A 111,142-nucleotide genomic window follows, 5' to 3' on the forward strand; every position below is an offset into this window, starting at 1 on the left:
CCGCAGCAGATCGAGATCGATGCCGGCGTCGTCGACGACGTAGCCGGAGGAGTCGGATGCCGTGACGGCCTTCGCGCCCAGCTGGGTGGCCTTCTGGATCGCGTAGATCGCGACGTTCCCGGAACCGGAGATGCCGACGCGCTTGCCCTCGAACGAGTCGCCCTTGACGGCGAGCATCTCCTCCGCGAAGAAGACGGCGCCGTAGCCCGTGGCCTCGGTGCGCACCTCGGCGCCGCCCCAGGCGGTTCCCTTTCCGGTGAACATTCCCGACTCGTGTCGGTTCGTGATCTTGCGGTAGGTGCCGAACAGGTAGCCGATCTCGCGGCCGCCGACGCCGATGTCACCCGCGGGGACGTCGGTGTGCTCGCCGAGGTGACGCCACAGCTCGCTCATGAAGGACTGGCAGTACCGCATGATCTCGGCATCCGATCGGCCGTGCGGGTCGAAATCGCTGCCGCCCTTGGCGCCGCCGATGCCCTGGCCGGTGAGCGCGTTCTTGAAGATCTGCTCGAACCCGAGGAACTTGATGATCGACAGGTTCACCGACGGGTGGAACCGCAGACCGCCCTTGTACGGGCCCAGCACCGAGGAGAACTGGATGCGGTAGCCGCGGTTGACCTGCAGCTTGCCGGCGTCGTCGACCCACGGGACGCGGAACATGATCTGCCGCTCGGGCTCGACGATGCGCTCCGCGATGCCCGCGTCCGCGTACTGCGGGTTCCGCTCCAACACGGGACCGATCGAGTGCAGCACCTCGTGCACGGCCTGCTGGAACTCGGGCTCGTGAGGGCTGCGGGCCTGCACCGTCTCGAAGACGGGCTGGACGGAATCGGCAAGGGGATGAAAGGCAGGAGCGGGCACGCGAAACGGCTTTCTCAATCAGGGGAGTGGGTGGGGCGATCGTGTCGCGCGAGTGGGTGCCGGTCGGGCACGCGAGTTCTCACTCTATCGCGACGCGCATTGTGAGATCTCGCCCGTCTCACCCGGTGTTCTGCAGTCCGGCCGCCACACCCGAGACCGACAGCAGCAGGAGACGCTGCTGCTCGGCATCCGCTCCGGATCCGGTCGCCGATTCGTCGCCGGAGCGCAGTTCGCGCAGTGCGCGCAGCTGAAGCAGCGAGAGAGCATCCACGTACGGGCTGCGCAGCTGCACGGCGCGCTGGAGGACGGGCTTGTTCACCAGCAGTCCGGATCCGCCGGTCAGGCGGATGACCCATTCGCGGGTGAGCGTCAGCTCGTCCAGGACCAGCTGGGCGAGGTCGTCGCGGTCGCCGAGCGCGAGGTATCGACGCGCGATGCGCTCATCGGTCTTGGCGAGGCTCATCGCGACGTTGTCGATCATGGTGTGCAGCAGCGGCCACTCGCGGTACGCCTCCGTGAGGAGGGCCTCGTCGCCGACGGCTTCGAGCGCCGTTCCGAGACCGAACCAGCCCGCGAGGTTGATGCGCGCCTGAGTCCAGGCGAACACCCACGGGATGGCGCGGAGATCCTCGAGGGACTCGACCGACAGGCCGCGGCGCGCGGGGCGCGATCCCAGGGCGAGCAGGCCGATCTCCTCGAGCGGGGTCACGGTCGCGAACCAGGGGGCGAAGCCCTCGGCGCGCACGAGTTCGAAGAAGCGGGCACGGGATGCCGTGTCCATCGTCGCGGCGATCGGAGCGAAGCGCTCTGCGGCGCCGCTCGTGCGCTGCTCGACACCGGGGGAGGAGGCGAGCAGGGTCGCTGCGGCGACCTGATCGATGTGGCGCATCGCGATGGCAGGTTCGCCGTAGCGGGCGAAGATGACCTCGCCCTGCTCGGTGAGCTTGAAGCGCCCGTCGACGGAGTGCGGCGGCTGGGCGAGGATCGCCGAGTTCGCCGGTCCGCCGCCGCGGCCGAGCGCGCCGCCGCGGCCGTGGAACAGCGTCAGTTCGATGCGGGAGTCCTGCGCCCACTGCGCGATCTTCTGCTGCGCCTCGTAGAGCGCGAGGTTCGCCGCGACAGGGCCGACGTCCTTCGAGGAGTCGGAGTAGCCCAGCATCACCTCGAGGCGGCCTGCCGTCTCGGCCATGCGCGTGCGGAACTCCGGGAACTCGACGGTCTCGGCGAGGATGCCGGGGGCCGCCTGCAGATCGGCGAACGTCTCGAACAGCGGCACGACGTCGAGTACGGGCACGTCGTCGCCGAGTGCGTAGCGGGCGAGACGGTGCACGTTCGCGAGGTCCTCGGCCGACTGCGTGAACGACACGACATAGCGACCGGCCGCGCGCGGGCCGTACTCGCGCTGGATCTCCGCGATCGCGTGGAAGACGTCGAGCACTTCGAGCGTCTTCTCGCTGCGCTCCTCACCGGCATCCAGCTCGGCCAGAGCCTGACGGTGCACCTGCGAGTGCTGGCGGACCTCGAGCTCCGTGAGGTGGAAGCCGTAGGTCTCGACCTGCCAGATCAGGTGCTGCACGCCGCCGAAGGCGTGCCGGCGGGCGCCGGACGCGATGAGCGATTCCTGCACGACGCGCAGATCGGCGAGCAGCTCATCCGGGTGCGCGTAGCCCCCGGCGACGCCGCTGCGCTTCGCGGCGACGCGGCGTGCGAGCAGGAGCAGCAGACGACGGTGCGGTTCGTCGGGGGAACGGGTCGAGATGTCGGCCGCGGACTCGGGCTCCGCCGCGGCGAAGGCGTCCCACAGCGCGGCAGCGGCGGGGGAGACCGGGGTGCTCTCGCCATCCAGCGTGAGGGTGCGGCCGATGCGGGTGAGCGCCCGCTCGAGACCCTGCAGCACGTGGTCGGAGGCGATCTGGGCGGCCTCGCGCGTGACGGATGCCGTGACGAACGGGTTGCCGTCTCGATCGCCGCCGACCCACGATCCGACCCGGACGAACGCGGGGACGATGGGGGCGCTCGCGCCGGACTCCTCGCCGCGCAGGGCGTCGTCGATGCGGCGGTACACGTGCGGGACGGTCGTGAAGAGCGTCTCGTCGAACACGCTCATGACGGTGCGCACCTCGTCGACCGGCGTCGGCTTCTGCGCACGGAGCGGTGCCGTGCGCCAGAGCGTGTCGATCTCCTCCAGCATGCGTCGACGGGCGCGGCGCTGCTCGGCGCCGTCCTCGCTCGCGGAGTCGTGCTGGGTCAGGAGGTCGGACAGTCGGCGGATGCTCGTCGAGACCGCGCGGCGGCGTGCCTCGGTCGGATGCGCCGTGAAGACCGGGTGGAAGCGGAGTCCGGCGAGGCGGCGCTCGGCTTCCGCATCGCCGACCTCGCGGCGCAGCTGCGCGTACGCGGCCGCGACGGTGTCCGCCGCGCCCTCGCGCCCCGGCTGACCTGCGCGTTCGCGCAGTACGCGGACGCGCTGGTGCTCCTCGGCGAGGTTGACGAGGTGGAAGTAGGCGGTGAAGGCGCGGGCCACTTCGTCGGCGCGGGCGATCGAGAACGAGTCCGCGATGGATGCCGCGCGCTCGAACGCCTCGGCGCTCTCGTCGTCGTAGGCCTGGATGGTCGCGAGGCGCAGTCGCTCGACGTCTTCGAACAGGCCGGGGGTGCCGGATTCGCGCAGGACCTGGCCGAGCAGAGCGCCGAGCATGCGGACGTCTGCACGCATGGATTCGGGGATGCCCTGGCCCGCTTCGAAGCGGCCGATGACGCGAATGGCTTCCGTGGGTGTGGGCTCGGGAGTCATGATTCGAGCGTATCCCGGAGCGGAGGCCGACTCGGACCGCGTGACACAGCGTTAACGTGCTCGGTACGGTGGACCTGATGAGCTCGTCACGAAATCCGCTGCGCTCGGCGCAGTTCCCCGCGATCCTGCTGCTGGCTGCGGCAGCGCTCGGTCTCCTGCTGGCCAACACCGGTGCGCACGACGCGATCGCCGCGGTTCTCGGGATGCACATCCCGGTGCCTGGCACGTCGCTGGATCTGTCCGTCGAGCACTGGATCTCGGACGGACTGCTCGCGATCTTCTTCTTCGTCGTCGCGATGGAGCTGCAGTACGAGCTCACCGGCGGCGAGCTGAACTCGCTGCGCAAGGCGCTGCAGCCCGCGATCGCCGCGGCCGGCGGTGTGCTCGTGCCGATCGTGATCTACCTCACGATCGCCGGGGCGCCGGAGACGGCATCCGGCTGGCCGATCCCGACCGCGACCGACATCGCGTTCGCGCTCGGCGTGCTGGCGGTGTTCGGACGCGGCCTGCCGTCGGGGGTGCGCGTCTTCCTGCTGGCGCTGGCGATCCTCGACGACATCATCGGGATCATCTTCATCGCCGTCCTCTTCGCGCACGATCTGAACTGGCTCCTGCTGCTGCTCTCGTTCGTCGGAGTCGTGATCTTCGGCATCCTGAGCCGTCAGCTCGGCGAGCGCAATCAGGTTCTGATCGGCGTGCTGATGGTCGTCATCGGCGTGGTCGTGTGGGGACTCGTCGCCGCATCCGGCGTGCATGCGACCATCGCCGGCGTCATGCTCGGGCTCGCGATCGCGCAGGCGCCGTCGATGCGGATCCGGTACGCGCTGGAGCCGACCGTGAACGGCGCGATCCTGCCGATCTTCGCGTTCACGGCCGCGTTCGTGGTGATCCCCTCTGTTTCGCCGGCGGAGTTCTCCCCGGCCTTCTTCGGCATCGCGCTCGCGCTGCCGATCGGCAAGATCATCGGCATCGGCACGTTCGGCTGGCTGGCGATGCGGATCGGATCGCGCGGCGGTCCTCCGGCGCTCAAGCTCCCCGACCTCCTGGCGGCCGGCACGCTGGGCGGCATCGGCTTCACGGTGTCGCTGCTGCTCGCCAACCTCGCCTTCGCGGACGATCGCGGTCTGCGCGATCAGGCGATCCTCGGCGTGCTCGTCGGGTCGCTCATCGCGCTCGTGCTGTCCGGGATCGTCGTCTCGTCGCGCGCGGCCTGGTACCGACGGCATGCGGATGCGTGATCGGATGCCGAGCAGGGTCCTGCGATGAGCGATGCGCTGCGGGATGCCGCTGAGACGATGCGGGCGGTGCGCGAGCGCTGCGTGTGGTCGCAGCGGATCACGCACCGGGATCTCGTTCCGTACCTCATCGAGGAATCGCACGAGGTGATCGATGCCGTCGAGGTCGGCGATCGTGCGGAGCTGCGCGAAGAGCTCGGCGACCTGCTCTGGCAGGTGCTGTTCCACGCCGCGATCGCGGCTCAGGACCCGGACGATCCGTTCGACATCGATGACGTCGCACGCACCCTGACCGAGAAGATGGTGCGCCGGCATCCGCACGTGTTCGCCGACGCGGTCGCCACGACGCCGGAGGAGGTGCTCGTGCACTGGAATGCGGCCAAGGCGGCCGAGAAGCGCGAGCGCACCAGCGTGCTGGACGGCGTGCCGAGCGGGATGCCGTCGCTGGCCAGGGCTCAGAAGGTGCTCGGGCGTGCCTCGTCGGTCCTTCCCGACGCGGCGTCGTCGGCGAGTGCGGACGCGCCCCCAGCATCCGAGGCGGACCTCGGCGAGGCGCTGCTCGCGCTCGTCGCCGAGGCCCGTACCCGCGGATGGGATGCCGAGCGCGCCCTGCGCGAGCGCATCCGGCTGCTGGAGGACGAGGTCCGCGCGGCCGAGTCCGCCTGAGGAGACTTGCACCCGACCGGCGCCGCCGAGGTCAGCGCGCCCGGGGTGTCGTCAGGAACGCCGCGACGGCGACGACCGTCGATACCACCATGACGACTGCGAGGGGCGCGGCGTCGTTCTCGCCGCCGATGCTCACCAGCGGCGACACCGCGGCGGCGAGGCCGAACTGCAGGGCGCCGAGCACAGCTGAGGCGCTTCCGGCAGCGCCGGGGACGGCACCGAGAGCGAGCGCGGTCGCGTTGCCGAACACGAAGCCGAGAGACGCGACGATCACGAACACCGCGATGGCGAGCGTCCAGACGGGCGAGCCGGTGAGCACGAGCGCGAGGAACGCGGCGGCCCCCAGCCCGAGAACAGCCAGGCCGATGGCGATCAGGCGACGCGGCGCGACGCGTTCGACGAGCTTCGCTGACACGGCGCTCGTGACCATGAGCGCCAGCGCGTTGGCACCGAACAGCAGGCCGTACTGCAGCTCCGTCAGACCCATCATGCTCTGGTAGAGGAACGGCGACGCGGAGATATAGCCCATCATCACCGTGAAGGCGAAGGCGAAGGTCAGCGTGTATCCGATGTACTCGCGGGACAGGAGCGCACGCAGGGGCGACCCGGTGGCGCTCTTCAGCACGGCGAGTTCCGCGCGGCGCTCTCGGGGGAGCGTCTCGCGGATGCCGGCGGCCACGGCGATGAGCATCACGACGGCGATCCCGAGCACCACGGCGAGCACGCCGCGCCAGCCGAGGGGCTCGGCGATGGCTCCGCCGACCAGCGGGGCGACGACGGGCGCGACACCGCCGACGATCATCATCAGGCTCATGGCGCGCGCGGCGGCAGGGCCGGCGGCGAGATCCGAGATCACGGCGCGGCCGAGCACCATGCCTGCGGCGCCCGAGAGGCCCTGGACGACGCGGGCCGCGATCAGCACCTCGAGCGTGGGCGCGAACACGGTTGCGGCGCTGGCGGCGACGAACGCGATCGCGCCGATGAGCAGCAGCGGACGACGTCCGAACCGGTCGGAGAGCGGGCCGAACACCAGTTGGCCGACCGCAATGCCGACGAGGAACGCGGTGAGCGTCAGCTGCACACCGGTGGCATCCGTGCCGAGGTCGGCCGCGATCGCAGGGAATGCCGGCAGGTAGAGGTCGGTCGCGAAGGGTGCCACGGCCGAGAGCAGAGCGAGGATGCGCAGCAGTCCGGTCGTCAGGGCGGTGCGGGTGGTTGGGAGGGAGTCGGTCGAGGGATCGCGGAGTATCGTCACGAGTAGTTATAGTAATATAACTAAAAGTATTTATCGACTCCGGACCTACGATGGTGGCATGGCGGTGAGACGGTCGACCCTGGCGGATCTGGCCGACGGCGTGCTCGCGCTCGGTCGCGAGATCGAGTCCCGGCATCGCTACGACGACGTGATCCCGCTCACGCTCAACGAGCGGCTGGCGCTGCGCGTGATCGATCGGGCCGGCGGAATCGCCCCCAGCGAGCTGGCCGAACGACTCGGCCTGCAGCGTTCGAACCTGTCGACGGCGCTGCGCGGACTCGAGACCAAAGGACTCGTCACGCGGGCGCACGACGGCGGCGACGGCCGGGCGGTCGTCGTCCGGTCGACGCCGTTGGCGGCGGAGAATCTCCAGCGTCTGCGGGACGGATGGGCGGCAGCGCTCGCGGCCGTCGCTCCAGAGGATGCGGATCTGGATGCCGTCGCGGGCCTGCTCAATGACATGACCTCCGCTCTGATCGAACAGCGCAGAATCGACGACTGACGCGCGCCGTCGCGGAGACCTGGAAGAATCGTCGGGTGGCTACCGTGAACCCGCCGCGCGGCATGCGCGACATCCTCCCCGCCGACAAGGCCCGCCGTGAGCGCGTCCTCTCCGTCATCCGCGACCGCTACCGCGCGCACGGCTTCGACGAGATCGAGACCCCGGTCGTCGAGGAGTACGACCGGCTGCACGCCGGGATCGGCGGCGACAACGAGAAGCTCTCCTACAACATCCTGCGCCGCGGGCTGGATGCCGACGGCATCCGCTCTGCCGCGGACGACCCGGCTGCACTGTCCGATCTGGGCCTGCGCTACGACCTGACCGTCCCGCTGGCCCGGTTCTACGCGTCCAACCGCGCCCAGCTGCCCACAGTGTTCCGTTCGATCCAGATCGGTTCGGTGTGGCGGGCCGAGCGTCCGCAGAAGGGGCGCTACCGGCAGTTCGTGCAGTGCGACATCGACATCATGGGCGACGATTCGTCGCGTGCCGAGGCCGAGCTGCTCGTCGCTTCGCTGGATGCCGTGGCGGCGCTCGGTCTGTCGGAGGCGAGCATCCGCATCAATGATCGACGAGCGCTGGACTGGATGCTGGATGCGTTCGGCTTCGCCGCCGAGGAGCGCCCCGGCGTGCTGATCACGATCGACAAGCTCGACAAGATCGGGCCGGACGGGATCGTCGCCGAGTTGCGAGAGCGTGCGGCCACGGCATCTGCGGTCGACGCCTTCGAGGCGTTCCTGCGGCGCCCGCAGACGCGCGAATACGCCCCGTACGGCGAGCGGCAGATCCGCAAGGCGCTTCCCGAGGGGGCGCCGGACGAGATCGTCGCGCACCTCGTCGGCATCGGCGAGGCCGTCGCCGCCGGCGACGCTTCGGATGCCGAGAGTTCCGAGATCCCGCTCGTGTTCGACCCGTTCCTCGTGCGCGGCATGGGCTACTACACCGGGACGATCTTCGAGCTCGCGCACCCCTCGGTGCCGTACTCGCTGGGCGGCGGCGGGCGCTACGACGGCATGATCGGGCGCTTCCTCGGCCAGCAGGTTCCTGCCGTCGGCTTCTCGCTCGGCTTCGAGCGTCTGGTGGACCTCGTCGAGATCGCAGACGATGCGGATGCCGCGGCCGTCGTCCTCGTGCACGACGCCGATGTTCCCGTGTCCGAGCTGGTCGCGCACAAGGCGGCGCTCCTCGCCGCCGGGTCGCGGGTGCGTCTCGAGCGCCGCACGAAGAACCTCAAGGCTCTGCTGGAGCGCTCGTCGGCTGATGGCTACACGGCGTTCGCCACGGTGTCGGCCGGCGCGGCGATCGGCTCGCTGGAGGTTAAGCCGCTCGGCTGAGCGGGATTCACCCGCGGTTCATCTGCGGGGATGACACTTCGTCTGTGGCACGAGTGAGAGCACTGGGCGCTGTGCTCGCGGCGTGCGCTCTGGTGGGCCTCGGCATCCGGATCCTCCTGTCCCGGCAGGCGGCGATCGCCCGGCGCCGGATCGGCAAGCCGCTGGGGGAGGAATCGATCGATGCCGACCGGGTCTGGAGGCGGTCGCTCACCGGCGATGCGGTCGAGCTCGTGCTGTTCGGGGATTCGCTCGCCGCGGGGCTCGGCGCGGAGCATCGCAAGCAGACGCTGGGCGGACGGATCGCGAAGGCGCTGGCGCGCGAGCTGCAGCGACCGGTGCGGCTGCACACCGCAGCGGTGGTCGGCTCGGAGTCGTCAGCGCTCGAGTCCCAGCTCGACAGTCTGCCCGCGGGGTACCGTGCCGATGTTGCGGTGATCGTTGTCGGCGGCAACGACGTGACGCATCTGGTGCCGCCGTCGACGGCATCCGCTCAGCTGGAGCGTGCCGTCCTGCGACTTCAGGATGCCGGAACGCCGGTGGTCGTCGGCACCTGCCCTGACCTCGGAACGCTGCGCCCTGTGCCGCAGCCGTTGCGCGCGCTGCTGTCGAGGATGTCGCGGCGCCTCGCTCTGGAGCAGACGCGCGTCGCGTGGCGGACCGGGGCAGTTCCCGTGGATCTGCGCCATCTCGTCGGGCCGACGTTCCATGCCGAACCCGATGAGATGTTCAGCCTCGATCGATTCCATCCTTCGGCTGCCGGGTACCGGCGGACCGCCGAGGCTCTCTTGCCCGCTGTCGTCATGGCGCTGGGGTCTCGGGGCGTGACGCGTGAGGCCGAGTCGCTGACGCGGTGACGGTTCGGGTCGCTCGTTGAGTGGCCTGTTCTCCGCCCGTCGAGCGGGCCGGGGTGAGGTGAGTCGCGGTCAGCGCTGATCTGTGATCTCCGCGTTCGACTGCTCACCGACGCTCGCGCTCAACGAGCCAACACGAGGCGACCGGCACGCTCACCGCGCGGAAAGCCGCAACCGCAGCATCCGGTACCCGAGTCCGACGAGCACGACGACCGTGCCCAGGAGCGACGCGATGACAGGCAGCGTGCTCACGAGGACGAGGCAGCCGAACGCCCCGAGCACTTGCAGCCATCGCGGGTAGCGCCGCACGTCCGCGTCCTGTCGGAAAGCGGCGGCATTCGTGATCAGGTAGTACAGCAGCACTCCGAAGGACGAGAATCCGATCGCACCGCGCAGGTCCGTGATCAGCACGATTGCGATCACGATGACCGCGACGACGATCTCCGCGCGCTGCGGCACCTGCCAGCGCGCGCTCACAGCTGCCAGCCTGCGCGGGAGGTCGTCTTCGCGGGCCATGGCGAGGGTGGTGCGTCCGATCCCCGTCTGCAGGGCCAGCAGGGCGCCGAGGGATGCCGCGGCAGCTGCCACGCGCACCACCGGCTCCGCCGCGTCCCACCCGACCGCGGCCACGGCATCGGCGAGCGGCGCGGTGCTGTCCGCGGCATCCGCTCCCAGCACGGAGAGGACCGTCAGCCCGACCGCGACGTAGACGACGACGGCGCCGCCGAGGGCGAGGACGATCGCGCGCGGGATCGTCCGCGCCGGATCGACGACCTCTTCGCCCATCGTCGCTATGCGCGCATAGCCTGCGAAGGCGAAGAAGAGCAGCCCGGCGCCCTGGAGGACGCCGTAGGCCGTGGCGTCCTCGAGCGGAGCGGGGGAGTGCTGGCCGCCGCCGACACCCGCGGCCATGACGACCGCGAGTCCGAGCAGTGACGCCACGACGAGCACGCGGGTGGCGAGCGCCGTGCGCGTCACTCCGAAGCAGTTCACGGCGGCGAGAGCGGCGACCGCCGCGACGGCGACTGGACGCTCCCAGCCGGTCGGCGCCGCGTACGACGCGAAGGTCAGCGCCATCGCCGCGCAGCTGGCGATCTTGCCGATCACGAAGCACCACCCGGCGATGAACCCGGTCCACGCGCCGATCTCGGCGCGGGCGTACGCGTACGTTCCTCCCGCGACGGGATGCACGGCCGCGAGCTGTGCGGAACTCGTCGCGTTGCAGTACGCGACCACGGCCGCGATCGCGAGGGCGATGAGGATGCCGGAGCCGGCGGCGCCCATCGCGGGCGCCCACACGGCGAACACGCCGGCGCCGATCATTGAGCCGAGACCGATCGCGGTGGCGTCGGCGAGAGTCAGGCGGCGGGCGAGAGGCACGGTCTCATCGTGCCACTCGGCAGTTAACGGCCGGTGCCGCGCGCCGTCGTGACGCGCTTCTTCTCGCGGATGTAGACCTCGCGACGCACTTTCGCGACGATGTCGCCGTTGCGGTCGGTGATCACCGTCTCGAACCACTCCAGGACCTTGGCGCCGCCGCTGGCCCGCTCGCGGATCTGCTCTGCGCGCTCGCGCGAGACCTCGAACTCCGCGGTGAGCATGCCGCGACCCGGCTTGGTGAACTCGATCTCGCCCCTGGTGTCCCACACGACGTAGTCCCGGCCGAGCTGGTGCATCACGAGCATGAAGAAGTACGGGTCCGTCATCGCCGACATCGACCCGCCGAACGCCGTCTTGACGTAGTTGCGCGTGAAGAGGTTCACGTGCAGTTCGACGGTGGCGTGCGTCCAGTCCTCGCTGAACCGGCGGATGCGGATGCCGCTGAAGAGATTCGGCGCCCACAGGCTCATTCCGATGGCGAGGCGGCGGGGAGTGACCTTCATGACGATCAGTGTGGCCGACGTCCCGCACGCCGACAAAGCGCATGGACGCTTGCTACAACTGTTCTAGTTCAACTAGAATTACTAGAAATTGGAGGACCAGTGCTGATCAGGATCGATGCGAACAGTGCGCGACCGCTCTTCGAGCAGGTCGCGGCCTCCGTGCGCGCCGACATCCTCGTGGGTACGCTCACGCCGGGCGACCGGCTGCCGTCGGCGCGTGAGGTGGCAGATGCGCTCGACGTCAACCTGCACACGGTCCTTCGCGCATATCAGCAGCTGCGCGACGAGCACCTCGTCGATCTGCGACGAGGGCGAGGAGCGGTGGTCGCGGCATCCGCAGCCCCGCTCGTGGAGCTCGCCAACGACATCGCCGACCTCGTCGCGAGAGCCGACGAGCTGGGCGTGTCGCCCGAGACGCTCGCCGCCATCATCACGTCCGCGGTTCCCGCGCACGCCCGACCGGAGGAGGTCTCATGACCGAGCACGACATCACCCGCACGCCTGCCGCGCTGCTGCGCACCGCGCGCGTGCGCTTCCTCCTCGTGTCGATTCTCGTTCCGATCGTGCTGGTCGCGATCGGGCTCGCGGTGCTGTGGATCTGGATGCCGCAGCTGCCGGATCGCGTCGTGACCCACTGGGGAACCTCCGGCCCCGACGGCTTCGGCCCACCGATCGTCTACGTGTGGATCCTCGTGGGCGTCGGGCTGGTGCTGCCCGTGGTGATGGCCCTGGTCACGCTCGCGGCCGTCAGTGATCACTGGGGGGCTGCCGCGCGATTCATGGGCGCGATGGCGGCCGGCATGGCGGCGTTCGCGCTGGTGCTGACGCTCGGATCGCTCGGGCCGCAGCGGGGGCTCACCGATGCCGCCGACGTCGGCGACGTCTGGTGGCTGGTGATTCTCGGCTTCGCGGTCCTGGCGCTCGTCGGAGCCGCCGCCTGGTTCGTGCAGCCGGCCGTCACGGCGGCGAACGGCCCGTCCCTGGACCCCGCGCACCGCGTGAGACTGACCGCGGGTGAGCGCGTCGTCTGGGTGGGGACGGCGACCATGCCGCGGACGCCCTTGATCATCATGGGGGCGGCGCTCGTGCTGGTCACCGCGCTCACGATCGTCCTGGCGCTGAACGCGGATCCGGCGGCCTGGTTCAGCGTCGCGATCATGCTGATCGTCCTGCTCGCCCTGCCGGCGACCGCAGCGTTCCGTGTGCGGGTCACTCCGGACGGCCTCACCGCCCGGTCTCTGCTCGGGGTGCCCCGCACCCGCATCCCCCTCGACGAGATCGCGTCCGCCCGTGCCGTCGAGATCTCGCCGTTCGGGGAGTTCGGCGGTTGGGGATGGCGCATCTCGCTCGACGGGCGCAGCGGCATCGTCATGCGCAAGGGGCCGGCGATCGAGGTGGTCCGCCCCGGCAAGCGCACGTTCGTCGTCACGATCGACGGAGCAGAGCAGGCCGCTGCGCTGCTGCAGGCGTACGTGGATGCCGCGGCATCCGACCCGGAACCCGACCGCACGAGCACAGGAGACGCCTCATGACCGCACCGCACGCCGAGGGGCCGAGCCGGATCCCGCTCAGCTCGATCGTCGCCTACGTCGTCCTGGCCTGCGGTCTCGCGTGGCTGGTCGCCCTCCCTCTGTGGCTCGGCGACGGTCTGAGCCATCCGCTCGCCGGCTTCCTCCTCCCGGTCATGATGTTCACGCCGGCGCTCGCCGCGCTCCTCGTGATTCTGCTGCTGCGCCCGGTGCCGAAGGGCGAGCGTCTGCGCGTGCTCGGGATGTGGCCGCTGCGCCCGGCCAAGCGCGTCATCTGGATGAGCGTCTTCGGACTCTTCGGGCCGATCGTCGTCATCGCGCTCTCGCTCGTGGTGGCCGCGCTGTTCGGATGGGTGCAGCTCGACCTCGTCGGATTCTCCGGGTACGCCGAGACGCTGGCAGCAGCCGTGCCGGCCGGCACTCCGCTTCCGCCGATCGCCGTGCTGGTCGTGGCGCAACTGGCGTCGATCCCGATCGCCGCAGCGACGATCAACGCGGTCATGGCCTTCGGCGAAGAACTGGGATGGCGCGGATTCCTCCTCCCCGCGCTGCGACAGTACGGCACGTGGCCTGCCCTGCTCATCAGCGGCGCCATCTGGGGGCTGTGGCACGCCCCCGTGATCCTGCTCGGCTACAACTTCGGCCGCACCGATCTCACCGGTGTGCTGTTCATGGTCGGCGGTTGCGTGGGGTGGGGGATCCTGCTCGGCTGGCTGCGGTTGCGATCGGCATCCGTCTGGCCCGCCGTCTTCGCCCACGGCGCGATCAACGCCGCAGCCGGAACAGTGCTGATGCTGGCGGCAGCCGGTGCGGATGTCGACATGGCGCTCGCCGGGCCGCTGGGCGTCGCGGGCTGGATCGCGTGCGCCCTCGTGATCGTCGCGCTCGCGCTCACCGGCCAGTTCCGTCGGCAGCCGGAGCTCGACGGCGCACGCGTGCGTCTGCTGTCACCCGAGCGCTGACGGCACGGTCTGGTTTAGCGGTACACCGGCCAGATCGCGCCTGCGGCGAAGGCGCACGCCACGGCGAGCACCGTGACCGCGATCACGATCACATCCAGGGGGCGGATGCGCAGCTTCGCCATCCGGATGCGACGGCCGTTCGCGTTCGCCGAGCCGTGGGCGAAGCCGCGGGTCTCCAGCGCTTCCACCGTCGTGCGCACCGAGGTCGCCGTGTTGAGGAAGATCGGGTAGAACGACAGCACGGCGAGCTGCGCCCACTGCACGCCCACACGCCAGCCCAGCAGCCCCTTCTTCGCCGGGGGAGCGGTTCGAAGGCGGTAGCCCTCGAACACCGTGCTGAACTCCTCGATGAGGATCGGCAGCATCCGATACCCGTAGCTGACCCCGAAGGCCAGCATCTGCGGTGCGCGGAACGCGAGCAGCGCATCCGAGAGCTTCTCCGGATCCAGCGAGACGAACGCCGCCATGCTCGCCAGCGCGACGACGCCGAGCTTCAGATTCAGGGCTGCCAGGGCGATCACCGTGTCGACGTTGCCGCCGAACAGCCAGGCGGCGACCGACATGTAGACGACCTCCATGCCCATTCCGAGCACGAACAGTCCCAGGATCAGCGGGCCCACCCTCGCCAGGAAGATCGAGACCGTGCCGATCGCGAACAGTCCGACGAGCACGGTGATGTTGTGCGTGAACCAGGGCACCAGGGCCAGCAGCACGTACCAGATCACCACCGCGCGGGGATCCATGGCGGCGAACAGCCCGCCGCGCGTGGCGTAGGCGGTGCGGATGAGCTCGAGCTTGATCCATTCCACCGAGAGCACGTCGTGGTGCGTCCGCGCCATCACGCCACCTCCAGCTCGGAGCACGCGGAGCGCGCGGCCTGTACGAGTTCCTCGACCGACAGCGGAACGGGCGAGAGGCCGAGCTCGCGCCCCACGATCGCGATCTGCGGTGGGCGCAGTCGCACGCGTTCGAGCAGTGCCGTGTCAGCGAACAGTTCGCGTGGGGGGACGTCGGCCAGCACCTTGCCGCCCTCCAGGACCAGCACCCGGCTCGCCCATTCGGCGACCAGCTGCATGTCGTGCGTGGCGACGACCGTGCACTCGATCGATTCGGCGAGCTCGGCGAGCATCGTGGTGACGTCATCGCGGCTCTGGGTGTCCAGGCTCGAGGTCGGCTCGTCCAGCAGGAGCAGCTTCGGCCGCATCGCGAGCCCGATCGCCAGCGTCGCACGACGCTGCTGCCCGCCGGACAGGGTGCGCCCGTCCCGGTCTGCCAGCGGAGTCAGCCCGACGCGGTCGAGCACCCGTTCGACGATTCGGTCGGTGTCTGGCATCCGATGCGAACGGGGGAAGAGCGCGACGTCGTCGCGGACGCAGCCCTTCAGGAACATCCGCTGCGGATGCTGCGCGAGGTACGCGGCCGTGGCCGACATCTCCCGAGCCGAGACCGACCTCGTGCTGCGTCCGTCGACGGTGACCTCGCCATCGCGCGCCACGATGATGCCGGCGAGCAGCTTCAGCAGCGTGGACTTCCCCGCTCCGTTCCCGCCGACCAGGGCGATGCGCTCGCCGCTGCGCAGCGTGGTGTCGAGTCCGTCGAGCACACGGGTGATGCCGCCCCCGACCGCTTTGTAGCCGTGTGTGAGGTTCTCGACCGTGGCGACGGCGCGCCCCGGTGCCGCGTCAGGGCGCTCGCTCGGCCGCACGGCGTCGACCGGCATCCGCCTGTCGCGCAGCAGATCGGCCGCTTCCTTCGGCGTCCGCGGAGCAGCGTCCATGCCGAGCGCACGCACGGCCCGCACCGCCTGGGGCGCCGGGATCCCGTGGGCCTCCAGCTCCTCGGTGCGCGCGAGCGCCTCGTCGATGGGAAGGTGCCAGACCGGCGTCCCGTGCGCCATCAGCACCACCGAGCGCGCGTAACGCGCCACGAACTCGGCGTGGTGCTCGATCGTGATCACCGTCACGCCGTGCTCGCGATTGAGTTCGGCGAGTCGCTCGTAGATCTCCTCGGCTCGCGCCGGATCGAGTTCGGCGACCGGCTCGTCGACGATGATGACCGATGGCTTCAGGGCGAGCGCCCCAGCGAGGGCGGTGAGGTGCGCCTGTCCGCCGGAGAGCTGCCAGATGTGCCGATCGGCGAGGAGGCCGATCCCGAGGGCGTCGAGGGCGGCATCGGTGTCTTCGGCATGCGTGGCGCGGCCGAAGTTGATCGGGCCGAACGACACGTCGTCGCGCACCGTCGGCCGGACGAGCTGGTTCTGGAAGTCCTGGTAGACGTAGCCGACCGTGGTGGACAGCTCGGACACGCTGGATGTGTACGTGTCGACCCCGTCGACCGTCACCGAGCCCGCGAACTCGCCCGACCAGTAGTGCGGGATCAGACCGTTGAAGCTCTTGCAGAGCGTGGTCTTGGCTGCGCCGTTCCCGCCCACGATCGCGACGAAGTCGCCACGCTCGATCGTGAGGTTCACGTTGCGGAGCACGTCGGCGTCCGCGCCAGGGTAGCGGAAGGACAGGTTCTCGACGACGATGACGGGGTCGTGCACGATCAGCGCACCTGCTTCTTGCTGTGGAGGCGGAACAGCACGAAGGCGACGCCGAGCGTGACGAGGATGGCTGCGACGCTCACCCACAGGAAGCCGGAGCCGTACTGGTCGAGCAGTTCCGTGTCGACGGTGCCGATCGAGATGTCCCATGCCTCGAGGAAGGCGAAGAAGAACGACGCGACGGCGAGCAGCAGAGCCACGGCGACGAACCAGCCGGCTCGGGGAGCCGCTCCCGGAATCGGCTCTCCGGGCATGCGAGGGCGCACGCCCAGCAGCGGTTCGATGCGGCCGTGCAGTGCGGGGATGAGCCACATCGCCGGAATGGCACCGAAGATGATGCCGCTGATCAGGATGTCGACGCCGAAGCCGATGCCCTCGATGGCGAGGATCGACTGGGGCAGGCCCTCCACGAACTCGGCGTCCTCCAGACCGATCCAGACCTTCGAAAGGTCGACGATCGCGGACAGCGCCTTGTCGATCACCACGACCGTGATGGCGCCGATCCAGATCTGCGCACGGGAACGGGGGTTGCGGATCAGGGTGCCGGCGACGTACAGCGCGAGGAACATCTGGATGAAGCCCTCGACCTCGGCGAGGCCGGAGAAGTCGCCCATCAGCAGGTCGGTGAAGATGATCTCGCCCAGCGGTGCGCCCAGAGCGGCCCAGAACGGGCTGAACAGCGCGACCATCGTCAGCGGGACGAACACGAAGTAGCTCACCGACACGTCGATCGGGCCGATCGAGATGTCGGGGATGATCTCGAGGATGATGTTCGACAGGCCGAACAGCGCCATCGACAGCACGAAGATCATCAGCTTCTGCGGGGTGGTGAGGTCGCCGCCCGGAGCGCCGATGCCGCGCAGAGCGCCTTCGCGTCGGTAGGTGGATTCCCGGGTGTCGGTCATGGTGGTTCTCCTTCGAGTGCGGGTCAGTCGGCTGCGACGCGGGTTGCGTCTCGGGCGGAGGTCATGAGGTCTGCGAGTTCGGCCGCGTCGTCGACCGCGTCGGTGGCGAGCCCCTCGGCCACGGCGGCGTCGATCTGCGGATCGGCCGTCGTGCCGCCGCGCACCAGCACGCGCCGCGCGATGCCGGCGTCGAGAGCGACGGCCGCATCGTTCTGCGGCTTGTCCCCGAAGAACCAGGTGCGCGCGGGGTCGGCGGCGGCGATCGCGAGCGCCTCCTGCACGATGCGCGCATCGGGCTTGCGGAACCCGATCTCGTCCGAGCAGACGTACGCCGCGATCAGGTGGTCGATGCCGTGGGCTGCGCATTCGGCGCGGACGGCGCGGCCGCTGATCGTGTTCGACACCACGACGACCGGGATGCGTCGTTCGTCGCACTGCTCGAGGAGGGAGCGGATGCCGGAGCGCAGCGTCCGCCGGCTCTTCGCGCGGCCGTAGCGGAACATCAGATCGTGCGCCTCGGCCTCCAGGAGTGCGCGAGCGCGGTCCGACAGCGCAGCGCCGACGAAGTCACGCCAGAACGTCGTGGCATCCAGCTCCCTGATACCGTCGGCCGCTGCGCGCTGGGCGGCTTTGAACGCGCGGTGCTGCACGCGACCGTCGGCGACGAGCATCCGCGCTCGGTCGCGGTCGACGCGCTCGTCCGCACCGTCGAGCAGCGCGGCGAGGTGGTCGCAGAACGCGTCGAGGAGCGCATCGTCCGGCGCAGAGGTGGAGATCACGCCGCCATGGTCGATGAGGAGGGCGGCGCCGCGCGGCTCGGTCTCATCGGACGCGGAGACCGACGCGGCGCGGGGCGCGTCGGCATCCCGCAGCGTCTCGAACAGGCCCTCAGGGGTGGGGAAGACCGCGTCGGCATCGTCCGCGATCGGAAACGGCGGGTTGTCGGTGTGCTTGCTGGCGGTGAGGATGACGGCACCGACACCCGCGCGGCGTCCAGCGACCACATCGCGGTCCTGGGTGTCGCCGACGTACCAGGCGTCGGCGGGCGCAACCCCGAGCGCGGCGGATGCGAGTTCGATCATGCGGGGGTGCGGCTTGCGCATCCCGACCTCGTCGCTGTACACCTGCACCGCGAAGGCCTCGGCCAGGCCGTGCGCGGCGAGGAGCCTCCGGTGGCTGCGGCCCGAGTGCGCGTTGCTGACGATTCCGAGCGGGATGCCTCGGCGCTGCGCCTCGGCGATGAGCGCGCGGATGCCGGGGCGCACGGTGTGATCGGACAGGGTCGTGTTCTGCTCCTCCAGCAGCTCGCCGGCCTCCGCGATGAGAAGGCTCCGGATCGGTGCGGGGAGGTCGGCGATCAGGAAATCGCCGACGACCTCGCGGTGCGTCATCTCACGCGGCTCGAGGCGGCGGCTGGAGGCGTGCTTCCAGTGCGCGAGTGCGGTGAGCCCGGCATCCAGCGACGCTCGCACGGTGCGCTGTTCGATCACGTGACCCGCGCGGGCGGCTCTCGCCACGATCGCCGCGGCGAGCTCGTCGCGGCCGCTGGGACGCTTCGACGTCTGGAACACGACGCCGCCGAAGTCCAGCAGGAGGGCGCGCGGCGCGTGGCGGAGCGCGGAGGGGATGTCGGGCACGGGAGCTCTTCTCGGTCGGGGTGGATCGGCTACGAAGTTACGAAGCGGGCGTGTACGTGCTGGTACCGCTCGATGAACGCCGGTGGAACGCTCCAGCTGGAATGTTCTGGAACGCTCCAGTCGCTGATAGGACGGCAGAGTGATGCAATCGCGCGACCGTCCGCCCACGATCCATGACGTGGCCGCTGCAGCCGGCGTCTCGAAGTCGCTCGTCTCCCTGGCCGTGCGCGGCCAGAGCGGCGTGCGGGCGGAGACCCGTGCGCGGATCCTCGACGCGGCCGACAGGCTGGGCTACCAGTCGAATCCCTGGGCGCGGTCGCTGGCGCGTGGCCGGAGCCAGACGGTCGGCGTGCTCGTCGACGATCTGCGCGGCGGCTATCACACCGACGTCGTGCACGGCGTGGAGGATGCTGCAGAGGCGGCCGGCATGTCGGTCGTGATCGTCGACGGCCGGCGCGACCGTGACGTGCTCCGCGCGCGTCTCGAGCGAATGCTCGCCCTCGGGCTCGACGGCGCGGTGATCGTGTCGGGTCAGGCGGACGCCGCCGCGATCGGCGATTTCGCCCGACGTCTCCCGCTGGTGGTCGTCGGACGCCCCGTCGATCTCCCGGCCGGCGTCGGCCAGGTGTCCAACGACGACCGCACCGGGATGCGACTCGCGGTGCACCATCTCGTGGCTCAAGGGCATCGCCGGATCGCGCACGTCTCCGGATCGCCTCGCCCCGCAGCCATCGCCCGGCGGGAGTCGTACCTCACGACCATGCGCGAGCTCGGACTGGAGGACATCACGAGGGTGCTCCCCGACCCCGCCGACCTCATCGAGGTGGTGCTGAGCGGCGGTCGCGAAGCGCCCACTGCGGTGTGCTGCGCGAATGATCGAATCGCGGTCGACGTGATCGGTCGCGCCTTCGATGCGGGGATCGCCGTGCCGGGAACGCTGAGCGTGGCCGGCTACGACGACATCGATCTCGCATCGAAGCTGCGGCCGACCCTCACCAGCGTGGATCAGCCCCGTCGGGATATGGGGGCGCTCGCCCTGCGTCAGCTCACCGACATGCTCGCCGGCGGCGATGCGCGTCATGAGGTCGCTGCCCCGAGTCTCGTGATCAGAGAGTCCACCACGGTCCGCCCTTGACGCGCCGTCGGCTCGGCGGTTGGCTGAGGCCATGGCCGAATCGAATCCGCAGAACTGGCGCGCCGCCGACACCTACCTCGCCGACCTGCTCGTGGGGTCGGACCCCACGCTGGATGCCGCCCTCGCCGCGCAGCGCGCCGCCGGCCTCCCCGACATCGAGGTGGCGCCGGTCGGCGGCAAGCTGCTGAATCTGCTCGTCCGCATCAGCGGAGCGCGCCGCGTTCTCGAAGTCGGAACGCTCGGCGGGTATTCGACGATCTGGCTGGCCCGCGGAGTCGGGCCGAACGGCAGCGTGGTCACGGTCGAGGCGGAGCCCGCCAACGCAGCAGTCGCCCGTCGGAACGTGGATGCCGCTGGAGTGGGCGAGCGGGTCGAGATCCGCATCGGCCGAGGCGCCGAAGTGCTGCCGAGTCTGGACGGCACCGAGCCGTTCGATCTCGTGTTCATCGATGCCGACAAGGAATCCAACACGATCTACCTCGACTGGGCCGCGCGGCTCGGACGGTCGGGCACCGTCGTCGTCGTGGACAACATCGGCCGCGAGGGCGAGATCGCGAACGACGACACCACGGATCCGCGCGTCGTCGGCACGCGCGACGGACTGCGGATGCTGGGGGAGGACCCCCGCTTCGACGCGACCGCTCTGCAGACCGTCGGCCTGAAGGGCTGGGACGGCGTGGCCATCGCCGTCGTGGTGTGAGACGGCTTCGGCGCCCGAGGCGCCGCGGGCTAGACTGGCGGCGGATCGACGACGCTCCACCACAACCTTTTCTCTGAGCAAGGAGCACATTCGTGGCATTGATCGAGGCTGTAGGCGCACGCGAGATTCTCGACTCGCGGGGAAACCCGACCGTCGAGGTGGAGGTGCTCCTCGATGACGGCATCGTGCAGCGCGCTGCCGTCCCCTCCGGCGCATCCACCGGTGCGTTCGAAGCATACGAACTCCGCGACGGCGACAAGAGCCGCTACGGCGGCAAGGGCGTGCTGAAGGCCGTCGAGGCTGTCCTCGACGAGCTCGGCCCTGCCATCGAGGGCGTCGAGGCGAGCGAGCAGCGCATCGTCGACGAGATCCTCATCGAGACCGACGGCACCGAGAACAAGAAGCGCGTCGGCGCCAACGCGATCCTCGGCGTGAGCCTCGCCGTCGCCAAGGCCGCGGCCGACAGCGCCGATCTCCCGCTGTTCCGCTACCTCGGCGGACCGAACGCGCACGTCCTGCCCGTTCCGCTGTTCAACGTCATCAACGGCGGCGAGCACGCCGACAACGGCATCGACATGCAGGAGTTCTTCCTCGCCCCGATCGGCGCGGAGACCTACTCCGAGGCCCTCCGCTGGGGCGTCGAGACCTACCACGTGCTCCGCAGCGAGCTGAAGGCCGCCGGCTACGCGACCGGCCTCGGCGACGAGGGCGGGTTCGCCCCCGACCTGCCCAGCAACCGCGAGGGCCTCGACTTCCTCGTCAAGGCGATCGAGAAGGCCGGCTTCACGCCCGGCACCGAGATCGCCCTCGGCCTGGACGTCGCCGCGACGGAGTTCTTCAAGGACGGCGTCTACCGTCTCGACAACAAGGACTGGGACGCCGAGGCGCTGACCGAGTACTACGTCGGCCTGGTCAACGACTTCCCGATCGTCACGATCGAGGACGCGCTCGCCGAGGATGACTGGGACAACTGGAAGCACCTCACCGACGCACTCGGCTCCAAGGTGCAGCTGGTCGGGGACGACCTGTTCGTCACCAACCCGGAGCGTCTCGCCGACGGCATCAAGCGCGGCGTCGCGAACTCGCTGCTCGTCAAGGTCAACCAGATCGGCACGCTCACCGAGACGTTCGACGCGGTGAGCCTGGCTCAGCGCTCCGGCTACACGGCCATGCTCTCGCACCGCTCCGGCGAGACCGAGGACACCACGATCGCCGACCTCGTCGTCGCGACCAACTCGGGTCAGATCAAGGCCGGTGCTCCTGCGCGCAGCGAGCGCGTCGCGAAGTACAATCAGCTTCTGCGCATCGAAGAGGAGCTCGGCGACGCCGCGGTCTTCGCCGGACGCTCCGCGTTCCCGCGTTTCACCGCGTGAGCCAGCGCACCGACTGATCAACGAGCGAAGGGGAGGCCATGTCCAGACGAGTGGCCTCCCCTTCGTCGTCCGCGCGCACGGTCGACGTGCGCGAATGGGCATCCGGCATCCGGCTGTCCGCCTTCTCGGTGATCATGCTCTCGCTCGTGGTGCTGGGAGCCTGGGTGCTCGTGCCGACGCTCGGCACCTACATCGAGCAGCGGCAGCAGATCGCCGCTCTCGAGCAGGCCGTGCAGCTCTCCCAGGAGGAGATCGCCGACCTCGAGCTCGAACAGCAGCGCTGGGAGGATCCCGCGTACATCACCACGCAGGCCCGTGAGCGGCTCTATTACGTCAAGCCGGGCGAAGTCGTCTACCTGATCGACAACGATCTGGATGCGTCGGTACTGCCCAAGGAGCAGAAACCCGTCAGCGCAGAGCTCGAGGAGAGCGCGTCGGACTGGATGCCGCAGCTGTTGCGCACGATCGCTGCGGCCGGGCTCGCGCAGACGGCCGCCGAGGGCGAGTAGAGGCTTCGTTCAGGCGCACCTCCCGTACGCTGGTGAGGTGACGACACCGCCCTTCGCCCTGCCCACCCCCGCGGAGATCGACGTGCTGTCGGCCCAGCTCGGACGCCCCGTTCGCGGGGTCGTCGGCATCGCCGCTCGCTGCGTCTGCGGCAACCCCACCGTCGTCTCCACGTCGCCGCGGCTGCCCGATGGCACGCCGTTCCCGACGTTCTACTATCTGACGCACCCGGCGGCCACGGCCGCGATGTCGACCCTCGAGGCGACGCAGGTCATGCCGGAGCTCGCCGCGCTGCTCGCGGAGGATGAGGTTGTCGCCGCCGCGTATCGTGCAGCGCACACCGCGTATCTCGAGGACCGCGCGCAGTTCGGCGACGTCGCCGAGATCGCCGGCATCTCCGCCGGCGGCATGCCGACGCGCGTGAAGTGCCTGCACGCCCTCGCCGGCCACGCGCTGGCCGCGGGGCCCGGAGTGAATCCGATCGGCGATGCCGCGTTGGCCCGCTCGAGCTGGTCGCCCGAGCGCTGCCAGTGCGAGCAGCCCGGAGCTGCGATCGCATGAGACGGCGCCGGATGCCGAGCGCGATCGCCGCACTCGCGGTGATCGCGGCATCCGTCCTGCTCACCGGCGCCGCGACGCCTCCGGCCGAAGCGCCGACTCCGTCGCCGAGCCCGTCGCCGACCGTCGAGAAGCCGATCGATCGGGTCAGAGCAGCCGAGTACTGGCTCGACGGCGCGCGCGTGCACGACGCCTGGAAGACGACGCGCGGCGAAGGCGTCACGATCGCGGTGATCGACACCGGTATCGCTCAGGGTCCCGTCGCCTTCCGGGACGCCGTCGCCGGCGGCACCGACGTCTCGGGCACGGGCGCCGATGACGGACGCACACCGGTCGGCACGATCGACATCAACCACGGCTCGTGGGTGGCTTCGCTGGCCGCAGCGCGCCCGGCGGACGACGGCACCGGCATGATCGGGGTCGCGCCGGAGGCCGACCTGCTCTCGATCTCGGTCAACTTCGGGGCATCCGCCTCCGTGCCGTTCACGGAGCAGATCGCGAACGCGATGCGCTGGGCGGTCGACAACGGCGCCGATGTCATCAATCTCTCCTTCACGACGAACACGCTGGACTGGGACCGCAGCTGGGACGACGCGTTCCTCTACGCGTTCGAGCACGACGTCGTGGTCGTGGTGGCGGCAGGGAACAGGGGCAGTGGAACGTCGATCGTCGGTGCTCCGGCGACGATCCCCGGTGTTCTCACCGTCGGCGGCGTGAACCAGCACGGCGAAGCGAGCGTCGAGGCGTCGACGCAGGGCATCACGATCGGCATCTCCGCCCCGAGCGAGGGTCTTCTCGGGGTCTCGGCCGACGGTCGGATGGCCGAGTGGGATGGCACGAGCGGCGCGGCGCCGATCGTCGCCGGCGTGGCTGCGCTGGTCAAGTCGGCGCATCCGGAGCTCAGCGCGGGGAATATCATCAACCGCATCCTGAAGACGGCGATCCCCGTCGAAGGAGTCGATCGGGTTCCCGATCCGCTGTACGGCTACGGCCTCATCGACGCGAATGCGGCCGTCACGGCGCCCGTCGCCGAGGTCGATGCCGACCCGGCGGCCGACCTGGAGGAATGGATCAGGGTGTACCGGCGGGCCGAGACGGTTCCGCAGCCGGCGCCGACGGCCGGGCCCGTCGCGGTGGACCCGCTGCCGGCCGCCGATCCGCCCAGCGAGGCCGGTTCTCCGCTTCTTCCCAGCGCTCAGACTCTGCTGTACGGTACCCTGCCGCTGATCGTGCTCACGGTCCCTGGTATCCTGGTAGCGCTAGGCGTCACCGCAGCTGCCCGGCGTATCCGATCGGCGCGCGCGAAGCGCACGCCTGCCCCCTGACAAGGAGTTCCCCCTCTGTGGCTGAGAACAGCACTGTGCCCAAGATTCTGATCGTCGGCGGTGGCTACGCGGGTTTCTACACGGCGTGGAAGCTCGAGAAGCACCTCCGCAAGGGCGAGGCCGAGGTCACCATGGTTGACCCGCTGCCCTACATGACGTACCTCCCGTTCCTGCCCGAGGTGGCGGCCGGCTCGATCGAGCCGCGACACGCGGTGGTGTCGACGCGTCGTCACCTGAAGCGCACGAACGTCGTCGCCGCCAAGGTGACCAAGATCGACCACGCGAACAAGGTCGCGACGATCACGCCGGCGGACGGCGACGCGTACGAGTACGCGTACGACCAGATCGTCGTGACCGCAGGTTCCGTGTCGCGCACGTTCCCGATTCCGGGCATCGCGGACAACGCGATCGGCATGAAGTCGATCGAAGAAGCCGTGTGGGTGCGCGACAAGCTGCTGTCGAACTTCGACCGTGCAGCCGCACTTCCGGCCGGTCCGGAGCGCGAGCGTCTGCTCACGGTGGTCGTCGTCGGTGGTGGCTTCGCCGGCATCGAGACCTTCGCGGAGCTGCGTTCCTTCGCCTCCGCGCTGCTGAAGCGCTACCCGCAGCTCACGTTCGACGAGACGCACTTCCACCTCATCGAGGCGATGGGGCGCATCATGCCCGAGGTCTCGCTGAAGACGAGCGAGTGGGTGCTGAAGGACCTCGCCAAGCGCGGGGCGAACGTGCACCTGGACACCCAGGTCACCGGCGCTGTCGACGGCAACGTCGAGCTCTCCACCGGTCAGGTCATCCCGACCGACATCATCGTGTGGACCGCCGGTGTCATGGCCAACCCCGGCGTCGTGCGCGCGGGCGACCTGCCTGTCGAGGAGCGCGGTCGCATCCGCGCCCAGGCGTCGCTACGCGTCGTCGACGCCGACGGCAACGTCGTCGAGGGCGCCTGGACCGCCGGTGACGTCTCGGCCGTCCCCGACCTCTCCGGTGGTGGTGTCGGCGGCTTCTGCGTGCCGAACGCCCAGCACGCCGTCCGTCAGGCCAAGCGCCTCGCGAAGAACCTCGTCGCCGTCCTCCGTGGTGAGGAGCCGGTCGACTACATCCACAAGAACCTCGGTGCGGTCGCGGGCCTCGGCCTCGGCACCGGTGTCTTCCAGTCCGGCAAGTTCGCGCTCACCGGCTTCCTCGCCTGGGTCGCGCACCGTGGTTACCACGGCCTCGCGATGCCGTCGTGGGAGCGCAAGTTCCGCGTGCTTTGGGGCTGGTGGAACAACCTGTGGCTCGACCGCGACATCGTGAACCTCGAGAAGGTCCAGGACCCGCGTGCGTTCTTCGAGGAGTTCGCGTCGCGCCCGCGCCCCGCGGCGGATGCTGCGCCTGCGGTGTCGGCGGCCCCTGCGAAGGCAGACGCCGCGAAGGCTCCGGCCAAGGCCGAGAAGGTGGCGGACAACGCCGCCGATGACAAGGCCGTCAACACGGCGCCAGCGAGCAAGCCCGCCGCCGAGAAGGCTGCCGCCTCGAAGTGATCGTCACGACGAAAGCCCCGTTCTCCGGAACGGGGCTTTCGTCGTCTCCGAGGAGATCCATAATCTGCTCCGGTAGCGTCGATCGTGCAAGGGGAGTACTCCCGTCTGCGGCGGTGTCGTCATTACGGACCTGAGATCAGTGTCCCGGCCCGCCGGCCCTCCGGGGCGGAGGAGACCTTGGCAGTCCGCTGACGCGGACGGTCATGGTGCCCTGAAAGCAGCTCCGCGGCCGTTCGCATCTCACGATGAAGGAACCGCTGCATGGACAAGATCTCCCGCTTGATCGGCATGGCCTCGAAGGCACTCGACAAGAACTCCGGAGCGAACCGAACCGGATCGACGGGTTCGACCGGATCGACCGACTGGGGCGGGTTGCTGCGCGGAGCAGTGGATGCCGTGCGCGGCCCCTCAGGGACGGACAATGCCGGAGCGCAGCCGCCGGCGTCGGCTTACGCGCCGCCGGCACAGGGAACGCACCCGTACGCGCCGCCGCCGGCACAGGGAAGCCGTCCGGCGTCGTCCGGCTCCGATGCGGATCGCGCAGCGATCGCGCGCTACGACTACCTGATGCAGACCGCGGATCCGCACCGCGTCGAGCAGATTCACCGGGAGGCGTTCGCCCGTCTCACGCCTGAGCAGCGCGCACACGTGGCGCAGCGCATGCAGGCCGAGTTCGGGCCGGGCGACCGGCCGGCCTCGGCATCCCCCGACGATCTCGCCCGCGCCGCGGGACGCGCGGAGGCCATGCGGCCTGGGCGCATGCGCGGGCTGCTCGCCCGTGTGGGTGGCGGGGCAGCCGGAGGCGGGGCATTCGTCGCCGGAGGCGCGGCACTCGGCGTGCTCGGCGCGGTCGCGGCCGGCTCGGTGCTCAGCGCAGCTGCGGCACCGCTGCTCGAGCAGGCGACGGCGATGGGCGTCGACTTCGCTGGACTGGCGGAGGGATTGGACGTCGAGGCGCTCGCGGGCGGTGCGGAGGGCATGCTTGGCACAGCGGGAGAGGCGGTCTCCGGTCTGGGCGAGTCCGCGTCGGACTGGGGTTCCGCATTGGGCGAGTTCGGTCTCGGGGATATCTTCGGGCGCTGATCGCTGTGCGCCACGCCGAGCCTCCGCCTGCGGGGCCCCGAGAGGTGGAAGTACCCCCGGTCGGATTCGAACCGACACTTGGGCGAGTTTAAGTCGCCTGCCTCTGCCGATTGGGCTACGGGGGCTTTCGGTTCAGCCTAACGGCGGCCGCCGGACCCGACGTCATAAGGTGGGGGAGTGCTCGATCTCATCGACGAACAGGCAGCTCCTTCCACGCGCCCGTGGGAGGATCCGGCGCGCTGGTGGCCGCAGCTCAGCGCGGCCACAGCCCACCTGCCCGCTCCCGTCGCGGTCATCGATCTCGACGCGCTGCGTCACAACGCGATGGACCTGCTGGTGCGCGCCGGCGGCATCCCGATCCGCGTCGCATCGAAGTCCGTCCGCGTCCGTGCCGTCCTCGACGCGGTGCTGCGGATCCCGGGTTACCAGGGCATCCTCGCGTTCACACTCGACGAGGCGCTCTGGCTCGCCGAGACCCACGACGACATCGTCGTCGGCTACCCGAGCGTCGATCGAACTGCGATCGCGCGCCTCGCGCAGGACGAGTCCGCGGCGTCCCGTGTGACGCTCATGGTGGACGACCCGGCGCACCTCGACCTCATCGACGCGGTCGCCGCACCGCACACGCGGGCCGAGATCCGTGTCGCGATCGATGCGGATGCGTCCTGGCGCTCTTCCACGCTCGGCCACATCGGCGTGCGTCGATCGCCCTTGTTCACCGCCGACGATGTCGCCCGCTTCGCGAGGGCGATCGTGCAGCGGGACGGATTCCGCCTCGTCGGCCTGCAGATGTACGAGGCCCAGATCGCCGGGCAGGGGGACGACGCCGGTCCGGATGCGCCGGTGATCCGCTTCGCCCAGGCGCGGTCGCGCGACGAACTGCGCGGCCGCCGTGCGGCGATCGCCGACGTCCTGCTCGACATCGCACCGCTCGAGTTCCTCAACGGCGGAGGGACCGGATCGCTCGAGTTCACCGGCAGTGACGAATCCGTCACCGAGGCGACCGCGGGCAGCGGCCTGTTGGGCGGTCACCTGTTCGACGGCTATCGCTCGTTCCAGCCGGCCCCGGCATCCGCCTTCGCCTTCGACGTCGTGCGCCGACCGACGGCCGACATCGTGACGGTCCTCGGCGGCGGCTGGATCGCCTCGGGGCCCGCTGTCGCCTCGCGGCAGCCGCGCCCGGTCTGGCCGGCCGGCCTGCACACCCTGCCCAGGGAAGCGGCCGGCGAAGTGCAGACGCCCCTGCAGGGCCGATCGGCGTCCCGGCTGCGCATCGGCGATCGTGCCTGGTTCCGGCATGCGAAGAGCGGCGAACCGGCCGAACGGATCGACGCGTACCACCTCGTCTCCGGCGACCAGGTGATCGACCAGCTGCGCACGTACCGCGGCGAGGGAAAGGCATTCCTGTGACACGACTCGGCGGCAGCTGGCAGAACTGGGCGCGTTCCGCGTCCGTCACCCCGAGCCGGGTGGAGCGCCCGCGCTCGCCCGAAGGCGTCCAGCGCGCCGTGCAGGCCGCGGCGGCGCAGAATCTCCCGATCAAGGCGGTCGGCGCCGGGCACAGCTTCACCGGCATCGCCGTCGCACCGGGCGTTCTGCTCGATCTGAGCGACCTGCAGGGTCTGGTCTCCGCGGATGCCGCGACCGGGCGCGCCACCTTCCTCGCCGGCACTCGGCTGCATCGGATTCCGGGGATGCTGGCGCCCTTCGGGCTGGCGATGGAGAACCTCGGCGACATCGATCGCCAATCGATCGCCGGGGCCGTCTCCACCGGCACCCACGGCACCGGCGCGCGCTTCGGCGGAATCGCGACGCAGGTCGTCGGCGCGGTCATGATCACCGCGGCGGGGGAGTTCCTCCAGGTGAACGAGACCGAGAACGCCGATCTCCTCCCGGCGATCGCCTTGGGCCTCGGCGCCCTCGGCATCCTCGTGGAGATCACTCTGCAGTGCGTTCCCGCCTTCGTGCTGCATGCCGTCGATGAGCCGGCGCCACTCGAGGATGTGCTCGCCACGCTCAGCGACCGCGTCGCCGCGTACGACCACTTCGAGTTCTACTGGTTCCCGCACACGGAGGTGGCGCTCACCAAGCGGCAGGAGCGGATGCCGGAGTCCACGCGGCGCCAGCCGCTGCCGGCGTTCGGACGATGGGTCGATGAGACGCTGCTGTCGAACACGGTCTATCGCGCAGTGTGCGCGACGGCGCAGGTGGTTCCCGCGATCTCTCCGCGCTTCAACCGCTTCGCCGTTCAGGTCACCGGCGATCGCGAGTACACCGATCGGTCTCACGCCGTGTTCACGCAGCGCAGAGCAGTGCGCTTCCGCGAGATGGAGTACGCGCTCCCGGCGGAGAACGTCGTCGCAGCCTTCCGAGCGGTCCGCGAGCTGATCGCCCAGCGGGGGTGGCGCATCGAGTTCCCGATCGAAGTGCGTTTCGCTGCGGAGGACGACCTCTGGATGTCGACGGCGCACGGTCGCGCGACCGGATACATCGCCGTGCACCGCTACTGGCGTGCTGATCCGACCGAGTACTTCAACGCCGTGGAGGACATCCTCGTCCAGCACGGGGGGCGCCCGCACTGGGGCAAGCTGCACACGCGAGATGCGGCGCAGCTGCGCGCGAGCTACCCGCGATTCGATGATTTCCTGGCCGTACGCGACCGCCTGGATCCCGAGCGCAGGTTCGGGAATCGACACCTCGGACGAGTGCTCGGAGACTGAGCGTCGTCCAGTCGATGCGCAGACTGCGCGACTAGGATGAAGGAAATCTGCGGAAGGGGTGGCCTCCCATGTGGGAATGGCTTGTGCCGGTACTGATCGTCGTCGGTGTCATCGTGATCGTCGGCATCTACCTGTGGGCGACCTACAACTCCCTCGTGCAGCTGAACGTGCGCGTGGACGAGGCGTGGAGCGGCATCACCGTCCAGCTCAAGCGCCGGGCCGACCTCATCCCGAATCTCATCGAATCGGTCAAAGGCTACGCCTCGCACGAGAAGGCGGTGTTCGAGAACGTCACGCGCGCCCGCGCCGAGACGCTGTCCGCATCCAGCCCCGGTGAGGCCGGGATCGCCGAGGGACACCTGCAGCAGGCGCTCAAGAGCCTGTTCGCGGTCGCCGAGGCGTACCCGCAGCTGCAGGCCAGCCAGAACTTCCTCCAGGTGCAGCATGCGCTCGTCGACACCGAGGACAAGATCCAGGCCGCGCGCCGGTTCTACAACGGCGGGGTGCGCGAACTGAACACCAAGATCAAGGTGTTCCCGAACAACCTCTTCGCGCGTGGACTCGGATTCACCGAGCGCGAATTCTTCGAGGTCGCGGACGGCACGACGATCTCCGAGCCGCCGCGCGTGCAGTTCTAGGACGTCGTCTGCCGCTCGTGCTCGTGCCGGTCTGACACGACACCGCCGATCGCTTTCAGCGCGTCGGCGATGGCATCCGTCGCGTCGCCCCATGCCGATACGGTGATGCGCTCGAGACCTTGCCATGTGGCCGCGCGGGCCAGTTCCTCGGCGATCGCCGCGGCATCCTCTGCTCGGCCGGCCGGCTCCCACCAGGCGGACTGGACGCGCAGCGCCGACACCGCGCGATCAGCCTTGAGGTCGACCCTGGCAGCGATGCGGTCGTCCACGAGCACGGGGAGCGAGTAGTAGCCGTAGCGGCGCTTGTGCGCCGGGACGTAGATCTCGATCCGGTAGTCCAGCTCGAACGCGCGCAGCGCGCGATCGCGGAACCAGACGACGGGGTCGAACGGGGTCAGCAGCGCCGTCGTCTGCACGCGTCGGGGCAGTACGGCATCCCGATGCCGCCAGGCCGACAGCGGGCGCCCTGCGCGCTCCCAGCCCCGTACGGCGACCGGGACGAGTTCACCGGCATCCACGAGCTCGGTGATGGCCCGGCGCACCCCAGGACGGTCGCGCAGCCGGTGGTAGTCGGCCAGATCGGACTCCGTCGCGACTCCAGACGATCGCGCGGCGCGGCGCACCAGTTCGCGGAAGGCGTCATCACGAGCGACCGGGCGTCCGAGCACATCGGCGGGGATGACCTGTTCGGCCAGCGCGTAGCTGCGCTCGAAACCGCGGCGGCCGCTGATCGCGACGTCGCCCGTGCGCCACAGGTGCTCCAGGGCGAGCTTCACGTCATCCCAGTCCCACCAGGTCCCGCGTTCGCGCGGCGCATCCTCGCGCAGGTCGGCGGGGCGCAGCGGCCCGCGCGCACGCAGTTCGTCCGTGACCCAGTCGATCGTGCGCTGGTTGCTGCTCAGCCAGGAGTCGGGGTCGCGTTCCCAGCGGCGCCGGAAGTCCGTCATCCGGAAGTCCCACAGCCCCCAGTCGGATGCCGCGATGAACGTCGCCTCGTGCGCGAGGTACTCGACGTAATGGGTGGTGCGGGCGTGGAAGATGCGCTCGAACAGAGCGGCCTCGTAGGGGCCGAGGCGGGAGTACAGCGGCATGTGGTGCGACCGGACGAACACGTTGACGGAGTCGATCTGCAGAACGCTCATCCGCTCCATCGCGGAGTGCACATGCCGCGCAGTGACGGTCGCCGGGCGCCGCCGGGTGAAGCCCTGCGCAGCGAGCGCGATGCGCCGGGCCTGGGTGGCGCTGAGAATCTCTGACACGTGGGTCAGCGTAGCGTCGGGGTCGGACACCGCCGCGCGTAGACTGACGGGATGACCGACGAGAAGCGCCCCCGCAAGCGGGACCTTCTGTGGGGTGCGATGCCGACCGACCGCACGGTCACCACGGATACCGACCGGGCCGTGCCGTTCGGACTGCGGGTCACCGCAGCGTACGCCTGGCGTCTGCTGCTGGTCGCGGCGGCCGCTGGCGTGATCATCTGGGTCGTCATCCAGTTGAAGCTGCTCGTCATCCCGCTGCTGATCGCGATCCTGATCTCGGCGCTGCTCTCACCGGCCGTCGGCTGGATGCTCCGGCATCGCGTACCGCGATGGCTCGCCATCGTGATCGCCATGATCGGCACGCTCGCGATCGTCGCCGGGCTGCTCTCGCTCGTGATCTGGCAGGTGTCTCGGCAGTGGGAGAAGGTGCGCGACAGCACGGCCGACTCCATCGACAGGCTGCGCCAGTACCTCATCGACGGTCCGCTGCACCTCTCGGCCGCGGAGATCCAGTCGTACATCGATCAGGCCTTCGTCTTCCTCCAGCAGCAGGTCGACCTGCTGTGGTCCGGAGCGCTCGCGATCGGCACCACCGCCGGCCATGTCGTGACGGGGGCCGTGCTGGCGCTGTTCATCCTGATCTGCCTGCTCGCCGACGGCGCGGGGATCTGGCGCTGGGCCCTCAAGATCTTCCCGCGCAGTGCGCGCCCGGCCACCGCGGCCGCGGCGCGGAACGGCTGGGACACGGTCGTCAACTACACGCGCACGCAGCTGCTGGTCGCCACGATCGACGCGATCGGCATCGGCCTCGGCGCCTTCCTGCTCGGCGTCCCGCTCGCGATTCCCGTGGCGGTCCTCGTGTTCCTCGGCGCGTTCGTGCCGATCGTCGGAGCCGTCGTGACCGGTGCTGTGGCGGTGTTCCTCGCGCTCGTCTACAACGGCCCGTGGATCGCCTTCTGGATGCTGGTGGTCGTGCTCGGCGTCCAGCAGATCGAGGGACACATCCTGCAGCCGATCCTGATGGGCTCCGCTGTCAAGGTGCACCCGCTCGCCGTCGTGCTCGTCGTCGCCGGCGGCACGATGATCGCCGGCATCCCCGGCGCCCTGTTCGCCGTGCCGCTGGCCGCATTCGTCAACGTCGTCGCCGTGACGCTCAGCAGCGGGTCGTGGCGCACCGGCGACGATCCGCACGGAGACCTGATCTGGAGTACAGTGCCGCGCGAGCGGCGACGGAGGATTCAATGAGCACAGCCCCCAGCCTGGCCGAGTTCGAAGAGGCCGCGCAGGGCCTGGCGGGTGTGATCACACACACTCCGACCCTGCCTTCGCGAGCCCTGACGGACGTCTTCGGCGCGCCCGTTCTGTTGAAGATGGAGAACCTGCAGCGCACCGGCTCGTTCAAGATCCGGGGAGCCGCCCACCGCCTGTCCGGGCTGACGGCGGAAGAGCGGGCACGCGGCGTGGTCGCGGCATCCGCGGGCAACCACGCCCAGGGCGTGGCGCTGGCGGCGCAGGCGCTGGGGATCCCCGCCACGATCTTCATGCCGCTCGGCGTTCCGGTGCCCAAACTCCTGGCGACGCGCGGATACGGCGCCGATGTCGTGCTCGAGGGCGAGACCGTGGCGACGTCGCTGCGCCTGGCCGCCGAGTTCGCGGAGCGCACCGGTGCCGTGATGATCCACCCGTTCGATCACCGCGACGTCGTGATCGGCCAGGGCACGCTCGGGCTGGAACTGCTTGAAGACGCGCCCGACCTCGACACCGTGCTCGTCGGCATCGGCGGGGGAGGGCTCATCGCCGGCATCGCGTCGGCCATCAAGGCGAAGGCGGCCGAATCCGGTCGCAAGGTTCGCATCATCGGCGTTCAGGCCGAAAACGCCGCAGCGACCGTCGCGTCTCTCGAAGTCGGTCACCGCGTGGCGATCGAGACCCGCCCGACGATCGCCGACGGCATCCTGGTCGCAGAACCGGGGGCCGTCCCGTTCGAGATCATCCAGGACCTCGTCGACGAGGTCGTCACCGTCAGCGACGATGACATCGCCCGTGCCCTGCTGGTGCTGCTCGAGCAGGCGAAGGTCGTCGTGGAGCCGGCCGGCGCCGTCGGCGTCGCCGCGATCCTGGCGGGCAAGATCCGGCCGACCGGCACGACCATGGCTGTGCTCTCCGGGGGCAACATCGATCCGCTGCTGCTGCAGCGCGTCGTGGCGCACGGTCTTGCGGCATCCGGGCGTTACCTGACGATCCGCATCCCGCTGCCCGACCGCCCCGGTCAGCTCGCGCGCGTCTCCGAGCTCGTGTCGCAGGCCGGCGCGAACGTCATGGAGGTGCTGCACACCCGGCACGGGCAGGGTCTGCAGATCAACGAGGTGGTGCTGCAGCTGAGCATCGAGACGCGGGGGGCGGAGCACACCGAGCTCACGCTCGACACGCTCCGCCAGGCCGGCTACGACCCGATGGTCGTTCCGGACTAGGCGCCGTGCCCGCTCTGGGCACGGGGAGGCGGATCAGCCGGCGTACGTCTCCACGCCGGTGATCTCGACCGAGATGGCGCGGCCGTTCGGGGCCTCGTAGCTGGTCTTCTCGCCGACCTTGAGGCCGAGGATCGCCTGGCCGAGCGGGCTGGCCTCGCTGTAGACGTCGAGGTCGCTGCCGACCGCGATCTCACGGCTGCCGAGAAGGAAGACCTCTTCGCCGCCGGCGACGACAGCAGTGACGACCGTTCCGGGCTCGACGATGCCTCGGCTGGCCGGAGCCTCGCCGACCTTGGCCGTCTTCAGCAGCTGCTCGAGCGTGCGGATGCGCGCCTCCTGCTTGCCCTGCTCGTCCTTGGCGGCGTGGTAGCCGCCGTTCTCCTTGAGGTCGCCCTCTTCGCGTGCGGCCTCGATGCGCTTCGCGATCTCCTCGCGACCGGTCGTGGCGAGATGCTCGAGCTCGGCGACGAGTCGATCGTAGGCTTCCTGCGTGAGGAACGGGACCTGAGCGTCTGCGGACACAGCGTGCTCCTTTGTTCTCGCGCCTGGCAAGGCGCACCGGGATATACCAAGACGCCCCGGCGATCGTGCCGGGGCGTCAGTTGTCTGAGGCGAGTCTATGCGACCCAGCAGGCGTTGACCAAACCCGTGGTCGCCCCGGAGACGGTCCTCACCTGCTCGGTGAAGGCCCTGCTGTGCTCTTCGGATGCGGGGATCTCGACGATCTTCCAGCCGACCACGCCGAACTCCTCATCGAGTGCTTCGATGGCGCATGCGATGTCCTTGCCGGCGACGCCGCTGACCTGGAAGCGGACCTCGACAGTGAACTGATCGGTCACTTCGAAGCCGAGGTCGTCCGAGTCGACCGTGTTCATCGACTGCGCCAGGTTCGACCACGCGAGGTACCCGACGACGACGGCCGCGAGCACGATGGCGATGATCCACGGGAGCCGGCGACTGCGGGTGCGCCCGTAACGGGCATCGAGTTCCTTGGCGGTCGTCACGGGGTGCGTCTTTCGGTCGTTAGGCTGGTCTTTACAGGTTATGCGACCTGCGCAGGAAAGGCGGCCACATGCTGGTTCTGTTCGGCTCAGAGGCTCCGATGCCGACTCCTTCGATGACGGTGAACCCGGATGATGTGACTCCCGGCTTCGTCGGGTTCGCGGCGATCGTGGTCGTGCTCATCGCCGTCGTGCTGCTGATCCTGGACATGAACCGCCGCATCCGCCGGGTCCGGTACCGCGAAGAGGTCCGCGAGGAGCTGGATGCCGAAGAGGCGGCCGCCCGCGAGAGCGAGGCCGGCGCGACGCAGGCTCAGACCGAGACCGCGCAGCGCGAGACGGGTCCGGATGCCGCGCCGGACGAGGGCGACCCGAAGTCCTGACGGACACCGGGCTCAGTGCATCGTCATCCCACCGGTGACGTTGATGCCCTGGCCCGTCATGTAGCTCGCCAGATCGCTCGCCAGGAACAGGGCGACGCCGGCGACATCCGCGGGGGTGCCCGTCCGTCCGAGCGGAACCTGCGAGCGGTCCTCCGCGGCCACCTCGTCCGCCGTCATGCCTCGGATCGCACCGCCTTCGATTCGCTCGCGATGCTTCATCGGCGTCTCGATGATGCCGGGGCAGATCGCATTGACGGTGACGCCGCGCGGCGCGAGCTCGGTCGCCATCGTCTTCGTCACTCCGAGCACCGCGTGCTTCGAGGCGACGTAGGCGGTCATGCCGCGGTAGCCGTTCTTGCCCGCCTGGGACGAGATGAAGACGATGCGGCCCGTCCGCCTCTGCTCGACCAGATGTGCGGCCACGTGCTTCGCCACCAGGAACGATCCCTTGGCATTGACGTCGAGGTTGAGGTCCCACTGCGCCGACGTGGTCTCGGTCGCGAAGCCGAGCGTCGAGGTCCCCGCCGCCGTCACGACCGTCTCGATCGTGCCGACGCGTGCGGTGATCTCTGACACGACGGCGGCCACGGCATCCTCGTCCGTCACATCCAGCCGGACGGTCCACGTTCCCTGCGGGCCGTGCTGCAGCCCTTCCGGCAACGACAGGTCGGCGCTGACGACCGTCGAGCCCTCGCTGCGGAAGGCGTCGGCGATCCCGGCACCGATGCCGCTGGCGCCTCCGGTGACGAGGACGACGCGGCCGCGGAGCTCGTCGAACACTCAGACCCCCGTGCGGGTGAACGCGTCGAGGCTGATGCCCTGCTCGAGGATGCGCTTGGACCACTCCCGCGCGCTGTGCAGGCTGTGGTCGCGGTAGTTGCCGCATTCGACGGCGGAGACGCCCGGCACGTCATCCCACTCCGCCTTCTCGGCGATGAAAGCGAGCCCAGCGGTGATCGCGGTCACGACGTCGGGGACCGACGGCTCGCCCCAGGTGATGAGGTGAAATCCCGTGCGGCATCCGAACGGAGAGATATCGATGACGCCGTCCAGATGGTCGCGCAGAACGCTGGCGAGCAGGTGCTCGATCGTGTGCAGACCCGCCGTGGGGATCTCGCCCTCGTTCGGCTGCACGAAGCGCAGGTCGAAGTTCGAGATCGCGTCGCCCTTGGGGCCGCGTTCGGTGGCGATCAGTCGCACGTACGGCGCGTGGACAGCGGTGTGATCGAGGGTGAAGCTTTCGACTTCTGCCATGGGATTCTCCTTGCTGGTGGGGTGTTTCGGATTCTACGGAAGTCGTATGCTCCCGGGGGCGCCGAGACGGTCGACGAGCTCGGCGAGACGATCGAGGGGATGGACCAGCGCGAGGCGGACGAATCCGCGGCCGCGGTCGCCGAAACCACTGCCAGGGGCGACGGCGATACCGCGTTCGGCGAGCAGACACGTCGCGAGGACGACGTCGTCGACGCCACCGGTGGCGATCCAGACGAAGAACGTCCCGTCCGCCGGACGCACGTCCCAGCCGCGTGAGCGCAGCCCGTCGACGACGAGGTCGCGCCGTTGGCGGTAGACGTCCACCAGCGCGTCGGCGGCGCTCTGATCCCCGGCCAGCGCCGCGGCCGCGGCATCCTGGGTCGCTCCGAAGATGGTGCTGAATGCCTGGGCCTGGTACCTGCGCATGATGCTGACGATCTCGGCGGACCCGGCGGCGAAGCCGATCCGCCATCCGGCCATGTTGTAGGTCTTGGACAGCGTCGAGACCTCGACGGTGCGCTCGGCGTCGACGCTGAGTGCGGACAGCGGCCGCCGCTCGAAGCCGAGCGACGAGTAGGCGAAGTCGTGGATGAACACCGCGGAGAGGCGGTGCGCCTCGATCGCGGCATGTTCGAACGTCTCCGACGTCGCGGTCGCCCCGGTGGGATTGTGCGGGTAGTTCAGCACAATGGCAGCCGCATCCTGGATATCCGCCAGCGCGGACCACTCCGGTTGATGCGCGCGTGCCGGATCGAGCGGGAGCAGACGCAGGTGCGCTCCGGCGAGAGTCGCTGCGCTCGCGTAGGCGGGATAGCCGGGATCGGGCACGACGAGAGTCGACCCTGGATCGGCGAGCCCGAGAACGGCCGCCATGAGCGCCTCGTGCGAGCCGTGGAACGCGGCAACCTGGGTCAGAGGATCGAGGTCGACTCCGTGGTCCTGACGGTAGCGCAGGGCGATGGCTTCGGCGAGAGCGGGTCGGGTCCCGTAGGCCGGGTATCCGTGATTGCCCGGTTCCGCCGCGGCATCCTGCATCGCACGCACGATGTGCGGTGGTGTGGGCAGATCGGGGTTCCCCTTGGAGACGTCGATGACGTCCACGCCGTTGGCCCTGGCTGCGGCGACCGCGGCATCCAGAGCACCGAAGAAGTTCGCCGGGAGCGCGCTGACGCGCGCGGCTGGCGCGATCGGACCGGTCACCGGCGCCGCAGCTTCCGCGCGAGGCGGGTTCCGAAGAGCTGGATCAGCTGCACGATCAGCACCAGGGTCACGACGGTGATGAGCATCGTGAACGCGTCGAATCGCTGGTACCCGTAGCTGATCGCCAGGTCGCCGATGCCACCGGCGCCGACCGTTCCCGCCATCGCGGTCGCGTCGAGCAGTCCGATGGTCGCCGTGGTGAGAGCGAGCACGAGCGATCCGCGGGCTTCGGGCAGCAGGAAACGGGTGAAGATCTGAACCGGCGTCGCGCCCATCGACTTCGCGGCTTCGACGATGCCCTCGGGGACCTCGAGCAGGGAGTTCTCCACGAGGCGGGCGATGTACGGGGACACCATGATCGTCAACGGCACCAGGGCGCCGTTGACGCCGATGGATGTGCCCATCACGAGCCGGGTGAAGGGGAGGATCGCCACGAGCAGGATGATGAACGGCAACGAGCGCACGACGTTGATGAAGGCGTTCAGCAGGAACGACACCGCCCGGTTCGGCAGGACGCCGCCCTGGCGGACCACGACGACGGCGATGCCGAGCAGGATGCCGAGGATCGATCCGATGAACAGCGCGATGCCCAGCATGTAGAGGGTCTCGCCGAGCGCTTCGAGGAAGAGCTCGGGGGTCAGGAGAGTGTCGATCATGTGCGCACCTCCTCGATGCTGACGATCCGTTCCGCCAGGTACGCGAACGCGTCGTCGCGCTGCGTCTCTGCGCCTTCGACCTGGATGATCATGTGCCCGACGGTGCGCTCCTGGATGTCGGTCATGTCGGCGTGGAGGATGTTGACCTCGAGCCCGAAATCGCGGATCAGCGCGCCGACGATCGGCGTCGTCACCTCTTCGTCCAGGAATCGCAGCCGCCAGAGAGGATGCCCGCCGACGGCGCGGAGAACGCGCTCCGGCAGCTCCTGCGGGATCACCGTTCCGACGAACGCCCTGGCGATCGGAGTGCGGGGGTGGACGAAGACGTCCATGACCGAACCCTGCTCGACGACGCGACCGCCCTCCATCACCGCGACGGCGTGGCAGAGGTCCTTGATGACGTCCATCTCGTGGGTGACCACCAGGATCGTGGTGCCGTACTGCTCGTTCACGCGGCGCAGCAGGTCGATGATCTGCAGCGTCGTCGACGGATCCAGTGCGCTGGTCGCCTCGTCGCAGAGAAGCACGGCGGGCTGTCGGATGATCGCCCGCGCGATCCCGACTCGCTGCTTCTGACCCCCGGAGAGCTGGCCTGGGTACGCCGACAACCGCCCGCCGAGCCCGACGAATTCGAGCGCTTCGGTCGCTCTGGCCTGCGCCTGCGCGCGGCCGACGCCGTCGAGACGCAGAGGCATCGCGACGTTGTCGAGCACGGTGACGGTCTCCAGCAGTTGGAACTGCTGGAAGATCATGCCCGTGCTCTTGCGCGCGGTGCGCAGCTGCGCCGTCGTGAGATTCGCGAGATCGACGCCGTCCACGTGCACGGAACCCTCGGTCGGCAGGTCGAGCGCGTTGACCAGTCGGATCAGCGTGCTCTTGCCGGCACCGCTGTGGCCGATGACTCCGAAGATCTGACCTCGGGGGATGCTGAGATCCACGCCGTCCAGCGCGACGACGGCGTCGCCGTCGCGTCCGAAGCTCCGCGACACCCCGTCGAACCGGACGGCGACGTCCAGGGGGCCGTCGCCGTGCTCCGCCGTCATCAGTCGGCCAGAGCGGCGGGGATGTTGTAGCCGTCGTACGTCTCGTCGGAGGCGAGGTACTCGGCGAACTCATCCGACTCGTACGCTGCCTTGAGCGCTTCTGCCCACTCGGCATCCGCGTTGGCCTCGTCGACCGCGACGATCACCGAGAACTCGTCGGTCAGATCCTCGAGCTCGATCGCATCGGTCAGCTTCAGGCCGCCGGAGACGATGAAGTTGCCCTGGATGACGCTGTAGTCGACGTCCTGCAGCGCGGCGACCTGCTGCGCGTTCTCCATCTCGACGAACTGGAGGTCGTTCGGGTTCTCCGTCACGTCCTGAAGGGAGGCGGTGGCCGGATCGATCGTGTCGGAGAGACCGACGAGATCGAGATCTTCGAGCAGCTTGAGGGCGCGGTACTGGTTGGACGGCTGATTGGGCACGGCGATCGTCGATCCGGTGCCGAGGTCGTCGAGGTCGGACTTCTTGCCGCCGAACAGGCCCATCGGGGGAGTCGGCACCTGGACGAGCGCGGTGTTCGTCAGGCCCTCCTGCGCATTGATCGCGTCCATGTACACGGTGTGCTGCATGATGTTGGCGTCGATCTCGCCATCGCTCACCGCGACGTTGACGATCACACCATCAGTGAAGTCGCTCGATTCGATCGTGTAGCCGTCGGCCTCGAGGATCGGCTGGATGCCCTCCTGGAACATCTCCAGGTAGGGGCCGGGGTTGAAGCCGATCGTGATGGTCGTGTTCTCGGTCTCGGTTTCCGCGGAGTCATCGGATGCCGCGCCGGCGCATCCGGCGATCAGAACAGCGGTTCCCAGCGATGCTGCCAGGGCGAGGAGACGGACGGGACGGCGCATCACAGAGACCTCCGGAGAGATGAACGGGTAGATCTCCGACGCTATCCGGGCGTCTGCACGCCAGGCGCATCGTGTTACGCAGCGTGACCGCAGCCGCGGTCGCTCAGCCGGGTAGTCCCAGAGAGGGGGAGTACGGCTGCAGCGCGATCAGCAGGCACGCGGTCCAGTGGCACAGGAAAGCGAGCACCGTGCAGACGTGGAAGATCTCGTGGAACCCGAAGCGCCCAGGCCAGGGGTTGGGCTTCTTCAGCGCGTAGACGATCGCGCCCCCGGTGTACAGCAGCCCGCCCGCGATCACGAGGATCATCATCGTGACGTTCGCACGGAGCAGATCGGGCATGTACATCACAGCCGCCCACCCGAGCAGCAGATACAGTGCGACGTACAACCACCGCGGTGCGTTGATCCAGAAGACGCGGAACAAGATGCCGAGCAGCGCACCGCTCCACACCAGAACGAGAAGGAGGACGCCCTTCTGCGGGTCGAGAGCGAGCGTCGCGAGCGGGGTGTACGTTCCGGCGATCAGCAGCAGAATGTTCGCGTGGTCGATGCGCTTCAGGACGATCTTGGTCCTCGGGCCCCAATCGAAGCGGTGATAGAGCGCCGAATTGCCGAACAGGAGCAGCGACGTGGCCATGAACACCGCCGCCGACCACTTGGCCGGTGCACCCTGCGCGAGCACGATCAGGACGACACCGGCGGCGATCGCGACCGGGAAGGTGCCGGCGTGAATCCAGCCTCGCCAGGTCGGTCTGATCTCGACATCGGCGTCGGCCGCTGCTGCATCGAGCAGCGGCAGCTGGGGGACATCCGGAGTGTTGGCTGCGCGTCGGCTCACGTGCTCACTCTAGGCCGCCGGGCATTCCGCGAGCAGTACATACCCTGGGCGATCGCACAGCGCTGAACGAGAGCGAGCACGGTAGCGTAGGGACGTGAACGCACGCGCGAGCGAGGGCCGGGGGCCGCTGTACCGGCTGTACGGTCGGCGTCTCCGCCGGCAGCTCGAAGCGGCTCCGGTTCCGCATCACGTCGCGATGATGATCGACGGCAACCGTCGCTGGGCCAGGCAGCTGGGGCTCGGGTCGCCCGCGGACGGGCATCGCGCCGGAGCGGCGAAGATGCGGGAGTTCCTGGGGTGGTGCGATGAGCTCGGCATCCCGGTCGTCTCGCTCTACCTCCTCTCCAGCGACAACCTGCTCAAGCGGGACTCGAAGGAGATCGCCGATCTCATCGAGATCATCGCCGAACTCGCCGACGCCATTTCGCGCGAGCCGAACTGGCGGGTCAAGCACGTCGGCCGCGCCGACATCCTGCCGTCCGAGCTCGCCAGGGTCCTCGCGGATGCCGAGGTGCGCACGAAGGATCACACCGGACTCCACGTCAACCTCGCGGTCGGCTACGGCGGGCGCAACGAGATCGTCGACGCGGTGCGCAGCATCATCGGCCAGCACAACGCCTCCGGAGGGACGCTCGAGGATCTCGCGGCCCAGCTGACCCCCGAGATGATCGGCGAGCACCTTTACACGACGGGGCAGCCGGATCCTGATCTCGTGATCCGCACGAGCGGCGAGCAGCGGCTGAGCGACTTCCTGCTCTGGCAGAGCGCCCACAGCGAGTTCTACTTCGTGGAGGCGCTCGGGCCGGACCTCCGCGAGATCGACTTCCTCCGCGCGATCCGCGACTACGCCGGCCGCGACCGGCGCTTCGGCCGCTGACGCGCGACACCTCCACGTGGCAGGATGAGCCGGTGAGCGCTTTCGAAGACTTCCTCGCCACGTTCGACGTGGAGCCCGGGTACCTGAACTGGGCCGCGAACGGTCCGTTGTCGCCCTCCGTGCGGGCTGAAGTGTTCGCTGACGCCGATCTGCTCGGCAGCGGGCGTCCGTCATCGCTGGCACTGGTCGCCGACCGGATCGTCCAGGCCAAGGAGACGGCCGCCGATCTGCTCGACGTCCCCGCAGGGGAACTCACCGTGCAGCCGTCAGCGACGCACGGCCTGATGCACGCGTTCTTCGGACTCGACGGTGCGGTGATCGCATCGCGTGCTGAGTTCCCGAGCATCGCGCTCACCCTGGAGCGCGCAGCGCACGCCTCGCACGGCGCGCTGGCGGCGCGCTGGATCGATCCGCTCGACGGCCACGTGACGCCGGATGCCGTCGTGGATGCGCTGGATGACGAGGTCTCCGCCCTCGCCGTGAGCCACGTCGACTTCCGCACCGGGTTCCGCGCAGACCTGGCGGCGCTGCGTGAAGCCATCGGGCCGGATCGCCTCCTGATCGTTGACGCTGTGCAGTCGTTCGGCATCGTGGAGGACGACTACGCCGTCGCCGACGTCGTGGTCGGCCATGGCTACAAGTGGCTCCGCGCTGGGCGCGGCACCGGGTTCGCCCGATTCTCCGCGGCGGCACGCGAGCGGATCACCCCGGTGCTCTCGGGCTTCGGCGGTGTCGGGGGTCCGCTTCCGGTCGACGAGCTGCCGGCCCCGGCATCCGATGCCAGCGCCTTCACCGTGAACGGACCCGATCAGCTCGCCGTCGCGCGTCTGGCCGTCGGGCTCGGCGACGTGCGGGAGGCCGGTGTCGCTCGGATCGAGGAGGCGATCGCCGAGCACGTCGACGCGATCCTCGAGATCGCGGATCGCCACGGCATCCCGGTCCGAAGCCCGAGGGACCGCGCACAGCGCGCCGGCATCGTGACCCTGGCCCCGGAGCACCCGGCGTCGCTGTCCGCGGCGCTCGTGAACGCCGGCGTCGTCGCGACGACGCGCGGTGACGCCGTGCGCGTGGCGCCGCACGCGGGAACCACAGCCGACACGCTGCGGATGCTGGATGACGCGATCGCATCCGCAGGCAACGAGAAGTTCACCAGCGCGTAACGTGCCTTTCGCGTGTCGGGTGCGTCCGATGCCTCTTCGCGGTCGTACCTTCTAGGCATCGGGCACGGTGCCCGGTCGGGTCGGCCTTCAGGTACACGACTCGTGGCCCAGGTCGACTCGAGGCAATAGCCGGGAGACAGTCCCGGGTCGGGAGTGGGTCGTGACCACACGTACAGCGCAGAAGCAGTCCCGCAACAGCACCGAGGAGCAGCCGGCAACGGATCTGCGGACCTATGTGCTCGACACCTCGGTCCTGCTGAGCGATCCGCAGGCGTTCTTCCGGTTCGCCGAGCATTCGATCGTCCTCCCGGTGGTCGTGATCACCGAGCTCGAGGGCAAGCGGAACGATCCGGAGATCGGCTATTTCGCGCGGCAGGCGCTGCGCCACCTGGACGAGCTGCGCATCGAGCACGAACGACTGGACTTCCCGGTACCCATCGGCGACGGCGGCACCTTCCGCGTCGAGCTCAACAACACCAGCGGGGACATCCTGCCCAGCGGCATCCGACTCGGCGACAACGACAGCCGCATCCTCGCGGTCGCGATGCACCTGTCGCAGGACGGTCTGGACGTCACGATCGTCTCGAAGGACCTGCCCATGCGCGTCAAGGCGGCCTCGCTCGGTCTGCAAGCGGAGGAGTACCTCGCGGAGCAGGCCGTCGACTCCGGGTGGACCGGCATCTCGACGCTGGATCTGTCCGGCGACGAGATGAGCGATCTGTATGAGAGCGAGGTCGGCACGAGCGAGCAGGCCATCGGGCTTCCCGTGAACACCGGGCTCATCATCCACTCCGAGCGCGGATCCGCACTCGGGCGCGTCACGAGCGACGGCGAGTACAAGCTCGTCCGCGGCGACCGCGAGGTCTTCGGAATGCACGGACGCTCGGCCGAGCAGCGCATCGCGATCGACCTGCTGCTGGACCCCGACGTCGGCATCGTCTCACTCGGCGGACGTGCGGGCACGGGCAAGTCCGCGCTCGCGCTGTGCGCCGGCCTGGAAGCGGTGCTCGAACGGCAGCAGCAGAAGAAGATCATCGTCTTCCGCCCGCTGTTCGCCGTCGGTGGTCAGGAGCTCGGCTACCTGCCCGGTGACCAGGGCGAGAAGATGGGCCCGTGGGGACAGGCGGTGTTCGACACGCTCGGATCCGTCGTCTCGGGCAACGTGCTGGAAGAGGTCGTGGACCGCGGACTGCTCGAGGTGCTGCCGCTGACGCACATCCGCGGCCGCTCGCTGCACGACGCGTTCGTGATCGTGGACGAGGCGCAGTCGCTCGAGCGCAACGTCCTGCTGACCGTGCTGAGCCGGATGGGCCAGAACTCCCGCGTCGTGCTCACCCACGACGTCGGACAGCGGGACAATCTGCGCGTCGGGCGCCACGACGGCGTCGCGAGCGTGATCGAGACGCTCAAGGGACACGACCTGTTCGGGCACGTGACGCTGATGCGCTCCGAGCGCTCGGCGATCGCGGCGCTCGTGACGGAGTTGCTGGAGGGCGGCGAGCTCAGCTGACGCCGGGCGGAAACGACGGATGCCGCGGCCCTGAGGTCGCGGCATCCGTCGTGTGCGGGCTCAGCCCGGGTGGGTCATCGAGAGCAGATCGAGCTTCTCGTCCAGCTGCTGCTCGGTGAGCTCCCCGCGCTCGACGTAGCCGAGGTCGATCACGGCATCGCGCACCGTGATCCCCTTCGCGACCGCGTGCTTGGCGATCTTGGCGGCGGCCTCGTAGCCGATGAGCTTGTTCAGCGGCGTCACGATCGACGGGCTCATGCCCGCGAACGCGGCCGCACGGTCGAGGTTCGCCTGCAGGCCGTCGATCGTCTTGTCGGCGAGCACGCGGGACGCGTTCGCGAGCAGGCGGATCGACTCGAGCAGCGCCGTGCCCATGACAGGGATCGCCACGTTGAGCTCGAAGGCACCGGAGGCGCCGGCCCACGCGACCGTCGCGTCGTTGCCGATCACACGCGCGCAGACCATCAGCACGGCCTCGGGCACGACCGGGTTGACCTTGCCGGGCATGATGGACGAACCGGGCTGCAGGTCGGGGATGTGCAGTTCGCCGAGCCCCGTGTTCGGGCCGGAACCCATCCAGCGCAGGTCGTTGTTGATCTTCGTCAGCGACACCGCGATCGTGCGCAGCGCACCGGATGCCTCGACGAGGCCGTCCCGGTTGGCCTGCGCCTCGAAGTGATCCTTCGCCTCGGTGATCGGAAGCTCGGTCTCGGCTGCGAGCAGCGCGATGACCTTCTGCGGGAATCCGAGCGGCGTGTTGATGCCGGTCCCGGTGGCGGTGCCGCCCAGCGGCACCTCGGCGACACGGGGGAGGGCGGACTGCACGCGCTCGATGCCGAGCCGCACCTGACGCGCGTATCCGCCGAACTCCTGGCCGAGGGTGACCGGCGTCGCATCCATGAGGTGGGTGCGACCGGACTTGACCGCGTCCTTCCACAGCTCCGCCTTCGCCTCGAGTGCGACGGCGAGGTGGTCGAGCGAGGGGATGAGCGTGTCGATCAGCGCCTGCGTGACGGCGATGTGCACCGAGGTCGGGAAGACGTCGTTCGACGACTGCGACGCGTTCACGTGGTCGTTCGGGTGCACGGCCGAACCGAGGATGCCCGTGGCGAGGGTGGCGAGCACCTCGTTCATGTTCATGTTCGAGGACGTGCCGGAGCCGGTCTGGTACGTGTCGACCGGGAACTCGCCGTCGTGCGCGCCGGAGGCCACCTGGTCGGCGGCGGCGGCGATCGCGTCGGCGATCGCCGCGTCGAGGGTGCCGAGCTCCTTGTTCGCCAGTGCGGCGGCCTTCTTGATCCGGGCGAGCGCGGCGATCTGCGTGGACTCCAGGCCCTTGCCCGAGATCGGGAAGTTCTCCACCGCGCGCTGCGTCTGCGCGCCGTAGAGCGCGTTCACGGGCACGCGGACTTCGCCCATCGTGTCGTGCTCGATGCGGTAATCCGGCGCGTTGTCGCCGCTGCGCTGGTGCGATTCGGTCACTTCGATTCCTCCTGGTTCGCGGAAGCGCCTGTGCTCCCGGTGTCGATGCCCACCGTGATGACGGGCACGGCCGTGCCCTCGGCGAGGCGGTAGTTCGCGCCGATGATGCCGAGGCGTCCCTCGGCCACCGCGTCGCTGATCAGCTCGGACGACTGCAGCAGGTTCGCCACGGTGTTGCGCAGGTGCTCGCGTCCGACGAGCTCGGCGTCGATGTCGGCCGGCTCTGCGCCGCCGTGCTCGGCGAGCACCTTGCGGGCCGCGGGGATGATCGGCGCGATGAGCTTCCAGATGTGCGGGGGAAGCGGTGCCGCGTCGATCGCGGTTCCGTCGATCGCGGCCTTCACTGCGCCGCACGAGTCGTGCGCGAGCACGACGATCAGCGGAACCTTCAGCACCTCCACTGCGTACTCGAGGCTTCCTACGATGGACTCGCCGATGACCTGGCCGGCGTTGCGGACCACGAACAGGTCGCCCAGTCCGAGATCGAAGATGATCTCGGCGGAGAGCCGCGAATCCGAGCATCCGAACAGGGTCGCGATCGGGCTCTGCCCGTCCGCGAGCTCGTGGCGCTTCTCGACATTCTGGTTCGGATGCTGCGGTTCACCGTCGACGAAGCGACGGTTTCCCTCCCGCATCTCCTGCCAGGCCTGGTTCGGGGTCAACACGGTCATTCGGCCTCCTCGGCGGCGGTGATCTGAGAATCCAGGGTTTGGGCGAACTCGGCCATCGAGTCCGCCGAACGTGAGCCGAACAGCAGAAGGTAGTCGTCGCCGGCCTGCGTGCCCAGCGCGTACGTGACGTTGGCTGATCCGCGGTCGCCGATGTCGTACACATCCCATTCGCGGCCGTCGATCGTCATGCTCGAGGTCGGAGCGAAGCCGTCGAGCATCTGCGGCGCCCAGGAGGCGTCGGCGTCGAAGGCCTGGGCGATGCGGATGAACCCGCGCTCCTCCTCGTCGGCCGGAGCGATCGTCATGTTCCAGACGACGGTGGCCCCGCCGTCGAGCTGCGCGACGTTCACGCGCCAGAAGTCGTCCAGCTCGGGCACGATGACGGGGCTCTGCATGGTCGATTCGACGTCGGCCGCGATCCGGTCGACGTCGATCGCCGCGGCCGGAGTCGGCTCGCCGCGCGGGACAGCGAACACGATGACGGCGACGACCGCGACGGTCAGGATCAGCGCGGCGATCAGGTGGCGGAAGGTCTGACTGGAGCGGTAGGCCTGGCTGGAGGCGGCTTTGCGCGCCGCCGTCTCATCCGGCGTCTCCGGCCGTCCGAGCTCGGCGACGATGGGCGCTGCGGGCTTGCGGCTCACGACTCGTCCTCGTCGGATGCCGCGGTGCGCGCCGCGTCCAGACGGCGCTTCGCGCCGAGGAGCCACTCCTCGCAGCGGGCGGCAAGAGCCTCGCCGCGCTCCCACAGTGCGAGGGACTGCTCGAGCGTCGGCGCACCCTGTTCGAGCTCGGCGACGACGCGGACGAGCTCATCGCGCGCGGCCTCGAACGACAGCGTTTCCACAGGGGTGTCGGTCGGCGCAGTCACGCCTTCCATCCTACGTCGTCGGTCGACACGCGCCGATTCAGGCGCCTTCCGCGATCTCGCCCTCGGAGCGCATCGCCACCGACCCGCGGTCGACCGTGAGAGTCACGGCGGTCCCGGCCGGAGCATCCGCGGCATCGCGCAGGATCACGCCGCCATCGAGGTGAGCGATCGCATAGCCGCGAGCGAGCGTGGCTGCGGGCGACAGCGCCCGCAGCGACGCTCGGAGCTCGGCAGTCCGGCGCCCGGCGTCGTCCACGCGGCGCGCGACGATGTCGCGGCCGCGGGCGGCGAGCAGCAGCACCTCCTGGGCGCGGGCGTCGATGATGTGATCGGGGGAGCGCAGCACCGGCCGCGAGCGGAGCTGATCCAGCTGCGCGATGTCATGCGAGACACGCTGCGTCAGCCGGCTGGTCGCCCGCGAGCGCAGCTGCGCGATCAGCGCACGCTGCTCTCCGACATCCGGCACGACGCGCTTGGCGGCGTCGGTGGGTGTGGAGGCGCGGAGGTCCGCGACGTCGTCGAGCAGCGGACGATCGTTCTCATGGCCGATCGCAGAGACGATCGGGGTGGATGCCGCGGCCACCGCGCGAACGAGCCGCTCGTCGCTGAACCCGAGCAGGGTCTGCGGGTCGCCTCCACCGCGGGCGATGATGATCACGTCGACGTCGGGGTCGGCATCCAGCTTCGCCAGGGCGGCGAGCGTGTCGGGCACGCACCGGTCGCCCTGCACCGCGGCGTGCTCGGTACGGAACCGCACGGCGGGCCAGCGCAGCTCCGCGTTGCGGTGCACGTCCTTCTCGGCATCCGATCGCTCGCCGGTGATCAGACCGATGACGTGGGGGAGGAACGGCAGGGGCCGCTTGCGGGAGCCGTCGAACAGCCCCTCCTGGCGCAGTTGCGCTCGCAGCTTCTCGAGGCGCTCGAGCTGATCCCCGAGACCGACATGCTTCATCGCCGACACCGTGAAGCTGAAATCTCCGGCCTTGATGAAGTAGTCCGCCTTGACTGCGGCGACGACGTGGTCGCCGACACCGAGGTCATCCGGGATGCGGCCGCGCACACTCGACCAGATCCGCAGGGAGATCTGCGCATCCGAACGCGTGTCCTTGAGTCGCGCGAAGACGTTGCCTGCCCGCATGTTCCACGACGTGATCTCGCCTTCCACCCACACGGTGTTCCAGCGGGCGATGAAATCGCGGATTGTCGTGTTGAGTCGCGCGACGGAGGTCGGAGTATCGGCCGTGGAGTCCTTGGGAGCCACCGCGTCCGCTGGGGGAGCCTCGCCGGCGACGGGCTCGGCCTCGAAGACGGTCATCCTGCTCCTCCTGTCGGCGGCTCGCCCAGCCTCGTCCCATCCACCCGGCCGTAGAATCGAGGGGTGAGCCAGACAGCCGTGCCCCTTTCCATGCCGCGTATCCCGCGAGCGCGGCGCGCCGCGCTCCAGGATAACCCGGTCGACGGACACAAGCGGGTGCTCCTCGCCGCTCCGCGCGGGTACTGCGCCGGTGTCGACCGCGCGGTGGTCGCCGTCGAGAAGGCGCTCGAGCGCTACGGCGCTCCGGTGTACGTGCGCAAGCAGATCGTGCACAACATCCACGTCGTGACCGAGCTCGAGGACAAGGGCGCGATCTTCGTCGACGAGGTCGACGAGGTTCCCGAGGGCGCACACGTGGTCTTCAGCGCGCACGGGGTGTCCCCGGCCGTCGTGAACGAGGCATCCGAGCGCGGCCTGCACGCGATCGACGCGACCTGCCCGCTGGTGACGAAGGTGCACCGCGAAGCCGTGCGCTTCGCCAAGAACGACTACGAGATCCTGCTCATCGGCCACGAAGGGCACGAGGAGGTCGAGGGCACGGCGGGTGAGGCTCCCGACCACGTCACCGTCGTGAACTCCCCGGAAGAGGCGGAGACCGTCGCGGTGCGCGACCCGTCGAAGGTCGTCTGGCTGTCGCAGACGACGCTGTCCGTCGACGAGACCATGGAGACGGTCAACCGGCTGCGCACGCGCTTCCCCGAGCTGCAGAATCCGCCGTCCGACGACATCTGCTACGCCACCCAGAACCGACAGGTCGCGATCAAGAAGGTCGCCGCCGAGGCGGAGCTCGTGATCGTCGTCGGCTCGGCGAACTCCTCCAACAGCGTCCGCCTCGTCGAAGTCGCTCTGGAGTATGGCGCCAAGGCGGCGTACCGTGTGGACTACGCCGACGAGGTGAAGCAGGAATGGCTCGACGGCGTGGCGACTGTGGGGGTCACCAGCGGTGCTTCCGTCCCGGAGGTGCTCGTCCAGGAAGTCCTCGAGGCCCTGAACGGGGCCGGTTACGCAGACGTTCAGGAAGTGCGCACCGCTGAGGAGGATCTGATGTTCTCCCTTCCCAAGGAACTGCGGCATGATGCCGTGGGGCAGCGTGACGCGCGCGCTCTCGGCGGTCGCACCGCGGACGGCGGCCCGAGTCGGTGAATACGCGTGAGTCCGAGCCCACGCTGATCGGATCGGTTCAGCGCGCGCTCCGGCTGGTGGACATCGTCGCGAACGCGCCCCGGCCGCTGCCGACCAAGATGCTCGCGCAGGCCACCGGACTCACTCTCGGCACGACCTACAACCTCGTCCGCACGCTGATCCATGAGGGATACCTGTCCGCGGAGCCGGACGGTCTCGTCCTCGGCGACCGGTTCCCCTCGCTGCAGAGCCCAGCCGACTCCCGCGGGGTGTTCCTGGCGCGCGTGCGCCAGGCGCTGCGGGAGGTGACCGATCAGATCGGTGCGACCGCTTATCTCAGCCGGTTCGACGACGGCGAGATGCATCTGGTCGACATCGTGGATGCTGCGCACAACCCGCGCGTGGAGCTCTGGGTCGGGTTGCAGTCGAGCGCGCACGCGACCGCGCTCGGCAAGCGGATCCTGGCCGACCTCTCCGAAGAGGAACGACTCGACTACCTCGCGAGGCACCGGCTTGAAGAGCTCACCCCGAGGACGATCAGCGATCGGCGGACATTGCTGACGCAGTTGGAGCACTCTCCGGCATGGACCGTGGATGACGAGGAGTACGCGATCGGCAGCACCTGCGTCGCGGTTCCCGTCGTCGCCCCGAACATCACCGCATCACTGGCGGTCTCGCTGCCCGCCGCGCGTGCCGTCGTCGACCGGACGCTCGTGACGGACTTGCAGAACGCCGCGCGGAGGCTGTCGCTGCAGCTCGGGGCCGACGCGCTGGACGACTGAGCCCGCCCCGGCGGCGTTTCAGCATCTGAACACAGAGGGGTGGACCCGTGCCCCTTCGCTTCCTACGATGGGAATCGTAGACGTCTGTCCAACGGCGCTACAGGTGCCAGAGCGTCCCCAGCGCTCGGTGCTTTCGGCGAAGAGCGTCCCCAGCGCTCTCGTCAGCGGCCCCGGGGTGTCCCCACACCACCGGGGCCGTCGCTTTCCGGGTGCGATCCTGGGAGCCGCGCTGATCGCGACTGACTAGCATGGCGAGATGAGCGACCAGCGCACCCCGGCCCCGCGGCCCCAGTACGGCGAGTACGCGACGCCGGAGGAGCAGCGCCGTCTCGCAGGCCTTCCCGAACCGGATGCCGTGCCCGTCGTGTCGGAGCAGCCAGTGCCACAGGCAATGCCCGCGGCGCCAGCAGCACCCGCTCGCCAGGGGAACGCCGACCGCATCGTCACGATCGCGCTGCTCGCCTACGGTCTCGTCAACGTCGTGATGTCAGCCATCTCGTATCTCGATCTGCCGACGGTCCTGCAGCAGAGCATGGACATCCTCGGCATCGAGGGCGACTTCACGAACTTCGCATCAGCGCGGCTCTGGGGCGGCATCGCCGCCGTGGTCCTGGTGATCGGCTACGCGCTCACGGTGCTCGTCGCCTTCCGCCGGCTGCGCGTCGCGAAGCGGTCGTGGTGGGTGCCGCTCGTCGGCGCGGTCGTGACCATGATCCTCGTCACGATCTGCATCATGATCCCGATGATCGGCGACCCGACCTTCGCCGCATACCTTCAGACCGGCGGAATCGGCTAGCCAGAGGCTCAGTCGCGCGATCTGATGTGCGCGTCCGGGCCGGGGAACAGGACGCCTTCGTGGCCGTCATCCCAGCGCACCAGGTACGGCGGGGCGCCGTCGTCGCCGTGGACCTCGACGATGATTCCCTCTCGCCGGGGGCTCGAGTCCGTGCGCCCCTCGACGATCAGGTGATCTCCGGGTTGTGCATGCATCATCCCCCACCTCACTTCGCCATGGCTGCTCTTCCACGATCCTCCGCATGCCCGGTCGTGCGCAAGCGGGGCACGGGTACTGTCGAAGACGTGCCTCATCATTACTTCGGAGTTCGCGTCTCGTATGCCTCGGTCGATCGCAGCGACGGATCGGATCCGCGTGCCGCTGCGCGGAGCGTGCTGTCGAACCTGCGCGTGCTCGCCGCCGTGCGGGACGCGGCAGCTCCCTGGCTCGCACAGGGGGAAGCGCTGCTCGTGATCCCGCTCACAGATGACGGCGAGGTGCTCACGCTGACCGACCAGGACACCATCGCGACGACTCTGACGGCCGATGCGCTGCGGGCGGCGTTCGCGGATGCCGGGTTGACCCTTGGCTTCGCCACCGACGCTCCGGCAGCGGGGATTCCCGCCGATTTCGAGGAGTTCGAGGCCGAGTTCGCGGGCACCTCGGACGACGTCGAGGATGCGGTGCTCGCCGACGGCCCTGACGCGTTCGAGCCGACTCCGGTCGAGGTGGCCGCGTTCTCGCATCGCGGGCCCGCTGTGGCACGCCTTCTCGCTGAGGCGAACCGGACGACCGTCGTGCACGTCGAGGACGGCACATGGTCGCTGCAGCGCTTCCGGACGGCGGATCCGACGGCGGGCTGGGTGTCGACGAGCGCCGAGCTTCCCGTGATCGAGGTCAATCGCACCGAAGCCGGTGACACCTGGATCGAGGTGACGGCGGGATCCGGAACGGTGCCGTTCTGGCCGGACGCCGAGCGCGACACGCAGCCGGTGCTGGATCCCGACGCGATCACGGTGCCAGCGACGGCCGAGGTGTACCGCCGCCTGCTGACCGAGGGAGACGGCGGTCGCGACGAGTTGACCGAGCTCGCGGCCCTCACATCCCTGGACGTCGAAGCCGCCCATCGCGCGCTGATCGCCGAGGCGCTCGGCGGCGTCGTCGGCACCGAGGAGCGTCGTCGCGCGTTCCTTGCCGCCTTCGGGATCCCCGATGCACTGATCCGCCGGGCCTTCGACGGTGCGGATGAGCCGGCAGAGCGGCGATTCGCGCCGGTGGGCTGGCCCGCAGCGATCTGGAACACGCTGGTCGCCGGCGTCGGAGAGCTCGCTCCGGTGACGCGCAGGAACGCGTTCTACCAGCGGGCGGCCGCGGCAGTGCGACGACGACCCGTGCTCGGTCTCGCCCTCTCCGTCGGTGAGCTCGCCTTCGGGCTGTGGGCCACCGGCGGCTTCCGCGGTGCCGCGAAGGGCGTGGGGCTCCTGGCGATCCTCGATGCGATCGGCGGCATCGCCGTCTGGATCACGCGGCTGCTCCGCCGCTGAAGGGCCGACACGCGACGAAGCCCGACGCACGCAGCGCCGGGCCCCACGACAGCTCCGGATCAGCGGGCGTTGCCGTTGTTGACGTGGTGGTCGCCCCCGCCGCGGTGGCCGTCGGCTCCGGGGCCGCGTCCGTCGGTTCCGGGCTCGACGTGGTTCGTACGGGTGTGCACGATGTCGTAGTAGACGCTCGTGTCCGCGGCATCCGGGGACACCCGACGTTCTTGGTGAGCTCCGTGATCGGGACGACGCGCTGGAACAGCACATTGCCCGCGGCATCCTTCGCGTTGATCCAGCGCTCGGAACCGTCGGGCGTCACCGTCCAGTCGCCCTGCAGCTTGGGGCTGTCGTCGAGGTTGTACATCGTGTAGGTGCCGTAGGCGTCGAAGTACGCCCAGCCGACGAAGTTCGACACCGCAGCGTCATCGAGGGCGACGCGGTCGCCGTCCTGGTCGAACGCCCGCGTCGTCTTCCACGGCGTCGAGGCGAGGACGTCGGAGGGCGTCTGCGCCATCCGAACGGAGGCGACGGATGCCGAGGCGGTCGGCACCGCAACTGCGGCCGTCGTGGGGACGATGGCGCCTGTGGCGAGGGCGACTGCGGAAGCGGCGATGACCGAACGGCGGGCGAAGGAAGTGGTGATGTTCATGCGTTCCACGCTACGAATCGCGCCAGGTGCGGCACATCATCCGATCAGCTATCGCTGAGTGCCAGGGTGGCCGACATCGTCGAACGCAGAATGCCCCGGCCGATCGGCCGGGGCATTCGCAGTTGTGCAGACGCAGCGAGTCGTCAGCTCTGGGACTGTCCGTGGCTGCCGAGCTGGCGGGTCGACTCGACGACGCGAGCGGCCATCGCGGACTCCGCGACCTTGCCCCACGCGCGCGGGTCGTACAGCTTCTTGTTGCCGACCTCGCCGTCAACCTTCAGGACGCCGTCGTAGTTCTTGAACATGTAGTCGGCGATCGCGCGGGTGTACGCGTACTGGGTGTCGGTGTCGATGTTCATCTTGATGACGCCGTTGGCGACCGCGAGCGCGATCTCTTCGTCGGTCGAGCCGGAGCCGCCGTGGAAGACGAGGTCCAGGGGCTTCGGGCCCGTGCTGTACTTCGCCGCGACCTCGGCCTGGATCTCGCCGAGCAGTTCAGGACGCAGCTTCACGCCGCCGGGCTTGTAGACGCCGTGGACGTTGCCGAACGTGAGGGCGGCGATGTAGCGGCCCTGCTCGCCGAGGCCGAGCGCCTGGACGGCTGCGTCGACATCCGCGAATGTCGTGTAGAGCGCGTCGTTGGATCCTTCGTGCGCGACGCCGTCCTCTTCGCCGCCGACGACGCCGATCTCGACCTCGAGGATGGCGTTGATGTTCTTCATGCGGGGGAGCAGGTCCTTCGCGATCTCGATGTTCTCCGCGAGGGGAACAGCCGAGCCGTCCCACATGTGGGACTGGAAGATCGGGTTGCGACCGGCCTTGACCTCTTCCTCGGATGCCGCGATCAGCGGCTCGACGAAGCCGGCGAGGGCGTCCTTGGGGCAGTGGTCGGTGTGCAGCGCGACGGTGACCGGGTAGTTCTTCGCGACCTCGGTCGCGTAGCGGGCGAAGGCGAGGGCGCCGGTGGCGCGGGCCTTGACGGTGTGACCGGCGAAGTAGTCGGCGCCGCCCGTGGTGACCTGGATGATGCCGTCGGATCCGGCTTCGGTCAGGCCCTGGAGGACAGAGTTGATGGTCTGCGAGCTGGAGACGTTGAACGCCGGATACGCGAAGCCGCCGGCCTTCGCGCGGTCGAGCATTTCTGCGTACTGGTCCGGGGTGGCGACGGGCATGAGAACTCCTGCGATAGATGAGGCCGGGACAGCAGTCACTCTATCGTCGGACGCTCCGGATGCCGTTGCCGGCGTCGCTCCGCGAGGAGCTGGCCTTCACTGACGTTAAGAATCGGGATTCCTTCGTGTTGCTAGCGGTGAAACTCCTGTCTTTTCGGACGATCCGCTGGATAGGCTGACCGCATGGTGAGTCTGACGGCCGATCTGAGCCCCCTGCGTCCCGACCGAAACCTCGCGCTGGAGCTCGTGCGTGCGACCGAAGCCGCGGCGATCCGCGCTGTGCCCTTCATCGGGCGCGGTGCGAAGGAAGCGGCAGACGGTGCCGCGGTCGACGCGATGCGCGCGTTCCTCGGAACCGTCGACTTCAAGGGCCGGGTCGTGATCGGCGAGGGCGAGAAGGACAACGCGCCGATGCTGTTCAACGGCGAGGTCGTCGGCACGGGCCGGGGCCCCGAGTGCGACATCGCGGTCGACCCGATCGACGGCACGTCGCTGACGGCTGCCGGGCGTCAGAACGCACTGTCGGTGATCGCCGTCTCCGATGGCGGAACGATGCTCGATGCCTCCAGCGTCTTCTACATGGACAAGCTCGTGACGGGCCCCGCGGGCGTCGGCGTCGTCGACATCCGGCTTCCGATCGGGGAGAACATCCGGCTGCTGTCGAAGGCGCTGGGCAAGCCGGTCGATGAGATCGTGGTCTCGGTGCTGAACAGGCCGCGTCACGAGCAACTGATCCAAGAGATCCGGGATGCCGGGGCCGGCACGCGTCTCATGAGCGACGGCGACGTCGCCGGTGGCATCAACGCGGCGCGGCACGGGGCGCGCACCGACATGTGCGTCGGCGTCGGCGGCAGCCCGGAGGGCATCGTGACCGCCTGCGCCATCAAGGCGCTCGGCGGCCACATCCAGGGTCGGCTCTGGCCGCGCGATGACGAGGAGCGTCAGCGAGGCATCGATGCCGGGCTCGAGATGGACAAGGTCTACGAGGCCGACGATCTGGTGCGCGGCAAGAACACGATCTTCGTTGCGACGGGCGTCACCGACGGCCAACTGGTCGCGGGTGTCCGCCGTGAAGCGGGCTACGTCTACACGGAGTCGGTCGTGCTGCGCGGAGCATCGGGAACGCTGCGTCGCATCGCGAGCGAGCACCTCGTCTCGAAGTGGCTCTGATGCTCTGATCGTCCTGCGGTGATGTCATCGTTATCGACCCGGTACGGCGCTCGCGCGTCGTCGCGTCCGGATTTCTCAGCGGAGCCTGGCAGAATGGTGCCGGATCTGCTGGCGCTCCTCGACCGAGGAATGCCAGGGAGAGGACGAGCGATGAGCATGCAGCACACCGGCAGTGAGAAGGCCGCGCCGAAGGTGGTCACCACCGCGACCGGCCGCATCCTGCGTGTGAACGCGGACGGCACCCTCGGGTCGAGCACGCAGGACGGACCGGCGTCTGCTCAGACAGTCGCCGCCGCACGCAGCGGTATCGCTCAGGACCCGGCGCGTCGTGCTGATGTGCTGTTCCGCGTCCGGCGCGAGGCGGGCCACGAACTCAGCGCATGGTGGATGATCGGCGCTTTCGTCGTGACATCCGGCCTCGTCATCGCCCTGCTCAGCTGGGTTCCCGGCGGCGCGTGACACGCGTTCCCTGAGCCGGTTAGCTCTCCGCCGCGGCATCCCTATGGGTATCGCCGAGCCGGATGCGGAGATTGCCGACGTCCGCCTGCAGGGCTGGCGACGTCGATGAACCCTCGCCGTCGGCCACACCGTCGATCAGTTCCGGTGCGGTGAACCTGCGTCCGGTCGCGAGGATCGTCGCCGGCGTCGAATCGAGCGCAGCTGTATCGATGCCGGGGAACTGGCGCGCCGTCGCCAGCACGCGGCTCTCGAGCGAACCGGCGAATCGGTTGTAGCTCTCGACCGTTCGCTCGAGCGCGCGGCGCAGATCGTCGGCGTGACCGGCGAGCGTGCCGAGGCGCTCGTACAACTGGGTGCCGAGGGCGAGGAGTGTCCGCGCCTCCGTCGACACCTCCTGCTGGGTCCACGTGTACGCGACGGTCTTGAGCACGGCCCAGAGGTTCACCGGCGACGCCAGGGCCACGCGCTTGCCGAAGGCGTAGTCGAGCAGGGTCGCGTCCTCGTCGATCGCCGCCGCCAGCAGCGATTCGTTCGGGAGAAAGCAGATGACGAACTCGGGGCTGGAGTCCAGCCCCGACCAGTACGCCTTCTTCGCCAGCGCATCGATGTGTGCGCGCACGGCCTTCACGTGCTTCTGCATGAGGGCGCGACGTGCCGCCTCGTCCTTCTCACCGATCCCGAGGGCGCTGGCCTCGAGATACGCGTCGAGGGGGACCTTCGCATCCACGGCGATCGACGCACCGCCGGCGAGACGGATCACCATATCCGGTCGGCCCTGACCGCGATCGGAGAAGATCGTGGACTGCAGGTCGAAGTCGACGTGCCGGGTGAGACCCGCGGCCTCGACGACGCGTCGCAGCTGAGTCTCGCCCCAGACGCCGCGCGTGGCTGTGGAGCGCAACGCACCGGCCAGTGACTCGGTGGTCGCGCGCAGCGCCTCATCCGACTCCTGCGCGCGCCGCAGCTGCTCGGCGAGCGACCCGAACTGAGCATGCCGCTCCTGCTCGAGCGAGGAGACCTTCTGCTGCATGTGCTGCAGGCTTTCGCGCACCGGAGCGAGCGCGGTCAGCACGGCGTTCTGATGCTCGACGCGCGTGGCCTCGGCGGCCTGCTGCGCGCGGGCGTGCTCCACGGCATCCCGATACAGGTCGTACTGCCGGTCGCGGTCGTCACGCGCCGCAGCGAGCTCGGCCTGGATCCGTGCCAGCGTCGCGGCACCGCGCGAGGCGCGGGCGTACCACCCCGCCGCAGCCCCGGCGGCGAGGGCGACGATCACGAGGAGAACGGTGAGTGCATCCATGACTTCAGTGTGCGCGTGGCCTCCGACATCGGTCGGATGCGCGCCGTAGAGCCGGCGCGAGTGCACGGGATCGCGTCGAGTGCATGGCCTGCGCCCGCACGCAGGCCGTGCACTCGGCAGCATGTCGTGCATTCGGTGACGGCCCGCCGGGCGAAGCGTCGGGGCGCGGGCGCCGCGCCGACCGCCGGTGCACGGGATCCGCGCCCGGTCGGGCTCAGGCGACGGCGCGCTCGAGATCCGGAGCGCTCACCCGCACGTGCAGCGCGTCGGCCAGGGCATCCACGTCGGCCGCGCCGTGTCGACGGGCGGCATCGATGACGATCTGCGCGCATGCGCGCGCGTCGGCGAGGGCGTCGTGGTGCGAGAATTCGGCGAATCCGGCGGCCGCGGCGGCTTTGGGCAGCCGGTACGAGTCGAGCTGGTATGTCTTGCGGGCCACCTGCAGGCTGCACAGCGATCGGTACGGCGGGCACTCCAGCCCGGTCGCCGCCGAGGCCTTGCGCAGCACGTTGAGGTCGAACCCGGCGTTGTGCGCGACAAGCACGTCCGCACCGGCGAAATCGCAGAGGCGATCGAACTGCTCAGGCCACGTCGCGGCATCCGCGACATCCTCCGGACGGATCCCGTGGATGCGGACGTTCCACTCCTGGAAGTCGTCGTGCCCCGCGGGCGGACGGATCAGCCAGCCCGTCATCGCGACGACCTCGCCGCCGCGCACACGCACGAGCCCGACGGAGCACGCGGAGGCGGGGCTGGAGTTCGCGGTCTCGAAGTCGATCGCAGTGAAATCCAGTGGCACGGATTCACTGTCTCCCGGCATCCGGACACGACGTCGCAGGCTCGCCGTAGGCTGGCCACATGAGCGAAGACGCACGCGCGACATCCTTCGGGGTGCAGGCCGCCAGCTACGAGCTCGCCCGTCCCGACTACCCGTTCGAAGCCGTGGCGTGGATGCTCGAGCCGCTCCCGCACGGCTCCCGACGGATCGCCGATGTCGGCGCGGGCACGGGCAAGCTCACCCGGGTGCTCGCGAAGGCTCCGGATGCCGAGATCGTGGCGATCGATCCGGATGCCGAGATGCTGGCCACGCTCGGGCTGACCGTGCCCGGAGTCCCCACGTTCATCGGCACGGCCGAGCACCTTCCGCTGCCGGACTCGAGTGTGGACGCCGTGGTCCTCGCGCAGGCCTGGCATTGGGTCGAACCGATCGCGGCATCGGCGGAGATCGGCCGTGTCATGCGCAGCGGCGGTGTGCTCGGCCTGATCTGGAACATCCGCGATGAGCGCACGGACTGGGTGCGGCGGCTGACCGGGATCATGCACGGCAGCGCGGCGGAGCAGCTGCTGTCGGGCGCCGGGCCGGACGTCGCGGCTCCCTTCGGCTCGCTCGCATCCGAGGAGTGGGAGTGGACCAGGCCGATCACGCGGTCCCGGCTGCATGAGCTCGCCAGCTCGCGGAGCTACGTGATCACGGCGCCGGATGCCGAGAAGCAGCGGATCAGACGCGAGATGGACGAGCTGTTCGACGAGCTCGGCATCCACGGCGAGGATGCGATCGAGCTGCCGTACATCACGCGCGCGTTCCGGGCGGTGCGGGAGTGAACGAGCACATCGACGCCGTCTTCTTCGACCTCGACGGCACGCTCGTCCACGACGGTGCCGGGGATGCCGTGCGCCAGACCGCGCAGGCACTCGCACGAAGGCATTCCCTCGACGCCGAAGCGATCCTCGCCTCGAATGCTGAGGTGTGGAGCGGGTGCTGGGCGGAACAGGGGAGCGGTGGATGCGCGGCGAGTTGGCCGGTGATGCGCTGCCGCGAGAGATCTGGCGATTGACTCTCGCAGGAATCGGGCGCGACGACGATGCCCTGCTGGAGGAGGCCGTGCTGCTGCACGTCGGTGCCGAGCGCGGTGCCTTCTCGCTGTTCGCCGAGACGCTGGCGGTGCTGGAGGGTCTGCGCGAGCTCGGCATCCCGTTGGGGGTCATCACCAACGGACCCGCCGAGTTCCAGCGGGCGAAGCTCGCGACGGTCGGGATCGACGGCCTCTTCGACGTCGTCGTCGCCTCGGGCGACATCGGCGTGCTCAAACCGGACCGCGAGATCTTCGCCCTCGCGCTGGCAGGGCTCGGCGTCGCGCCGGGACGGGCGCTCCACGTCGGAGACAACTTCGCCGCCGACGTGGTGGGCGCTGCGGATGCCGGGTTGACCGCGGTCTGGATCAACCGCGACGCGGCCATCGCGCCGCGGGCGGACGTGGCGCACCGCGATATCCGGTCGCTGCGGGACATCCTGGTCGAGACGCCGCAGGAGACCGGCATCCCGCGCAGGTAGACTCGTTCCCCGTGGCTCTCACTATCGGAATCGTCGGCCTGCCCAACGTCGGCAAGTCCACCCTCTTCAACGCCCTGACCAAGAACGACGTGCTCGCGGCGAACTACCCGTTCGCGACCATCGAGCCGAACGTGGGCGTGGTGAACCTGCCGGACCCCCGGCTCGACAAGCTCGCCGAGATCTTCGGCAGCGAGCGCATCCTGCCCGCTGCAGTGTCGTTCGTCGACATCGCCGGCATCGTGCGCGGCGCGAGCGAGGGCGAGGGCCTCGGCAACAAGTTCCTCGCGAACATCCGAGAGGCGGATGCCATCGCGCAGGTCGTCCGCGGATTCGCCGATGACGATGTCGTGCATGTCGACGGCGCCGTGAACCCGGCATCCGACATGGAGACGATCAACGCCGAGCTCATGCTCGCCGACCTCGAGACCGTCGACAAGGCGATCACGCGGTACGAGAAGGAGGTGCGCGGCAAGAAGATCGAGCCCGTCGTCCTCGAGACAGCAGTCGCAGCGAAGGATGCTCTCGAGCGCGGCGTGCTGCTGTCGGTCGCTGGCATCGACCTGACGCCGATCCGCGAGCTCGGACTCCTCACCGCGAAGCCTGTCATCTTCGTCTTCAACGTCGACGAGGGCGTGCTCACCGATGACGCGCGCAAAGCGGAGTTGGCCGCGCTCGTCGCACCAGCCAAGGCGATCTTCCTCGACGCCAAGATCGAGTCCGAGCTGATCGACCTCGATCCCGAAGACGCAGCCGAACTGCTCGCATCGACTGGCCAGGACGAGTCCGGCCTCGACCAGCTCGCCCGCATCGGCTTCGACACCCTGGGGTTGCAGACGTACCTCACGGCCGGTCCGAAGGAGGCGCGCGCCTGGACGATCCCGCAGGGGGCGAAGGCACCGCAGGCAGCCGGCGTCATCCACACGGACTTCGAGAAGGGCTTCATCAAGGCCGAGATCGTGTCGTTCGAGGATCTCGTCGCGACGGGTTCCGTCGTCGAAGCGCGGGCCAAGGGCAAGGCACGCCTCGAGGGCAAGGACTACGTCATGCAGGACGGCGACGTGGTGGAGTTCCGGTTTAACGTCTAGCGTTATTGACGGAACTCGTTATACCCTGGGCGTGTGATCAGATCGTTCGGGAATAAGGACACCGAGCGTCTGTGGCGTCGTGAACGCGTGCCATCGATCGATCCCCGGATCCACTCGGTGGCGTTGCGCAAACTTCGTCAGGTGGGGTCCGCGCAGTTTCTTGAGGATTTGCGCATCCCGCCGGGCAACCGACTCGAAGCGCTCAAGGGCGATCGGGTCGGTCAGCACAGCATCAGGATCAATGACCAGTGGCGGATCTGCTTCGTGTGGACCGACGCCGGACCGGAGGAGGTGGAGATCGTTGACTATCACTGACAGGATCGAGCCGATCCACCCGGGTGAGGTCCTCATGGAGGACTTCATCGAGGGATTCGGCATCACGCAGAACAGGCTTGCCGTCGCTATCGGAGTTCCGCCGCGGCGGATCAACGAGATCGTGCACGGTAAGCGGGGGATCACCGCGGACACTGCGCTGCGGCTCGCGAAGTACTTCGGCACGTCGGCGGAGTTCTGGATCAACCTGCAAAGCCACTACGAGCTGGACTGTGCGGAAGATCTCGCGGGAGAACAGATCGCGGCGATCACGCCGTTGAAGGTCGCATGAGCGCTGGGCCGGATCGTCGACTGGTCCGGAAGGTTGTGGCGTACGTCGTGCACGACGGTGATCTCTTGGTCTTCACTCACGACGATGTTCCGCTCGATGTCGCGGGTGTGCAAGTGCCTGCGGGGTCCATTGAGCCCGGTGAAGAGCCCGGCGTGGCCGTCGTGCGCGAGGCACTTGAGGAGACAGGGGTGGCTACCCGCGTCATCCGTGACTTGGGCGTCGAAGTGTACGACGTCTGGCCGTCCAAACCGGAGTTGCACGAGCGACACTTCTTTCAGCTTGCTCCAGTAGAGCACTCAGTGCCTGAACGCTGGTCTGCGGGTGAGGAGGATCCTTCAGGCGGTGGCCAGACTCAGCGGTGGACGTGCCGATGGATCCCTCTCGCGCAGGCGCACGTGCTCTGTGCGGGTTTCGGGGCGAAGCTCGCCGCGATCTCATCATCAGACCGCTAACCGTGACGGAACGTGGTGGAGTTCCGCTTCAACGTGTGACCTGCCGCTTCTGCGTGCATCGCCCCGGTCGTCGACGACGGCCGGGGCGTTCGTCTTCTACCAGGTTCGTGGGTAGTCGAGCGTCAGCAGCATGTCGTCGCGGATGTCGCGCAGGATCGTCTCGTCGAGTTCGCCGATCCGGATGCCGCGCGATCGCTGCGGGGTGATGACATCGTTTCCGGGGCTCCACGCGCGGAGGACGGCGATGCGGGAGACATGCGGGACATGATCGGGCAGTTCGCGAAGCCAGCCGAGCCAGCGTTCCGCGCTGATCTCGTCCTCGCGCGCAGGATCGGCCCGCCGGCCGATCAGCGAGTCGCAGTCGCACATGCGTGTTGTCAGGGTGAAAACGCGCGAAGAGCCGCGCACACGGCTCGAGCTGATGCTCATCTCTTCGGCGACGGGCGCGACGCTGAGCCGTTCCGTGGTGAATCGCTGGAACTCGGTGGTGAAGGCCGCGGCGTTCACCGCCCAGAGATTGATCGCGCACATGGACGTTCACGCTACCAGCTCGGCGGGGGCGTGGCCCCACGATAAGCGCGCCGCGGAGGTGGACAGCGAGTCGGGATACTGAGACCTGATGAAAGGCGGAGAGCCGCGCAGGTCCTGCGGGAAGGGATGCATAGCGAATGGCACTGGTGGCAGTTAGATGGCTGTACGTACCGGAATGCGACCGAGTTCCGCGTCAACGTTTGGCCGATTCGTCTGACGTTGCAGACTCGGTGAGTGCGTCGGCGTAGTTGTGCATCGAGCGCTGGTAGCGCGGCAATGCGTCTATCTGTGCCTCGATCGCGACCCGGAGGGCTTCGTCCTGGCGTCCAGCTCTGTGGAGAGCCAGAGAGAGCCCGACACGAGGCGCGGAGCCCGTCTTTGCGTGCATCGGGGCGGCTTGCAGCACGGCGATTGCCTCGTCGAGGCGGCCGAGATTACGGAGTATCGATCCATACTGGACGGCGAGCTGTGCATGCCTGTCGTGGTTGAGACCGAGCTCAAGAGCGCGCTCGTACTCTGTGCCGGCTTCAGTCTCGAATCCCATGGAGTCGTACATGCCCGCGAGCTCGAACGCCGCCCTCCCGCCCTCAGCCGGTCATCTATCAGCCAAAGCCTGCATCGCTGCCACGCCGCCTTCTCGATCGAAGGAGTCGAAGCGCCCCCCAGAGATCGGCGACGGCTGCTTCCCGCTGTTCACTTTCTGCTGTCATCGCACGAACTCTGCCACGACGCGAAGCCTGTCGACGGTTATTGTCGAGCGGGCGGCACCATCGCCACTCGACCCAGAGGTTGCTCCGTGCCGGAACTCGGTGGAATTCAGGTTCAACAACTGACCGCCCGGACGCACCTGGGCGCGTACTGGCGGATGCCAGGATGATCCCGTGAGTCCCTCCGTGCCACCGGTTCGAATCCGTCCCTACGACAGCGCAGACGCCGATGCGACGCTGCGCGTCTTCCACGAGGCGATCACGGTCACGGCGTCCGTCGACTACGCACCCGCACAGATCGCGGCATGGGCGCGTCCGGAGAAGCGCGACCTTCCTGGGTGGGATCGGGCGATGCGCGCCCGCGACAGCTTTGTGGCACTCGTCGACGACCAGGTGGCCGGGTTCTCCGATGTGAGCGCCGAGGGCTACATCGACATGCTGTTCGTTTCGCCACGCTTCGGGCGACGCGGTGTGGCGCGCACGCTGCTGAGCTTTCTCGAAGCCCGCGCGCGCGAATCCGCGGCGCGGCAGCTCTCCTCGAATGTGAGCATCACGGCTCGGCCGTTCTTCGAAGCCCTCGGGTTCCATGTGGTGGCCGAACAGCATCCCGAGACCGGTGGCGTCGTCATGACGAACTTCCACATGACCAAAGAGCTCAGCCGTGCATGAGGCGTCCACGCCGACCCGCAGCACAGCACGCATGGCCCTCATCACCCTCGCTGCCGTCATCGTGGTCGTGCCTGCCGTGCTCGCCGCCTGGATCGGACTCCTCTTCCTCGCCGAGCACCTCCACCTGGATCTGACCGCGAACGAGGTGTTCGCCTGGCTCATCGCGGCGATCGTCGCGCTCGTGCTCTGGCCGGTCACCCTGCTCGCGACGCATCGGCTGTTCTGGGCGCACCGCCAACGCAGGTTCGGGGACCCGGATCCGGCGAAGAGCGGCATCCGACCGCCGGTGCCGAAAGGCAGGATCGCGCCCGGAGATCGCCTGGGACGCGTCGCGGTCGTCGTCCTCGGCGGGCTGGCGCTCCTGCTCATCAGCGGATCGCAGGAGATCACCGCGCTTCTCACCTTCGGCATCGGCGCGGCGAGCAGCGGACCGCGCTCGGCATGGCTGCTGCTGCAGCTCGTGGTCTTCCTGCTGCTCTTCGCCCTGTTCCTCCCGGTGCTGTGGCTGGCCGACCGGACGTTGAAGACTGTTCCGCCGGCTGACCCGCGTCGGCAGGGACTGCAGATCCGGCAGGATTGGTACCTCGCGGCCGTGACCGCCTGGGTGGCCTGCCTGGTTCTCGGCTACCTGTTCGCCTACCTCGTGCTGACCCGGCTCTGAGCCTGTCGCGCGCGACAGCGTCTGGGTCGGCATCCCGGATTCGACACGACCGCCGGCTGGCTGATGATCGGGTTCGGTCGGAACGGCTGGTTCCGATGGGATGCCGCGGGTGACGTGCCTGCCGCCGAGGCCGTTCCGGAGGTCGCGCGCATCGTGCTCGAGGACGGAGCGGTGATGCGGCTCGTCGACACGGGGGACTTCCTCGCCGTCACGGCGTCGGTCGTGGATGTGCCGACGGATGTCGCCGGCATCGCGGCCCTCGGACCGGATCCCCTCTCGGCGGACTTCTCCCGGGATGATCTCGAGCGCGCGCTCGGCACACGGCGCAAGCAGATCAAGGCGCTGCTGCAGGAACAGGCCGGTCTGGCCGGAATCGGCAACGCCTACTCGGACGAGATCCTGCATCGGGCGCGACTGCCGCACACCGTGCACGCGGCAGCGCTCGACGGCGAAGCGCGGGACCGCCTTTTCCACGCCATCTTCGATGTGATGACCGGAGCGGTCGCGGATCGCCGCGGGACGCCTCCCGATCGTCTCAAGCAGGCGAAGGTCGAGGCGATGGTCGTGCATGGGCGGGCTGGTGAGGCGTGTCCGATCTGCGGCGCGACGATCCTCGATCGCGCCTCCGGCGGCGCATCGGCGCAATTGTGTCCGCACTGCCAGCCGGAAGCGACCGCGCGCTGACGCGGGGCGGTCGCCGGCGGAGCGATCTCGTGCGCCCGGTTAGGCTGACACGATGCCCATCGACGTCGTGCCTCACGGATCGCTGACGTCCGATGAGATCGCCGGGTTGAGGCACCTGTTCGACGCGGAGTACCTCGATGAGCACGGCGAGTGGGATCCCGCCCAGCCCTACGGCTACGCGCCCCACGACGTGCACGTCATCGCGCGCTGGGATGGCCGCATCGTCGGACACGTGGGCTGGGAACGCCGAACCATCGGTATCGGCGATGTCGATGCGACAGTGGCCGGCGTCGGAGGAATGCTCGTCTCCGCGCAGGTGCGTGGCCTCGCCCTGGGCATCCGGATGCTGGCGATCGCGGCCCGCTCGATGCAGGACGCCGGCGGCATCGCCTATGGGTATCTGGGCTGTCGTGAAGAGGTCGCATCGTTCTACCGATCCTGCGGCTGGCAGCGGATCGTCGTGGCGGAACGGTCTATCGCGCGGGACGGGTCACCGGTCGTCGACGAGCCAGGACAACCGGTACTCGTGCTCCCGATCGAGCACGATATGGCGTCGTGGCCGGCGGGCGCCGTCGATCTCCGCGGACGCGCCTGGTGACCGGGCGTACTCTGTGAGTGTCGAAGGAGGAGCGCCATGACGTTCGATGCTCAGCATCCCGGGCACATTCCGGCCGAGGGTGAGCCGTCGGTTCCCGAGCTCGAAGAGGACGAGACGATCGCACCTCGTCCCGAGGAGGAGATCGCCGACGTCCTGCGGGCCGAACCCGACACCGCCGATCACCGTGCAGGTCGCGGGTGACGGCGACGACCACGCTTCGCCGAGGCGACGTCTCGCTCGTCGTCACCGACGTCGGTGGTGACGGTCCGCCGCTGCTCCTGCTCCACGGTCTCGCCGGCAGTTCGCGAGAGCTGATGCCCACTGCGCAGGCGCTCGCCGATTCGTTCCGCGTCCTGCTCCTGGACCAGCGCGGTCATGGCAGGAGCACTCGGCGGCCGGACGACGTCTCGCGCGAGGCCTATGTCGCCGATGTCGTCCACGTGCTCGAATCCCTCCTCCCCGGCCAGCGCTGCGTGCTGATCGGGCAGTCGATGGGAGCGCACACGGCGTTCCTCGTGGCCGCCTCGCGTCCCGACCTCGTCGACCGGCTGGTGATGCTCGAGGGACACGTCGCCGGCGAGGATGATCCGCAGAGCGCCGCTGATCTCGGGCGATACTTCTCCACCTGGCCGTCGACGTTTCCCGATGAGGGCGAGGCGCGCCGGTTCCTCGGCTCCGATGCGATCGTGGACGCCTGGATCGCCGATCTCGAGAGCACCCCGGCCGGTCTGCGGCCGCGCTTCGACGCCGACGTCATGGAGGGTGCGATCCGCGCCGTGCACGTCCCCCGGTGGGACGAGTGGGCACAGCTGGAGCCACCGACGCTTGCGGTGTTCGCCGCGCATGGCATGTTCACTGCGGCAGCCAAGGATGAGCTGCTGGAGCGCCGCCCCGCGACCCGTCGGGGCGAACTGGTCGGCGGCAGCCATGACGCGCACTTGGACGCGTTCGACGAATGGATCACGGTGATCCTGGCCTGGCTGATCGACGACGATTCACTGAGCCGGTGACGGGCCGCGAGCCCGTCGGACGCAGACGGGGCTCCGGTAGCATGGTCAGTCCGTGCCGCGCCCGCATGGCCGAAGGCGATCATGACGGCCATACGAGAGGACTGACCACGTGAGCGACAGCAGCATCTTCGACCCGAACGGCCGTGCCGTGCCCTACGCCGATGAGGGGGAGGGGCCCGTCGCTCTCGTCCTGATCCCCGAGGCCGACACCGACAGCGAGGTGCTCGGCATCGTCGCGCACTACCTCGCCGAGGAGGCCGGCTTCCGCGTGCTGCGCATCGGGCACCGCCCTGATGCGGTCTCGCTCGCGGAGCGCTCCGACGACGTCATCGCCGTCATGGACCACGTCGGCCTCGTCGACGCGTGGATCGGCGGCCACGGTTTCGGCGGTACGGTCGCGGCCACGGTGGTCGCCGAGCATCCGGACCGATCGAACGGGCTGCTCCTGCTGGGAGTCGCGGATGCCGAGATCGCCCTCGCCCCTGTGCTGCCCATCCTCATCGTGCAGGCCACCGCCGACGAGGTCACTCCGATGTCGAACGCCGAGCAGTTGCACGCCACCGCGCCTGAGCGCTCGAGCATCAAGACGGTCGAGGGCGCTGACCACCTGTTCCCGGTCACGCACCCGGTCGAGACCGCCGTCATCATCGAAGAGTATCTCGACTGGGACTGATCCATCCCTCCTTCCGATGACCGCGCGTCGCCGTAGACCGTCGCCGTAGACCGTCGCCGAAGCACGAACGCCAGCGCGTCCGTCCGATCGGATCGGGCACGGATGATCGGGCGACGAGCGCGCCGACCGACGAGCATCGATAGGGAAAGGAGGACCGCATGATCGGCACCCTGAATGCTCTGGTCGACCTGATCGAGGATGACCTCGAGAACGACCGTCCAGCGCAGGACATCGACATCGTCGCCTTCGCCCGCGCGCACGCGACGACGGAGTACCACCTGCGCCGTATGTTCGCGTCGCTCGCCGGGATGCCGGTGTCGGAGTACATCCGACGACGGCGGATGACGCACGCGGCTGCGGAACTCGTCTCGGGCGCACCCGACCTGCTCACGGTCGCGGTGCGGCACGGGTACGGCTCGGTCGAGGCGTTCAATCGCGCATTCCGTGCCGTGCACGACACGGCGCCGGCTCAGGTGCGCCGGAACGGCGGTCCTCTCCGCACACAACCCACGCTCCGATTCCGTCTGAGCGTCGAAGGGAGAGTCCCCATGGACGTCACCATCACCGAGCGCCCCGCGTTCACCCTCATCGGCCACGCCGTCGAGGTGCCCCTCATCCACGAGGGCGTCAACCCGCACATCCAGGCGCACATCGCGTCGTTTGCGCCGGAGGAGCATCTGCGCCTCAAGTCGCTGAGCAACACGGATCCCGCCGGCATCCTCGCCGTCTCCGACGGACCGGAACCGGATGCCGTGGAGGGAACGCCGCTCATCTACCTGCACGGCGTCGCGGTCGCCCACGGCACCCGGGTGCCCGACGACCTCGACGCGATCGAGTCGCCCGCCGGCACGTGGGCCGTCTTCGCATCGCGCGGAGCGTTCCCCGAGACGCTCCAGAGCCTGTGGGCGGCGACGGCGACCGAATGGTTCCCGTCGAACCCGTGGCGGTTGCGCCCAGGGCCGTCGATCGTTCGCTACCTCGAGCTGACCGAGACGCACGCGACGTGCGAGCTCTGGCTGCCTGTCGAGCGCGCATAGGGCTTGTGTTCGCGGCCCGGTCACCCGGAAGGGGTGACCGGGCCGCGCCGGTTCGACCGGGCGCTCGGCGAGGCGGTACGGTTCCAGTGGCCCGCCGTAACCGGCGGCATCGCATGTGCCGTGACGGCGGCATCCAAAGAAAGGCACAACACCCATGAATTTCTGGGCATCATTCTGGGACATCATCTGGTGGTTCATCTTCATCTTCGCGTTCGTGTCGTACCTGTACGCGCTGTTCGCCGTGATCGGCGACCTGTTCCGCGACCGCAAGCTCAGCGGCGGCTGGAAGGCCCTGTGGATCATCTTCCTGATCTTCGTGCCGTTCCTGACGGTCCTGGTCTACCTGATCGCCCGCGGCGGCGGCATGGCCGAGCGCTTCGCCGAGCAGGCGCAGGCGGCCAAGGCCTCCACCGACGCGTACATCCAGCAGGTCGCAGGCGCCAGCCCGACCGACGAGATCGCGAAGGCCAAGGAGCTTCTGACCTCCGGTGCGATCACCACCGAGGAGTTCGAGGCGCTCAAGGCCAAGGCCCTGAGCTGATCCTCTCCTGAGCGGACAGAACCGCCCCTCGTCGACCTGTCGACGAGGGGCGGTTCTCTGCGTGCGGCCAGGTGCCGCCGGCGAAGTGCGGTCAGGCGGGCTGGGGAAGGATGGTGAAGCTCACCGAACCCTCGCCGTCGACTCCGGCATCCAGAACCTTGTCTGTCAGCGCCTCCGCCGCGGCCGTCTCGAGGTAGACGCGCGTGCCGGCGGCTTCGATGACCTGATCCGCGGGTTCCGGCGAGGGGACCACGTGCACGGCGAAGCGCGTCTCTCCGTTGGGGCCCGGTGCGGGTGCGGATTCGATCCGCAGGCCGGCATCGTCTCCGTTCTCCTGGCCGGTCACGATCGTGGTGACGACGGCGTTTGCATTGTCGGTGAGGGTGAGCACGACGCTCTCCTTCCGTTCGCGGGCATACCCCGGTCGAGGCATGTCCGGGCCACGATTCCGGAGACGGCGGATCGCTTCAACCCCCTGGACGCGACTCGGAGGGTTCTCTCACCTTCGGCGGCTCACGCCGCGTTACCCTCCTCACGCAACCGTGGTTCGGTGCGACGCTCCGGCCGCGCTCCGGACTTGTCGGCGTAGAAGGCGCGGATGCGGTCCATGTCGGATGCGACATCACCGGTCATCTCGAAGCTGGGCCCGAGACCGGTCGTCATGGTCGTCCGGTCGACGAAGCCGAGCGTCACCGGCATCCCGGTCTGCCTGGCGATGCGGTAGAAGCCGCTCTTCCAGTACTCGTTGCCGCCACGGGTGCCGTCCGGCGTGATCACGAGACCGAACACGGCGCCGGCATCCACCTGGGTGATGACGTCCGAGACGACGCGGGCGGGGTCGTCCCGATCGACGGGGATGCCGCCGAGGCGTCGCATGATCGGCCCGCGCCAGCCCTGGAAGAGGCTCTTCTTGCCGAGCCAGTGCACATCGATGCCCAGACGCCACGCGATCGCCAGCATCAGCACGAAATCCCAGTTCGAGGTGTGCGGTGCGCCGATGAGCACGGTGGGCCGATCCGGTGCCTTCGCCCCGACGAGCGTCCAGCGGCTGAACGTCCAGAACAGTCGGGCGAGAAGGCGCTTGAGCATCAGACAACCGTAGGGCACACCGCATGCGTGCGCCGGCATGGAACCGGCATCAGGTGCGGCGGGCCCATCGGGGGAGGAGCACCCACAGCACCACGACGATCACGCTGGCGCCGACGATCACGGCGATGGACGCCGCGCGATCGAGGACGAAATCGACGATCAGCGCAGTCACGCCGATGCTCAGAAGGCCGATGACGCAGAGGTCGGCCTTCACGATGCGGGATGTGAAGCGGACGAGATCGGGCTTGCGTCGCATCCCGAACCAGGCACGATGCAGCCCCACTGGCGTCAGCGACAGGATCGTCGCCAGTGCTGCGAGACCGACGAGGACGAGGTAGACCCCGCGCTGCAGATCGTCGAGTTCGGTGAAGCGCGGCTGGAAGGCCACGGCGAGCAGGAAGCCGGAGAGGACCTGGGTTCCCGTCTGCATGACGCGCAGCTCCTGCATCAGCTCTTCCCAATTGCGATCCGCACGCTCGCTGGCCGTCTCGTTGCGGCCGTCGGCCTGCGCATCCACATCGCTCATACCGGCAGTCTCCGGCGTGGGCGGTCGCGATGTCCAGTCCGTATCCGTGATCACCTGCACTGTGCGATGATTCGCGGTCCGCGGCCGTGGAAGGAGCCGCTGGGCATGGCCGGGCGTAGCATGGAGGGATGAGCGATCCTCAGACACCCGAGACTCCGACCGTCGCGCAGCCGCTGGCCGCGCCGGTGGGGCTCAACCTGCTCGGCGACGCCGATGCCGGTGCGTGCAGCGGCGGGTTCTGCACGATTCCGACAGCGGACTGACGAGGCACGCCTCGTCCGCCCCACCGAGTGGCAGGGCGGACATCAGGGGTCAGTGACCGCCGTGGAACTCGCCGCCGACGTCGTCGGCCGGCTTGCGCACGAACGGGCTCAGCGCCACCGCGGCGAGCGAGATGATCGCAGCGATCAGGAACGCCATGCGCGCACCAGGAGCGCCGGCGACTGCCGTGGACAGTCCTTCGCTCTCACCGGCGTGCAGGATCGACGAGTACGTGACCGTGAGCAGTGCGACTCCGGCCGCCCCGCCCACCTGCTGGAGCGTGTTCAGGATTGCGGAGCCGTGCGAGTACAGCGACCGCTGCAGCGAGCCGAGGGATGCGGAGAACAGCGGCGTGAACGACATCGCGAGGCCGACCGACATGGCCGCCTGGACGATCACGAGCACCCACGCCACGGTGTGCTCACCGACGGTGGAGTAGTAGAACAGCGCAGCCGACACCAGGATCGTGCCGGGGATGAGCAGCGGGCGCGTGCCTCGCGCGTCGTAGACGCGTCCCATCACCGGGCCGAGCAGACCCATGAGCACGGAACCCGGCAGCAGGATGAGGCCGGACTCGAGAGGCGAGAGCCCCGCGACGTTCTGCAGGTACTGCGGAAGCAGGGTCAGTGTGCCGAACATCGACAGCGCGAGGATCGTCATGATGACCACGGACAGCGTGAAGTTGCTCGAACGGAACACGCGCAGGTCCAGCAGCGCATCGTCGATGCGCTGCAGCATCAGCTGACGCCAGACGAAGAGCGCGAGCGAGACAGCGCCGACGACCAGGGAGATGATGCCGGCGGTCGCCCCGGATCCGCCCTCGCCGCCGAACTGGCTGAGGCCGAACACGATGCCGCCGAACCCGAGCGCGGCGAGCGGGATCGAGAGAACATCGAGCGGCACCGAGCGGGTCTCGCCGAGGTTCGTCATCCAGCGGATGCCCATGCCGAGTGCGATGAGCGCGATCGGAAGGATGATCGCGAACAGGGCGCGCCAGCTCATCGTGTCGAGCACGGCACCGGCGACCGTCGGGCCGATGGCCGGGGCGAGCGAGATCACGAGGCCGACGCGACCCATCATGCGTCCGCGGGACTGCGGAGGGACGACGTTCATGATCGTCGTCATCAGCAGCGGCATCATGATGCCGGTACCCGCGGCCTGGATCACGCGTCCGGCCAGCAGCACGGTGAACCCTGGCGCGACGAGGCACACGAGCGTGCCGAGGGAGAACGCGGTCATCGCGGCGATGAACACCTGACGCGTCGTGAAGCGCTGCAGGATGAATCCGGTCGTCGGGATCACGACGGCCATGGTCAGCATGAATGCGCTCGTCAGCCACTGACCGAGCTCCGGCGGGATGCCGAGGTCGGTGTTCAGGTGCGGGATCGCAATGCCCATCGTGGTCTCGTTGAGGATCGCGACGAACGCGGCCACCAGCAGCAGCCAGATCACGCGCATATCCGAGCGGGGGATCATGGGCTCGGCGCGCTGAGTGGTGGGAATGGAACCTGTGGTTGTGGCCATGACGTCTCCTTGCGTTCAGGACGGGCGGACGGCCACCGGCGGAACCGTCAGAATCGGCATCCGCGCGAGGGCAAGCCTCTAGAGTAACCGCGGGGTGCGACATCGCATTCCCGATCCGCCACCGGATCTCGGGAATGCTTGCGGCGTTAGGCTGACCGCATGAGCATGGGCGGCGGACACGGTGGTGGGGGTCGCGGTGGTGGGCCGGGCGGCGGCGCGGGTTTCCGGGGCGTAGATGAGGCCGCCCAGAAGCGGTTGAATGCCGAGGCGCCGCGCATCCGCGGGCTCGGCAAGCGGGTCATCGGCCTGTTCCGGCCGTATCTGTGGCGCATCGTGATCACCGGCATCCTCGTCGTCGCTGGCGCGGCGATCGCGGTGATCCCGCCGCTGCTCGTCCAGCGCATCTTCGACGACGCGCTCTTCCCCGTCGACGGCTCCAGTCCTGACCTCTCCCTGCTGCTGCGCCTCGTCGGCCTGATGATCGGGCTGTTCCTGCTGTCCGCGGCGCTCGGCGTCGCGCAGACCTGGTTCACCTCGACCGTCGGCAATCGGGTGACCGGCGACCTGCGCGTCACGCTCTTCGAGCACCTGCAGGAGATGGAGCTCGGATTCTTCACGCGCACCAAGACCGGCGTCATCCAGTCGCGTCTGCAGAACGACGTGGGCGGTGTCTCCGGTGTGCTGACGAACACCGTCACGAGCATCCTGGGCAACACGGTCACGGTCATCGCCTCGCTCGTCGCGATGATCCTGATCGATTGGCGCCTCACCCTGATCGCCGTGGTGATGATGCCGTTCCTCATCATCGTGCAGCGCCGCGTCGGGCAGGTGCGGGCCCGGATCGCGGGCGAGACGCAGGAGTCGCTCAGCGAGCTGACCAGCATCACCCAGGAGACGCTGAGCGTCTCGGGCATGCTGCTGTCGAAGTCGTTCAACCGGCAACGCGCGGAGTCCGCGCGCTACCAGGCAGAGAACCGCAATCAGGTCGTGCTGCAGGTGCGCCGCGCGATGAGCGGGCAGGGCTTCTTCGCCGTCGTCCAGGTGCTGATGTCCTCCGTGCCGGCGATCATCTACCTCGTCGCCGGCTACCTGATCACCGGTGGCGTCGACGCCATCACCGCCGGTACGGTCGTCGCTTTCACGACCGTTCAGGCGCGGCTGCTCATGCCGCTCATGGGCCTCATGCGCGTGGCCCTCGACCTGCAGACCTCGGCCGCGCTGTTCGCGCGCATCTTCGAGTACCTGGATCTGGTTCCCGAGATCCAGGACGCTCCGGGAGCGATCGACGTCGCGAGCGCTCCGGGACCCCGAGGGCGGGTGGAGTTCCGCGACGTCGTGTTCCGATATCCGGATGCCGCGGCGGACGCCAGGCCCACGCTGCAGGGCGTGTCGTTCACCGCCGAACCCGGTCAGCACGTCGCATTCGTGGGACCGTCGGGCGCCGGCAAGACGACCGTGCTGTATCTCGCGCCGCGGATGTACGAGGCCTCGGCGGGGGAGGTGCTCTTCGCCGGTGCCGATGTGCGCTCGCTGTCGCAGGGCTCGATCATCGACGAGATCGGCATCGTCTCGCAGGAGACCTATCTGTTCCACGCCACGATCCGCGAGAACCTGCTGTATGCGAAGCCGGACGCGACCGAAGGCGAGATCGTCGCGGCCTGCCGGGCGGCGAACATCGATCACATCATCGCCGGCTTCGAGGAGGGCTACGACACGATCGTCGGCGAGCGGGGGTACCGGTTGTCCGGCGGCGAGAAGCAGCGGATCGCGATCGCCCGCGTGCTGCTCAAGGATCCGCCGGTGCTGCTGCTCGACGAAGCGACGTCCGCTCTCGACACGGTGTCGGAGCGCGTGGTGCAGGAGGCGCTGGACGAGGCGGCGCGCGGGCGCACGGTGCTGTCGATCGCCCACCGGCTGTCCACCGTCATCGGCGCCGACGTCATCCACGTCCTGGAAGCCGGGCGCATCGTCGAGTCGGGAACGCATGCCGAGCTGCTCGCGGCCGGTGGCCTGTACGCCGAACTCGCGGCGCAGCAGATCGCGGCATCCCGCATCGACGGGGCGGAGGACGCGGCGGAAGCACGCGCCGCCCTCGGATTCTCCGGCGGGCTCATGGCGGCGCTGTCCGACCGCCGTGCGGACCAGGCTCCCGAGGATTCTGCGGGAGAGGATGCCGTGGCCGCCCTCACCGCGCCGGTGTCGCTACTTGAGGAGAGTACGTCCGAAGAACGGGTTCACCCGCCGGAGGCGTGAGTCAGACATCGGAGGTTTCTGCGTGCGTGCTTGACGTTGTTGCGCATTCTGTCAAGAATGGACGCGGATACATCCGATCTTAACGACGCGACGGACGGCAGCTTCTCATGACCGACAAGACCTGGACCGATCTGGATCGCGACCTGCCCGAGTGGTTCGGTCGCGCGAAGTTCGGGATCTTCATCCACTGGGGCGCCTACTCGGTGCCGGCATGGGCCGAACCGATCGGAGCGCTCGGCGAGGTCGAGGACGACGACACCTGGTTCGCGCACAACCCCTACGCCGAGTGGTACTTCAACACCATCCGCATCGATGGCAGCCCGGCGCAGGCTCATCACCGCGAGGTGCATGGCGACGCGCCCTACGACGACTTCCTCGATCAGTGGCGTGCGGAACGCTTCGATCCGACGGCATGGGCCGCGCTGTTCGCCCGTGCGGGCGCAGAGTACGTCGTCCCGACGACCAAGCACCACGACGGCATCACCCTGTGGGATGCGCCGGGCACCGGCACCCGCAACACCGTGCATCGGGGTCCGCAGCGCGACCTGATCGGCGACATCGCCGACGCCGTGCGCGCGGAGGGCATCCGGTTCGGCGTCTACTACTCCGGCGGGCTGGACTGGTCCGTCACAGACCTGCCGCCGCACCGCACCGGCGAAGAGGTCCACACGCTCCGCTCGAACGAGGCCTCGTACCACGACTACGCCGCGGCGCATGTGCGCGATCTCATCGATCGCTATCACCCGGACGTGCTCTGGAACGACATCGAGTGGCCGGATGCGGGTAAGCACCGCGGGCCGGGCGGGCTGCATGAGCTGTTCCGCGACTACTTCGCCGATCATCCGGACGGCGTCGTGAACGACCGATGGGGACGCACGTACTACGACGTCGCGACGACGGAGTACTCCGCAGGCAAGGAGAACGAGGACAAACCCGTCTGGGAGAACAACAGAGGACTCGGCTGGTCGTTCGGCTACAACCGTCTCGAGTCTCCGAAGGAGACCCTGGATGCGATGCAGCTGGCCAAGGACTGGATCGATCTCGTCTCCAAGGGCGGCCGCCTGCTCCTCAACGTCGGGCCGACCGCCGAGGGCGACATCCCCGAACTTCAGCAGCAGACGCTCGAGGGCTTCGGGCAGTGGAAGCGCGACGTCGCGGACACGGCGGCCGTCACCGCACGCACCGCGCAGGAGCAGCGCGGCAATGACGATCGCTGGCGGCGCGACTGGGAGACGCCCATCGAGCGGATCGTGTTCCTCGAGGATCTCGGCGAGCACCGGATCGACCCGCAGGGGATCGACCTCGATCGAGCCCGCGTGCTCTCGGGTGATGTCACGTTCGAGCGCGATGGGGATGCGGGAATCCTGCGCGTGGACGGCGTGACGCACGGCCCAGCGGCGGTCGCCTTCGCTCGCCGCTGACGTCCGGCGCGCGCCGCCGGGGTCAGTGCGCTGACAGCCCGCCGTCGACGAACAGCGAGTGCCCGGTGACATAGGCCGAACCCGCACCGGCGAGGAACACGGCGGCGCCGGCGAAGTCCTCCGGCAGGCCGTTGCGGCCGATCATCGTGCGTGCGGCGAGGGCGGAGATCTTCTCCGGATCCTCCTGCAGGCGCGCGTTCAGCGGCGTCAGCACGAAGCCGGGCACGAGCGTATTGCTCGTCACGCCGGTGCCGCCCCACGCTTCGGCTTCGGATCGCATGAGCGATTCGACGGCGCCTTTGGAGACGCCGTAGATCCCGCTGCCCACGAATGCGCGATGCGCCTGCTGCGAGCTGATGTGGATCAGCCGGCCGTAGCCGCGCGATGCCATGCCCGACGCGTAGCGCTGGCCGAGCAGGAACGGCGCGAGCGCGTTCACGGTCATCGTCGCGTCCCAGTCGTCCTCGGTGATCTCGGGGTAGCGCGGGCGGATGTTGATGCCGGCCGAGTTCACCAGGATGTCGGGTTCGCCGAACGGCTCGACCGCGGCATCCGCCAGGGCGTGAATGCCCTCTCTGGTGCTGAGATCTCCCGTGACACCCGTGACTCGGCATCCCGCATCCGCCAGCTCTCGCACGGTGGCATCGACGCGCTCCTGCCCACGGGCGACGATCACGGTCGCCGCTCCGGAGCGGGCGAGCGCGGTGGCGATGCCCCGGCCGATGCCGGAGCTGCCTCCGGTCACGATCGCGGTGCGACCGCTGAGCGAGAAGAGGGAATCGAGATACGTGTTCATGGGTCTCCTGACACACGGACGCGCCGGAGCATCACCAGCCGAGCGCGGCCGCGAAAGTGGGGTCGGGGTGGGCGTCGGCGAACTCGGGGAATGACCGCAGCTCGTCCGTGAACGCCGCGACCTCCGCGGCGTATGCGGGGTCGGGGTGGGTGCCGGCGATCTCCTGGAGCGGAGGCACGTCCATCGCGAGGATCAGCTCCAGCCTAGCGGTCACGGCAGCATGGGCTCCGGCATCCTGCAGCACCCGGATGCCGCCGCGCAGCGCCGTCAGGTAGTCGCGGAGCACCGGAAGCCGGGCCTTGCCCTGCGAGATCGACGAGCCGTCGGCGCGCAGCCGCCAGCGGACCACGACGTCGGGAATGACGTCGAACGCGCTGGCGGAGGTGTGCATCCGCTGCGCGACGACCTGATCCTCGTAGGCGACGCCTTCCGGGAAACGGAGATCCTTCCAGAGATCGATGCGACTGACCTTCGACCAGGCCACGATGTTCGCCGATGCGTGCGGATGCTCGAAGATGGTCGTGCCGAGGCGCTCGGGAGAGGTCGCCGCGGCGACCCAGGGCTGCACCCGACCGGCGACGTACGCGCCATCGACGTGCCGCGAGCGGACGTAGGCGCCAGCGACGAAGTCGCTGCCGGAGGACTCCAGCGTGCCGATCAGACGCGCGAGCGCGGTCGGGGTGAGTTCGTCGTCCCCGTCCAGGAATCCGACGTACTCGCTGTCGACGTGTTCGAGGCCCACGTTGCGCGCGGCCCCCAGCCCGACCGAGCGCTCGTGCTGGAGCACCGTGAAGCGGGGATCGGATGCCGCGGCATCCGCGAAGATCTCGCCGGTGGCGTCCCTTGAGCCGTCGTCGATCAGGATTGCACGCCAGCGCTGTTCGGTCTGTGCCCGCAGCGACTCGAGGGCGGCCGGGACGAACACGGCGATGTCGCGACCGGGGACGATGAGCGTGACGATCGGGGCGGGCACCTCCCGAGTCTATGGCCGTCTCTGCGGGCACGGATGCACGGCTGGGGAACGGATGCACGAGCGTGAACCGGTATCCGGCGCTGCGATCGTTCCCGGATCGTGCAGGTGCACCCGGGATCAGGGCTGGACGGCGTGCACGGCCTCGAACACAAGACGCGCCAGCTGCGCCGGCGCTGCGGGCGGCAGGGGAGCACGACCGAACGTGAACCGCACCGAGGTCTGCGCCACTTCCGGCGCGATGCCGCACGCCACCAGGACGTGCGAAGGCGCGTCGCTGCCCGCGGCGCACGCCGATCCGCTCGACGACACGACGCCGCGGCGTTCCAGTTCGAGCAGCACGGCCTCGCCGCTGACGCCGCCGAACGTGAAGCTCGCGGTCGCGGGCAGACGCCGATCGGGGTCACCGGTCAGCTTCGCCTGCGGGACGAGCGCGAGCACATCCGCGATGAAGACACGCGTGCGCTCGCCGACCGCAGCGGCCACGGCATCCCGTTCCGCATCGGCGAGCTCCAGAGCTGTGGCCAAGGCCACCGCACCCGCGACGTTCTCCGTGCCCGACCGGCGCCCGCGCTCCTGCCCGCCGCCGTGGATCAGCGGCTCCAGCGGGATCCGGCCGCGGACGACCAGCGCGCCGATGCCCTTGGGGGCGCCGAGCTTGTGGCCGGCGATCGAGACCGCGTCCGCTCCGAGCCCGGCGAGCGGCAGCCACCCCGCCGACTGCACCGCGTCGACGTGCAGCACGGCACCGGCGGCGTGCACGACGTCCGCGAGTGCTGCGACGTCCTGGATCGTCCCGATCTCATTGTTGGCGTGCCCGAACGAGACCAGCGCGGTGTCCTGGCGGACCGCCGCGGCCAGCGCCTCGGCGGTGATACGACCGTCGGCGTCCACCGCGGCCGTCGAGACCGTCCCGCCGTGGAAGCGCTCGAGATACGCCGCGGACTCGAGAATCGACTCGTGCTCGATCGGCGACACCACCAGATGCCGGCGATCGGACGCGAGCAGGATGCCCTTGAGCGCCAGGTTGTTCGCCTCGGTGCCGCCGGAGGTGAACACGACGTCCCCGGCCCGCACCCCGAGCACCCGCGCGACGCGTGCGCGGGCGTCGTCGAGAGCGCTCGCCGCCGCCTCGCCGACCGTGTGATGACTGGACGGGTTGCCGAACACGCCGGTCAGGTACGGACGCATCGCCTCGAGGACCTCGGGGCGGACGGGTGATGTGGCGGCGTGGTCGAGGTACAGCATCAGCTGATCCGCAGATCCAGCCCCAGATCGAGCGCGCGCGCGGAGTGCGTGAGCGCGCCGACCGAGATCACATCGACCCCGGTCTCGGCGATCCCGCGGACGGTGTCGAGATTCACCCCGCCGGATGCCTCGGCCCTCGCGCGTTCTCCGATCAGCGCGACCCCGGCACGCAGGTCGTCGAGGGAGAAGTTGTCGAGGAGGACCGTGTCCGCTCCACCATCGAGGACGGCGGGGATCTGATCCAGACGATCCACTTCGACCACGACGTGCGTCGTGTGCGGCAGACGCGTCAGCGCCTCGCGCAGCGCAGTCGCGAGATCAGCCCCGGTGCGGGTGAGGACGGCGAGATGGTTGTCCTTGGCCATCACAGCATCCGACAGCGAATAGCGGTGGTTGCTTCCGCCGCCGGAGACCACGGCGTGCCGTTCGAATGCCCGCAGGCCCGGCGTCGTCTTCCGAGTGTCCGCGATGCGCACGCCCGTGCCCTCGACGGCGCGGACGTATGCGGCGGTCAGGGTCGCGATGCCGCTCATGCGCTGGACGAAGTTGAGCGCCACGCGCTCGGCGGTGAGGAGGCTCCGCGCCGGGCCCGATGCCGAAGCCAGCACGTCGCCGGGGGCGAAGGCGTCGCCGTCACCGACGTGCAGGTCGACCGTGACCCCCGGATCGGTCAGGGTGAAGGCGGCGGCGAACACGTCGCCGCCGCTCAAGACACCGGCCTCGCGCGCGACGAGATCGGCGGTGGCCGTCGCGTCGGCCGGGAGCAGCGCCGTGCTCGTGAGGTCGCCCCACGGGGCGTCCTCCTCGAGGGCTGCCGAGACGACGCGGGTGAGGGTGGCGGCAGTGATCATCGGGCTCCGATCAGGGAACGTTCGCGGTGATGCGCACCGACCGACTCGGTGCGCGAGGCGGCTGCGGATGCCGTGGCGGCGGCGAGCAGGAGCAGATTCGCATCCTCGAACTCGGCGAGGGATGCCGGGGCCGGTGCCGAGGTCTGCCACGCACGGATCGTGGCGACAGCTTTCGCGAGCCCATCGTCCGTGCGGAGCAGTCCGACGTCGGCCCACATGAGACGCTGGAGCGCCGCACGCGAGAATCCGGTCTCGGCGCGTCCGGGTTCCTTCGGGTGCGGCACGGCCTCCGCGGCGAGGGCGATCTCCGCACCGGCGATGCGGGCGGCGACGGCGGCAGCCGCGGCACGCGCTCCGAACACCGCTCCTTCGAGGAGCGAGTTCGACGCCAGCCGATTCGCGCCGTGCACTCCGGTGCGCGCCGCCTCACCGGCGGCGAAGAGACCGGGCAGCGTCGACCGCCCGTCCAGATCGGTAACGATGCCGCCCATCAGGTAGTGCGCGGCCGGAGTCACCGGAATCGCCTCCTGCGACCAATCGAAGCCGCGCTCCCTCGTGACCCGGTCGATCGTCGGGAACCGCTCCGCGAGGCGCGGCGCACCGAGGGTCGTGGCATCCAGGCGCACCGGATGCCCCTGGATGGTCGCCCGCCGCGCGATGGCTCTCGCCACCACGTCGCGCGGGGCGAGTTCGCCGTCCGGATGCTCGTCGAAGCAGAACCGGTGGCCGTTCTCGTCGATCAGCGTCGCGCCTTCGCCGCGTACCGCCTCCGAGATGAGGAACGGCTCTCCGCCCGCCAGAACGGTCGGGTGGAACTGCACGAACTCGAGATCGGCGATGGCCGCGCCGGCACGCAGGGCGGCGGCGATGCCGTCGCCGGTCGTGCCGACGGGGTTGGTCGTGTGCGCGAACAGCTGTCCGGCACCGCCCGTGGCCAGGATCACGGCATCCGCTGGCCGGTCGACGAGCATGCCGTCGATGAGGAGCCGGATGCCGCGCACCCGCCCGCCGCCCGGAATCAGGTCGACGAGGAACGCCTCTTCGACGACGTCGATGCCGGTGGTGCGGACGGCCGCGACCAGCGCCCTGGCGATCTCCGCGCCCGTGGCGTCGCCTCCGGCGTGCACGATGCGCGCGGCACTGTGCGCCGCTTCGCGTCCCAGCAGCAGCGTGCCGTCATCCGCCCGGTCGAACGCGACGCCCCGTGCGATCAGCTCGGCGATGCGGTCGGCGCCCTCCGAGACGAGTACGTCGACGGCCTCGGGTCGGCCCAGTCCGGCACCGGCGGCCAGCGTGTCCTCCGCATGGGCTGCGGGGGAGTCGCCGGCGCCGTACACGCCGGCGACTCCGCCCTGCGCGTGCGGCGTGCAGCCGTCGCCGAGTCGTCCCTTCGTGTAGATCGTCACCGAGCGGCCCGCCCCGTGCGCGTGCAGCGCAGCGGTGAGACCGGCGATGCCGGAGCCGACGACGGCGATGCTCATGCGCGGCGCGCTTCGACAGGCTCGGCGGGCGCGGCGGCCGGCGGCTTGGCCGCCAGCATCCGCTCCAGCGCCACGCGCGCGGGGGCGGCGACGTCATCGGTCACCTGGATGCGGTTGACGACGCGTCCGGCGACGAGCTCTTCGAGCACCCACGCCAGGTAGCCGGGGTGGATGCGGTACATCGTGGAACATGGGCACACGACGGGGTCGAGGCAGAAGATCTCGTGCTGCGGGTACTGCGCCGCCAGGCGCCGCACCAGGTTGATCTCGGTGCCGATCGCGAAGGTGGTCGGCTCGGTGGCGGCGTCGATCGCGCGACGGATGTAATCGGTGGAACCCGCTTCGTCCGCGGCGTCCACCACCTCCATCGGACACTCCGGGTGCACGATCACGCGGACGCCGGGGTGCTCCGCCCTGGCCTGGTCGATCTGCGCGACCGTGAACCGGCGGTGCACGGAGCAGAAGCCGTGCCACAGGATGACCCGCGAGTCCTCGAGCTCGCCAGCCGTCGATCCGCCGAGGGGCTTGCGCGGGTTCCACATCGGCATCTGCGACAGCTCGACGCCCATCGCCTTCGCCGTGTTCCGACCCAGGTGCTGATCGGGGAAGAACAGCACGCGCCGTCCGCGTTCGAACGCCCACTCGAGCACCGTCGCGGCGTTCGAGGACGTGCAGACGATACCTCCGTGTCGCCCGACGAAGCCCTTGATGGCGGCGGAAGAGTTCATGTAGGTGACCGGGATCACGGGGACGCGACCGTCTTCGTCCGCAACATCCAGGCCGCCGAGGACGTCGGCGAGCTGCTCCCAGCACTCCTCCACCTGATCGATGTCCGCCATGTCGGCCATCGAGCATCCGGCCGCGAGGTTGGGCAGGATCACGGCCTGGTCGGCGCCCGAGAGCAGATCAGCGGTCTCCGCCATGAAGTGCACGCCGCAGAAGACGATCGCCTCGGCATCCGGCCGGCCCTTCGCCGCGGTGGCGAGCTGGAAGGAGTCGCCCACGTAGTCGGCGTGCTGCACGACCTCCTCGCGCTGGTAGAAGTGGCCGAGCACGACCGCTCGGTCGCCGAGGGTGTGCTTGGCCGCCACGATGCGCGCGTGGAGATCCTCCTCGTTCGCGTCGCGATAGGCGGCGGGGAGCTCGCCCTGCCGCGGGGCGCCGGTGGGGATGACATCGCCCATCGACGAGCCGGGACCGTACCCGGGGCGGGTGTCGAAATCCCACGGTCCGAGCGCGAGATCGGTGCTGCAGGTGGCGTCGATGCTCGAGCCGTCGACGATGGCCTGGATCGCGTGGTCGACGGACGGATCGGTGCGCAGCTGGGAGACGGGGACGAATGCGGTGCTCATCGGGTGCTCATTTCGTCGGGAGCTCGGGGTCGGTTTCGGGTTTTCGCGGGAGGATGCCGTGGCCAGGCGGGCCTCAGCGGGAGACGAGCGGGCCGCGATCGGCGAGCTCGACGTCGGTGTTGTAGCGGTAGAGGCGGGCGGGGCGATGACTGCCGGTGCGGAACTCCTCGGTCGGCACCAGCGTGCCGGTGGCCTCGACCTGGCGGCGGAAGTTCGCCGGGTCCAGCCGCCGGCCGAGGATCGTCTCGTACGCCTCTCGGAGATCGGACAGCGTGAACGTCGGAGGGAGGAATCCGTGCGCGACCCGGCTGTAGCCGACCTTGTTGCGCAGCCGCCACAGGGCGTAGTCGACGATCTGGTTGTGATCGAATGCCAGCTGCGGCAGTGAGACCGCATCGAACCATCGGACGTTCTCCGGCGCGTTTCCGGCCGCGACGTGCGCGGCGCTCTGCGCATCGACTTCGTCCTGCCGCAGCAGCGCCCAGTAGATGATCGACACGACGCGGCTGGGGGAGCGGTCCACGTCCCCGAACGCGTAGAGCTGCTCGAGATAGCTGGGCGCGAGACCCGTGGTCTCGGCGAGCGTGCGGGCGGCGGCCTGTTCGAGGCCCTCCTGCTCGACGAGCCATCCGCCGGGAAGCGCCCACTGACCCTGATGCGGATCCCTGGTGCGCAGCACGAGAGGCAGCGACAGCACCGGTGCCCCGTCGTCGCCGCGGCGCAACGTCAGGATCACGGTCGACACCGCGACGCGGATATCGGCATCCCGAGTTCTGGTCGTCATGACTCTAACCTCCACGACCGATCTTAGTGTCAGGTTGACCAGAACATCAAAACCGCCGCGTCACACAACGGAATCGGAAACGTTACATGGCCGTGACCACCGATCTTGTTCCGCCTGGCACAGTTTGTTAGGTTACTGTCCTAACAAACCCCTTCGTGGGGGTCTCAAGGATGAGCAGCACCTCCAAGCACTGAAGCATCGAGAGGAAATACAACACATGATCCGCAATGGAAAGCGCCGTGTCGCGATCACGGCGATCGCGGGGGCATCCGTCCTCGCCCTCGGCCTCACCGCCTGTTCCGGCGGTGGCGGTGACGAGAGCGGCGATGCCGGGGAGTCCGACACCACGCTGCGTGTCTGGGCCGGCAGCCAGACCCCCATCGAGGCGAACTTTAACCCGTTCGCTCCCACCGTGCTGCACGGTGCGCTCGGCCCGATCCTCGAGCCGCTGTTCTTCTTCAACAAGACGGCGGACGAGCCGGCCACCGGCATGATCGGCGACTCGTACGAGTACAACGAGGACGGCACGGTCATCACCGTGACGATCAAGCCCGATCTGAAGTGGAGCGACGGCGAGCCGCTCACTGCCGAGGACGTGGCCTTCACGTTCACCTACGAGGGCAACAACCCCGAGGGTCAGGGTCTCGTCTCGGCCGAGGCGCAGGACGACACGACCGTCGTGCTGACGTATGCCACGCCGCAGTTCACGACCGAGTGGCAGCGCCTGGGCGGCACCTGGATCCTCCCGGAGCACGTGTGGAGCGAGGTCGACGACTTCGCGACCTTCACCAACGAGGAGCCCGTCGGCTCCGGCGCGTACGTCGTCGACAGCGTCACGAGCGAGTCGTACGTGCTCGTGGCGAACGAGAACTACCGTGACGCGGACGACTTGGGCGTCGGCACGGTCCAGTACATCGCGGTCGACAACAACCAGGCCGCGCAGGACCTTCTCGCCGCCGGTGAACTCGACTGGGCCGGCATGTTCATCCCGAACCCCGATTCGGTCACCGGCAACGGCAAGATCGACTGGATCAACACGCCGCAGGACCCGACCGTGCTCTACACGTGCGCGAACGCGGACCTGGGCTGCACCGGCGAGCAGACCGATGTCGCGGTCCGTCAGGCGCTGAACGTCGCGATCGACCGCGGCACGATCAAGCAGAAGGCGTTCGTCGACCTCACCGGCGAGATCTCGCCCACCTACGCCCTCCTGCCCCGCGACGAGAAGTGGGTCGCCGACCCGGCGAACGAGGTCAGCCCGCAGAGCCCGGATGCCGCAGGCGCCGGCGAGATCCTCGAAGCGGCCGGGTACACCAAGGACGCCGACGGGATGTACGGCAAGGACGGCGCGCCGATCGAGCTCGACCTGATCTCGGTCGACGGCTGGACCGACTACAACGACGCCGCGAAGCTGATCGCCGAGCAGGCGGCGGCCGCCGGCATCACGATCAATGTCGGCACCGTGCAGTGGCAGGAGTTCTCCGACGCCCGCCAGACCGGCAACTACGAGCTGATCGTCGGCGGAATGATCGGCACCTCGGTCGCCGACCCGTTCCAGATCTACCGCGATTGGCTGGGTGGGACCGCGGTGGAGTCGACCAGCCCGGTGGGCGAGGAAGTGCCCGCCGGCCGCTGGAACTTCAGCCGCTACAACAACCCGACGGTGGATGCCGCGATCGCCGCCGCCAACGCGACGAACGACGAGGCCGTGAAGATGGCGCAGTACGCCACGATCCAGACCGAGATCGTGCGCGATCTGCCGTACATCCCGCTCGTGATCAACGCCACCCAGACCTTCTACAACGCGAAGGACTTCACCGGGTGGCCGACGGAGGAGGACCTGTACGCGTTCCCGCCGTCCTGGGGCTCCGTCTCGGCCGGATTCATCCTGCCGCAGCTGCAGCCGGCCGGTTGATCAGTCAGTGATGCACGGGAGCAGGAAGTCGAAGTGACATGAAGTACTATGCCCGCCGGATCGGGTTCTACATCATCACGTTGTGGGCCGCGATCTCTCTCAACTTCCTGCTCCCTCGGCTCATGCCGGGGGACCCGGCCGACATCATGATCGCCAAGCTGCAGCGCAGCGGCGGCGAGGTGTCGGAGACGACGGTCCGCAACATCAAGCTTCTGCTCGGCTCCGATGACTCCTCGATGTGGGAGCAGTACATCGGCTACTGGGGGCGGATGCTCCGCGGGGATCTCGGGATCTCCGTCACGAAGTATCCGACCCCGGTCGCCGAGCTCATCGGGCAGGCGCTGCCGTGGACGCTGATCCTCGTGGGCGTCGCGACCGTGATCTCGTTCGGCCTCGGCATCGTCCTCGGCGCCTGGGTTGGGTGGAAGCGCGGGACCTGGGTCGATCACCTCATCCCGGCGACGACGATCCTGCAGTCGATCCCGTACTTCTGGCTCGCTCTGGTGCTCGTCGCCGTGTTCGCCGTCGGTCTCGGTTGGTTCCCGATCATCGGCGGGTACAGCGTGTTCGACTTCCCGAGGGGCCCGGAGTGGAGCTGGGCGTTCTTCGTGGATGCCGTGCACCACGCCGTGCTTCCGGCGGTGACCATCGTGGTGAGCTCGGTCGGCGGCTGGCTGTTCGGCATGCGCAACATGATGGTGTCCACCCTCGCCGAGGACTACGTCACCACCGCGGAGGCCAAAGGGCTGAAGCCGCGACGGATCCTCACCATGTACGCATCGCGCAACGCCGCGATCCCGTCGATCGCCGGGTTCGCGATCACCCTCGGCTTCGTCGTCGCCGGCTCCATCGTCATGGAGCAGGTGTTCACCTACCCCGGCATCGGAAAGCTCATGTTCCAGGCCGTGCAGAACAGCGACTACGCGCTCATGCAGGGCGTCTTCCTCGTGATCACCCTCACGGTGCTCGCGGCCAACTTCATCATGGACCTCGTCTACGGCTACATCGACCCGAGGGCACGCCACAATGTCTGACACCATCACGAAGCCCGTCTCGACCCCGCCGGACACCGTCGCGCTCGTCACGCAGAAGCGCTCCAGAGGCGGCTGGCGTGCCATGATGCCGACGCTGTCGGCGAAGCTCATCACCGGTCTCGCGATCGTGATCGCGATCGTGCTGTTCGGCGTCATCGGACCGCTCGTCACGCAGGACCCGCGATATTCGGGCAACGACGCGCTGCAGCCGCCCAGTGCCGAGCATCTGCTGGGCACGACGAAACTCGGCTACGACGTGCTCGCGCAGCTGGCGCACGGCACGCAGGGGTCGCTGCTGGTCGGGATCGTCGCCGGCCTCATCGCGATCATCCTGTCGCTGCTGTTCGGCGTGCTCGCCGGTTACGTCGGAGGGTGGCGGGACGAGAGCCTGTCGCTTGTGACCAACATCGCTCTCGTCATCCCCGGCCTGCCGCTCGCGATGGTGATCGCCACCTACTTCAGCTCGCGCAGCTGGCTGCTCGTCGCCTTCGTGCTCGGGATCACCTCCTGGGCCGGTGCGGCGGTCGTTCTGCGGACGCAGGCGCGCTCGCTGCGCAGCCGCGACTACGTGTACGCGGCGAAGGTCGCGGGCGAGAAGTCGTTCCGCGTCATCCTGGTGGAGATCCTGCCGAACCTGCTTCCGCTGCTCGCGGCGCAGTTCCTGTTCGCGATCATCTTCGCGATCCTCGGCGAGGCCGGTCTGTCCTATCTCGGGCTCGGCGCGACCGACTCGATCACGTGGGGCACGATCCTCAACGACGCGCAATCCGGCCAGGCGCTGGGAACCGGAGCCTGGTGGTGGTTCATCCCGCCTGGCGTGCTGATCGCGATGCTCGGCTGCGGTCTGTCGCTCATCAACTTCTCCATCGACGAGATCATCAATCCGAAGCTGCGGGTCGCCCCCGAGGCCGCGCGCCGCGTGCGCAAGGCAGCGAAGCAGAAGGGAGTGGGCGCATGACCGCCCCCGAAGCCGTTCTCACCGCCCGTGGCGTCTCGATCGAGTACGAGGTCGATCCGCCGGTCAAGGCCGTCCGCGACGTCTCCCTCACCCTGCACCGCGGAGAGATCCTCGGGCTGGCCGGGGAATCGGGATGCGGCAAGACGACTCTCGCCTACGGGCTGAACCGCCTGCTGAAGGCGCCAGCGCTGATGACGAGCGGCGAGATCGTCTTCCACGACCGAGACGGACACGACATCGACATCGTGTCGCTCAAGGACGATGGTCTTCGGGCGTTCCGCTGGGACAAGATCTCGATGGTGTTCCAGGGTGCGATGAACTCCCTGAACCCCGTGATCAGCATGAAGGCCCAGATCTTCGACGTGTTCGACACGCATCGTCCAGGCATGAGCCGGAAGGCGAAGACCGAGCGGGCCGAGGAGCTTCTCCGCCTGGTCGGCGTCGATCCAGCGCGACTCACGAGCTTCCCGCACGAACTCTCCGGCGGCATGCGCCAGCGCGTGATGATCGCGATGGCTCTCGCCCTCGACCCGCAGGTCATGATCATGGACGAGCCGACGACCGCGCTCGACGTGGTCGTGCAGCGCGGCATCATCCGCGAGATCATGCGGCTGCGCGAGCGGTTGGGCTTCGCCGTGATCTTCATCACGCACGACCTGCCGATGCTCATCGAGATCAGCGACCGGATCGCGGTCATGCTGCAGGGCGAGATCGTCGAGCAGGGCACGGCAGAGGAGATCTACCGCACTCCGCAGCACGAGTACACCCAGAAGCTGCTCTCCAGCTTCCCGAGTCTGAAGGGCGAGCGCGGCGGCTTCGTGCGCAGCGGCGCCGAGACCGCGGCATCCGTCAGCGCATCCGCGAAGGAGGACGCACGATGAGCACTCTCGAAGCACGGCACCTGGTGAAGGACTTCCGGCTCCGCTCCGGTTTCTCGACGACGACCCTGCATGCGGTGAAGGACGTCTCGTTCACCCTCGAACCAGGCAGGACGATCGCGCTCGTCGGCGAATCCGGCAGCGGCAAGTCGACGATCGCCCGCATGCTGATGAAGCTCGAGACGCCGACATCGGGGGAGATCCTGCTCGACGGGGCGCCCAGCGGCAGCCACGGCGGGGCGCTCGCCCGCTACCGGTCCGACGTGCAGATGGTCTTCCAGGATCCGTTCGCCTCCCTGAACCCGTTCCACACGGTCATCCATCACCTCGAGCGCCCGCTGCGCATCCACCATCCGCACCTGTCGCGCGCCGAGGTGCGCACGAAGGCCCTCGATCTGCTGGAGCGCGTCCGGCTGTCACCGGCCGAGAGCTTCGCCGAGCGGCGCCCGCACGAGCTCTCCGGCGGACAGCGACAGCGCATCGCGATCGCGCGTGCTCTCGCTCCTGGAGCCCGGTTCATCGTCGCCGACGAGCCGGTGTCGATGCTCGATGTGTCCATCCGCCTCGGCGTGCTGAACCTGCTGGCCGACCTGCAGCGCGAGGAGAACCTCGGGGTCCTCTACATCACGCACGATCTCGCGACCGCCAGGCACTTCAGCGACGAGATCCTCGTGATGTACCGCGGCGACATCGTCGAACGGGGACCGGCGGATGACGTGATCCTCACCCCGCAGCACGAGTACACCAGGACGCTGCTGGGTGCGGCACCGGACCCGGAGAACATGGGGCGCTTGCGGGATGAGGTGCGCGCAGAGCTCGCGGCGAGGCCCTAAGCTGGTCGCAACAACTGAAGACGGCCCCACGACCCGTGCGGGAGAGCCCCGGTGCAAGCGACCGGGCACCGAAGGAGCAAGCCTCCCCGCCAATCTCTCAGGTACCGCGTACCGCGCCGGTCGGGCCACTCTGAAAAGCGATGCGTCCGCATCCGCCGACGGTGAAAACCCCTCCCTGGCCCTTCGACCGGCCCGGGGGCGAGGGGTGAAACTCTCAGGCTCATGACAGAGGGGGAGTTCTCGGATACCGTGCAATCAGTACGGCATCCTTCCGATCCTTCCGGGAGAACTCCATGACCCCAGCTCGGTACACCCCTCTACGCGCGCAACACGAGTCGCTGGGCGCCTCGTTCACCGACTTCGGCGGCTGGCAGATGCCGGTGCGCTACACCTCGGACCTCGCCGAGCACCACGCGGTCCGCCAGGCTGCCGGGCTCTTCGACATCTCGCACATGGCCGAGTTCGTCGTCGAAGGAGCGGATGCCGCCTCCTACCTCGACCACGCGGTCGCCGGACGCATCTCGACCATGCCGGTCGGCAAGGCGAAGTACTCGCTGGTGCTGACGGAGTCCGGCGGCATCGTCGACGACATCATCGTGTACCGCCTCGCGGACGACCGGTTCCTCATCATCTCCAACGCCGGGAACCGGGATGCCGTGGCGGATGCTCTTCCGCAGCGCACCGGATCGTTCGACGTCACGGTCGTCGACGTCTCGGACGACTACGCCCTCCTGGCGGTGCAGGGCCCGGCCGCGGAGGCGATCGTCGCCGCCACCGCGGGCATCGACGACGTCTCGATCCCGTGGGCGGACCAGAAGTACTACGCGTGGGCGTCAGCGACCTACGCGGGCGCACCGCTGCTCATCGCACGCACCGGCTACACCGGCGAGGACGGCTTCGAGCTCCTCGTCCGCGCCGCAGACGCGACCGCCCTGTGGGACGCCGTGCTGGCCGCCGGTGCGGCGCACGGACTGGTTCCGGCAGGCCTCGCCGCCCGCGACACGCTGCGGCTCGAGGCAGGCATGCCGCTGTACGGACACGAGCTGTCGCTCGACACCAAGCCCGCTCAGGCCGGACTCGGACGCGTCGTCGCCGCCGACAAGGATGCGTTCGTCGGCAAGGACGCCGTCGCCCCGGCATCCGATGCCCGAGTGCTCACGGGCCTCGCGGCCGAGGGTAAGCGCGCGGGCCGTGCGGGATACGCCGTCGTCACCGACGACGGCACCGTGGTGGGCGAGATCACCAGCGGCGCGCTCAGCCCCACGCTCGGCCACCCGATCGCGATGGCCTACCTCGACCCGGCGGCAGCGGCCGTCGACCTGTACCTGGACGTGCGGGGGACGAGGATCCCCGCCGTCGTGACCGACCTGCCTTTCTACCGGAGGACGAAATGACCGACCTGAACACCCTGAAGTACAGCGACGAGCACGAGTGGGTCGCGCTGGACGGCGAGACCGCGACCGTCGGCATCACGGATTTCGCCGCGGATGCCCTGGGCGACATCGTCTTCGTCGAGCTGCCGGCCGTCGGCACCGAGATCAGCCGTGGCGATGTCTTCGGTGAGGCCGAGTCGACGAAGTCCGTGTCCGAGCTCTACGCTCCGGTCGCCGGCACCGTCGCTGAGGTCAACCAGGCCGTGGTCGATGACCCGGCGCTGCTGAACTCCTCACCGTTCGAAGACGCGTGGCTGATCAAGGTGACGGTCGCGGACGGCGCGACCGACGGCCTGCTCGACCGCGACGCGTACGTCGCGCTGACCCAGGGCTGATCGCGCAGTGGTCTCCTTCGCCGACCGTCACATCGGGACGACCTCCGAGACGCAGCGGCTCATGCTCGACGCGCTCGGCATCACGGATGCCGATGCTCCCGTCGAGCAGCTGATGCGCCAGGCCGTTCCGGCCTCGATTTTCACCGCGCCCGGTGACACGATCATCCCCGCCGCGGCCAGCGAGGCCGAGGCGCTCGCCGAGCTGCGCGCCCTCGCCGCGCGCAACACGGTGAACACGCCGATGATCGGACTCGGGTACTACGGCACGATCACCCCGAGCGTGATCCAGCGCAACGTGCTGGAGAATCCGTCCTGGTACACGGCCTACACGCCGTACCAGCCCGAGATCTCGCAGGGGCGCCTGGAGGCGCTGATCAACTTCCAGACCATGGTCGCCGATCTCACCGGGCTCTCGACCGCCAACGCGTCCATGCTGGACGAGTCGACCGCCGTCGCCGAGGGCATGCTGCTGGCGCGCCGCGCATCGAAGGCCGCCTCGCACGTGTTCGTCGTCGACTCCGGTGCGTTCCCGCAGACCAAGGCGCTGCTCGCGACCAGAGCGGATGCCGTCGGCATCGAACTGGTCGAGCGCGATCTCGCCGCGGGCGAACCGCTGCCCGAAGCGCTGTTCGGCGTGTTCGTGCAGTATCCCGCGGCATCCGGACTCGTGTGGGATCCGTCCGCCGTGATCGATGCGGCGCACGTCGCCGGCGGCCTCGCCGTCGTCGCCGCTGACCTGCTGGCGCTCACCCTGATCGCTTCGCCCGGTTCCCTCGGTGCGGATGTCGCGGTCGGCACGACGCAGCGCTTCGGCGTTCCGATGGGCTTCGGCGGCCCGCACGCCGGCTACATGGCGGTGCGGCAGGGTCTCGAGCGGCAGCTTCCCGGCCGCTTGGTCGGCGTCTCGGTGGATGCCGACGGCAAGCCGGCCTACCGCCTGTCGCTGCAGACGCGCGAACAGCACATCCGTCGTGAGAAGGCGACGAGCAACATCTGCACCGCGCAGGTGCTCCTGGCGGTCATGGCCGCGATGTACGCGGTCTACCACGGCCCCGACGGGCTGCGTGCGATCGCGACGGAGACCGCCGCGAAGGCCGCGCTGCTGCGCGATTGGCTCGTCGAGGCCGGCGTCGAGATCGCGTTCGACGAGTTCTTCGACACGCTCTCGCTGCGCGTCCCCGGTCGTGCGGCCGAGTACGCCGAGCAGGCGCACCACGGCTACGGCATCCTGTTCCACGTCGCGGATGCTGACACGATCGGCATCTCGGTCGACGAGACCACGACCATCGGCGAACTGCACCAGATCGCGATGGTGTTCGGCGGCAAGCAGGAGCGGGCCTTCGGGTTCATCGGCGGGGCGACGGCGCTGCCGGACGCCCTCGCCCGCCAGGACGGGTACCTGACGCACCCCGTGTTCCACGCGCACCGCTCCGAGACCGCCATGATGCGGTACCTGAAGAGTCTCGCCGACCGCGACTACGCGCTGGATCGCGGCATGATCCCGCTGGGTTCGTGCACCATGAAGCTCAACGCGGCGACCGAGATGGCGGCGATCACCTGGCCGGAGTTCGCGGGGATCCACCCGTTCGCCCCGGCATCCGATGTCGCAGGCTACCTCGAGCTCATCGACCAGCTCGAAGGCTGGCTCGCCGAGGTCACCGGCTACGACGCGGTCTCGCTGCAGCCCAACGCCGGTTCGCAGGGCGAGCTCGCCGGACTCCTGGCCATCCGCGGCTACCACCTGGCGAACGGCGACGACCACCGCACGGTGTGCCTCATTCCGTCGTCGGCGCACGGCACGAACGCGGCATCCGCCGTGCTCGCGGGCATGAAGGTCGTCGTGGTCGCCTGCGACGAACTCGGCAACGTCGATCTGGACGACCTGCGGGCGAAGATCGAGGCGAACAGGGACGAGCTCTCGGCGCTCATGATCACCTACCCGTCGACGCACGGCGTGTACGAGCAGCAGGTGGTCGAGATCACCTCAGCCGTCCACGACGCCGGCGGACAGGTGTACGTCGACGGCGCGAACCTCAACGCGCTGCTCGGCTATGCGCGCTTCGGCGACCTCGGCGGCGACGTCTCGCACCTGAATCTGCACAAGACGTTCGCGATCCCGCACGGCGGTGGCGGACCCGGTGTGGGTCCGGTCGCGGCCAAGGCGCATCTCGCACCGTTCCTTCCCTCGCACCCGCTCGCACAGCGGGCGGAGCACGCGGGCGGATACGTGTTCGAGGGCGGCGTCGTGTCGGCGGCTCCGTACGGCTCGGCCGGCATCCTGCCGATCTCGTGGGCCTACGTGCGGATGATGGGCGCCGCAGGACTCCGCGATGCGACGGCGGCCGCCGTGCTGTCGGCGAACTACATCGCCGAGCGTCTGCGCGCGCACTACCCGGTGCTGTATACGGGGGAGAACGGCCGCGTCGCGCACGAGTGCATTCTGGATCTGCGTCCGCTCAAGGAAGCGACCGGCATCACGGTCGACGACGTCGCCAAGCGCCTCATCGACTACGGCTTCCACGCCCCGACCATGTCGTTCCCGGTTCCGGGCACGCTGATGGTCGAGCCGACCGAATCCGAGGACCTCGGCGAGATCGAACGGTTCATCGAGGCCATGATCATGATCAAGGCCGAAGCGGATGCCGTGGCCGCAGGGCGCTGGGATGCCGGCGACAACCCGCTCGTGAACGCGCCGCATACCGCGGTCTCGCTGATCGCGGGGGAGTGGGGCCACCCGTACACGCGCGAGGAGGCCGCGTATCCCGTGCACGCTCTCGTCGCCGGGAAGTACTGGCCGCCGGTCCGCCGCATAGACCAGGCGTACGGCGACCGCAACCTCGTGTGCGCGTGCCCGCCGATCGAGGCGTTCGCGTAGACCCGATGCGGCGCGCTCAGCTCTGAGCGCGCCGCATCAGTCGCGGAAGTCGGGCGGCGCGATCGCGATGAGTGCGTCCGCCAGCTCCTCCGCCGAGCGCTCAGCGCCCTCCGCCAGCCACCACGAGATGGCGGCGAGCGCGCCCGCGGCGATGTAGCGCGCTGTCACCTCTGGATCAGCGGCGAGCGTCGTGCGCATGCTCAGCGTGACGAGGACGGACTCGGTGAGCCCTGCGGCGAAGCCCTCGACGAACGCCGGATCCGAGGTGAGCAGCACCCCGTACGTCGTGCGGTGCTCGGCGACGAAGCGCACGATCTCCAGCAGCACCTGCCGGTTGACGGCGGTCTTCGATGCGCCGTCGAGGATCGCGATGCGCGCATCGGCGATCACGGACTCGCTGAAGTCGCTGAGCGCCGTGGCCGCGAGATCGCCGATGCCGGAGAAGTGCGCGTAGAACGACGATCGCGTGGTTCCGGCCTCGCGGACGATCGTCGCGACGCCGGCGGTGCGGACCAGGTCGGCGTCGACGAGCCGACGGAACGCGTCGATCAGCTTGCGTCGCGTCTTGAGGACTCGACGATCCGTGCTGTCCACGCGTCGTGTGCGCAGGGACTCCTGCTTGGATTCGACCTCGATCATCCCCGCCATTCTTCCCGATCCGCAGGATGCCGGGGCGATGGATCGCCCCGGCATCCTGTCCGTGCCTCAGGCCGGACGGTAGGTCGGCCGCAGCGACGGAGGGATCAGGCCCTCCGGCAGGGGCTTGTCGTACGGCGTCACCGAGATCACATCGGCGAACTCCGCCCGCGCGGCTGCCAGCAGGTCGGCGTCCGTGAAGAGCTCGACCGCGGTCGCGGCCATGACCTTCGCGCCGTGGATCATGCCCTTGTGGGCTGCGGGCGTCTTGCCCTGAGCCACCATCTGCCAGGAGTGCCCTGGGGTGCCGATGATCGCGGTGCCAGCGCCCATCTGCACGGTCGGCGTGACCCAGCTCACGTCGCCGACATCGGTCGAGCCGGTCATCTGAGGGCGCAGCGCTGCCGGGGGCAGAGGCAGGACTCCGTCGAAGTACGCCGGGCTGTCCGACGGGATGCCGAGCTGGCGCTTCATCGCCTCAGCGGCGCCATCGGGCAGGCCGGCGGACAGGATGCGTCCGTAGGACTGGTCGGACTCGTCGAACCCGACGCCGCCGAGCTCCTCGAACACGGCCTGCATGCGCTTCTCGAGGGTCACGTTGGGCAGCACTTCGGCGCACGCGCCGTCGAACTCGATCTCCACCTCCGTCTCGGTCATCAGCGCAGCGCCCTCGGCGACCTTCTTGACGCGCTCGTAGAGCGTGCGCATGCGCGCCACGGTGGGGGAGCGCACGATGTAGTAGAGCTCGGCCGTCGGCTGGACGACGTTGGCCGAAGGGCCACCGGCGTCGATGAACGCGTAATGGATGCGATCCGTGTCGTCCATGTGCTCCCGAAGGAAGTTGACACCCACGTTCATGAGTTCGGCGGCGTCCAGGGCGCTGCGGCCGTGCTGCGGGTTGGCGCCGGCGTGAGCGGCCAACCCGCGGAAGCGGAAGTAGGCCTGGGTGTAGGCCAGCGTCTTCCACTGCGCGGCGGAGGCCAACGGCATGGGATGGTTCGTGACCGTCGCGTCGACGTCGTCGAAGGCGCCGGCGGCGACCATGAACGTCTTGCCCGCAGCGCCCTCCTCCGCGGGGCAGCCGTAGTAGCGGACGGTACCGAGCAGGCCCGCGGCCGCGAGGTGCTGCGCGGCGGCGACGGCGGCCAGCAGGGATCCGGCGCCGAGGAGGTTGTGGTGGCAGCCGTGTCCCGCATCGCTGCCGCTGTCCGGGTCCGGTGTCCGCTCGGTCGCGCCGGCCGCCTGGCTGAGCCCGGCGAGGGCGTCGTACTCGCCGAGGAACGCGATCACGGGCGATCCGGACCCCCATTCGGCACTGAACGCCGTGGGGACGCCGCCAGCGGCACGGGTGATCCGGCCGCCGTACTCCTCGGCGGCGGCGATCTGCTTGGCCATGGACGAGTGCTCTTCCCAGCGCAGTTCCGGCTCGGCCCAGATGTCGTCGCTGAGGCGGACGAACCGGGCGGAGAGGTCGTCGACGATCGGGGAGATCGCGGCGACGGTCGTTGTCGTTTCGGTGATCATGTGCGGTCCTCCAGGGCTCGGATTATCAGGAGAGGTCTTCGGATGCGGGCGCGGGCTTCGGCTTCTTCCTGCCTGCGGGGAGCGCCAGCGCGAGGGCGACGGTGGCGACGACGGAGATCGCGATGCCGAACAGGGCGACGACGGGGAACAGCGGTGTGAGCACGAGCTGGACGACGACGCCGACCACGACCGCGATCGTGAGAATCCGGAGATTCGGGTTCGAGGAGATCATCTGCACGACCACCGCTCCCATGACCGCCGGCAGCACGAAGGTCTGCACCTGCGTGATGATCTCCGGCGGGAGCAGCCGCAGCAGCAGCGACCCGAGGAGCCCGACGAAGACGACCAGGCTCAGCAGGTGCGTCGCGGCGGCGCCGCAGATCGCGAGAACAGCCGCGAGCTGTCCGCGCTTCGTCTCCGGCTTCGCGCCGATCGCGGACTGCGCCACGATCGCAGCCGGCACGAGTTTGTTGCTGATGTTGCCGATCATGAAGGCCTGGTACATGCTCGCGGCCCCAAGATCGGGAAGTACGACAGCGGTTCGATGAACCACAGCACACCGAAGGCGAGAGCGATGGCCAGCACACCGGCGGCGACCGCCGAGGCCTGGACGCCGAACTCGATCGCCAGGACAAGGGGCCCGGCGAGCATGAGCACGAGCGCGAGGATCATCGTGATCCGCCCCCAGCGCGAGGTGGTCGTGTCGAACTGCTTCCAGGCGCCCGCTGTCACGGGCGATGTCGTCGGAGAGGTGGATGTCGACATGAGAGTTGCTCCGCTCTGCTGCTCGGGGGCGTTCACTGGATGCCTGCGTTCGAGACGAGGATGCCGACGCCGATTGCGACGATCATCGAGATGCCGAGGGCCCATTCCTTCAGCCAGTTCTGTCGGAACGCCTTGGCGATCCAGAGGCAGAGGAGCATGACGAGCGCGCTCGCGATGGCGACGATCGCGACGGCGAGGCCCTTCTGGAGCTGCTGGATGCCGAAGGTGCCGAAGGCGCCGAGCAGCGCGGCGGTCGGGATGATCGCCATGGCGCCACCGGCCGCTGCGGCCTGCTTGGCCTCCAGACGGTCGGTGCCGCGCTTGAGCAGCGGTGTCACGATGAGCGTGACGAGCATCCAGCCGGATCCGGCGAGTGCGATGCAGAGCATCACGGTCGCGAAGACCTGCTGCGTGTAGCCGTCTCCGCCGAGCGCGACACCCTGCGTGTCGGCGGCGATCCCGGCTGCACCGACCTCGAAGGCGGCCGAGCCGATCAGGCCGATGCGGGTGAGCACCCCTGGCGTTCCGAAGACGCTCAGCAGTGTGACGGCGATCAGTGCCACCGCCATGGAGGGGCCGATCGCGGCGACGGCGCCGGAGCGGAACGAGCGCGTCACATCGGCTGCGCTCATCTCGACGGCGGGGGCGACGCGGCGTGCCGCGCGGTAGTAGATGACGGTCTGCGCCGCGATCACGGCGAAGACGCCGGCCGCGCACAGCCACAGCACGGGCTGATTCGCCGCGACCAGGATGTCGGTGGAGTCCGGATCGAGGGCGATGGGGACGAAGGACACAGGCGGTCTCCTTGCGTAGAGCTGCGGAACCCCGGGCGGAGTTCCGCTTCCCCTCTGTCCGTTGTGCCTGAGAGTGTCGCGCTGTGCGCTTCCCCCGTCGGCGGGCCCCGCAAGGCCGCTCTCCAGAGTTCCCCAGTCGCCGGGTCCTTCTGCCTGAGAGATTGGCGGGTGGCTTGCCCCTTCGGCGTCCGCATCGCGTGCGGATCTCTCCCCGGTGACTGTTCGGGCGTCGATCGCTGGGTGTGCGACCCACGGTGCTGATGATGTTGTGGATCAATAATGGACATTGTCCGATTACAACGGAAGACCAGCGCTGTTACGGCTCTGTAACGGTCGAATAATTTCTGACCGTCCGTTCAGTAACAGTTGATTAACGGGGACTGCCGCGGAGCGTCCGGCGGGCATACGCTCTGGTTATCGCGACGTGCTCGATGAGGAGTGCGCGTTCATCGATGTCCATGGGAGGACACAAAGTGAAGCGAAACAGGGGCGCCCTCGCGGGCGCGGCGCTGCTGACAGCAGGCGCCATCGCACTGGCCGGATGCTCGAGCGGGGACGGCGGCGAGGGGACGGGCGAGGAAGAGGGCTCCGGCGCCTCCACCGGCATCGTCACGGTCCAGAACAACGAACCGCAGAATCCTCTGATCCCCGCCGTCACGAACGAAGTCGGCGGCGGCTTGGTGCTGCAGAACATCTTCGCCGGTCTGGTGTACTACGAAGCCGATGGCGCGATGGCCATGGACGTCGCCGAGTCCATCGAATCCGAGGACAACCAGAACTGGACCATCACGATCAAGGCCGACCAGACCTTCAGCGATGGGACCCCCGTGACGGCGGCATCCTTCGTCGACGCCTGGCAGTACGCGTCGTCCGACGCGGAGTTCGAGAACCAGTGGTGGTTCGCCAACTTCGCCGGTTACAACGCCGAGGCTGCCGGTGAGGAGGGTGCGCTCGCGCTCGAGGTCGTCGACGACACCTCCTTCACGGTCGAACTCGCCGCTCCCCAGTCCGACTTCCCCATCACGCTGGGATATCAGGTGTTCTCGCCGCTGCCCGAGTCGTTCTTCGACGACCCGGAGGCCTTCGGCGAAGCCCCGATCGGTAACGGACCGTACATGCTGGACAACTGGGAGCACGACCAGGTGATCTCGCTCGTGCCGAACGACAGTTATGACGGGCCGCGCCAGCCGCAGAACGGCGGCGTCGATCTCGTCGTCTACGCCACGCAGGAGGCGGCGTACTCGGATCTGCTCGGCGACAACCTCGACGTCATCAACCCCAACGTGCCGCCGTCCGCGCTGGCGACCTACAAGGACGACCTCGGCGACCGCGCGGTCGACCAGGGCGCTGCGATCTGGGAGGGTCTGACGATCCCCTCGCGTCTGGCGCACTTCGGCAACGACGAGGAAGGGCTGCTGCGTCGCCAGGCGATCTCGTACGCGATCGACCGCGAGCAGATCACCGACGTCATCTTCGAGGGCACGAGAACACCAGCCGTGGACTACACGTCGCCCGTGATCGAGGGCTGGTCGGACTCGATCCCCGGGTCGGAGGTCACGCACGCGGACGCCGACAAGGCGAAGGAACTGTGGGCGCAGGCCGACGCGGTCTCGCCGTGGAGCGGGACGTTCACCATCGCCTACAACGCCGACGGCGGGCACCAACCGTGGGTGGATGCCGTGGCGAACCAGCTCAAGAACACCCTGGGCATCGACGCGATCGGTCAGTCCTACCCCGACCTCGCGACGCTGCGCGAGGAGATCTCCAACCGCACGCTCGACGCGGCGACGCGCTCGGGGTGGCAGTTCGACTACCCGGGTGCGTACAACATCCTGGGCGCGCTGTTCATCACGGGAGCCGGGTCCAACGACGGCGACTACTCGAACGAGGAGTACGACACGCTCGTGCAGCAGGGGGCCACGGCGCCGTCCGTCGAAGAGGGCAACGCCCTGTTCGAGCAGGCGCAGGAGGTGCTCTTCCAAGACCTCCCCGTGCTGCCGCTCTGGTACCGGTCGACCAACGCCGGGTACTCCACGGTGGTCGGGAACGTCGAGTACGGCTGGGACAGCTGGCCGATCGTCTTCGCGATCACCAAGGAGTAGTGACACCGGTTCCCGTCTGAGTTCGTGGTGCGGGGCGACGGTCATCCGTCGCCCCGCACCGAGGGACTCGCGTGCCTGATATGACTGCCTACATCCTCCGTCGCCTGCTCCAGGCGATCCCCGTCTTCCTCGGGGCCACGTTCCTGATCTACTCGATGGTCTTCCTCCTGCCGGGCGACCCGATCCTCGCGCTGTTCGGCGACAAAACGCCGACGCCGGCGCAGTACGCCGCACTGCAGGAGCGCTTCCACCTGGATCAGCCCTTCTTCCAGCGCTACCTCATCTACCTTGGCGACCTGTTCCAGGGCGACCTCGGAACGACGTTCCGCGGTCAGAGCGTCAACGAGATCCTGGCGCGGACCTTCCCGGTGACGCTGCGCCTCGCGCTGCTCGCGGTTCTGATCCAGCTCGTGTTCGGCGTCACGATCGGGCTGATCGCGGGCCTGCGCAAGAACGGGATCATCGATCACGCCTCGATGCTCGTGAGCCTCGTGCTCATCTCGGTGCCGGTGTTCGTGCTCGCGTTCGTCGCGCAGTTCTTCCTCGGCATCCAGCTCGGCTGGTTCCGGCCGACCGTCGGACCAGGCGCACCATGGAGCGATCTGATACTTCCCGCGATCGTGCTCGCTGCACTGAACTTCGCGTATGTGATCCGCCTCACGAGGGCCTCGGTGATCGAGACGCGCCAGCAGGACTTCGTCCGGATGGCGTACGGGAAAGGCTTGTCCGGCAGTCGGGTGATCCCGGTGCACGTGCTGCGCAACTCGCTCATCCCCGTCACGACGAACCTCGCGGCCGACTTCGGCATCCTGATCGTCGGGGCGACCGTGACCGAGGGGATCTTCAACGTTCCCGGCGTCGGCAATGAACTGTTCGAAGCCATCAACCGTCACGACGGGCCCGAGATCGTCTCGATCGTCACGATCCTCGTGGTGATCTACGTCATCGTCAACCTGCTGATCGACCTGCTCTACGGTGTGCTCGACCCGAGGATCCGCTATGCCAGATAACACTCCGAACCACCGGATGCCGCACTTCGTCGCGGAGACCGATGAAGAGGGCATCGGCGCCGTCGATGCCGTGCGCGTCAGCGAACGCAAGAGCAACCTCTGGCTGGACGCCTGGCGTGATCTCCGCGGGAGGTGGATGTTCTGGGCCGCCGGTGTCATCGTGGTCGTGCTGACGATCATCGCGATCTTCCCCGGGCTGTTCGTCCAGATCTCCCCGACGGCGTGCAACCTCGACTACTCGAACGATCCGCCGACGGCCGGTCACCCGATGGGGTACGACTTCCAGGGCTGCGACGTGTACTCGCGGGTCATCCACGGCACCTCGACGTCGCTCAGCGTCGGCGTCATCGTGACCATCATCATCGCGGTGCTCGGCATCGTCATCGGCGCCTTCGCGGGGTTCTTCGGCGGGTGGGTGGATTCGCTCCTCATGCGCATCAGCGACATGTTCTTCGCGATCCCGTACATCCTCGCCGCCGTCGTGATCATGTCGATGTTCCTGGACAACCGCAACATCCTGGTGATCTCGCTGGCCATCGGATTCTTCGCGTGGCCGGCGACGGCCCGCATCCTGCGATCGGAGATCCTGCGCGTGCGCTCGAACGACTTCGTCCTGGCTTCGGAGGCGCTGGGTGTCTCACGGGTGCGCACGATGTTCACGCACGTGCTGCCGAACTCGATCGCCCCGGTCATCGTCGTCAGCACCGTCGGCCTCGCCGCCGCCATCACCGCCGAGGCGACGCTGTCGTTCCTCGGCGTCGGGCTGCCCGGCGACATCGTGTCGTGGGGCACCGACATCTCGAAGGCGCAGATCCGGCTGCGCACCGATCCGCTGCCGCTGATCTACCCGTCCATCGCGCTGTCGCTCACGGTGCTGTCTTTCATCATGCTCGGTGAGACGGTTCGCGACGCGCTCGACCCGAAGGCGAGGGCGCTGCGATGAGTCGCAAGGAACTGGAAGGACCGCTGCTGGCGGTCGAGAACCTGGAGATCGCGTTCAAGACCCAGGACGGCTACGTCCCCGCCGTCCGCGGGGTCAGCTTCGACATCTACCCCGGCGAGACCATGGCGATCGTCGGCGAGTCCGGCTCGGGCAAGTCCACCACCGCGCACGCCCTGATCAACCTGCTCCCCGGGAGCGGCCGCATCACGGGCGGCTCGGTCCGACTGCAGGGCCAGGAGCTGACGACGCTCGGCCGGTCCGGCATGGAGGACATCCGCGGCAAGCGGATCGGACTCGTGCCGCAGGATCCGATGAACAGCCTCAACCCCGTGCACCGGATCGGGTTCCAGGTGCAGGAGACGATCTTCGCGAACGGCCTCGCCACGAGCCGTCGCGCGGCGCGCAAGAAGGCCATCGCCGTGCTGAACGAAGCGGGTCTCGCCGACGCGGAGCGCCGGCTGCGGCAGTTCCCGCACGAGTTCTCGGGTGGGATGCGGCAGCGCGTGCTCATCGGGATCGGACTGTCGTCCGACCCCGAACTCCTCATCGCCGACGAGCCGACCAGCGCGCTCGACGTCACCGTGCAGAAGCGGATCCTCGACCACCTGGCTTCGCTGACGGCAGAGCGCAACACCGCGGTGCTGTTCATCACGCACGACCTCGGCCTCGCCGCGGAACGCGCCGAGAACCTGCTCGTGATGCACCGCGGACGCATCGTCGAGTCCGGTCCGGCGCTGGAGATCCTGCAGCATCCTCGGCATCCGTACACGCAGCGTCTCGTCGCGGCTGCCCCCAGCCTGGCATCCAAGCGGATCCAGACCGGAGCGAAGTCCGCCGCGGCCGTGCTGCCGGAAGACCTGGACCTCGCGGCGCTCGCGACGTCGGCCGCACCGACGGCCGACGCGCCGACTGCGATCGAGTTCGCCGACGTGACCAAGGTCTACCGGATCAGGGGGACGGGTTTCCGATCCCAGCCGTTCACGGCTGTCGACGGCATCTCGTTCTCCGTGCCGAAGGGATCCACGACCGCGATCGTCGGCGAGTCCGGGTCGGGCAAATCGACGGCGGCGAAGCTGCTGCTGCGCCTCGAGCCGAAGACCTCGGGCACGATCCGCGTGAACGGCCGCGACATCGATGAGCTCGGGCGTGCGGAGCTCCAGGCGCTGCGCCGTCAGATGCAGCCGGTGTTCCAGGATCCGTACGGATCGCTGGATCCGCTGCACAACATCGGCAACACCGTCGCCGAGCCGCTGCGCGTGCACAAGGTCGGCGACGCGGCCTCCCGACGGGCACGCGTGCTCGAGGTGCTGGATCAGGTGGCGCTGCCCTCGAGCGTGGTCGACCGGTACCCGAACGAGCTCTCCGGCGGGCAGCGTCAGCGCGTCGCGATCGCGCGGGCGCTGGCATTGAAGCCCGAAATCGTGGTGCTGGACGAGGCCGTGTCCGCACTCGACGTCCTCGTCCAGGCGCAGGTGCTCGAACTGCTCGCACAGCTGCAGTCCGATCTCGACCTGACCTATCTGTTCATCACGCACGATCTCGCCGTGGTGCGGGTGATCGCCGATCGGGTCTGCGTCATGGAGCAGGGCAGGATCGTCGAGCACGGCACGGTGGACGAGATCTTCGCCCACCCCCATGAGGAGTACACGCGGCGGCTGCTCGAAGCGATCCCCGGCGCGGCGATCACGCTGGGGCAGGGGACGAGCTGATCAGGACGGCAACCCGAACAGCTCCGGCCAGGTGGCCGCGGCCCACGGATACCCCACGAACACGCTCGCGTCGATGAGGAAGTGCGCGACGAGGAACGGCAGCAGTCGCCCCGAGCGCGAGAACAGCCAGCCGAACAGGAGTCCCATCGCGAGGTTCCCGACGAACGCCCCAGGCCCCTGATAGAGGTGGTAGCTGGCACGGAGCACGCTCGTGGCGATGATGATCGGCCACGGCCCCCAGCCCAGATGCTTGAGCCGCGCGAACAGGTATCCGAGGACGACGAACTCCTCCTGGATCGACGCGCGCGCCGCCGACAGCAGCAGGATCGGCACGGTCCACCAGTGCGCATCCAGCCCCGCAGGATCGACAGCGACGAACCAGCCGAGCATCCGGCCCATGATGTAGAGGGCGAGCCCGGGGATTCCGATCGCCAGCACGAGAAGGATGCCGCGGCCGGCGTCACGCTGGACGCGCGTGCCGTCCATCCCGAGCCGGCCGAGGTGCGGGCGCGATGACTGCCACAGCAGGAAGCACACGAGGACGACCGGAACCAGCGAGAACCCGATCGAGAGCACCTGATAGATGAAGTCGAAGATCTCGCGGTCGCTGCGCGAGGGGTTCAGCGTCGCGGTCTGGTCGGCGAGCGGCGTCGAGTCGGTGAGCCGATAGGCGAGCTGCACGATCGCGTAGATCGCGGACTGTCCCAGGCCCAGCGCGAGCACGATCGCGATCTCCCACCACAGGCGCGTGCGGGATGCCGGGGGAGTCGTCATCCGACGATCGTATGCCGCTCAGTGAGGCTTCAGCGAGCGTGCGATATCCTGAAGAGTCGGCATCCCGGCGCATCCCACATCTCCTGAGGACTCCTTCATGGCGCACGCCCTCCGTTCCGACCTCCGCAACGTCGCCATCGTGGCGCACGTGGACCACGGCAAGACCACTCTGGTCGATGCCATGCTCCGTCAGACCGGCTCGTTCGGCGAGCACGCGCACGTCGACGAACGCGCGATGGACTCGAACGATCTCGAGCGCGAGAAGGGCATCACGATCCTCGCGAAGAACACCGCGATCACGTACAACGGCGTTCACACCGAGGTCCCCGTCACGATCAACGTGATCGACACCCCCGGCCACGCCGACTTCGGCGGCGAGGTCGAGCGCGGCCTGTCCATGGTCGACGGCGTCGTCCTGCTCGTCGACGCGTCCGAGGGGCCGCTGCCGCAGACCCGCTTCGTGCTGCGCAAGGCGCTCGAGGCCAAGCTGCCGGTCATCCTGCTGGTCAACAAGACCGACCGCCCCGACGCGCGCATCGCCGAGGTCGAGGAAGAGGCGCACGACCTCCTGCTCGGTCTCGCCTCCGACCTCGTCGACGACGTGCCCGACCTCGACGTCGACGCGCTGCTCGACGTGCCCGTCGTGTACGCGTCCGGTCGTGCCGGCGCGGCATCTCTCACCCGGCCGGCGGACGGATCGCTGCCGGACAACGATGACCTCGAGCCGCTGTTCGAGGCGATCCTCGAGCACGTCCCTGCTCCCGCGTACGACGACGAGGCCCCGCTGCAGGCGTGGGTCACGAACCTCGACTCCAGCCCGTTCCTCGGCCGCCTCGCGCTGCTTCGCGTGTTCAACGGCACACTGAAGAAGGGCCAGACCGTCGCCTGGGTGCGTTCGGACGGCACGACCAGCAACGCCCGCATCACGGAGCTGCTGAAGACCCGTGCCCTCGAGCGCTACCCCGCCGAGGAGGCAGGCCCCGGAGACATCGTCGCGATCGCCGGCTTCGAGAACATCACCATCGGCGAGACCATCGCCGACCCGGAGGATGTCCGACCGCTTCCCGCGATCACGGTCGACGACCCCGCCATCTCGATGACGATCGGCACCAACACCTCGCCGCTGATGGGCAAGGTCAAGGGCCACAAGCTCACCGCGCGCATGGTCAAGGACCGCCTCGACAAGGAGCTCATCGGCAACGTCTCGCTCAAGATCGTCGACATCGGACGCCCCGACGCGTGGGAGGTCCAGGGTCGAGGCGAGCTCGCGCTCGCCATCCTCGTCGAGAACATGCGCCGCGAAGGCTTCGAGCTCACGGTCGGCAAGCCGCAGGTGGTCACGAAGAAGGTCGACGGCAAGACGTACGAGCCCTTCGAGCACCTGACGATCGACACGCCGGAGGAGCACCTCGGCGCGATCACCCAGCTGCTCGCGAACCGCAAGGGCCGCATGGAGAACATGACCAACCACGGCACCGGCTGGGTGCGCATGGAGTTCATCGTTCCGTCGCGCGGTCTCATCGGCTTCCGCAGCGAGTTCCTCACCACGACGCGCGGCACCGGCATCGCGAACGCGATCTCGCACGGCTACGAGCCGTGGGCCGGCCAGATCACGACGCGTCAGAACGGCTCGATCGTCGCCGACCGCCAGGGCGTCGTCACGCCGTTCGCCATGATCGCCCTGCAGGAGCGCATGTCGTTCTTCGTGCAGCCCACGCAGGAGGTCTACGAGGGCATGGTCATCGGCGAGAACTCGCGCGCCGACGACATGGACGTGAACATCACCAAGGAGAAGAAGCTCACCAACATGCGTGCGGCGAGCTCGGACTCCTTCGAGTCGATGACGCCTCCGCGCCAGCTCACTCTGGAGGAGAGCCTCGAGTTCGCCCGCGACGACGAATGCGTCGAGGTCACCCCCGAGGTCGTCCGCATCCGCAAGGTCATCCTCGATCAGACGATCCGCGGTCGCGAGGCCTCGCGCCTCAAGCGCCAGGACGCCTGACGCGTCGCATTCCTCCGGCATAGCCGGATCGCCGCCCCCAGCCGCTAGGTTTGACCTAGCCGCTGGGGGCGGTTTCGTGTGAGGAGAAGAGCGTGGATCCGACGCCGTTCCAGGTCGTGCCCCAGAGCGTGTCCACGGGCAGCCTGCCGGGATGGCAGCGCGTGGACGAACTCGTCCACGAGGCCCACCGCCGCTACGCGGAAGAGGACGCCGGGACTGTCGCCGACTACATCCCCGTCCTCGCGGAGGTCGACCCCGATCTGTTCGGGATCGCCGTGATCGATGTCGACGGCGGAGTCCACGACGCGGGTGACGCCCTGCACGCCTTCTCGATCCAATCGATCTCGAAGATGTTCGTCTACGCGCTGGCGATCCAGGAGCACGGCCATGAGCACGTGCGCGACATCGTCGGCGTGAACAACACCGGGCTCGCGTTCAATTCGCTGATGGCGCTCGAGCTCAACAGCGGCCATCCGATGAATCCGATGGTCAATGCCGGCGCGATCGCCACGACCGCGCTCGTGCCGGGTGCCACGGCGGCTGAGAAGTGGGAGCGCATCCGTGAGGGCCTGTCCGCCTTCGCCGGGCGACAGCTGAGTCTGGACGGCGAGGTCTACCGGTCCGAGGCGGCGACGAACGACCGCAACCGGGCCATGGGCCGTCTTCTCGTCGGCTACGGACGACTTCACGACGATCCGGACGCGATCGTCGACATCTATACGCGTCAGTGCGCGCTCAGCGTCACCGCGCACGATCTCGCCGTGATGGGAGCCACGCTCGCCGACGGCGGTGTCAACCCGGTCACCCGCGAACGCGTCGTCTCCGCCGACGTCTGCCGGGACACGCTCGCAGTCGTCGCCTCGACGGGGCTGTACGAGCGGTCGGGGGAGTGGCTCTTCGAGATCGGCCTCCCCGCCAAGTCCGGTGTCGCCGGCGGCATCGTCGCCGTGTCTCCCGGCAAGGGTGCGGCCGCGGCGTTCTCCCCGCGCCTGGACAGCGCGGGCAACTCGGTCAGGGCGCAGCTCGCGATCGGCCACCTGTCCCGCGCGCTCGGGCTCAACCTCTTCGCCTCCGTCGCCACCACAGAGGAGTCCGCATGACCGCTCAGAGCTCTCCCGACGTCGCCGTGGAGGCGAAGCGATCCTGGCTGCCGATGGTGAGCCTGTTCCTGGCTCAGGTGCTGATGTCGTTCAACGTCGCCGCATTACCGATCTCGCTGGGCGGCATGGTCGAGGACTTCGGCGTGCCGCCGACGGTCGTCAGCTCCACGATCGTGGTCTACGGCCTCGCGGTGGCCGCGCTCGTCATGACGGGGGCCAAGCTCGGCCAGCGCGTCGGCTGGGTGCTCATGTTCCGCATCGTGATCGTGCTGTTCGCCGGCTCCTCGCTGCTCATGATCACGTCGCAGACGGTGGCGTGGGCGATTGCCGGGCAGGCGCTCGCGGGAGCCGCTGCCGCGATCATCGTCCCCGCGCTGGTGGCGCTCATCGCCGAGAACTATCGGGGAGCGCAACAGGCGACGGCGATCGGCGGACTCGGATCCGCACGCGCGATCTCCGGAGTGAGCGCCTTCCTCATCGGCGGAACTCTGGGCACCCTGGTGGGCTGGCGCCCGGTCTTCATGATCGTGCTCGGCATCGCGATCATCGTCTTCGCCTTCAGCTTCACCCTCCGCGGTGATCGCGGAGACGCCTCGATCCGCATCGACCTGGTCGCGTCGTTGCTCATCGGCTCCGCGATCGTGCTGCTGACTCTCGGGTTCAACAACCTCAACGCGTGGGGTGCCGTTCAGGCGACGGATGCCGCGCCGTTCGACGTGCTCGGGCTCTCGCCGGCACCGGTGTTCGTCGTGGTCGGCATCGTGCTCGGCCAGACGTTCTTCTGGTGGACCAGACGCCGGATGCGCGAGGGCAGGGTTCCGCTGATCGATCTCAGCATCCTGAAGTCCTCGCGCGAGCGCGCGGCCGTCTACGCGATGTTCATCGTCGTCGGGCTCGAGGCGTGCGTGAACTTCACGATCCCGCTGTACATCCAGATCGTGCAGGGGCGCACGCCGTTCGACACGTCGCTGGCGATGATGCCCTTCAACCTGACGGTGTTCATCACCGCGACGCTCGTCGTGCGCTTCTACCGGCGATTCCCGCCGCGGACCATCGGGGTGTTCGGTTTCATCCTGACCACGGTCGCGCTGCTCTGGCTGTCGTTCGTCGTCACGAACAACTGGGAGACGCTGCCGACGATCGCGGGCCTCATCGTCTTCGGTATCGGGCAGGGGGCGCTCGTCACCCTCGTCTTCAACGTGCTCGTCACGTCGGCTCCGGCGGAGCTCGCCGGAGACGTCGGGTCCCTGCGCGGCACGACGCAGAATCTCGCTTCGGCGGTGGGGACTGCTGTCGCCGGTGCCCTGCTCGTGTCGTTGCTCGGCATCGGGGTTGCGAGCGCCGTCGTCGAGCATCCGGAGATTCCGCCGTCCCTGGTGGAGCAGGTCAACAGGGACGAGCTGAACTTCATCAGCAACGACGACCTGCGCGCCGTCCTGGAGGACACCGACGCCACCCCGGCCCAGGTGGATGCCGCGGTCGAGGTCAACGAGCAGACTCGTCTGGGTGCTCTCAGGTTGGGGCTTCTGATCCTGGCCGGCGTGAGCGCGCTGGCGATCCTGCCGGCGTCGCGCCTGCCGCGATACCGGCCGCACGAGATCCCGGATCCGTCTCCGGTCGACTGAAGATAACGAACTCATAACACACTTTCCCGGGAGCCGCCGAGCCGGATTCCCGGGGAAAACCCACGGCGCTTCCAGGCGGACGAACGGTTTCGCCCAGGCGGGACGGCCAGACTCGGACTTCGTGCCCGGGAAACGGCTCCCGATGAACCGCCCTGCATGGGGTCCGGGCCGACGACGACCCGAAAGTCGAACCCTTCATGCTGCATTCCCCGAACACCCGTGCGTCCGCGCGCGCCGCGACCATGGCGCACGCGCATGCCGACGTCACCTCCCGCCACCCGCTCGTCCTGGGCATCGCGCTCGGCGCCGTGCTGAGCGTCGCGATCACGGCGGGCACCGCGTCCTCGGCCGCTGCCGCCGTCGATGCGCACTCCGCGGCGATCGCCTCCCTGACGACCGTTGACGCAGCGGGATCCAACGACCCGGCCACGGGCGCCGTGGCGATGGCCCTGCCCCTCGCCGACATCCACGAAGACGCGCAGGCCGCGGTCACGACCGCGCAGACCGTCGTCGCGGATGCTGCGGCACTGACCGCCGAGGTCGCGGCATCAGGGCTCACGCTGGACACGGCGACGACGACCACGGCCATCGACACGTCGGCGCTGGAGGCGGACATCGCCGACCTCGCCGTCGCGGTCGATGTCGATGGGGCAGAACCCGCCACCGAGGCGAAGACTGACGACGCTGCGGCAGCGAGCGCCGAGACGACTCCGGCTCCGTCGGAGACGGCGACGCCGTCGGAGGCGTCGGTCCCGACCGAGACGTCGGCGCCCGCCACGGCCGCGGAGTTCGCGGCTGCCGCAGACGAGGCCGAGGTCGTCGAGAAGGCACCGCTCGAACTGGTGCTGGACACCGCTGGTGTGACCGCGGATGCCGCCGCCGTCGCAACGGCGACGACGACGCTGCGTGCCGCGCTCACCGCAGCGCAGCAAGCCGCCGCCGAGAAGAAGGCGGCGGAAGAGGCCGCTGCCGCTGCCGCAGCGGCCGCGAACACCCCGGAGGGCGCCAAGGCGACCGCCCGCGCGATGGCCGCCAGCCAGTACGGCTGGGGCGACGGCGAGTTCTCGTGCCTCGAGTCGCTCTGGAACAAGGAGTCCGGCTGGAACTACAAGGCCTACAATCCGTCGGGCGCGACCGGCATCCCGCAGTCGCTGCCCGGCGACAAGATGGCCAGCGCCGGAGCGGACTGGCGCACCAACGCCAGCACACAGATCGCGTGGGGGCTGGGCTACATCGACAGCGTCTACGGCTCGCCGTGCTCCGCGTGGGGTCACTCGCAGGCCACCAACTGGTACTGATCGACCGGCCATTCTCGGGGCGGGCGACCCGCCCCTAGGATGAAGGGATGACGACCGAGAACTCCCGCGAAGTCTGGCGGGAGGGCCTCGGAGTCGCCCTCGCGACCAGCGCGTACGGCGTCTCGTTCGGGG

115 protein-coding genes, 1 tRNA gene and 3 riboswitches (2 of these 119 only partly in view) are annotated in these 111,142 nt (G+C 68.9%); of the genes, 67 read left to right on the forward strand and 49 right to left on the reverse strand.

The features are described from left to right. Together gdhA and ACWAT3_RS13115 are read right to left on the reverse strand one after the other, a co-directional pair. Positions 1 to 861, reverse strand: partial view of an NADP-specific glutamate dehydrogenase gene (gdhA, locus tag ACWAT3_RS13110; RefSeq protein ID WP_460799082.1) — the 5' portion only. Its footprint begins 501 nt before the window's first position; the window shows 861 of its 1,362 coding nt (coding positions 1-861); it begins with the start codon at positions 859 to 861; its stop codon lies beyond the left edge, outside the window. A 118-nt stretch (positions 862 to 979) separates the two neighbouring features. Continuing rightward, entirely contained in the window at positions 980 to 3,655 is a 2,676-nt protein-coding gene (locus ACWAT3_RS13115; RefSeq protein WP_460799084.1) for a phosphoenolpyruvate carboxylase, read from the reverse strand. 77 nt (positions 3,656 to 3,732) lie between these two features. On the opposite strand from ACWAT3_RS13115, the gene nhaA reads away from it, so the two are divergent. Further along, positions 3,733 to 4,893 carry a Na+/H+ antiporter NhaA gene (gene nhaA / locus ACWAT3_RS13120; protein WP_460799086.1) on the forward strand — a complete coding sequence of 387 codons (1,161 nt, stop codon included), beginning with the start codon at positions 3,733 to 3,735 and terminating at the stop codon, positions 4,891 to 4,893. Between the two features lie 24 nt (positions 4,894 to 4,917). Beyond that, positions 4,918 to 5,556 carry a nucleoside triphosphate pyrophosphohydrolase gene (locus ACWAT3_RS13125; RefSeq protein WP_460799088.1) on the forward strand — a complete coding sequence of 213 codons (639 nt, stop codon included), beginning with the start codon at positions 4,918 to 4,920 and terminating at the stop codon, positions 5,554 to 5,556. A gap of 31 nt (positions 5,557 to 5,587) precedes the next feature. Here the strand turns inward: ACWAT3_RS13125 and ACWAT3_RS13130 are convergent, their stop codons facing one another. Continuing rightward, on the reverse strand, positions 5,588 to 6,811 hold the full coding sequence (locus tag ACWAT3_RS13130) for a multidrug effflux MFS transporter (protein ID WP_460799090.1): 1,224 nt from the start codon (positions 6,809 to 6,811) through the stop codon (positions 5,588 to 5,590). A gap of 58 nt (positions 6,812 to 6,869) precedes the next feature. On the opposite strand from ACWAT3_RS13130, the gene ACWAT3_RS13135 reads away from it, so the two are divergent. From ACWAT3_RS13135 to ACWAT3_RS13145, 3 genes are all read left to right on the forward strand, one after another. Then, positions 6,870 to 7,313 carry a MarR family transcriptional regulator gene (locus tag ACWAT3_RS13135; protein ID WP_460799092.1) on the forward strand — a complete coding sequence of 148 codons (444 nt, stop codon included), beginning with the start codon at positions 6,870 to 6,872 and terminating at the stop codon, positions 7,311 to 7,313. A 62-nt stretch (positions 7,314 to 7,375) separates the two neighbouring features. Continuing rightward, the gene (locus ACWAT3_RS13140; RefSeq protein ID WP_460799382.1) at positions 7,376 to 8,644 is read left to right on the forward strand and encodes a histidine--tRNA ligase; all 1,269 of its coding nucleotides are present in this window, start codon (positions 7,376 to 7,378) and stop codon (positions 8,642 to 8,644) included. A 44-nt stretch (positions 8,645 to 8,688) separates the two neighbouring features. Next, positions 8,689 to 9,498 carry an SGNH/GDSL hydrolase family protein gene (locus ACWAT3_RS13145; protein WP_460799094.1) on the forward strand — a complete coding sequence of 270 codons (810 nt, stop codon included), beginning with the start codon at positions 8,689 to 8,691 and terminating at the stop codon, positions 9,496 to 9,498. 150 nt (positions 9,499 to 9,648) lie between these two features. Here ACWAT3_RS13145 and ACWAT3_RS13150 read toward each other — a convergent pair whose 3' ends face one another. Both ACWAT3_RS13150 and ACWAT3_RS13155 read right to left on the reverse strand, forming a co-directional pair. Beyond that, on the reverse strand, positions 9,649 to 10,818 hold the full coding sequence (locus tag ACWAT3_RS13150) for an APC family permease (RefSeq protein WP_460799384.1): 1,170 nt from the start codon (positions 10,816 to 10,818) through the stop codon (positions 9,649 to 9,651). An 80-nt stretch (positions 10,819 to 10,898) separates the two neighbouring features. Beyond that, a complete protein-coding gene (locus ACWAT3_RS13155) occupies positions 10,899 to 11,378 on the reverse strand; it encodes a DUF4442 domain-containing protein (protein ID WP_460799096.1) in 480 nt (159 codons plus the stop codon). Between the two features lie 99 nt (positions 11,379 to 11,477). Here ACWAT3_RS13155 and ACWAT3_RS13160 point away from each other — a divergent pair, with 99 nt between their 5' ends. From ACWAT3_RS13160 to ACWAT3_RS13170, 3 genes are read left to right on the forward strand one after another with little or no spacing between them, the layout of a single operon-like run. Further along, positions 11,478 to 11,855 carry a GntR family transcriptional regulator gene (locus ACWAT3_RS13160; protein ID WP_460799098.1) on the forward strand — a complete coding sequence of 126 codons (378 nt, stop codon included), beginning with the start codon at positions 11,478 to 11,480 and terminating at the stop codon, positions 11,853 to 11,855. Beyond that, entirely contained in the window at positions 11,852 to 12,910 is a 1,059-nt protein-coding gene (locus ACWAT3_RS13165) for a DUF1648 domain-containing protein (protein ID WP_460799100.1), read from the forward strand. Before ACWAT3_RS13160 ends, ACWAT3_RS13165 begins: the two co-directional genes overlap by 4 nt. After that, entirely contained in the window at positions 12,907 to 13,869 is a 963-nt protein-coding gene (locus tag ACWAT3_RS13170; protein ID WP_460799101.1) for a lysostaphin resistance A-like protein, read from the forward strand. The genes ACWAT3_RS13165 and ACWAT3_RS13170 overlap by 4 nt, the downstream gene beginning before the upstream one ends. A 14-nt stretch (positions 13,870 to 13,883) precedes the next feature. Here ACWAT3_RS13170 and ACWAT3_RS13175 read toward each other — a convergent pair whose 3' ends face one another. The 4 genes from ACWAT3_RS13175 to ACWAT3_RS13190 are packed head-to-tail and all read right to left on the reverse strand — an operon-like array spanning position 13,884 to position 18,956. Then, complete coding sequence (locus tag ACWAT3_RS13175; protein WP_460799103.1) at positions 13,884 to 14,708, reverse strand: energy-coupling factor transporter transmembrane component T family protein; 825 nt, start codon at positions 14,706 to 14,708, stop codon at positions 13,884 to 13,886. Beyond that, a complete protein-coding gene (locus tag ACWAT3_RS13180; RefSeq protein ID WP_460799105.1) occupies positions 14,708 to 16,414 on the reverse strand; it encodes an ABC transporter ATP-binding protein in 1,707 nt (568 codons plus the stop codon). The genes ACWAT3_RS13175 and ACWAT3_RS13180 overlap by 1 nt, the downstream gene beginning before the upstream one ends. Before the next feature lie 2 nt (positions 16,415 to 16,416). After that, the gene (locus tag ACWAT3_RS13185; RefSeq protein ID WP_460799107.1) at positions 16,417 to 17,319 is read right to left on the reverse strand and encodes a cell division protein FtsQ; all 903 of its coding nucleotides are present in this window, start codon (positions 17,317 to 17,319) and stop codon (positions 16,417 to 16,419) included. 23 nt (positions 17,320 to 17,342) lie between these two features. After that, on the reverse strand, positions 17,343 to 18,956 hold the full coding sequence (locus tag ACWAT3_RS13190; RefSeq protein ID WP_460799109.1) for an HAD-IA family hydrolase: 1,614 nt from the start codon (positions 18,954 to 18,956) through the stop codon (positions 17,343 to 17,345). A gap of 178 nt (positions 18,957 to 19,134) precedes the next feature. Here ACWAT3_RS13190 and ACWAT3_RS13195 point away from each other — a divergent pair, with 178 nt between their 5' ends. From ACWAT3_RS13195 to ACWAT3_RS13230, 8 genes are all read left to right on the forward strand, one after another. Next, positions 19,135 to 20,091 carry a LacI family DNA-binding transcriptional regulator gene (locus ACWAT3_RS13195; RefSeq protein ID WP_460799111.1) on the forward strand — a complete coding sequence of 319 codons (957 nt, stop codon included), beginning with the start codon at positions 19,135 to 19,137 and terminating at the stop codon, positions 20,089 to 20,091. A gap of 31 nt (positions 20,092 to 20,122) precedes the next feature. Further along, positions 20,123 to 20,791, forward strand: a complete 669-nt coding sequence (locus ACWAT3_RS13200) for an O-methyltransferase (RefSeq protein ID WP_460799112.1) — start codon at positions 20,123 to 20,125, stop codon at positions 20,789 to 20,791. Between the two features lie 92 nt (positions 20,792 to 20,883). Further along, positions 20,884 to 22,164, forward strand: coding sequence for a phosphopyruvate hydratase (gene eno / locus ACWAT3_RS13205; RefSeq protein WP_460799114.1), 1,281 nt, complete (start codon positions 20,884 to 20,886; stop codon positions 22,162 to 22,164). 38 nt (positions 22,165 to 22,202) lie between these two features. Further along, positions 22,203 to 22,673, forward strand: coding sequence for an FtsB family cell division protein (locus tag ACWAT3_RS13210; protein WP_460799116.1), 471 nt, complete (start codon positions 22,203 to 22,205; stop codon positions 22,671 to 22,673). 37 nt (positions 22,674 to 22,710) lie between these two features. Continuing rightward, positions 22,711 to 23,232, forward strand: coding sequence for a DUF501 domain-containing protein (locus tag ACWAT3_RS13215; RefSeq protein WP_460799118.1), 522 nt, complete (start codon positions 22,711 to 22,713; stop codon positions 23,230 to 23,232). Positions 23,233 to 23,243: 11 nt separating this feature from the next. Further along, entirely contained in the window at positions 23,244 to 24,554 is a 1,311-nt protein-coding gene (locus ACWAT3_RS13220; RefSeq protein WP_460799120.1) for a S8 family serine peptidase, read from the forward strand. A 35-nt stretch (positions 24,555 to 24,589) separates the two neighbouring features. Next, complete coding sequence (locus ACWAT3_RS13225) at positions 24,590 to 26,077, forward strand: NAD(P)/FAD-dependent oxidoreductase (protein WP_460799386.1); 1,488 nt, start codon at positions 24,590 to 24,592, stop codon at positions 26,075 to 26,077. 261 nt (positions 26,078 to 26,338) lie between these two features. Then, positions 26,339 to 27,160: a cation-transporting ATPase gene (locus ACWAT3_RS13230; RefSeq protein ID WP_460799122.1), complete on the forward strand. Its 822-nt coding sequence runs from the start codon at positions 26,339 to 26,341 to the stop codon at positions 27,158 to 27,160. Positions 27,161 to 27,211: 51 nt separating this feature from the next. Here ACWAT3_RS13230 and ACWAT3_RS13235 read toward each other — a convergent pair. Beyond that, positions 27,212 to 27,285: transfer RNA gene (locus ACWAT3_RS13235), tRNA-Leu, on the reverse strand. Between the two features lie 52 nt (positions 27,286 to 27,337). Between ACWAT3_RS13235 and ACWAT3_RS13240 the strand changes: the two genes are divergently transcribed. The 3 genes from ACWAT3_RS13240 to ACWAT3_RS13250 all read left to right on the forward strand — a co-directional run bounded on the left by ACWAT3_RS13240 (position 27,338) and on the right by ACWAT3_RS13250 (position 30,518). Beyond that, positions 27,338 to 28,570: an alanine racemase gene (locus ACWAT3_RS13240; protein WP_460799124.1), complete on the forward strand. Its 1,233-nt coding sequence runs from the start codon at positions 27,338 to 27,340 to the stop codon at positions 28,568 to 28,570. Next, positions 28,567 to 29,880, forward strand: a complete 1,314-nt coding sequence (locus tag ACWAT3_RS13245) for a D-arabinono-1,4-lactone oxidase (protein WP_460799126.1) — start codon at positions 28,567 to 28,569, stop codon at positions 29,878 to 29,880. Before ACWAT3_RS13240 ends, ACWAT3_RS13245 begins: the two co-directional genes overlap by 4 nt. A 68-nt stretch (positions 29,881 to 29,948) precedes the next feature. Continuing rightward, a complete protein-coding gene (locus ACWAT3_RS13250) occupies positions 29,949 to 30,518 on the forward strand; it encodes a LemA family protein (protein ID WP_460799128.1) in 570 nt (189 codons plus the stop codon). Here the strand turns inward: ACWAT3_RS13250 and ACWAT3_RS13255 are convergent. Further along, a complete protein-coding gene (locus ACWAT3_RS13255; protein ID WP_460799130.1) occupies positions 30,515 to 31,777 on the reverse strand; it encodes a winged helix-turn-helix domain-containing protein in 1,263 nt (420 codons plus the stop codon). The genes ACWAT3_RS13250 and ACWAT3_RS13255 overlap by 4 nt on opposite strands. A 51-nt stretch (positions 31,778 to 31,828) precedes the next feature. Here ACWAT3_RS13255 and ACWAT3_RS13260 point away from each other — a divergent pair, with 51 nt between their 5' ends. Next, positions 31,829 to 33,022 (forward strand): AI-2E family transporter, encoded by a 1,194-nt coding sequence (locus ACWAT3_RS13260; RefSeq protein WP_460799132.1) that lies wholly within the window; start codon positions 31,829 to 31,831, stop codon positions 33,020 to 33,022. Next, positions 33,019 to 34,248, forward strand: coding sequence for a threonine ammonia-lyase (gene ilvA, locus ACWAT3_RS13265; RefSeq protein ID WP_460799134.1), 1,230 nt, complete (start codon positions 33,019 to 33,021; stop codon positions 34,246 to 34,248). Before ACWAT3_RS13260 ends, ilvA begins: the two co-directional genes overlap by 4 nt. 33 nt (positions 34,249 to 34,281) lie before the next feature. Here the strand turns inward: ilvA and greA are convergent, their stop codons facing one another. Both greA and ACWAT3_RS13275 read right to left on the reverse strand, forming a co-directional pair. Then, positions 34,282 to 34,770: a transcription elongation factor GreA gene (gene greA, locus ACWAT3_RS13270; RefSeq protein WP_460799136.1), complete on the reverse strand. Its 489-nt coding sequence runs from the start codon at positions 34,768 to 34,770 to the stop codon at positions 34,282 to 34,284. 95 nt (positions 34,771 to 34,865) lie between these two features. After that, positions 34,866 to 35,252, reverse strand: a complete 387-nt coding sequence (locus ACWAT3_RS13275) for a DUF4307 domain-containing protein (protein ID WP_460799137.1) — start codon at positions 35,250 to 35,252, stop codon at positions 34,866 to 34,868. Between the two features lie 68 nt (positions 35,253 to 35,320). Between ACWAT3_RS13275 and ACWAT3_RS13280 the strand changes: the two genes are divergently transcribed. Continuing rightward, positions 35,321 to 35,632, forward strand: a complete 312-nt coding sequence (locus tag ACWAT3_RS13280) for a hypothetical protein (protein ID WP_460799139.1) — start codon at positions 35,321 to 35,323, stop codon at positions 35,630 to 35,632. Positions 35,633 to 35,644: 12 nt separating this feature from the next. Here the strand turns inward: ACWAT3_RS13280 and ACWAT3_RS13285 are convergent, their stop codons facing one another. The 7 genes from ACWAT3_RS13285 to trhA all read right to left on the reverse strand — a co-directional run bounded on the left by ACWAT3_RS13285 (position 35,645) and on the right by trhA (position 41,471). Further along, positions 35,645 to 36,412 (reverse strand): SDR family NAD(P)-dependent oxidoreductase, encoded by a 768-nt coding sequence (locus ACWAT3_RS13285; RefSeq protein ID WP_460799141.1) that lies wholly within the window; start codon positions 36,410 to 36,412, stop codon positions 35,645 to 35,647. Next, positions 36,413 to 36,886: an S-ribosylhomocysteine lyase gene (locus ACWAT3_RS13290; protein ID WP_460799142.1), complete on the reverse strand. Its 474-nt coding sequence runs from the start codon at positions 36,884 to 36,886 to the stop codon at positions 36,413 to 36,415. 33 nt (positions 36,887 to 36,919) lie between these two features. Then, entirely contained in the window at positions 36,920 to 38,086 is a 1,167-nt protein-coding gene (locus ACWAT3_RS13295; RefSeq protein WP_460799144.1) for a pyridoxal phosphate-dependent aminotransferase, read from the reverse strand. Further along, positions 38,083 to 38,742 (reverse strand): methionine ABC transporter permease, encoded by a 660-nt coding sequence (locus ACWAT3_RS13300; protein WP_460799145.1) that lies wholly within the window; start codon positions 38,740 to 38,742, stop codon positions 38,083 to 38,085. The genes ACWAT3_RS13295 and ACWAT3_RS13300 overlap by 4 nt, the downstream gene beginning before the upstream one ends. Then, on the reverse strand, positions 38,739 to 39,785 hold the full coding sequence (locus ACWAT3_RS13305) for a methionine ABC transporter ATP-binding protein (protein WP_460799147.1): 1,047 nt from the start codon (positions 39,783 to 39,785) through the stop codon (positions 38,739 to 38,741). The genes ACWAT3_RS13300 and ACWAT3_RS13305 overlap by 4 nt, the downstream gene beginning before the upstream one ends. Then, the gene (locus tag ACWAT3_RS13310) at positions 39,785 to 40,633 is read right to left on the reverse strand and encodes a MetQ/NlpA family ABC transporter substrate-binding protein (protein ID WP_460799149.1); all 849 of its coding nucleotides are present in this window, start codon (positions 40,631 to 40,633) and stop codon (positions 39,785 to 39,787) included. Before ACWAT3_RS13310 ends, ACWAT3_RS13305 begins: the two co-directional genes overlap by 1 nt. A gap of 103 nt (positions 40,634 to 40,736) precedes the next feature. Further along, positions 40,737 to 41,471, reverse strand: a complete 735-nt coding sequence (gene trhA / locus ACWAT3_RS13315; RefSeq protein WP_460799150.1) for a PAQR family membrane homeostasis protein TrhA — start codon at positions 41,469 to 41,471, stop codon at positions 40,737 to 40,739. A 94-nt stretch (positions 41,472 to 41,565) separates the two neighbouring features. Between trhA and ACWAT3_RS13320 the strand changes: the two genes are divergently transcribed. The 3 genes from ACWAT3_RS13320 to ACWAT3_RS13330 all read left to right on the forward strand — a co-directional run bounded on the left by ACWAT3_RS13320 (position 41,566) and on the right by ACWAT3_RS13330 (position 45,018). Further along, positions 41,566 to 42,348 carry an isoprenyl transferase gene (locus tag ACWAT3_RS13320; protein WP_460799152.1) on the forward strand — a complete coding sequence of 261 codons (783 nt, stop codon included), beginning with the start codon at positions 41,566 to 41,568 and terminating at the stop codon, positions 42,346 to 42,348. 32 nt (positions 42,349 to 42,380) lie between these two features. Then, positions 42,381 to 43,508, forward strand: a complete 1,128-nt coding sequence (locus tag ACWAT3_RS13325) for an aminotransferase class V-fold PLP-dependent enzyme (RefSeq protein ID WP_460799154.1) — start codon at positions 42,381 to 42,383, stop codon at positions 43,506 to 43,508. Positions 43,509 to 43,668: 160 nt separating this feature from the next. After that, a complete protein-coding gene (locus tag ACWAT3_RS13330; RefSeq protein ID WP_460799156.1) occupies positions 43,669 to 45,018 on the forward strand; it encodes a PhoH family protein in 1,350 nt (449 codons plus the stop codon). 60 nt (positions 45,019 to 45,078) lie between these two features. Here the strand turns inward: ACWAT3_RS13330 and ACWAT3_RS13335 are convergent, their stop codons facing one another. From ACWAT3_RS13335 to xseA, 5 genes are read right to left on the reverse strand one after another with little or no spacing between them, the layout of a single operon-like run. Further along, positions 45,079 to 46,500, reverse strand: a complete 1,422-nt coding sequence (locus tag ACWAT3_RS13335; RefSeq protein ID WP_460799158.1) for a class II fumarate hydratase — start codon at positions 46,498 to 46,500, stop codon at positions 45,079 to 45,081. Further along, on the reverse strand, positions 46,497 to 47,171 hold the full coding sequence (locus ACWAT3_RS13340) for a carbonic anhydrase (RefSeq protein ID WP_460799159.1): 675 nt from the start codon (positions 47,169 to 47,171) through the stop codon (positions 46,497 to 46,499). Before ACWAT3_RS13340 ends, ACWAT3_RS13335 begins: the two co-directional genes overlap by 4 nt. Next, positions 47,168 to 47,815 (reverse strand): DUF4245 family protein, encoded by a 648-nt coding sequence (locus ACWAT3_RS13345; RefSeq protein WP_460799162.1) that lies wholly within the window; start codon positions 47,813 to 47,815, stop codon positions 47,168 to 47,170. Before ACWAT3_RS13345 ends, ACWAT3_RS13340 begins: the two co-directional genes overlap by 4 nt. Beyond that, positions 47,812 to 48,051, reverse strand: coding sequence for an exodeoxyribonuclease VII small subunit (locus tag ACWAT3_RS13350; RefSeq protein WP_460799164.1), 240 nt, complete (start codon positions 48,049 to 48,051; stop codon positions 47,812 to 47,814). Before ACWAT3_RS13350 ends, ACWAT3_RS13345 begins: the two co-directional genes overlap by 4 nt. 28 nt (positions 48,052 to 48,079) lie before the next feature. Beyond that, positions 48,080 to 49,357 (reverse strand): exodeoxyribonuclease VII large subunit, encoded by a 1,278-nt coding sequence (xseA, locus tag ACWAT3_RS13355; protein WP_460799166.1) that lies wholly within the window; start codon positions 49,355 to 49,357, stop codon positions 48,080 to 48,082. A gap of 90 nt (positions 49,358 to 49,447) precedes the next feature. Here xseA and ACWAT3_RS13360 point away from each other — a divergent pair, with 90 nt between their 5' ends. From ACWAT3_RS13360 to ACWAT3_RS13370, 3 genes are all read left to right on the forward strand, one after another. Further along, the gene (locus ACWAT3_RS13360) at positions 49,448 to 50,500 is read left to right on the forward strand and encodes a 4-hydroxy-3-methylbut-2-enyl diphosphate reductase (protein WP_460799387.1); all 1,053 of its coding nucleotides are present in this window, start codon (positions 49,448 to 49,450) and stop codon (positions 50,498 to 50,500) included. Then, positions 50,497 to 51,261 (forward strand): IclR family transcriptional regulator, encoded by a 765-nt coding sequence (locus tag ACWAT3_RS13365; protein ID WP_460799168.1) that lies wholly within the window; start codon positions 50,497 to 50,499, stop codon positions 51,259 to 51,261. Before ACWAT3_RS13360 ends, ACWAT3_RS13365 begins: the two co-directional genes overlap by 4 nt. Before the next feature lie 256 nt (positions 51,262 to 51,517). Then, the gene (locus ACWAT3_RS13370) at positions 51,518 to 52,057 is read left to right on the forward strand and encodes a DUF6264 family protein (protein WP_460799170.1); all 540 of its coding nucleotides are present in this window, start codon (positions 51,518 to 51,520) and stop codon (positions 52,055 to 52,057) included. Between the two features lie 8 nt (positions 52,058 to 52,065). On the opposite strand, the gene ACWAT3_RS13375 is transcribed toward ACWAT3_RS13370, so the two are convergent. Beyond that, a complete protein-coding gene (locus ACWAT3_RS13375; RefSeq protein WP_460799172.1) occupies positions 52,066 to 52,251 on the reverse strand; it encodes a DUF1918 domain-containing protein in 186 nt (61 codons plus the stop codon). A gap of 90 nt (positions 52,252 to 52,341) precedes the next feature. On the opposite strand from ACWAT3_RS13375, the gene ACWAT3_RS13380 reads away from it, so the two are divergent. After that, positions 52,342 to 53,580 (forward strand): hypothetical protein, encoded by a 1,239-nt coding sequence (locus tag ACWAT3_RS13380; RefSeq protein WP_460799173.1) that lies wholly within the window; start codon positions 52,342 to 52,344, stop codon positions 53,578 to 53,580. Here the strand turns inward: ACWAT3_RS13380 and ACWAT3_RS13385 are convergent. Both ACWAT3_RS13385 and fbaA read right to left on the reverse strand, forming a co-directional pair. Continuing rightward, positions 53,558 to 54,226 (reverse strand): DUF4822 domain-containing protein, encoded by a 669-nt coding sequence (locus tag ACWAT3_RS13385; protein WP_460799174.1) that lies wholly within the window; start codon positions 54,224 to 54,226, stop codon positions 53,558 to 53,560. The genes ACWAT3_RS13380 and ACWAT3_RS13385 overlap by 23 nt on opposite strands. Before the next feature lie 143 nt (positions 54,227 to 54,369). Further along, on the reverse strand, positions 54,370 to 55,398 hold the full coding sequence (gene fbaA / locus ACWAT3_RS13390; RefSeq protein ID WP_460799176.1) for a class II fructose-bisphosphate aldolase: 1,029 nt from the start codon (positions 55,396 to 55,398) through the stop codon (positions 54,370 to 54,372). Positions 55,399 to 55,581: 183 nt separating this feature from the next. Here fbaA and glpX point away from each other — a divergent pair, with 183 nt between their 5' ends. Further along, a complete protein-coding gene (gene glpX / locus ACWAT3_RS13395; protein WP_460799177.1) occupies positions 55,582 to 56,568 on the forward strand; it encodes a class II fructose-bisphosphatase in 987 nt (328 codons plus the stop codon). A 150-nt stretch (positions 56,569 to 56,718) separates the two neighbouring features. Next, positions 56,719 to 57,027, forward strand: a complete 309-nt coding sequence (locus ACWAT3_RS13400) for a hypothetical protein (RefSeq protein ID WP_460799178.1) — start codon at positions 56,719 to 56,721, stop codon at positions 57,025 to 57,027. Between the two features lie 19 nt (positions 57,028 to 57,046). On the opposite strand, the gene ACWAT3_RS13405 is transcribed toward ACWAT3_RS13400, so the two are convergent. Further along, positions 57,047 to 58,327, reverse strand: coding sequence for a DNA recombination protein RmuC (locus ACWAT3_RS13405; protein WP_460799180.1), 1,281 nt, complete (start codon positions 58,325 to 58,327; stop codon positions 57,047 to 57,049). Between the two features lie 214 nt (positions 58,328 to 58,541). After that, the gene (locus ACWAT3_RS13410) at positions 58,542 to 59,126 is read right to left on the reverse strand and encodes a 3'-5' exonuclease (RefSeq protein WP_460799181.1); all 585 of its coding nucleotides are present in this window, start codon (positions 59,124 to 59,126) and stop codon (positions 58,542 to 58,544) included. Between the two features lie 59 nt (positions 59,127 to 59,185). Here ACWAT3_RS13410 and ACWAT3_RS13415 point away from each other — a divergent pair, with 59 nt between their 5' ends. Genes ACWAT3_RS13415 through ACWAT3_RS13445 form a run of 7 tightly spaced genes read left to right on the forward strand, consistent with a single transcriptional unit; the run spans position 59,186 to position 62,800 of the window. Then, positions 59,186 to 59,929, forward strand: a complete 744-nt coding sequence (locus ACWAT3_RS13415) for a class I SAM-dependent methyltransferase (protein ID WP_460799183.1) — start codon at positions 59,186 to 59,188, stop codon at positions 59,927 to 59,929. After that, on the forward strand, positions 59,926 to 60,162 hold the full coding sequence (locus ACWAT3_RS13420; protein ID WP_460799185.1) for a hypothetical protein: 237 nt from the start codon (positions 59,926 to 59,928) through the stop codon (positions 60,160 to 60,162). The genes ACWAT3_RS13415 and ACWAT3_RS13420 overlap by 4 nt, the downstream gene beginning before the upstream one ends. Continuing rightward, a complete protein-coding gene (locus tag ACWAT3_RS13425) occupies positions 60,111 to 60,659 on the forward strand; it encodes an HAD family hydrolase (protein ID WP_460799186.1) in 549 nt (182 codons plus the stop codon). The genes ACWAT3_RS13420 and ACWAT3_RS13425 overlap by 52 nt, the downstream gene beginning before the upstream one ends. Before the next feature lie 11 nt (positions 60,660 to 60,670). Continuing rightward, positions 60,671 to 61,744 (forward strand): redox-regulated ATPase YchF, encoded by a 1,074-nt coding sequence (gene ychF / locus ACWAT3_RS13430; protein WP_460799188.1) that lies wholly within the window; start codon positions 60,671 to 60,673, stop codon positions 61,742 to 61,744. Between the two features lie 33 nt (positions 61,745 to 61,777). After that, positions 61,778 to 62,059 (forward strand): type II toxin-antitoxin system RelE/ParE family toxin, encoded by a 282-nt coding sequence (locus ACWAT3_RS13435; protein WP_460799190.1) that lies wholly within the window; start codon positions 61,778 to 61,780, stop codon positions 62,057 to 62,059. After that, positions 62,046 to 62,348 carry a HigA family addiction module antitoxin gene (locus tag ACWAT3_RS13440; RefSeq protein WP_460799191.1) on the forward strand — a complete coding sequence of 101 codons (303 nt, stop codon included), beginning with the start codon at positions 62,046 to 62,048 and terminating at the stop codon, positions 62,346 to 62,348. The genes ACWAT3_RS13435 and ACWAT3_RS13440 overlap by 14 nt, the downstream gene beginning before the upstream one ends. After that, entirely contained in the window at positions 62,345 to 62,800 is a 456-nt protein-coding gene (locus ACWAT3_RS13445) for an NUDIX hydrolase (RefSeq protein WP_460799192.1), read from the forward strand. Before ACWAT3_RS13440 ends, ACWAT3_RS13445 begins: the two co-directional genes overlap by 4 nt. A 96-nt stretch (positions 62,801 to 62,896) precedes the next feature. Here the strand turns inward: ACWAT3_RS13445 and ACWAT3_RS13450 are convergent, their stop codons facing one another. Next, positions 62,897 to 63,331: a hypothetical protein gene (locus ACWAT3_RS13450; protein WP_249736834.1), complete on the reverse strand. Its 435-nt coding sequence runs from the start codon at positions 63,329 to 63,331 to the stop codon at positions 62,897 to 62,899. A 193-nt stretch (positions 63,332 to 63,524) separates the two neighbouring features. Continuing rightward, complete coding sequence (locus ACWAT3_RS13455; protein WP_460799194.1) at positions 63,525 to 63,887, reverse strand: tetratricopeptide repeat protein; 363 nt, start codon at positions 63,885 to 63,887, stop codon at positions 63,525 to 63,527. 325 nt (positions 63,888 to 64,212) lie between these two features. Between ACWAT3_RS13455 and ACWAT3_RS13460 the strand changes: the two genes are divergently transcribed. From ACWAT3_RS13460 to ACWAT3_RS13500, 9 genes are all read left to right on the forward strand, one after another. Continuing rightward, positions 64,213 to 64,707 (forward strand): GNAT family N-acetyltransferase, encoded by a 495-nt coding sequence (locus ACWAT3_RS13460; RefSeq protein ID WP_460799196.1) that lies wholly within the window; start codon positions 64,213 to 64,215, stop codon positions 64,705 to 64,707. A gap of 31 nt (positions 64,708 to 64,738) precedes the next feature. Then, positions 64,739 to 65,368 (forward strand): hypothetical protein, encoded by a 630-nt coding sequence (locus tag ACWAT3_RS13465; protein ID WP_460799197.1) that lies wholly within the window; start codon positions 64,739 to 64,741, stop codon positions 65,366 to 65,368. 63 nt (positions 65,369 to 65,431) lie between these two features. Further along, positions 65,432 to 66,052 (forward strand): zinc finger domain-containing protein, encoded by a 621-nt coding sequence (locus tag ACWAT3_RS13470; protein WP_460799198.1) that lies wholly within the window; start codon positions 65,432 to 65,434, stop codon positions 66,050 to 66,052. Between the two features lie 52 nt (positions 66,053 to 66,104). Then, positions 66,105 to 66,650: a GNAT family N-acetyltransferase gene (locus ACWAT3_RS13475; RefSeq protein WP_460799200.1), complete on the forward strand. Its 546-nt coding sequence runs from the start codon at positions 66,105 to 66,107 to the stop codon at positions 66,648 to 66,650. Between the two features lie 36 nt (positions 66,651 to 66,686). Next, on the forward strand, positions 66,687 to 66,851 hold the full coding sequence (locus ACWAT3_RS13480) for a hypothetical protein (RefSeq protein WP_460799201.1): 165 nt from the start codon (positions 66,687 to 66,689) through the stop codon (positions 66,849 to 66,851). Further along, positions 66,848 to 67,660 carry an alpha/beta fold hydrolase gene (locus ACWAT3_RS13485; RefSeq protein ID WP_460799202.1) on the forward strand — a complete coding sequence of 271 codons (813 nt, stop codon included), beginning with the start codon at positions 66,848 to 66,850 and terminating at the stop codon, positions 67,658 to 67,660. Before ACWAT3_RS13480 ends, ACWAT3_RS13485 begins: the two co-directional genes overlap by 4 nt. 109 nt (positions 67,661 to 67,769) lie before the next feature. Next, a complete protein-coding gene (locus ACWAT3_RS13490) occupies positions 67,770 to 68,333 on the forward strand; it encodes an alpha/beta fold hydrolase (protein ID WP_460799204.1) in 564 nt (187 codons plus the stop codon). A gap of 158 nt (positions 68,334 to 68,491) precedes the next feature. Continuing rightward, positions 68,492 to 69,370: an AraC family transcriptional regulator gene (locus tag ACWAT3_RS13495; protein WP_460799206.1), complete on the forward strand. Its 879-nt coding sequence runs from the start codon at positions 68,492 to 68,494 to the stop codon at positions 69,368 to 69,370. Positions 69,371 to 69,524: 154 nt separating this feature from the next. Then, positions 69,525 to 69,911: an SHOCT domain-containing protein gene (locus ACWAT3_RS13500; protein ID WP_460799208.1), complete on the forward strand. Its 387-nt coding sequence runs from the start codon at positions 69,525 to 69,527 to the stop codon at positions 69,909 to 69,911. A 91-nt stretch (positions 69,912 to 70,002) separates the two neighbouring features. On the opposite strand, the gene ACWAT3_RS13505 is transcribed toward ACWAT3_RS13500, so the two are convergent. From ACWAT3_RS13505 to ACWAT3_RS13515, 3 genes are all read right to left on the reverse strand, one after another. Next, the gene (locus tag ACWAT3_RS13505) at positions 70,003 to 70,302 is read right to left on the reverse strand and encodes a Fe-S cluster assembly protein HesB (protein ID WP_460799209.1); all 300 of its coding nucleotides are present in this window, start codon (positions 70,300 to 70,302) and stop codon (positions 70,003 to 70,005) included. Positions 70,303 to 70,424: 122 nt separating this feature from the next. Beyond that, on the reverse strand, positions 70,425 to 71,000 hold the full coding sequence (locus tag ACWAT3_RS13510) for a 1-acyl-sn-glycerol-3-phosphate acyltransferase (RefSeq protein WP_460799211.1): 576 nt from the start codon (positions 70,998 to 71,000) through the stop codon (positions 70,425 to 70,427). 49 nt (positions 71,001 to 71,049) lie between these two features. After that, complete coding sequence (locus tag ACWAT3_RS13515; RefSeq protein WP_460799212.1) at positions 71,050 to 71,526, reverse strand: DUF6328 family protein; 477 nt, start codon at positions 71,524 to 71,526, stop codon at positions 71,050 to 71,052. A 128-nt stretch (positions 71,527 to 71,654) separates the two neighbouring features. Here ACWAT3_RS13515 and ACWAT3_RS13520 point away from each other — a divergent pair, with 128 nt between their 5' ends. Continuing rightward, positions 71,655 to 71,789 (forward strand): hypothetical protein, encoded by a 135-nt coding sequence (locus ACWAT3_RS13520; RefSeq protein WP_460799214.1) that lies wholly within the window; start codon positions 71,655 to 71,657, stop codon positions 71,787 to 71,789. A 49-nt stretch (positions 71,790 to 71,838) separates the two neighbouring features. On the opposite strand, the gene ACWAT3_RS13525 is transcribed toward ACWAT3_RS13520, so the two are convergent. After that, positions 71,839 to 73,311, reverse strand: a complete 1,473-nt coding sequence (locus ACWAT3_RS13525; RefSeq protein ID WP_460799215.1) for an MDR family MFS transporter — start codon at positions 73,309 to 73,311, stop codon at positions 71,839 to 71,841. Positions 73,312 to 73,476: 165 nt separating this feature from the next. On the opposite strand from ACWAT3_RS13525, the gene ACWAT3_RS13530 reads away from it, so the two are divergent. Together ACWAT3_RS13530 and ACWAT3_RS13535 are read left to right on the forward strand one after the other, a co-directional pair. Then, complete coding sequence (locus ACWAT3_RS13530; RefSeq protein WP_460799389.1) at positions 73,477 to 75,564, forward strand: ABC transporter ATP-binding protein; 2,088 nt, start codon at positions 73,477 to 73,479, stop codon at positions 75,562 to 75,564. Between the two features lie 107 nt (positions 75,565 to 75,671). Beyond that, entirely contained in the window at positions 75,672 to 76,985 is a 1,314-nt protein-coding gene (locus tag ACWAT3_RS13535) for an alpha-L-fucosidase (protein ID WP_460799217.1), read from the forward strand. A gap of 22 nt (positions 76,986 to 77,007) precedes the next feature. On the opposite strand, the gene ACWAT3_RS13540 is transcribed toward ACWAT3_RS13535, so the two are convergent. From ACWAT3_RS13540 to ACWAT3_RS13570, 7 genes are all read right to left on the reverse strand, one after another. Further along, a complete protein-coding gene (locus ACWAT3_RS13540; RefSeq protein ID WP_460799218.1) occupies positions 77,008 to 77,781 on the reverse strand; it encodes an SDR family NAD(P)-dependent oxidoreductase in 774 nt (257 codons plus the stop codon). A gap of 31 nt (positions 77,782 to 77,812) precedes the next feature. After that, entirely contained in the window at positions 77,813 to 78,754 is a 942-nt protein-coding gene (locus tag ACWAT3_RS13545) for a glycosyltransferase family 2 protein (protein ID WP_460799219.1), read from the reverse strand. Between the two features lie 117 nt (positions 78,755 to 78,871). After that, positions 78,872 to 79,999 (reverse strand): cysteine desulfurase family protein, encoded by a 1,128-nt coding sequence (locus ACWAT3_RS13550; RefSeq protein WP_460799221.1) that lies wholly within the window; start codon positions 79,997 to 79,999, stop codon positions 78,872 to 78,874. Then, entirely contained in the window at positions 79,999 to 80,850 is an 852-nt protein-coding gene (gene nadC / locus ACWAT3_RS13555) for a carboxylating nicotinate-nucleotide diphosphorylase (RefSeq protein WP_460799223.1), read from the reverse strand. The genes ACWAT3_RS13550 and nadC overlap by 1 nt, the downstream gene beginning before the upstream one ends. Beyond that, a complete protein-coding gene (gene nadB, locus ACWAT3_RS13560; protein WP_460799225.1) occupies positions 80,847 to 82,331 on the reverse strand; it encodes an L-aspartate oxidase in 1,485 nt (494 codons plus the stop codon). Before nadB ends, nadC begins: the two co-directional genes overlap by 4 nt. Then, on the reverse strand, positions 82,328 to 83,683 hold the full coding sequence (gene nadA / locus ACWAT3_RS13565) for a quinolinate synthase NadA (protein WP_460799227.1): 1,356 nt from the start codon (positions 83,681 to 83,683) through the stop codon (positions 82,328 to 82,330). Before nadA ends, nadB begins: the two co-directional genes overlap by 4 nt. A 73-nt stretch (positions 83,684 to 83,756) precedes the next feature. Further along, on the reverse strand, positions 83,757 to 84,467 hold the full coding sequence (locus ACWAT3_RS13570) for an NUDIX hydrolase (protein WP_460799229.1): 711 nt from the start codon (positions 84,465 to 84,467) through the stop codon (positions 83,757 to 83,759). Positions 84,468 to 84,684: 217 nt separating this feature from the next. Between ACWAT3_RS13570 and ACWAT3_RS13575 the strand changes: the two genes are divergently transcribed. The 8 genes from ACWAT3_RS13575 to gcvP all read left to right on the forward strand — a co-directional run bounded on the left by ACWAT3_RS13575 (position 84,685) and on the right by gcvP (position 94,728). After that, entirely contained in the window at positions 84,685 to 86,382 is a 1,698-nt protein-coding gene (locus ACWAT3_RS13575) for an ABC transporter substrate-binding protein (protein WP_460799232.1), read from the forward strand. Between the two features lie 38 nt (positions 86,383 to 86,420). Further along, on the forward strand, positions 86,421 to 87,416 hold the full coding sequence (locus ACWAT3_RS13580) for an ABC transporter permease (RefSeq protein WP_460799233.1): 996 nt from the start codon (positions 86,421 to 86,423) through the stop codon (positions 87,414 to 87,416). Continuing rightward, positions 87,409 to 88,374 carry an ABC transporter permease gene (locus ACWAT3_RS13585; RefSeq protein ID WP_460799235.1) on the forward strand — a complete coding sequence of 322 codons (966 nt, stop codon included), beginning with the start codon at positions 87,409 to 87,411 and terminating at the stop codon, positions 88,372 to 88,374. The genes ACWAT3_RS13580 and ACWAT3_RS13585 overlap by 8 nt, the downstream gene beginning before the upstream one ends. After that, positions 88,371 to 89,255, forward strand: a complete 885-nt coding sequence (locus tag ACWAT3_RS13590) for an ABC transporter ATP-binding protein (protein ID WP_460799236.1) — start codon at positions 88,371 to 88,373, stop codon at positions 89,253 to 89,255. The genes ACWAT3_RS13585 and ACWAT3_RS13590 overlap by 4 nt, the downstream gene beginning before the upstream one ends. Continuing rightward, positions 89,252 to 90,085: an ABC transporter ATP-binding protein gene (locus ACWAT3_RS13595; protein ID WP_460799238.1), complete on the forward strand. Its 834-nt coding sequence runs from the start codon at positions 89,252 to 89,254 to the stop codon at positions 90,083 to 90,085. The genes ACWAT3_RS13590 and ACWAT3_RS13595 overlap by 4 nt, the downstream gene beginning before the upstream one ends. A 28-nt stretch (positions 90,086 to 90,113) precedes the next feature. Beyond that, a riboswitch (glycine riboswitch) is annotated at positions 90,114 to 90,209 on the forward strand. Beyond that, positions 90,210 to 90,324, forward strand: a riboswitch (glycine riboswitch). Between the two features lie 54 nt (positions 90,325 to 90,378). Next, on the forward strand, positions 90,379 to 91,479 hold the full coding sequence (gene gcvT / locus ACWAT3_RS13600) for a glycine cleavage system aminomethyltransferase GcvT (protein ID WP_460799239.1): 1,101 nt from the start codon (positions 90,379 to 90,381) through the stop codon (positions 91,477 to 91,479). Next, the gene (gene gcvH, locus ACWAT3_RS13605; RefSeq protein WP_460799241.1) at positions 91,476 to 91,853 is read left to right on the forward strand and encodes a glycine cleavage system protein GcvH; all 378 of its coding nucleotides are present in this window, start codon (positions 91,476 to 91,478) and stop codon (positions 91,851 to 91,853) included. Before gcvT ends, gcvH begins: the two co-directional genes overlap by 4 nt. Before the next feature lie 61 nt (positions 91,854 to 91,914). Continuing rightward, entirely contained in the window at positions 91,915 to 94,728 is a 2,814-nt protein-coding gene (gene gcvP, locus ACWAT3_RS13610; RefSeq protein WP_460799390.1) for an aminomethyl-transferring glycine dehydrogenase, read from the forward strand. Between the two features lie 36 nt (positions 94,729 to 94,764). On the opposite strand, the gene ACWAT3_RS13615 is transcribed toward gcvP, so the two are convergent. From ACWAT3_RS13615 to ACWAT3_RS13635, 5 genes are all read right to left on the reverse strand, one after another. Beyond that, positions 94,765 to 95,367: a TetR/AcrR family transcriptional regulator gene (locus ACWAT3_RS13615; protein WP_460799243.1), complete on the reverse strand. Its 603-nt coding sequence runs from the start codon at positions 95,365 to 95,367 to the stop codon at positions 94,765 to 94,767. A gap of 66 nt (positions 95,368 to 95,433) precedes the next feature. Beyond that, complete coding sequence (locus tag ACWAT3_RS13620; RefSeq protein WP_460799245.1) at positions 95,434 to 96,888, reverse strand: amidohydrolase; 1,455 nt, start codon at positions 96,886 to 96,888, stop codon at positions 95,434 to 95,436. 25 nt (positions 96,889 to 96,913) lie between these two features. Then, entirely contained in the window at positions 96,914 to 97,378 is a 465-nt protein-coding gene (locus ACWAT3_RS13625) for a hypothetical protein (RefSeq protein ID WP_460799247.1), read from the reverse strand. Beyond that, a complete protein-coding gene (locus ACWAT3_RS13630; RefSeq protein ID WP_460799249.1) occupies positions 97,375 to 97,653 on the reverse strand; it encodes a hypothetical protein in 279 nt (92 codons plus the stop codon). The genes ACWAT3_RS13625 and ACWAT3_RS13630 overlap by 4 nt, the downstream gene beginning before the upstream one ends. A 32-nt stretch (positions 97,654 to 97,685) precedes the next feature. Next, a complete protein-coding gene (locus ACWAT3_RS13635; RefSeq protein ID WP_460799251.1) occupies positions 97,686 to 98,447 on the reverse strand; it encodes a DUF5058 family protein in 762 nt (253 codons plus the stop codon). 131 nt (positions 98,448 to 98,578) lie between these two features. Then, positions 98,579 to 98,670, reverse strand: a riboswitch (glycine riboswitch). 250 nt (positions 98,671 to 98,920) lie between these two features. Here ACWAT3_RS13635 and ACWAT3_RS13640 point away from each other — a divergent pair. The 4 genes from ACWAT3_RS13640 (at position 98,921) to ACWAT3_RS13655 (ending at position 104,211) form a co-directional block, all read left to right on the forward strand. Beyond that, positions 98,921 to 100,549: a peptide ABC transporter substrate-binding protein gene (locus tag ACWAT3_RS13640; RefSeq protein ID WP_460799252.1), complete on the forward strand. Its 1,629-nt coding sequence runs from the start codon at positions 98,921 to 98,923 to the stop codon at positions 100,547 to 100,549. A gap of 80 nt (positions 100,550 to 100,629) precedes the next feature. Further along, complete coding sequence (locus ACWAT3_RS13645; protein ID WP_460799392.1) at positions 100,630 to 101,559, forward strand: ABC transporter permease; 930 nt, start codon at positions 100,630 to 100,632, stop codon at positions 101,557 to 101,559. After that, a complete protein-coding gene (locus ACWAT3_RS13650) occupies positions 101,549 to 102,502 on the forward strand; it encodes an ABC transporter permease (protein WP_460799254.1) in 954 nt (317 codons plus the stop codon). The genes ACWAT3_RS13645 and ACWAT3_RS13650 overlap by 11 nt, the downstream gene beginning before the upstream one ends. Further along, positions 102,499 to 104,211, forward strand: a complete 1,713-nt coding sequence (locus tag ACWAT3_RS13655; RefSeq protein WP_460799256.1) for a dipeptide ABC transporter ATP-binding protein — start codon at positions 102,499 to 102,501, stop codon at positions 104,209 to 104,211. The genes ACWAT3_RS13650 and ACWAT3_RS13655 overlap by 4 nt, the downstream gene beginning before the upstream one ends. On the opposite strand, the gene ACWAT3_RS13660 is transcribed toward ACWAT3_RS13655, so the two are convergent. Then, positions 104,212 to 104,985 carry a CPBP family intramembrane glutamic endopeptidase gene (locus ACWAT3_RS13660; protein WP_460799258.1) on the reverse strand — a complete coding sequence of 258 codons (774 nt, stop codon included), beginning with the start codon at positions 104,983 to 104,985 and terminating at the stop codon, positions 104,212 to 104,214. A 97-nt stretch (positions 104,986 to 105,082) separates the two neighbouring features. Between ACWAT3_RS13660 and typA the strand changes: the two genes are divergently transcribed. From typA to ACWAT3_RS13685, 5 genes are all read left to right on the forward strand, one after another. After that, positions 105,083 to 106,987: a translational GTPase TypA gene (gene typA / locus ACWAT3_RS13665; protein WP_460799260.1), complete on the forward strand. Its 1,905-nt coding sequence runs from the start codon at positions 105,083 to 105,085 to the stop codon at positions 106,985 to 106,987. 92 nt (positions 106,988 to 107,079) lie between these two features. Continuing rightward, positions 107,080 to 108,087 (forward strand): glutaminase A, encoded by a 1,008-nt coding sequence (gene glsA, locus ACWAT3_RS13670; protein WP_460799262.1) that lies wholly within the window; start codon positions 107,080 to 107,082, stop codon positions 108,085 to 108,087. Beyond that, positions 108,084 to 109,712 carry an MFS transporter gene (locus ACWAT3_RS13675; protein WP_460799264.1) on the forward strand — a complete coding sequence of 543 codons (1,629 nt, stop codon included), beginning with the start codon at positions 108,084 to 108,086 and terminating at the stop codon, positions 109,710 to 109,712. The genes glsA and ACWAT3_RS13675 overlap by 4 nt, the downstream gene beginning before the upstream one ends. A gap of 197 nt (positions 109,713 to 109,909) precedes the next feature. Further along, positions 109,910 to 111,010: an aggregation-promoting factor C-terminal-like domain-containing protein gene (locus tag ACWAT3_RS13680; protein WP_460799266.1), complete on the forward strand. Its 1,101-nt coding sequence runs from the start codon at positions 109,910 to 109,912 to the stop codon at positions 111,008 to 111,010. Positions 111,011 to 111,057: 47 nt separating this feature from the next. After that, positions 111,058 to 111,142, forward strand: partial view of an AzlC family ABC transporter permease gene (locus ACWAT3_RS13685; RefSeq protein ID WP_460799268.1) — the start only. 623 nt of this gene lie beyond the right edge of the window; 85 of the gene's 708 nt are visible here — the first part of the coding sequence; its start codon is at positions 111,058 to 111,060; the stop codon falls past the right edge of the window.

This window comes from Microbacterium sp. GXF0217, from assembly GCF_054798195.1.

What these genes read in the sequence shown, in the direction of transcription:
- ACWAT3_RS13425 (WP_460799186.1), top strand. Translation starts at nt 60,111, where the DNA reads ATGCGCGGCGAGTTGGCCGGTGATGCGCTGCCGCGAGAGATCTGGCGA.
- ACWAT3_RS13500 (WP_460799208.1), top strand. Translation starts at nt 69,525, where the DNA reads ATGAATTTCTGGGCATCATTCTGGGACATCATCTGGTGGTTCATCTTC.
- ACWAT3_RS13595 (WP_460799238.1), top strand. Translation starts at nt 89,252, where the DNA reads ATGAGCACTCTCGAAGCACGGCACCTGGTGAAGGACTTCCGGCTCCGC.
- ACWAT3_RS13375 (WP_460799172.1), bottom strand. Translation starts at nt 52,251, where the DNA reads ATGCATGCACAACCCGGAGATCACCTGATCGTCGAGGGGCGCACGGAC.
- ACWAT3_RS13625 (WP_460799247.1), bottom strand. Translation starts at nt 97,378, where the DNA reads ATGATCGGCAACATCAGCAACAAACTCGTGCCGGCTGCGATCGTGGCG.
- ACWAT3_RS13520 (WP_460799214.1), top strand. Translation starts at nt 71,655, where the DNA reads ATGAGCGATCCTCAGACACCCGAGACTCCGACCGTCGCGCAGCCGCTG.
- ACWAT3_RS13650 (WP_460799254.1), top strand. Translation starts at nt 101,549, where the DNA reads ATGCCAGATAACACTCCGAACCACCGGATGCCGCACTTCGTCGCGGAG.
- ACWAT3_RS13230 (WP_460799122.1), top strand. Translation starts at nt 26,339, where the DNA reads ATGGACAAGATCTCCCGCTTGATCGGCATGGCCTCGAAGGCACTCGAC.
- ACWAT3_RS13615 (WP_460799243.1), bottom strand. Translation starts at nt 95,367, where the DNA reads ATGATCGAGGTCGAATCCAAGCAGGAGTCCCTGCGCACACGACGCGTG.
- ACWAT3_RS13140 (WP_460799382.1), top strand. Translation starts at nt 7,376, where the DNA reads ATGCGCGACATCCTCCCCGCCGACAAGGCCCGCCGTGAGCGCGTCCTC.
- xseA (WP_460799166.1), bottom strand. Translation starts at nt 49,357, where the DNA reads ATGACCGTCTTCGAGGCCGAGCCCGTCGCCGGCGAGGCTCCCCCAGCG.
- ACWAT3_RS13155 (WP_460799096.1), bottom strand. Translation starts at nt 11,378, where the DNA reads ATGAAGGTCACTCCCCGCCGCCTCGCCATCGGAATGAGCCTGTGGGCG.
- ACWAT3_RS13470 (WP_460799198.1), top strand. Translation starts at nt 65,432, where the DNA reads ATGATCGGGTTCGGTCGGAACGGCTGGTTCCGATGGGATGCCGCGGGT.
- ACWAT3_RS13175 (WP_460799103.1), bottom strand. Translation starts at nt 14,708, where the DNA reads ATGGCGCGGACGCACCACGACGTGCTCTCGGTGGAATGGATCAAGCTC.
- glpX (WP_460799177.1), top strand. Translation starts at nt 55,582, where the DNA reads ATGGTGAGTCTGACGGCCGATCTGAGCCCCCTGCGTCCCGACCGAAAC.
- ACWAT3_RS13370 (WP_460799170.1), top strand. Translation starts at nt 51,518, where the DNA reads ATGAGCGACCAGCGCACCCCGGCCCCGCGGCCCCAGTACGGCGAGTAC.
- nadB (WP_460799225.1), bottom strand. Translation starts at nt 82,331, where the DNA reads ATGAGCATCGCCGTCGTCGGCTCCGGCATCGCCGGTCTCACCGCTGCG.
- ACWAT3_RS13300 (WP_460799145.1), bottom strand. Translation starts at nt 38,742, where the DNA reads ATGATCGACACTCTCCTGACCCCCGAGCTCTTCCTCGAAGCGCTCGGC.
- ACWAT3_RS13280 (WP_460799139.1), top strand. Translation starts at nt 35,321, where the DNA reads ATGCTGGTTCTGTTCGGCTCAGAGGCTCCGATGCCGACTCCTTCGATG.
- ACWAT3_RS13550 (WP_460799221.1), bottom strand. Translation starts at nt 79,999, where the DNA reads ATGCTGTACCTCGACCACGCCGCCACATCACCCGTCCGCCCCGAGGTC.
- nhaA (WP_460799086.1), top strand. Translation starts at nt 3,733, where the DNA reads ATGAGCTCGTCACGAAATCCGCTGCGCTCGGCGCAGTTCCCCGCGATC.
- ACWAT3_RS13450 (WP_249736834.1), bottom strand. Translation starts at nt 63,331, where the DNA reads ATGTGCGCGATCAATCTCTGGGCGGTGAACGCCGCGGCCTTCACCACC.
- ACWAT3_RS13290 (WP_460799142.1), bottom strand. Translation starts at nt 36,886, where the DNA reads ATGGCAGAAGTCGAAAGCTTCACCCTCGATCACACCGCTGTCCACGCG.
- ACWAT3_RS13350 (WP_460799164.1), bottom strand. Translation starts at nt 48,051, where the DNA reads ATGGAAGGCGTGACTGCGCCGACCGACACCCCTGTGGAAACGCTGTCG.
- gcvT (WP_460799239.1), top strand. Translation starts at nt 90,379, where the DNA reads ATGACCCCAGCTCGGTACACCCCTCTACGCGCGCAACACGAGTCGCTG.
- ACWAT3_RS13455 (WP_460799194.1), bottom strand. Translation starts at nt 63,887, where the DNA reads ATGTACGACTCCATGGGATTCGAGACTGAAGCCGGCACAGAGTACGAG.
- ACWAT3_RS13525 (WP_460799215.1), bottom strand. Translation starts at nt 73,311, where the DNA reads ATGGCCACAACCACAGGTTCCATTCCCACCACTCAGCGCGCCGAGCCC.
- ACWAT3_RS13135 (WP_460799092.1), top strand. Translation starts at nt 6,870, where the DNA reads ATGGCGGTGAGACGGTCGACCCTGGCGGATCTGGCCGACGGCGTGCTC.
- ACWAT3_RS13445 (WP_460799192.1), top strand. Translation starts at nt 62,345, where the DNA reads ATGAGCGCTGGGCCGGATCGTCGACTGGTCCGGAAGGTTGTGGCGTAC.
- ACWAT3_RS13385 (WP_460799174.1), bottom strand. Translation starts at nt 54,226, where the DNA reads ATGAACATCACCACTTCCTTCGCCCGCCGTTCGGTCATCGCCGCTTCC.
- ACWAT3_RS13210 (WP_460799116.1), top strand. Translation starts at nt 22,203, where the DNA reads ATGTCCAGACGAGTGGCCTCCCCTTCGTCGTCCGCGCGCACGGTCGAC.
- ACWAT3_RS13575 (WP_460799232.1), top strand. Translation starts at nt 84,685, where the DNA reads ATGATCCGCAATGGAAAGCGCCGTGTCGCGATCACGGCGATCGCGGGG.
- ACWAT3_RS13200 (WP_460799112.1), top strand. Translation starts at nt 20,123, where the DNA reads ATGGCCGAATCGAATCCGCAGAACTGGCGCGCCGCCGACACCTACCTC.
- ACWAT3_RS13260 (WP_460799132.1), top strand. Translation starts at nt 31,829, where the DNA reads ATGACCGACGAGAAGCGCCCCCGCAAGCGGGACCTTCTGTGGGGTGCG.
- ACWAT3_RS13645 (WP_460799392.1), top strand. Translation starts at nt 100,630, where the DNA reads ATGACTGCCTACATCCTCCGTCGCCTGCTCCAGGCGATCCCCGTCTTC.
- ACWAT3_RS13360 (WP_460799387.1), top strand. Translation starts at nt 49,448, where the DNA reads ATGCCGCGTATCCCGCGAGCGCGGCGCGCCGCGCTCCAGGATAACCCG.
- nadC (WP_460799223.1), bottom strand. Translation starts at nt 80,850, where the DNA reads ATGATCACTGCCGCCACCCTCACCCGCGTCGTCTCGGCAGCCCTCGAG.
- ACWAT3_RS13405 (WP_460799180.1), bottom strand. Translation starts at nt 58,327, where the DNA reads ATGGATGCACTCACCGTTCTCCTCGTGATCGTCGCCCTCGCCGCCGGG.
- ACWAT3_RS13510 (WP_460799211.1), bottom strand. Translation starts at nt 71,000, where the DNA reads ATGCTCAAGCGCCTTCTCGCCCGACTGTTCTGGACGTTCAGCCGCTGG.
- ACWAT3_RS13580 (WP_460799233.1), top strand. Translation starts at nt 86,421, where the DNA reads ATGAAGTACTATGCCCGCCGGATCGGGTTCTACATCATCACGTTGTGG.
- ACWAT3_RS13250 (WP_460799128.1), top strand. Translation starts at nt 29,949, where the DNA reads ATGTGGGAATGGCTTGTGCCGGTACTGATCGTCGTCGGTGTCATCGTG.
- ACWAT3_RS13185 (WP_460799107.1), bottom strand. Translation starts at nt 17,319, where the DNA reads ATGACCGACACCCGGGAATCCACCTACCGACGCGAAGGCGCTCTGCGC.
- ACWAT3_RS13480 (WP_460799201.1), top strand. Translation starts at nt 66,687, where the DNA reads ATGACGTTCGATGCTCAGCATCCCGGGCACATTCCGGCCGAGGGTGAG.
- ACWAT3_RS13570 (WP_460799229.1), bottom strand. Translation starts at nt 84,467, where the DNA reads ATGACGACCAGAACTCGGGATGCCGATATCCGCGTCGCGGTGTCGACC.
- ilvA (WP_460799134.1), top strand. Translation starts at nt 33,019, where the DNA reads ATGAGCACAGCCCCCAGCCTGGCCGAGTTCGAAGAGGCCGCGCAGGGC.
- ACWAT3_RS13680 (WP_460799266.1), top strand. Translation starts at nt 109,910, where the DNA reads ATGCTGCATTCCCCGAACACCCGTGCGTCCGCGCGCGCCGCGACCATG.
- ACWAT3_RS13150 (WP_460799384.1), bottom strand. Translation starts at nt 10,818, where the DNA reads ATGATCGGCGCCGGCGTGTTCGCCGTGTGGGCGCCCGCGATGGGCGCC.
- ACWAT3_RS13675 (WP_460799264.1), top strand. Translation starts at nt 108,084, where the DNA reads ATGACCGCTCAGAGCTCTCCCGACGTCGCCGTGGAGGCGAAGCGATCC.
- fbaA (WP_460799176.1), bottom strand. Translation starts at nt 55,398, where the DNA reads ATGCCCGTCGCCACCCCGGACCAGTACGCAGAAATGCTCGACCGCGCG.
- ACWAT3_RS13540 (WP_460799218.1), bottom strand. Translation starts at nt 77,781, where the DNA reads ATGAACACGTATCTCGATTCCCTCTTCTCGCTCAGCGGTCGCACCGCG.
- ACWAT3_RS13585 (WP_460799235.1), top strand. Translation starts at nt 87,409, where the DNA reads ATGTCTGACACCATCACGAAGCCCGTCTCGACCCCGCCGGACACCGTC.
- ACWAT3_RS13655 (WP_460799256.1), top strand. Translation starts at nt 102,499, where the DNA reads ATGAGTCGCAAGGAACTGGAAGGACCGCTGCTGGCGGTCGAGAACCTG.
- ACWAT3_RS13515 (WP_460799212.1), bottom strand. Translation starts at nt 71,526, where the DNA reads ATGAGCGATGTGGATGCGCAGGCCGACGGCCGCAACGAGACGGCCAGC.
- ACWAT3_RS13115 (WP_460799084.1), bottom strand. Translation starts at nt 3,655, where the DNA reads ATGACTCCCGAGCCCACACCCACGGAAGCCATTCGCGTCATCGGCCGC.
- ACWAT3_RS13495 (WP_460799206.1), top strand. Translation starts at nt 68,492, where the DNA reads ATGATCGGCACCCTGAATGCTCTGGTCGACCTGATCGAGGATGACCTC.
- ACWAT3_RS13475 (WP_460799200.1), top strand. Translation starts at nt 66,105, where the DNA reads ATGCCCATCGACGTCGTGCCTCACGGATCGCTGACGTCCGATGAGATC.
- ACWAT3_RS13530 (WP_460799389.1), top strand. Translation starts at nt 73,477, where the DNA reads ATGGGCGGCGGACACGGTGGTGGGGGTCGCGGTGGTGGGCCGGGCGGC.
- ACWAT3_RS13165 (WP_460799100.1), top strand. Translation starts at nt 11,852, where the DNA reads ATGACCGAGCACGACATCACCCGCACGCCTGCCGCGCTGCTGCGCACC.
- gcvP (WP_460799390.1), top strand. Translation starts at nt 91,915, where the DNA reads ATGCTCGACGCGCTCGGCATCACGGATGCCGATGCTCCCGTCGAGCAG.
- ACWAT3_RS13630 (WP_460799249.1), bottom strand. Translation starts at nt 97,653, where the DNA reads ATGTCGACATCCACCTCTCCGACGACATCGCCCGTGACAGCGGGCGCC.
- nadA (WP_460799227.1), bottom strand. Translation starts at nt 83,683, where the DNA reads ATGAGCACCGCATTCGTCCCCGTCTCCCAGCTGCGCACCGATCCGTCC.
- ACWAT3_RS13465 (WP_460799197.1), top strand. Translation starts at nt 64,739, where the DNA reads ATGGCCCTCATCACCCTCGCTGCCGTCATCGTGGTCGTGCCTGCCGTG.
- ACWAT3_RS13220 (WP_460799120.1), top strand. Translation starts at nt 23,244, where the DNA reads ATGCCGAGCGCGATCGCCGCACTCGCGGTGATCGCGGCATCCGTCCTG.
- ACWAT3_RS13340 (WP_460799159.1), bottom strand. Translation starts at nt 47,171, where the DNA reads ATGACCGTGTTGACCCCGAACCAGGCCTGGCAGGAGATGCGGGAGGGA.
- ACWAT3_RS13415 (WP_460799183.1), top strand. Translation starts at nt 59,186, where the DNA reads ATGAGCGAAGACGCACGCGCGACATCCTTCGGGGTGCAGGCCGCCAGC.
- ACWAT3_RS13305 (WP_460799147.1), bottom strand. Translation starts at nt 39,785, where the DNA reads ATGACGGCGGAGCACGGCGACGGCCCCCTGGACGTCGCCGTCCGGTTC.
- ACWAT3_RS13170 (WP_460799101.1), top strand. Translation starts at nt 12,907, where the DNA reads ATGACCGCACCGCACGCCGAGGGGCCGAGCCGGATCCCGCTCAGCTCG.
- gcvH (WP_460799241.1), top strand. Translation starts at nt 91,476, where the DNA reads ATGACCGACCTGAACACCCTGAAGTACAGCGACGAGCACGAGTGGGTC.
- typA (WP_460799260.1), top strand. Translation starts at nt 105,083, where the DNA reads ATGGCGCACGCCCTCCGTTCCGACCTCCGCAACGTCGCCATCGTGGCG.
- ACWAT3_RS13125 (WP_460799088.1), top strand. Translation starts at nt 4,918, where the DNA reads ATGAGCGATGCGCTGCGGGATGCCGCTGAGACGATGCGGGCGGTGCGC.
- ACWAT3_RS13400 (WP_460799178.1), top strand. Translation starts at nt 56,719, where the DNA reads ATGAGCATGCAGCACACCGGCAGTGAGAAGGCCGCGCCGAAGGTGGTC.
- ACWAT3_RS13310 (WP_460799149.1), bottom strand. Translation starts at nt 40,633, where the DNA reads ATGCGCCGTCCCGTCCGTCTCCTCGCCCTGGCAGCATCGCTGGGAACC.
- ACWAT3_RS13660 (WP_460799258.1), bottom strand. Translation starts at nt 104,985, where the DNA reads ATGACGACTCCCCCGGCATCCCGCACGCGCCTGTGGTGGGAGATCGCG.
- ACWAT3_RS13620 (WP_460799245.1), bottom strand. Translation starts at nt 96,888, where the DNA reads ATGATCACCGAAACGACAACGACCGTCGCCGCGATCTCCCCGATCGTC.
- ACWAT3_RS13590 (WP_460799236.1), top strand. Translation starts at nt 88,371, where the DNA reads ATGACCGCCCCCGAAGCCGTTCTCACCGCCCGTGGCGTCTCGATCGAG.
- ACWAT3_RS13535 (WP_460799217.1), top strand. Translation starts at nt 75,672, where the DNA reads ATGACCGACAAGACCTGGACCGATCTGGATCGCGACCTGCCCGAGTGG.